At 58.7% G+C, this 113874-nt stretch carries 104 protein-coding genes (2 of these 104 only partly in view); 44 read left to right on the top strand and 60 right to left on the bottom strand.

Going from position 1 to position 113874, the window contains the following annotated elements:
- Positions 1-949, bottom strand: partial view of an IS1595 family transposase gene (locus ACY8FN_RS17770; RefSeq protein WP_463100758.1) — the 5' portion only. It extends 14 nt beyond the left edge of the window; 949 of the gene's 963 nt are visible here — the first part of the coding sequence; its start codon is at positions 947-949; its stop codon lies off the left edge, out of view.
- 113 nt (positions 950-1062) lie between these two features.
- Positions 1063-2214: an L-threonine dehydrogenase gene (yiaY, locus tag ACY8FN_RS17765; protein ID WP_463100757.1), complete on the bottom strand. Its 1152-nt coding sequence runs from the start codon at positions 2212-2214 to the stop codon at positions 1063-1065.
- Between the two features lie 382 nt (positions 2215-2596).
- Here yiaY and udp point away from each other — a divergent pair, with 382 nt between their 5' ends.
- Positions 2597-3352 (top strand): uridine phosphorylase, encoded by a 756-nt coding sequence (udp, locus tag ACY8FN_RS17760; RefSeq protein ID WP_042018691.1) that lies wholly within the window; start codon positions 2597-2599, stop codon positions 3350-3352.
- A 169-nt stretch (positions 3353-3521) separates the two neighbouring features.
- On the opposite strand, the gene ACY8FN_RS17755 is transcribed toward udp, so the two are convergent.
- On the bottom strand, positions 3522-4250 hold the full coding sequence (locus tag ACY8FN_RS17755; protein WP_463100756.1) for an RluA family pseudouridine synthase: 729 nt from the start codon (positions 4248-4250) through the stop codon (positions 3522-3524).
- A gap of 221 nt (positions 4251-4471) precedes the next feature.
- Here ACY8FN_RS17755 and rihA point away from each other — a divergent pair, with 221 nt between their 5' ends.
- The gene (gene rihA / locus ACY8FN_RS17750; RefSeq protein WP_463100755.1) at positions 4472-5407 is read left to right on the top strand and encodes a pyrimidine-specific ribonucleoside hydrolase RihA; all 936 of its coding nucleotides are present in this window, start codon (positions 4472-4474) and stop codon (positions 5405-5407) included.
- A gap of 33 nt (positions 5408-5440) precedes the next feature.
- Complete coding sequence (locus tag ACY8FN_RS17745) at positions 5441-5908, top strand: hypothetical protein (RefSeq protein WP_463100754.1); 468 nt, start codon at positions 5441-5443, stop codon at positions 5906-5908.
- A 119-nt stretch (positions 5909-6027) separates the two neighbouring features.
- Here ACY8FN_RS17745 and ACY8FN_RS17740 read toward each other — a convergent pair whose 3' ends face one another.
- Complete coding sequence (locus tag ACY8FN_RS17740) at positions 6028-6324, bottom strand: winged helix-turn-helix domain-containing protein (protein WP_463100753.1); 297 nt, start codon at positions 6322-6324, stop codon at positions 6028-6030.
- Positions 6321-6851: a DUF1523 family protein gene (locus ACY8FN_RS17735; RefSeq protein WP_463100752.1), complete on the bottom strand. Its 531-nt coding sequence runs from the start codon at positions 6849-6851 to the stop codon at positions 6321-6323. The genes ACY8FN_RS17740 and ACY8FN_RS17735 overlap by 4 nt, the downstream gene beginning before the upstream one ends.
- 70 nt (positions 6852-6921) lie before the next feature.
- Here ACY8FN_RS17735 and ACY8FN_RS17730 point away from each other — a divergent pair, with 70 nt between their 5' ends.
- On the top strand, positions 6922-7125 hold the full coding sequence (locus ACY8FN_RS17730; protein WP_463100751.1) for a hypothetical protein: 204 nt from the start codon (positions 6922-6924) through the stop codon (positions 7123-7125).
- Between the two features lie 242 nt (positions 7126-7367).
- Positions 7368-8000: a LysE family translocator gene (locus ACY8FN_RS17725; protein WP_463100750.1), complete on the top strand. Its 633-nt coding sequence runs from the start codon at positions 7368-7370 to the stop codon at positions 7998-8000.
- A 110-nt stretch (positions 8001-8110) separates the two neighbouring features.
- Here ACY8FN_RS17725 and ACY8FN_RS17720 read toward each other — a convergent pair whose 3' ends face one another.
- The 6 genes from ACY8FN_RS17720 to ACY8FN_RS17695 all read right to left on the bottom strand — a co-directional run bounded on the left by ACY8FN_RS17720 (position 8111) and on the right by ACY8FN_RS17695 (position 13625).
- Positions 8111-9214, bottom strand: a complete 1104-nt coding sequence (locus ACY8FN_RS17720; RefSeq protein WP_463100749.1) for a beta-N-acetylglucosaminidase domain-containing protein — start codon at positions 9212-9214, stop codon at positions 8111-8113.
- A gap of 44 nt (positions 9215-9258) precedes the next feature.
- On the bottom strand, positions 9259-10986 hold the full coding sequence (locus ACY8FN_RS17715) for a potassium/proton antiporter (protein ID WP_101315423.1): 1728 nt from the start codon (positions 10984-10986) through the stop codon (positions 9259-9261).
- A 282-nt stretch (positions 10987-11268) separates the two neighbouring features.
- Positions 11269-11418 carry a hypothetical protein gene (locus ACY8FN_RS17710; protein ID WP_101324115.1) on the bottom strand — a complete coding sequence of 50 codons (150 nt, stop codon included), beginning with the start codon at positions 11416-11418 and terminating at the stop codon, positions 11269-11271.
- Positions 11415-12104 carry a M15 family metallopeptidase gene (locus ACY8FN_RS17705; protein ID WP_463100748.1) on the bottom strand — a complete coding sequence of 230 codons (690 nt, stop codon included), beginning with the start codon at positions 12102-12104 and terminating at the stop codon, positions 11415-11417. Before ACY8FN_RS17705 ends, ACY8FN_RS17710 begins: the two co-directional genes overlap by 4 nt.
- On the bottom strand, positions 12101-13228 hold the full coding sequence (gene dapE, locus ACY8FN_RS17700; RefSeq protein WP_463100747.1) for a succinyl-diaminopimelate desuccinylase: 1128 nt from the start codon (positions 13226-13228) through the stop codon (positions 12101-12103). Before dapE ends, ACY8FN_RS17705 begins: the two co-directional genes overlap by 4 nt.
- 22 nt (positions 13229-13250) lie before the next feature.
- Positions 13251-13625: an ArsC family reductase gene (locus tag ACY8FN_RS17695; RefSeq protein WP_463101199.1), complete on the bottom strand. Its 375-nt coding sequence runs from the start codon at positions 13623-13625 to the stop codon at positions 13251-13253.
- A 238-nt stretch (positions 13626-13863) separates the two neighbouring features.
- Here ACY8FN_RS17695 and ACY8FN_RS17690 point away from each other — a divergent pair, with 238 nt between their 5' ends.
- The 5 genes from ACY8FN_RS17690 (at position 13864) to ACY8FN_RS17670 (ending at position 18838) form a co-directional block, all read left to right on the top strand.
- Complete coding sequence (locus ACY8FN_RS17690; protein ID WP_010674052.1) at positions 13864-15576, top strand: recombinase family protein; 1713 nt, start codon at positions 13864-13866, stop codon at positions 15574-15576.
- A gap of 20 nt (positions 15577-15596) precedes the next feature.
- Positions 15597-16535 carry a hypothetical protein gene (locus ACY8FN_RS17685; protein WP_463100746.1) on the top strand — a complete coding sequence of 313 codons (939 nt, stop codon included), beginning with the start codon at positions 15597-15599 and terminating at the stop codon, positions 16533-16535.
- 378 nt (positions 16536-16913) lie between these two features.
- Positions 16914-17051: a hypothetical protein gene (locus ACY8FN_RS17680; RefSeq protein ID WP_010674054.1), complete on the top strand. Its 138-nt coding sequence runs from the start codon at positions 16914-16916 to the stop codon at positions 17049-17051.
- Between the two features lie 112 nt (positions 17052-17163).
- Positions 17164-17715 (top strand): recombinase family protein, encoded by a 552-nt coding sequence (locus ACY8FN_RS17675; RefSeq protein ID WP_463100745.1) that lies wholly within the window; start codon positions 17164-17166, stop codon positions 17713-17715.
- A gap of 112 nt (positions 17716-17827) precedes the next feature.
- A complete protein-coding gene (locus ACY8FN_RS17670) occupies positions 17828-18838 on the top strand; it encodes a hypothetical protein (RefSeq protein ID WP_378005783.1) in 1011 nt (336 codons plus the stop codon).
- Positions 18839-19277: 439 nt separating this feature from the next.
- Here ACY8FN_RS17670 and ACY8FN_RS17665 read toward each other — a convergent pair whose 3' ends face one another.
- On the bottom strand, positions 19278-19592 hold the full coding sequence (locus tag ACY8FN_RS17665) for a hypothetical protein (protein ID WP_162515512.1): 315 nt from the start codon (positions 19590-19592) through the stop codon (positions 19278-19280).
- A gap of 285 nt (positions 19593-19877) precedes the next feature.
- On the opposite strand from ACY8FN_RS17665, the gene dcuC reads away from it, so the two are divergent.
- Positions 19878-21254 (top strand): C4-dicarboxylate transporter DcuC, encoded by a 1377-nt coding sequence (gene dcuC / locus ACY8FN_RS17660; RefSeq protein WP_463100744.1) that lies wholly within the window; start codon positions 19878-19880, stop codon positions 21252-21254.
- Between the two features lie 116 nt (positions 21255-21370).
- A complete protein-coding gene (locus ACY8FN_RS17655; RefSeq protein ID WP_463100743.1) occupies positions 21371-22510 on the top strand; it encodes a M20 family metallopeptidase in 1140 nt (379 codons plus the stop codon).
- 475 nt (positions 22511-22985) lie between these two features.
- On the opposite strand, the gene ACY8FN_RS17650 is transcribed toward ACY8FN_RS17655, so the two are convergent.
- From ACY8FN_RS17650 to asnS, 3 genes are all read right to left on the bottom strand, one after another.
- Complete coding sequence (locus ACY8FN_RS17650; protein WP_101324121.1) at positions 22986-24329, bottom strand: anaerobic C4-dicarboxylate transporter; 1344 nt, start codon at positions 24327-24329, stop codon at positions 22986-22988.
- A 353-nt stretch (positions 24330-24682) separates the two neighbouring features.
- Positions 24683-25438: a substrate-binding periplasmic protein gene (locus ACY8FN_RS17645; protein ID WP_463100742.1), complete on the bottom strand. Its 756-nt coding sequence runs from the start codon at positions 25436-25438 to the stop codon at positions 24683-24685.
- A 110-nt stretch (positions 25439-25548) separates the two neighbouring features.
- Complete coding sequence (gene asnS / locus ACY8FN_RS17640; protein ID WP_101315405.1) at positions 25549-26949, bottom strand: asparagine--tRNA ligase; 1401 nt, start codon at positions 26947-26949, stop codon at positions 25549-25551.
- Between the two features lie 198 nt (positions 26950-27147).
- Between asnS and ACY8FN_RS17635 the strand changes: the two genes are divergently transcribed.
- On the top strand, positions 27148-27492 hold the full coding sequence (locus ACY8FN_RS17635) for a hypothetical protein (protein WP_223290088.1): 345 nt from the start codon (positions 27148-27150) through the stop codon (positions 27490-27492).
- Positions 27493-27496: 4 nt separating this feature from the next.
- On the opposite strand, the gene ACY8FN_RS17630 is transcribed toward ACY8FN_RS17635, so the two are convergent.
- Positions 27497-28315, bottom strand: coding sequence for a HAMP domain-containing protein (locus ACY8FN_RS17630; RefSeq protein WP_463100741.1), 819 nt, complete (start codon positions 28313-28315; stop codon positions 27497-27499).
- 175 nt (positions 28316-28490) lie between these two features.
- Entirely contained in the window at positions 28491-29765 is a 1275-nt protein-coding gene (bioA, locus tag ACY8FN_RS17625) for an adenosylmethionine--8-amino-7-oxononanoate transaminase (protein WP_463100740.1), read from the bottom strand.
- 192 nt (positions 29766-29957) lie between these two features.
- Between bioA and bioB the strand changes: the two genes are divergently transcribed.
- From bioB to htpX, 5 genes are all read left to right on the top strand, one after another.
- Entirely contained in the window at positions 29958-31064 is a 1107-nt protein-coding gene (bioB, locus tag ACY8FN_RS17620) for a biotin synthase BioB (RefSeq protein WP_463100739.1), read from the top strand.
- A complete protein-coding gene (gene bioF, locus ACY8FN_RS17615) occupies positions 31061-32257 on the top strand; it encodes an 8-amino-7-oxononanoate synthase (RefSeq protein WP_463100738.1) in 1197 nt (398 codons plus the stop codon). Before bioB ends, bioF begins: the two co-directional genes overlap by 4 nt.
- Positions 32250-33065 (top strand): malonyl-ACP O-methyltransferase BioC, encoded by an 816-nt coding sequence (bioC, locus tag ACY8FN_RS17610; RefSeq protein WP_463100737.1) that lies wholly within the window; start codon positions 32250-32252, stop codon positions 33063-33065. Before bioF ends, bioC begins: the two co-directional genes overlap by 8 nt.
- A gap of 60 nt (positions 33066-33125) precedes the next feature.
- Positions 33126-33803: a dethiobiotin synthase gene (bioD, locus tag ACY8FN_RS17605; RefSeq protein WP_463100736.1), complete on the top strand. Its 678-nt coding sequence runs from the start codon at positions 33126-33128 to the stop codon at positions 33801-33803.
- A 104-nt stretch (positions 33804-33907) separates the two neighbouring features.
- Entirely contained in the window at positions 33908-34780 is an 873-nt protein-coding gene (htpX, locus tag ACY8FN_RS17600) for a protease HtpX (RefSeq protein WP_042018732.1), read from the top strand.
- Positions 34781-34864: 84 nt separating this feature from the next.
- Here the strand turns inward: htpX and ACY8FN_RS17595 are convergent, their stop codons facing one another.
- Positions 34865-36577, bottom strand: coding sequence for a methyl-accepting chemotaxis protein (locus ACY8FN_RS17595; RefSeq protein WP_463100735.1), 1713 nt, complete (start codon positions 36575-36577; stop codon positions 34865-34867).
- 221 nt (positions 36578-36798) lie between these two features.
- On the bottom strand, positions 36799-38601 hold the full coding sequence (locus ACY8FN_RS17590) for an MOSC N-terminal beta barrel domain-containing protein (protein ID WP_463100734.1): 1803 nt from the start codon (positions 38599-38601) through the stop codon (positions 36799-36801).
- Positions 38602-38727: 126 nt separating this feature from the next.
- Here ACY8FN_RS17590 and ACY8FN_RS17585 point away from each other — a divergent pair, with 126 nt between their 5' ends.
- The 4 genes from ACY8FN_RS17585 to yciA all read left to right on the top strand — a co-directional run bounded on the left by ACY8FN_RS17585 (position 38728) and on the right by yciA (position 41983).
- Positions 38728-39480 (top strand): substrate-binding periplasmic protein, encoded by a 753-nt coding sequence (locus ACY8FN_RS17585; protein WP_463100733.1) that lies wholly within the window; start codon positions 38728-38730, stop codon positions 39478-39480.
- Between the two features lie 410 nt (positions 39481-39890).
- The gene (locus ACY8FN_RS17580) at positions 39891-40550 is read left to right on the top strand and encodes an EcsC family protein (RefSeq protein WP_139728780.1); all 660 of its coding nucleotides are present in this window, start codon (positions 39891-39893) and stop codon (positions 40548-40550) included.
- Between the two features lie 135 nt (positions 40551-40685).
- A complete protein-coding gene (locus ACY8FN_RS17575; RefSeq protein ID WP_463100732.1) occupies positions 40686-41519 on the top strand; it encodes an NAD-dependent epimerase/dehydratase family protein in 834 nt (277 codons plus the stop codon).
- Between the two features lie 59 nt (positions 41520-41578).
- Positions 41579-41983 (top strand): acyl-CoA thioester hydrolase YciA, encoded by a 405-nt coding sequence (gene yciA, locus ACY8FN_RS17570; RefSeq protein ID WP_068977556.1) that lies wholly within the window; start codon positions 41579-41581, stop codon positions 41981-41983.
- Here yciA and ACY8FN_RS17565 read toward each other — a convergent pair whose 3' ends face one another.
- Positions 41984-42208 (bottom strand): hypothetical protein, encoded by a 225-nt coding sequence (locus ACY8FN_RS17565; protein WP_033138934.1) that lies wholly within the window; start codon positions 42206-42208, stop codon positions 41984-41986.
- Between the two features lie 106 nt (positions 42209-42314).
- Here ACY8FN_RS17565 and ACY8FN_RS17560 point away from each other — a divergent pair, with 106 nt between their 5' ends.
- Positions 42315-43160 carry an endonuclease/exonuclease/phosphatase family protein gene (locus ACY8FN_RS17560; protein ID WP_463100731.1) on the top strand — a complete coding sequence of 282 codons (846 nt, stop codon included), beginning with the start codon at positions 42315-42317 and terminating at the stop codon, positions 43158-43160.
- Between the two features lie 107 nt (positions 43161-43267).
- Here ACY8FN_RS17560 and ACY8FN_RS17555 read toward each other — a convergent pair whose 3' ends face one another.
- From ACY8FN_RS17555 to ACY8FN_RS17515, 9 genes are all read right to left on the bottom strand, one after another.
- Positions 43268-43531, bottom strand: a complete 264-nt coding sequence (locus ACY8FN_RS17555; protein ID WP_042018746.1) for a GrxA family glutaredoxin — start codon at positions 43529-43531, stop codon at positions 43268-43270.
- A 130-nt stretch (positions 43532-43661) separates the two neighbouring features.
- The gene (dacB, locus tag ACY8FN_RS17550) at positions 43662-45098 is read right to left on the bottom strand and encodes a D-alanyl-D-alanine carboxypeptidase/D-alanyl-D-alanine endopeptidase (protein ID WP_101324133.1); all 1437 of its coding nucleotides are present in this window, start codon (positions 45096-45098) and stop codon (positions 43662-43664) included.
- 123 nt (positions 45099-45221) lie between these two features.
- Positions 45222-46982, bottom strand: coding sequence for a DEAD/DEAH box helicase (locus tag ACY8FN_RS17545; protein WP_463101198.1), 1761 nt, complete (start codon positions 46980-46982; stop codon positions 45222-45224).
- 114 nt (positions 46983-47096) lie between these two features.
- Positions 47097-48134 (bottom strand): HlyD family secretion protein, encoded by a 1038-nt coding sequence (locus ACY8FN_RS17540; RefSeq protein ID WP_101315374.1) that lies wholly within the window; start codon positions 48132-48134, stop codon positions 47097-47099.
- Between the two features lie 3 nt (positions 48135-48137).
- Positions 48138-48476 (bottom strand): DUF3302 domain-containing protein, encoded by a 339-nt coding sequence (locus tag ACY8FN_RS17535; protein WP_042018749.1) that lies wholly within the window; start codon positions 48474-48476, stop codon positions 48138-48140.
- Positions 48477-48691: 215 nt separating this feature from the next.
- Positions 48692-50113 carry a carbon starvation CstA family protein gene (locus ACY8FN_RS17530; protein ID WP_463100730.1) on the bottom strand — a complete coding sequence of 474 codons (1422 nt, stop codon included), beginning with the start codon at positions 50111-50113 and terminating at the stop codon, positions 48692-48694.
- A 140-nt stretch (positions 50114-50253) separates the two neighbouring features.
- Positions 50254-50958 (bottom strand): two-component system response regulator BtsR, encoded by a 705-nt coding sequence (gene btsR / locus ACY8FN_RS17525; protein ID WP_463100729.1) that lies wholly within the window; start codon positions 50956-50958, stop codon positions 50254-50256.
- Complete coding sequence (locus tag ACY8FN_RS17520; protein ID WP_463100728.1) at positions 50955-52625, bottom strand: LytS/YhcK type 5TM receptor domain-containing protein; 1671 nt, start codon at positions 52623-52625, stop codon at positions 50955-50957. Before ACY8FN_RS17520 ends, btsR begins: the two co-directional genes overlap by 4 nt.
- 353 nt (positions 52626-52978) lie before the next feature.
- Positions 52979-54214 carry an HD-GYP domain-containing protein gene (locus ACY8FN_RS17515; protein WP_463100727.1) on the bottom strand — a complete coding sequence of 412 codons (1236 nt, stop codon included), beginning with the start codon at positions 54212-54214 and terminating at the stop codon, positions 52979-52981.
- Positions 54215-54444: 230 nt separating this feature from the next.
- Here ACY8FN_RS17515 and ACY8FN_RS17510 point away from each other — a divergent pair, with 230 nt between their 5' ends.
- Positions 54445-56061, top strand: coding sequence for a phosphoethanolamine transferase (locus ACY8FN_RS17510; protein ID WP_463100726.1), 1617 nt, complete (start codon positions 54445-54447; stop codon positions 56059-56061).
- 99 nt (positions 56062-56160) lie between these two features.
- On the opposite strand, the gene nagC is transcribed toward ACY8FN_RS17510, so the two are convergent.
- The 3 genes from nagC to nagB are packed head-to-tail and all read right to left on the bottom strand — an operon-like array spanning position 56161 to position 59335.
- The gene (gene nagC, locus ACY8FN_RS17505) at positions 56161-57375 is read right to left on the bottom strand and encodes a DNA-binding transcriptional regulator NagC (protein ID WP_068977550.1); all 1215 of its coding nucleotides are present in this window, start codon (positions 57373-57375) and stop codon (positions 56161-56163) included.
- Between the two features lie 4 nt (positions 57376-57379).
- Entirely contained in the window at positions 57380-58525 is a 1146-nt protein-coding gene (gene nagA, locus ACY8FN_RS17500; protein WP_463100725.1) for an N-acetylglucosamine-6-phosphate deacetylase, read from the bottom strand.
- Between the two features lie 9 nt (positions 58526-58534).
- Positions 58535-59335 carry a glucosamine-6-phosphate deaminase gene (gene nagB, locus ACY8FN_RS17495; RefSeq protein WP_101315361.1) on the bottom strand — a complete coding sequence of 267 codons (801 nt, stop codon included), beginning with the start codon at positions 59333-59335 and terminating at the stop codon, positions 58535-58537.
- 273 nt (positions 59336-59608) lie between these two features.
- Between nagB and nagE the strand changes: the two genes are divergently transcribed.
- The 3 genes from nagE to glnS all read left to right on the top strand — a co-directional run bounded on the left by nagE (position 59609) and on the right by glnS (position 65882).
- Positions 59609-61087 (top strand): N-acetylglucosamine-specific PTS transporter subunit IIBC, encoded by a 1479-nt coding sequence (gene nagE, locus ACY8FN_RS17490; protein ID WP_101315359.1) that lies wholly within the window; start codon positions 59609-59611, stop codon positions 61085-61087.
- A gap of 121 nt (positions 61088-61208) precedes the next feature.
- Positions 61209-63872 (top strand): beta-N-acetylhexosaminidase, encoded by a 2664-nt coding sequence (locus ACY8FN_RS17485; protein WP_463100724.1) that lies wholly within the window; start codon positions 61209-61211, stop codon positions 63870-63872.
- A 348-nt stretch (positions 63873-64220) separates the two neighbouring features.
- Positions 64221-65882: a glutamine--tRNA ligase gene (gene glnS / locus ACY8FN_RS17480; protein ID WP_101315355.1), complete on the top strand. Its 1662-nt coding sequence runs from the start codon at positions 64221-64223 to the stop codon at positions 65880-65882.
- A 122-nt stretch (positions 65883-66004) separates the two neighbouring features.
- On the opposite strand, the gene fur is transcribed toward glnS, so the two are convergent.
- On the bottom strand, positions 66005-66433 hold the full coding sequence (fur, locus tag ACY8FN_RS17475; protein ID WP_042018769.1) for a ferric iron uptake transcriptional regulator: 429 nt from the start codon (positions 66431-66433) through the stop codon (positions 66005-66007).
- A gap of 242 nt (positions 66434-66675) precedes the next feature.
- Between fur and ACY8FN_RS17470 the strand changes: the two genes are divergently transcribed.
- Positions 66676-67149, top strand: coding sequence for a DUF4442 domain-containing protein (locus ACY8FN_RS17470; protein ID WP_042018770.1), 474 nt, complete (start codon positions 66676-66678; stop codon positions 67147-67149).
- Positions 67150-67214: 65 nt separating this feature from the next.
- Here the strand turns inward: ACY8FN_RS17470 and fldA are convergent, their stop codons facing one another.
- The 4 genes from fldA to ACY8FN_RS17450 are packed head-to-tail and all read right to left on the bottom strand — an operon-like array spanning position 67215 to position 69155.
- The gene (gene fldA, locus ACY8FN_RS17465; protein ID WP_042018772.1) at positions 67215-67739 is read right to left on the bottom strand and encodes a flavodoxin FldA; all 525 of its coding nucleotides are present in this window, start codon (positions 67737-67739) and stop codon (positions 67215-67217) included.
- 39 nt (positions 67740-67778) lie between these two features.
- The gene (gene ybfE / locus ACY8FN_RS17460) at positions 67779-68075 is read right to left on the bottom strand and encodes a LexA regulated protein (protein ID WP_042018773.1); all 297 of its coding nucleotides are present in this window, start codon (positions 68073-68075) and stop codon (positions 67779-67781) included.
- 20 nt (positions 68076-68095) lie between these two features.
- On the bottom strand, positions 68096-68317 hold the full coding sequence (locus ACY8FN_RS17455) for a DUF2788 domain-containing protein (RefSeq protein WP_042018776.1): 222 nt from the start codon (positions 68315-68317) through the stop codon (positions 68096-68098).
- 55 nt (positions 68318-68372) lie between these two features.
- Positions 68373-69155 (bottom strand): alpha/beta fold hydrolase, encoded by a 783-nt coding sequence (locus tag ACY8FN_RS17450; protein ID WP_162515544.1) that lies wholly within the window; start codon positions 69153-69155, stop codon positions 68373-68375.
- A 274-nt stretch (positions 69156-69429) separates the two neighbouring features.
- Between ACY8FN_RS17450 and seqA the strand changes: the two genes are divergently transcribed.
- Positions 69430-69939, top strand: coding sequence for a replication initiation negative regulator SeqA (gene seqA / locus ACY8FN_RS17445; protein ID WP_068977546.1), 510 nt, complete (start codon positions 69430-69432; stop codon positions 69937-69939).
- 58 nt (positions 69940-69997) lie between these two features.
- The gene (gene pgm, locus ACY8FN_RS17440) at positions 69998-71647 is read left to right on the top strand and encodes a phosphoglucomutase (alpha-D-glucose-1,6-bisphosphate-dependent) (protein WP_463100723.1); all 1650 of its coding nucleotides are present in this window, start codon (positions 69998-70000) and stop codon (positions 71645-71647) included.
- 150 nt (positions 71648-71797) lie between these two features.
- Here the strand turns inward: pgm and ACY8FN_RS17435 are convergent, their stop codons facing one another.
- Positions 71798-73315, bottom strand: coding sequence for an HD domain-containing phosphohydrolase (locus ACY8FN_RS17435; protein ID WP_139728806.1), 1518 nt, complete (start codon positions 73313-73315; stop codon positions 71798-71800).
- Positions 73316-73639: 324 nt separating this feature from the next.
- On the opposite strand from ACY8FN_RS17435, the gene ACY8FN_RS17430 reads away from it, so the two are divergent.
- The 5 genes from ACY8FN_RS17430 (at position 73640) to ACY8FN_RS17410 (ending at position 78521) form a co-directional block, all read left to right on the top strand.
- Complete coding sequence (locus ACY8FN_RS17430) at positions 73640-74443, top strand: siderophore-interacting protein (protein ID WP_463100722.1); 804 nt, start codon at positions 73640-73642, stop codon at positions 74441-74443.
- A 211-nt stretch (positions 74444-74654) separates the two neighbouring features.
- On the top strand, positions 74655-75671 hold the full coding sequence (locus ACY8FN_RS17425) for a FecCD family ABC transporter permease (protein WP_463100721.1): 1017 nt from the start codon (positions 74655-74657) through the stop codon (positions 75669-75671).
- A gap of 7 nt (positions 75672-75678) precedes the next feature.
- On the top strand, positions 75679-76716 hold the full coding sequence (locus ACY8FN_RS17420; RefSeq protein WP_463101197.1) for a FecCD family ABC transporter permease: 1038 nt from the start codon (positions 75679-75681) through the stop codon (positions 76714-76716).
- Entirely contained in the window at positions 76716-77519 is an 804-nt protein-coding gene (locus tag ACY8FN_RS17415) for an ABC transporter ATP-binding protein (RefSeq protein ID WP_463100720.1), read from the top strand. Before ACY8FN_RS17420 ends, ACY8FN_RS17415 begins: the two co-directional genes overlap by 1 nt.
- Before the next feature lie 84 nt (positions 77520-77603).
- On the top strand, positions 77604-78521 hold the full coding sequence (locus tag ACY8FN_RS17410) for an ABC transporter substrate-binding protein (RefSeq protein WP_463101196.1): 918 nt from the start codon (positions 77604-77606) through the stop codon (positions 78519-78521).
- 119 nt (positions 78522-78640) lie between these two features.
- On the opposite strand, the gene ACY8FN_RS17405 is transcribed toward ACY8FN_RS17410, so the two are convergent.
- From ACY8FN_RS17405 to ACY8FN_RS17390, 4 genes are all read right to left on the bottom strand, one after another.
- Positions 78641-78997, bottom strand: coding sequence for a copper-binding protein (locus ACY8FN_RS17405; RefSeq protein ID WP_463100719.1), 357 nt, complete (start codon positions 78995-78997; stop codon positions 78641-78643).
- A gap of 44 nt (positions 78998-79041) precedes the next feature.
- Entirely contained in the window at positions 79042-82170 is a 3129-nt protein-coding gene (locus tag ACY8FN_RS17400) for an efflux RND transporter permease subunit (RefSeq protein ID WP_463100718.1), read from the bottom strand.
- Positions 82167-83699 carry an efflux RND transporter periplasmic adaptor subunit gene (locus tag ACY8FN_RS17395; RefSeq protein ID WP_463100717.1) on the bottom strand — a complete coding sequence of 511 codons (1533 nt, stop codon included), beginning with the start codon at positions 83697-83699 and terminating at the stop codon, positions 82167-82169. Before ACY8FN_RS17395 ends, ACY8FN_RS17400 begins: the two co-directional genes overlap by 4 nt.
- 302 nt (positions 83700-84001) lie before the next feature.
- Positions 84002-84499 (bottom strand): hypothetical protein, encoded by a 498-nt coding sequence (locus ACY8FN_RS17390; RefSeq protein ID WP_463100716.1) that lies wholly within the window; start codon positions 84497-84499, stop codon positions 84002-84004.
- 408 nt (positions 84500-84907) lie between these two features.
- On the opposite strand from ACY8FN_RS17390, the gene ACY8FN_RS17385 reads away from it, so the two are divergent.
- From ACY8FN_RS17385 to ACY8FN_RS17375, 3 genes are all read left to right on the top strand, one after another.
- Positions 84908-86095, top strand: coding sequence for an OmpP1/FadL family transporter (locus tag ACY8FN_RS17385; RefSeq protein ID WP_463100715.1), 1188 nt, complete (start codon positions 84908-84910; stop codon positions 86093-86095).
- A gap of 186 nt (positions 86096-86281) precedes the next feature.
- A complete protein-coding gene (locus ACY8FN_RS17380; protein ID WP_101346555.1) occupies positions 86282-86737 on the top strand; it encodes a hypothetical protein in 456 nt (151 codons plus the stop codon).
- The gene (locus ACY8FN_RS17375; protein WP_042018805.1) at positions 86734-87819 is read left to right on the top strand and encodes an HlyD family secretion protein; all 1086 of its coding nucleotides are present in this window, start codon (positions 86734-86736) and stop codon (positions 87817-87819) included. The genes ACY8FN_RS17380 and ACY8FN_RS17375 overlap by 4 nt, the downstream gene beginning before the upstream one ends.
- Positions 87820-87876: 57 nt before the next feature.
- Here the strand turns inward: ACY8FN_RS17375 and ACY8FN_RS17370 are convergent, their stop codons facing one another.
- From ACY8FN_RS17370 to ACY8FN_RS17345, 6 genes are all read right to left on the bottom strand, one after another.
- Positions 87877-90981: an efflux RND transporter permease subunit gene (locus ACY8FN_RS17370; protein WP_463100714.1), complete on the bottom strand. Its 3105-nt coding sequence runs from the start codon at positions 90979-90981 to the stop codon at positions 87877-87879.
- A gap of 9 nt (positions 90982-90990) precedes the next feature.
- Entirely contained in the window at positions 90991-92190 is a 1200-nt protein-coding gene (locus tag ACY8FN_RS17365) for an efflux RND transporter periplasmic adaptor subunit (RefSeq protein ID WP_463101195.1), read from the bottom strand.
- 396 nt (positions 92191-92586) lie between these two features.
- The gene (gene xthA / locus ACY8FN_RS17360; RefSeq protein ID WP_101324159.1) at positions 92587-93393 is read right to left on the bottom strand and encodes an exodeoxyribonuclease III; all 807 of its coding nucleotides are present in this window, start codon (positions 93391-93393) and stop codon (positions 92587-92589) included.
- A 139-nt stretch (positions 93394-93532) separates the two neighbouring features.
- Positions 93533-94495 carry an ion channel gene (locus tag ACY8FN_RS17355; protein ID WP_463100713.1) on the bottom strand — a complete coding sequence of 321 codons (963 nt, stop codon included), beginning with the start codon at positions 94493-94495 and terminating at the stop codon, positions 93533-93535.
- Positions 94496-94561: 66 nt separating this feature from the next.
- Positions 94562-96208: a response regulator gene (locus ACY8FN_RS17350; RefSeq protein WP_463100712.1), complete on the bottom strand. Its 1647-nt coding sequence runs from the start codon at positions 96206-96208 to the stop codon at positions 94562-94564.
- A 173-nt stretch (positions 96209-96381) separates the two neighbouring features.
- Complete coding sequence (locus ACY8FN_RS17345; RefSeq protein ID WP_463100711.1) at positions 96382-97422, bottom strand: FAD:protein FMN transferase; 1041 nt, start codon at positions 97420-97422, stop codon at positions 96382-96384.
- 335 nt (positions 97423-97757) lie between these two features.
- On the opposite strand from ACY8FN_RS17345, the gene azu reads away from it, so the two are divergent.
- The gene (gene azu, locus ACY8FN_RS17340) at positions 97758-98198 is read left to right on the top strand and encodes an azurin (protein ID WP_042018827.1); all 441 of its coding nucleotides are present in this window, start codon (positions 97758-97760) and stop codon (positions 98196-98198) included.
- A gap of 120 nt (positions 98199-98318) precedes the next feature.
- Here azu and ACY8FN_RS17335 read toward each other — a convergent pair whose 3' ends face one another.
- From ACY8FN_RS17335 to alr, 7 genes are all read right to left on the bottom strand, one after another.
- Positions 98319-98876 (bottom strand): HutD family protein, encoded by a 558-nt coding sequence (locus ACY8FN_RS17335; RefSeq protein WP_463100710.1) that lies wholly within the window; start codon positions 98874-98876, stop codon positions 98319-98321.
- Between the two features lie 85 nt (positions 98877-98961).
- Entirely contained in the window at positions 98962-99621 is a 660-nt protein-coding gene (locus ACY8FN_RS17330; protein ID WP_463100709.1) for a YceH family protein, read from the bottom strand.
- 138 nt (positions 99622-99759) lie between these two features.
- The gene (locus tag ACY8FN_RS17325; protein ID WP_463100708.1) at positions 99760-101898 is read right to left on the bottom strand and encodes a GGDEF domain-containing protein; all 2139 of its coding nucleotides are present in this window, start codon (positions 101896-101898) and stop codon (positions 99760-99762) included.
- Entirely contained in the window at positions 101895-103082 is a 1188-nt protein-coding gene (locus tag ACY8FN_RS17320; protein ID WP_463100707.1) for a sugar ABC transporter substrate-binding protein, read from the bottom strand. The genes ACY8FN_RS17325 and ACY8FN_RS17320 overlap by 4 nt, the downstream gene beginning before the upstream one ends.
- A 162-nt stretch (positions 103083-103244) precedes the next feature.
- On the bottom strand, positions 103245-103460 hold the full coding sequence (locus tag ACY8FN_RS17315; protein WP_068977520.1) for a YdcH family protein: 216 nt from the start codon (positions 103458-103460) through the stop codon (positions 103245-103247).
- Between the two features lie 160 nt (positions 103461-103620).
- Complete coding sequence (locus ACY8FN_RS17310; protein ID WP_463101194.1) at positions 103621-103893, bottom strand: transposase DNA-binding-containing protein; 273 nt, start codon at positions 103891-103893, stop codon at positions 103621-103623.
- A gap of 132 nt (positions 103894-104025) precedes the next feature.
- Positions 104026-105252: an alanine racemase gene (gene alr, locus ACY8FN_RS17305; RefSeq protein ID WP_303843155.1), complete on the bottom strand. Its 1227-nt coding sequence runs from the start codon at positions 105250-105252 to the stop codon at positions 104026-104028.
- 173 nt (positions 105253-105425) lie between these two features.
- On the opposite strand from alr, the gene ACY8FN_RS17300 reads away from it, so the two are divergent.
- Positions 105426-105875 (top strand): methyltransferase family protein, encoded by a 450-nt coding sequence (locus ACY8FN_RS17300; protein WP_101325196.1) that lies wholly within the window; start codon positions 105426-105428, stop codon positions 105873-105875.
- Positions 105876-105999: 124 nt separating this feature from the next.
- Here the strand turns inward: ACY8FN_RS17300 and tapW are convergent, their stop codons facing one another.
- A complete protein-coding gene (gene tapW / locus ACY8FN_RS17295) occupies positions 106000-107139 on the bottom strand; it encodes a type IVa pilus ATPase TapW (RefSeq protein ID WP_463100706.1) in 1140 nt (379 codons plus the stop codon).
- Positions 107140-107197: 58 nt separating this feature from the next.
- A complete protein-coding gene (locus ACY8FN_RS17290; protein WP_033137992.1) occupies positions 107198-107554 on the bottom strand; it encodes a DMT family protein in 357 nt (118 codons plus the stop codon).
- A gap of 113 nt (positions 107555-107667) precedes the next feature.
- Here ACY8FN_RS17290 and ACY8FN_RS17285 point away from each other — a divergent pair, with 113 nt between their 5' ends.
- From ACY8FN_RS17285 to ACY8FN_RS17275, 3 genes are all read left to right on the top strand, one after another.
- Positions 107668-108399, top strand: coding sequence for a substrate-binding periplasmic protein (locus ACY8FN_RS17285; RefSeq protein WP_463100705.1), 732 nt, complete (start codon positions 107668-107670; stop codon positions 108397-108399).
- A gap of 102 nt (positions 108400-108501) precedes the next feature.
- Positions 108502-109509 carry a vitamin B12 ABC transporter permease BtuC gene (gene btuC / locus ACY8FN_RS17280; protein WP_463100704.1) on the top strand — a complete coding sequence of 336 codons (1008 nt, stop codon included), beginning with the start codon at positions 108502-108504 and terminating at the stop codon, positions 109507-109509.
- A 53-nt stretch (positions 109510-109562) separates the two neighbouring features.
- Positions 109563-110357, top strand: coding sequence for an ATP-binding cassette domain-containing protein (locus ACY8FN_RS17275; RefSeq protein WP_463101193.1), 795 nt, complete (start codon positions 109563-109565; stop codon positions 110355-110357).
- Between the two features lie 116 nt (positions 110358-110473).
- Here the strand turns inward: ACY8FN_RS17275 and ACY8FN_RS17270 are convergent, their stop codons facing one another.
- The gene (locus ACY8FN_RS17270) at positions 110474-111535 is read right to left on the bottom strand and encodes a 3-deoxy-7-phosphoheptulonate synthase (protein ID WP_463100703.1); all 1062 of its coding nucleotides are present in this window, start codon (positions 111533-111535) and stop codon (positions 110474-110476) included.
- A 144-nt stretch (positions 111536-111679) separates the two neighbouring features.
- Between ACY8FN_RS17270 and ACY8FN_RS17265 the strand changes: the two genes are divergently transcribed.
- The gene (locus ACY8FN_RS17265) at positions 111680-112060 is read left to right on the top strand and encodes a diacylglycerol kinase (protein WP_463100702.1); all 381 of its coding nucleotides are present in this window, start codon (positions 111680-111682) and stop codon (positions 112058-112060) included.
- A gap of 139 nt (positions 112061-112199) precedes the next feature.
- On the opposite strand, the gene serA is transcribed toward ACY8FN_RS17265, so the two are convergent.
- Together serA and rpiA are read right to left on the bottom strand one after the other, a co-directional pair.
- Positions 112200-113432, bottom strand: a complete 1233-nt coding sequence (gene serA / locus ACY8FN_RS17260) for a phosphoglycerate dehydrogenase (RefSeq protein WP_101325191.1) — start codon at positions 113430-113432, stop codon at positions 112200-112202.
- A gap of 207 nt (positions 113433-113639) precedes the next feature.
- Positions 113640-113874, bottom strand: partial view of a ribose-5-phosphate isomerase RpiA gene (gene rpiA / locus ACY8FN_RS17255; RefSeq protein WP_098969773.1) — the final stretch only. 419 nt of this gene lie beyond the right edge of the window; the window shows 235 of its 654 coding nt (coding positions 420-654); its start codon lies beyond the right edge, outside the window — the gene reads right to left on this strand; it ends in the stop codon at positions 113640-113642.

Below are 113874 nucleotides of genomic sequence, written 5' to 3'. Positions count from 1 at the left end.
CGTGTTGCATGGGGTGCCCCAGCGCCTCATGCAGACACGCTTTGATATTCACTCCCTTCCCGTAACGCTCCAGCATCCTGCGCCAACCCAGATAATTCCTCAGATAATGAGTTGCCACGCCATGAAAGCGCACCATCCATTCTTTCAATCGATGGTGATAGCCGTTTACATGTTGAATGTGGAATGCTCCTACCACCCGCTCACCCTGACGATTGCGCACTACTTGATGAGTCACGCCCTGCACTTTACTGAAACTGGCATACACGCCCGCACCATCGCTACACAGCACGGCATCCGGCGAGACAAGGGGCTTCAAGACCGCGATAACTGTTTCGGCATTCATCTGCTCTAACTGAAAATCCGCATGATGGCCAGCACGGTCTTGCACCACCATCACCGGGATGTAATCCGGCCCGGTTCCCCGGGTTCGCCCTTTACCACCGCGATGCCGTGCCGGACGCGGCAGTCCCCGTTGCCCCTTGAACGATTCGAGGAAGAAGGTCTCATCGACCTCAACGATACCCTCTTCCCGTGTGGCTTGATGGGCGGCCATCGCACGCAAGAAGCGGTGACGCCAGAGGAAGGCAGTGTTTTTGCTGACCCCGCAACGCAGAGCGGCCCGGCGGACAGTCAGTCCTTCAATGAGGGCTTGCGCGTAGTCTTCCCAGCATTGGGCTTTACGTAATCTGGCCAAGGGGGTCTTGGTCAGCACGGTGCTGGTGCGCAGACACAGTTTGCAACGGTAGCGACGTAGTTCCCGACTCCATCCCCAGGGAGCCAACTGATTGGCATCGGCCTGACAATGTGGGCAACCACTGCATGCAGGTAACTGGGAGTTCAAGGAGGTAATGGCGTGTGGAGCAGAGAGTTCCTGCCGGGCAACACGGCGTTGGCGCAGGGTAAGTTGTGGAAACAGAGACAACAGGTGTTGAAAGGCTGGGGTATCCATGATGGTAGACCTCAAGGTGATGGCCTACTTCAAGCTTAGCCTTTCAACACATAATTGGGACAGAGCCAATAAAAAGGGTCGCAGTGCGACCCTTATCGGCAATTAGGCAACCATTACATGGCGGTGCGGAAGATGGCGACGATCTCTTCGTGGCTGGCCTGTTTCGGGTTGGTGAAGCCGCAGGCATCTTTCAGGGCGTTGCTGGCCAGGGTATCGAAGTCATCGGCTTTGACGCCGAGCTGCTCCAGACCGGCCGGGATCTTCACATCCAGCGCCAGCTGCTTGATGGCGGCAATGGCGGCGGCGGCGCCCTGCTCGTCGTTCATGGCGCTGACATCAACACCCATGTAGCGGGCCACCTCTTTCAGGCGGGCTGCGCTCACCTGGGCGTTGTAGGCCTGAACATGGGGCAGCAGCACGGCGTTGCAGACACCGTGGGGCAGGTCGTAGAAACCGCCCAGCTGGTGGGCCATGGCGTGTACGTAACCCAGGCTGGCGTTGTTGAAGGCCATGCCGGCCAGGAACTGGGCATAGGCCATCTGCTCGCGGGCATGCAGATCATCGCCGTGGTTGACGGCGGTGCGCAGGTGCTTTGCAACCAGCTCGATGGCCATCACGGCGCTGGCATCGGTCACCGGGGTGGCGATGACGGAGACATAAGCCTCGATGGCGTGGGTCAGGGCATCCATACCGGTGGCGGCAGTGAGACCGGCCGGTTTGGCCAGCATCAGCTCGGGATCGTTGACCGACATCAGCGGGGTGACGTGCTTGTCGATGATGGCCATTTTCACGTGGCGGGCTTCGTCGGTGATGATGCAGAAGCGGGTCATCTCGGAGGCGGTACCGGCGGTGGTGTTGATGGCGATGAGCGGCAGCTGCGGCTTGGCGGAGCGATCCACCCCTTCGTAATCCTTGATGCTGCCACCGTTGGCGGCAACCAGGGCGATGCCCTTGGCGCAGTCATGGGGCGAGCCGCCGCCCAGCGAGATGACGCAGTCGCAGCCGTTGGCCTTGATCATGGCCAGACCCGCTTCGACGTTGGTCATGGTGGGGTTCGGCTTGGTTTCATCGAACACCACGCTCTCAATGCTATGTTCAGCCAGCAGGGTGGTGAGCTTGGCGACTACGCCGATCTGGTTGAGGATCTTGTCGGTAACGATCAACGCCTTGCGATAGCCGTAACCCTTGATATCGGCGGCAGCCTCTTGCAGACAACCGGCACCCATCAGGTTGATTGCAGGAATATAGAACTTGAATGTAGCCATGATGGACTCCCTATAGTTAGCCATTTAGTGGTAATTGAGGGCTAAGTTACCATCATGGGTGGGATACAAAAGCATCTTGTTTACAACTTTACGGGGTCGATCACGAGTCGCTAATTAAGCGTTGAACCAGACTTGACTTTCCCGCTTCCTGTTCACTTCTCAGAAAAACGTTTGTCAATTATTTCATTGGGTTAGCAAACGTTTTGCGCGGAATTTGTGACTGTCAATGCGTGGAAGTGTGAGGCGCTTCAAGGAATTGGAAAGCGCTTTCGACCATAGTTGGCGCCTCCCCAAAGAGGGGGGTAAAGGCTTGAAAGTATCATAAAGAATCATCTTAACTTGCGCCCTGACCATGCTGGCAGGGGGCAACCAGGAGTCCAATATGTCTGATGTATTTCACTTGGGTTTGAAGAAAGCGGATCTGCAAGGCGCCACCCTGGCGATCGTCCCCGGTGACCCCGAGCGCGTCAAGCGCATCGCAGAGATGCTGGATAACCCGGTGCACCTGGCCAGCCATCGTGAATTCACTTCCTGGCGCGGCGAGATGGACGGCAAGGCCGTGATCATCTGCTCTACCGGTATCGGTGGCCCGTCCACCTCCATCGCGGTAGAAGAGCTGGCCCAGTTGGGTATCAACACCTTCCTGCGTATCGGCACCACCGGCGCCATCCAGCCGCACCTGAACGTGGGTGACGTGATTGTGACTACCGGTTCCGTGCGCCTTGACGGTGCCAGCCTGCACTTCGCACCGATGGAGTTCCCGGCGGTTGCCGACTTCGACTGCACCACAGCGCTGGTCAACACCGCCAAAGAGATGGGCTCCAAGCTGCATATCGGTGTGACTGCCTCTTCCGATACCTTCTACCCGGGTCAGGAGCGTTACGACACCGTATCCGGCCGTGTAGTGAGCCGTTTCCAGGGTTCCATGAAAGAGTGGCAAGCCATGGGCGTGCTGAACTATGAGATGGAATCTGCCACCTTGCTGACCATGTGCACCAGCCAGGGCCTGCGTGCCGGTATGGTGGCTGGCGTTATCGTCAACCGCACCCAGCAGGAAATTCCGAACGCCGAGACCATGGCGAAAACCGAATCTGATGCCATCAAGATCGTACTGGGCGCTGCCCGCAAGCTGATCTGATAGCAGAGCTCTTGTTACAAGAGCACCGAGTGGGGGGTGGGGGCCGTTGCGAAAGCGCGGCCCCTATCTTTATCCGCCGTTTGCCCCTTTTTCTCTTCCGTCACCCCTTTCACTGATCCCGCCGCACTCGCGTCTATTGCCATCTACAGGAGGCCTCTACTGATTGCCCCTAAAAAGGCGCGGCACAGCGGATCTGCATCGGCTCGCCGCTCACCGGATGAGTAAAATCCAGCTCGCTGGCGTGCAGCATCAGCCGCGGTGCCTGTTCGCAGCCAGGCAGCAGCAGGCCGCCATAGAGATCGCAACCGAGAATGGGGTAGCCCAGCAACTGGCTGTGGATGCGCAGTTGATGAGTGCGGCCGGTCTCAGGCACCAGCCGCACCCGGGTCAGTGGCACTGCCTGACCCTGCATCTGCTGCGTCAACCGCTCAATCACCCGATAGCGGGAGCGGGCGGGTTTGCCGCTGGCGGCGCAGATCTTCATCAGCGGGAAAATTGCCGGATCCTTGGCGATAGGGGCGTCGATAACTCCTTCGTCGTCAATCAGATGACCGCAGAGCAGGGCGCTGTAGGCCTTGCTCACCGCCCGCTGACTGAACTGCTGGCAGAGCAGGGCATTGATGGCCTTGTTTCTGGCCACCACCATGATGCCCGAGGTACCGAAGTCGAGGCGATGCACCAGGGTGCAGCCGGGGTGATCCTGCACCAGTCGATAATGCACCGAGTCGAGGTTCTGCGGGTTCTTGCCCGAGAGGCTCAGCAGGCCGCTTGGCTTGTTGATCAGCAGCAGCTGTTCATCCTCAAACAGGATCTCGATGGCGGCACTGCAGGGTGGGGCGATAAAGGTGTCGACGATAACGGACATAGGGGGCACGGGCTGGAAACGGGGGGCGATCATACCCGAACCGGCGCGGCCGGGCGAATGGGCGCTGCGCTGCCTCGGAAAATGAACGGGATGCGCCACACAACCTCTTGATAATGAGCCGCTTTGAGCGCAGCTGTGTGCAGTACAAGCCGCTCTGGTCACCAACAAGGCCCCGTTTTGTGACCCCTTCCCGAGTTCATCCGGGGCTTGCTTGTTAAGGTATGGCTCCCTGTTATGTTGTAAGGACTCTTTCCATGGCACTGCCCGTTATTCTCGATTGTGATCCCGGCCACGACGACGCCATCGCCCTCATTCTGGCGCTGGCCAGCCCTGAACTTAAGGTGCTGGCGGTTACCACCAGCGCGGGCAACCAGACGCCGGACAAGACTCTCAATAATGCCCTGCGCATCCTCACCCTGCTGGGGCGGGACGACATTCCGGTGGCGGCGGGGGCGCCGAAGCCGCTGGCCCGCGAGCTGATTATCGCCGACAACGTTCACGGCGAGTCAGGGCTCGATGGCCCCAAACTGCCGGATCCCGCCTTTGCACCGCAGGCGATGACGGGGATCGAGCTAATGGCTAAGTGCCTACGCGAGAGCCCGGAACCGGTGACTCTGGTGCCGACCGGGCCGCTGACCAATATCGCCCTGCTGCTGGCGGCCCACCCGGAGCTCAAACCCAAGATTGCCCGCATCGTATTGATGGGGGGCGCTGCAGGGGCGGGTAACTGGACCCCGGCGGCGGAATTCAATATTTATGTCGACCCGGAAGCGGCCGATATGGTGTTCAAGTCAGGTATTCCCATCACCATGTGCGGCCTCGATGTGACCCATGAGGCGCAGGTGATGGACGAGGATATCGAGCGGGTGCGCGCCATCACCAATCCGGTGGCCCAGTGCGTCGCCGGGCTGCTCGACTTTTTCATGATCTACCACCGGGATCCCAAGTGGGGATTTGCTGGTGCACCGCTCCACGACCCCTGTACCATTGCCTGGTTGTTGGCTCCCGAGCTGTTTCACGGTGTGGAGTGTCGGGTCGATATCGAGACCGTAGGCACGCATACTACCGGCATGACGGTGGTGGATCGTTACGGTCTGACCGGCAAGCCAGCCAATGCGTTGGTGCTGCTGGGGCTGGATCGTCCGGGCTTTATCGATCTGCTGGTGACGCGGCTGCGGGCGTTTGACTGAGCGCCGGTTCATTTTTGCAAGAAGGGGCGGGGAATGTGGAAGAGAGGCTTGGTGCTGCTGGCCGGGTTGCAACTGACGGGCTGTGCAACGCCATTCGAGCGGATGTGGCAGGGGCTGGCGAGCTGTGAATTTACCGATCTCTATGTAGATGAGACGGGCAGGGCCGCCAATCTACAGTTGGCCAACTACACCCCCTACAAGGTGAGCGACGGCTTTGCCTGGTACAAGGTGCACGAGGAGCTTCACGGCCTGCCGGTGGTCGGCTTTATCGTGCCGGCCGCAAGCTTCGAGGTGCACGCCCTGTTTGTCGATACCCCCATCGCCAACGCACGCCGGTTGACCCACAACGCCTACGGCAGCGAGTTTACTGACGAGCAGAAGCATGACGAGGGGATCGCGCCCCTGCTGCTGCGTGACCCCAACAACCCCAAGCGCTCCATCATCGATTGCACCAGGGGGGAGTCCGACGAGGAGCTGCAGGATTCGGCCATGCCCGAGTAGGGGCGGCCAATCATCTTATTACCCAGTCATCCACGCAGCCTGAAAATAGAGGGGCCAGCCTTGTCGGCTGGCCCCTCTATTTATTTAGTGCAGAGTGTTATTGCAGAGCGGTGCTCGGCTTAGGGGTAGCTCAGCGTCTCTTTGATAAGCAGCAGCTGGGCCTTGATCCATGCCGGGTTGATGGGGCCCCAGTCGCTGATGTGGTAGTGCCCCTGCAGGTGGCGCGCCCCCTCGGTCTGCTCGAAGGCGCAGCTGATATCGAGTTCGGCCAGCGCGCTCAGGGTATCTTGCGCAGTGCGGCGTGGCATGCCGGTCGCCTCCATGATGGCGGGCACCGTATCCGTGCCCTGGCTGATCAACCAGGCCACGTAGAGCCGCCGGTAGAAACTGGTGCGGGTTTTGCTCGGCTCACTCATATCTCGTCCTCAAGACGATCGAAGTAGCGCCAGGTCGCAATGGCCGCTTTGCCCATTACCAGTGCCCAGAGGCCGAACCAGAACCAGCGGAAGAAGCTCCAGGTGGAGGCATCAGGCGCGGTGCTCTCGATCTTGGTGACGTTGGGGAACAGGGAGAACATGTTCACGCGCCAGCCGTAGGAGGTGATGATGGCCAGACGCTTCTCGAACTCCATCGACTTGGCTTTGGCCTGCACATCGGCGGCATTGAACTTGAAGTAAGGCGGCCAGCCCCACTCGGTATCTTCATTGCGGAACACCCGGATCTTCTCGCCGGGGCGCTCGGTATAGATGTAGTAAACATCGGTGGTCGGGCCGTCAGCCGGGTTCTTCTGGCTGATGGGGCCATCCTTGTCGGTTCGTTTTACCTCGACCCCGGTGATGGTGGCGATGGTGTGCTCCGGCAGGTAGAAGTCGAGCCAGGTGGCGGAAACGAGGGCGATGAGCCCCAAAGCGATAAAGGCGGGTTTCTTGAATCTCAGGCTCATGGTGTGCTCACGTGAGGGGGAGTAACGTGCCTCTACCATACCGATATTTGGTGGAGCAGCCCAGCCCCTTATGGAGCCATTGGCCAAAAAATGGCGTTTAAAACAGAGACAAAGTCTTTGTCCCTGCAATCAGGACGGCATTTTCTGCCCTGTTATTTTGCGCGGTGCGGGAGATCTGCTGATGGTCGATGTGAGCCCGGAAGCGCAGGGATTGCAGCTTGTTTTCTATCACAATGACCTGGTGGGGGTAACGACAGTGGCCAGGCCGCTCTGACGCTGCACTTGCTTGCCAACCATGCACCACACAACCAAACCTGGGATAGGCACCGCTCGGCTGGCATGGTCACCAGTTTTTATTGCTGAAATATGTGGAGGAAAAGGTTTTTCCTTGTGCGAACAGAGCCATTTAGGCATGATTGATCGCCTTATCCGGTCAGTACGTGGTACAACTGGCCAGATTAATGTGTTCCTGTCCCGTTTTCTTTATTCCCCGCTCTCGTCCCATGGAGGTGTGTTGTGTCCAGCTGGATCGATCCGGCCATTCTGGCTCTGTTTATTCCGACCTTTTTCTTTGTCTCGGTGACCCCCGGCATGTGCATGACCCTGTCGATGACCCTGGGGATGAGTCTCGGCGTGCGCCGTACCCTGCACATGATGTGGGGGGAGCTGATCGGAGTCGGGCTGGTCTCGGTGCTGTCGGTGATCGGGGTCGCGGCGATCATGCTCAACTATCCGGGGATTTTCGCCGCCTTCAAATATGTGGGCGGCGCCTATCTGGTGTGGCTCGGCATCCAGATGTGGCAGGCCAAAGGGAAGATGGCCATTCCGGCGGATCTCTCGGCCGGTCAGCAGACCAGCCCCATGGGACTGGCGCTACAGGGTTTTTTGACCGCCATCGCCAACCCCAAGGGGTGGGCCTTCATGATCTCCTTGCTGCCCCCCTTTATCTCTGCCGACATGCCGATGGCGCCGCAGATCACCGCGCTGGTGGCGCTGATTTTGGTCATCGAGTTCTCCTGCCTGCTGCTCTACGCCAGCGGTGGCCGCACCTTGCGCCACTTCCTTGCCAAGAGCGGTAACGTCACCCTGATGAACCGCATCGCCGGTACCCTGATGCTGGGGGTGGGAGTCTGGCTGGCGCTCGGGTAAGCGAGACGGCTTGCGAGGCAATGGCCAGATCAAACAGATGGCCAGATAAAACAACAGTGCCACCTTCGGGTGGCACTGTTGCAGATTGCTCGCTGTGATTGTCGCGATGTTCAGTCGGTCAGGCAGTCGGGGTCGAATACATACTGCCCATCCAGCCAGCGCACGATTTCGTCGACGCAGGCTTGATCCCTAAACGGCAGGTAGCGCGCCTTGAGGGCGGCAATCTGCTCGGGGGTGAGCTGCGCCAGCCCCAGATCCTGAAACAGCGGCAGGTCGGCCTCGATCATTGCCGAGATCTGCGGGCCGCAGGTGGCGTTGAGGGCGGCGTGCAGCGCCTTGTCGGGATCGTACTGCTTGCCGAGCCGGTAGCTCATCGGCAGGGTAGCGAGGGGCAGGGCCGACAGCGCCGCCTGCTTCATCGGGTTGATCGCATGGCCAGAGACCAGCTCCGCCAGCTCGGCGGGGCGGTTCTCGAAGGCGCGCAGATGGAGGTAGCTGCTGGCCTTGCTGCCATCGTTGACCGGGTAGTTGTCCCACAGGAAGGGCTTGCGGCCGAGCAGTTCGGTCACCTGCTTGAGGTGGCTGGCCGGATATTCGCTGGAGCAGACCTTGGGGCCGGTCCAGAAGATCTCGAAGCGGCGGTCGAGCTGCTCGCCAAGCTCTTCCAGATAGCGGGGGGGCATGGCGCCGAATACCTTCTCCAGCACCGGATCGGTCGAGTAGTAGCTGGGGCAGAAGATGAGGCGGCTCGCCTTGCTGTGGGCCGCGATGTCGTGGGCGATGGTGAGCTGGTGACGGGCCAGATCCGGGGTATCCCCCTTCATGTCGTCAAACAGTACCGCCAGAATATCGGGCTGCAGCACCTCGTCGATAAGACGCACTTTTTCAAGCAGCGCCGGGCGCTTGCGATCGTAGTCGTGGTGCGCCCCCATGGGGCTTAAGCCCACCCCGAAGGCGAGCCCGTTGGCGCGGCACTGGCGCGCCAGCTCGGCGAGATCCGCCAGCTGCTGCTCGGGCCAGGGGAGGGCCCAGTGCTTGCGCAGATAGCCATCCTCTTTCGGGGCGTAGATATAGAAGCCGTAACCGTGGCGCGGCAGCCACTGGGCGTAGCGGGCGCGGGCCTGCCAGCTCCATCCCTTGCCAAAAAAGCCCTCAATGACCCCCAGATTGGCTGCGGGGGGCAGGGAACCGGACAGCAAACTTTGATATGGCATAACTCTTCTCCCTTCTTGCTGGGGACTTGATACGGGACGGTCGCTCAGACCGGGTCCTCTTCCTGAAAGCGCACCCCGATCTTGCCCGGCACGCTCTCGTCCATTTCGGCCACGGTCCAGATCAGGCCCTGCCATTCGATGTTGTCACCGACCACCAGATTATCGCCCAACTGGTTGGCAATAAAATCGGCCAGTGTCTGATCCGCCACCTCGCTCACATCCAACCCGTACAGGGGGGCGAGATCCACCAGCCGCGCCGCCGCTTCCAGCAGGAAGTCACCGAAGAAGCGGGGGCCGAGATCCTGCTCCGGCGCCTGACTGAACAGCTGGCCGAGGGCGGAGAGATCGCGCTCGTGGCCAATTACGCAGAGGATGTCATCGGCCTGCAGGCAGGTACTGCCCGAGGGGTGAAGCAGCTCGCGGCCACGAAACAGGGCGCAGATCCGGGTGCCGGTGGGCATCTGCAGATCCCGCAGTGGCGAGCCGATGCACCACTTATCGGCCCCCAGCTGGTAGACGAAGGTCTCCCACTGACTGTCGAGATCGATCTCGAGCCCGGAGCGGTTGATGGGCGAGGGCGGTGCGGGTACCTCAACCCGCGCCAGTTTAGATGCCAGCGGCAGCGAGCTCCCTTGCAAAATCAGCGAAACCAGCACCACGAAGAAGGCGACGTTGAAGTAGAGCTGGGCGTTGGGCAGCCCCGCCATCATTGGGAACACCGCCAGAATGATCGGCACCGCGCCGCGCAAGCCGACCCAGGAGATAAACCAGCGCTCGCGGGGGGCAAAGTTCTTGAATGGCAACAGGCCGACCCACACCGAGATGGGGCGGGCAATCAGGATCATCCACATCGCCAGCGCCAGCGCAGGCAGCGCGATGGGCAGCAGATTACTCGGGGTGGCCAGCAGCCCCAGCACCAGAAACATGCCGATCTGGCTAAGCCAGGTCAGGCCATCGAGCACTGACAAGGTGGTGCTGCGGCTGCGCAGGGAGAGGTTGCCGAGCAGCAGACCGGTGAGGTAGATGGCGAGAATACCGCTGCCCCCTACTGCCGTGGTGAGGGCGAAGATCAGCAGGCCACCGCTGACGGTGAGCAAGGGATAGAGACCTGCAGCCAGCTTGGCAGTGTTGATCAGTCGCCACAGCAGCCAGCCACCGGCCAGACCAATCCCGGCCCCCATGCCAAACTGCTGTAACAGTTGCAGCAACAGGTAGCCACCATCCAGCCCCTGCTGGGCGGTCGCCAGTACTTCGATCAGGGTCACGGTGAGAAACACCGCCATGGGATCGTTGCTACCGGACTCTATCTCCAGGGTGGCGCTCACCCGCTCGTTGAGGCTGCGCCCGCCGAGCAGGGAGAAGACCGCCGCCGCATCGGTGGAGCCGACGATGGCGCCGATCAGCATCCCCTGCATCAGGTTGAGGTCAAACAGCCAGGCGGCGGCGAGCCCCGTCAGGCCGGTGGTGATCGCTACCCCGACCGTCGCCAGCGACAAGGCAGGCCAGAGCGCCACCCGAAACGAGGAGACCCGGGTGCGCATGCCGCCGTCGAGCAGAATGATGGCGAGCGCCAGGTTGCCCACCAGATAGGCGATGGAGTAGTCAGCGAAGTGGATGCCACCGGGGCCATCCTCACCGGCCAGCATGCCGACGGCGAGGAAGATAACCAGAATGGGAATACCGAGGCGGGAAGAGAGGGCGCTCAACAGGACGCTGGCACCCACTAGCAGTGCGGCGACAAAAAAGAAACTGTTGATGGTAGCGGCATCCAAGGGCGAACTCCTTCCTGGTAATGTGCAAAGTAGGCGCATTATATGCAGTTAGGCACTATCGTGTGGCTTATTTGTGCATCAATTTGCATTTTTTTACATTTTTTCCCCTCATGGACGCGCCATATTCTGACTGCAATGAGCGGAATGAAAAGGAGTCAAAGGAGCGTCGATCTCAGGGGATGCAGATGCGCGTTGATGGGGTACTAGTGGGGGGGCACTGAAAAAGGTCAGGGGAGCGCCAGCGCTCCCCCTTGGGGTGATGCGAGATCCGGTGATGCAGGGTCAGTAGTCGTCCTCGTCATCCTTCACTTCGCGGATTTTATCCTTGTACTTGGGCAACTGTTTTTCCAGCCGCTTCATGTCCTTGATGGCATTGAGAAACAGCCCGAGCAGAAAGAGCAGCGGCAACCCTATCCACAGCCAGAGATTCATGGGATTTTCCTTTCGTCAGGACAGGTGGTGACATAACGGGTCAAAATGTCATCCAGGTTGGCCAGAATGGTCGACTTGCCTTCAATATCCGCCTGTTGCAGACAAAGCGCCAGCGCAGCAGGATCAAGGTGCAGGTCATCGGACTCCAGCGAGAAGCTGATATGCCAGGGCTCGTAGGCGACGCCGCTGCCTGCATCGACCGGCTTGGCATAAGGGAGGAAAAAGCCAAAGTCGCTCATGTGATCGCTGAGCCACTCGCTCAAGTCAGCAAACCAGCCCCCGGTTTCATACTCCCACGGCTCCAGCGCCAGCTTGGTGTCGGCGGGCAGACAGTCGGGGTCATAGATGTCGAGATCGGTACCCCAGTGGTGGCGACTGGTGCCCGGCAGGGCGCTCCAGCGCAGGATGGCATGCAGCCGCGCCACCTCGCTCAGCTGCAGGGCGTCGATGGGCTGGCTGTTGGCATCGAGCAGCGGCCGTTCGCCGCGCCACTTGCCATTCCAGATGGCGAGCTGGCGCTCGAAGCTGCGCCAGCTGGAGGCCGCCTGCAGGTTGAACCCCTCATAGGCGGCCGCCACCTGCATGTCGTTGAATGCCGCCGCGGTGGCGGCGGTCAGACGATGGGGGCCGCGCCCCACCACAATAAGGTGGCTCTCGTCGAGCCCCATCAGTTGTTCCTGCGTCATGCCAGCAATCTCTCGAGCACCCCTTGGTACATATCCGCCAGCAGATCCAGATCGTCCGCCTTGACGCACTCGTTCACCTTGTGAATGGTGGCGTTGACGGGGCCGAGCTCAATCACCTCGGCGCCGGTGGGGGCGATAAAGCGCCCGTCGGAGGTGCCGCCAGTGGTGAGCAGGGCCGGTCGCTGGCCGTTCACCGCCTCGATGGCCGCCACGGCTGCATCGAGCAGCGCCCCGGTGTCGGTGAGGAACGGCTGGCCAGAGAGGGTCCAGTCCAGCTGGTAATCGAGACCGTGCCTATCCAGCAGCGCTTCGACCTGCTGGCGGATATCCATGTCGGTCAGTTGGGTGCTGAAGCGGAAGTTGAACTGCACCTGCAGCTCGCCCGGAATGACGTTGGAGGCACCGGTGCCGGCCGAGATGTTGGCAATCTGGAAGCTGGTGGGGGGGAAGTAGGCGTTGCCCTCATCCCACACGGTGGCGGCGAGCTCCGCCAGCGCTGGCGCAGCCTTGTGAATGGGGTTGTCCGCCAGATGGGGATAGGCCACATGCCCCTGCACCCCGCGCACCAGCAGATCGCCGGTGATGGAGCCGCGTCGGCCGTTTTTCACCACATCCCCGACTTCGGCGGTGGAGGAGGGCTCGCCGACGATGCACCAGCGGATCTTCTCGTTACGGGCCTCCAGGGTGTCGATCACCCGGGTGGTGCCGTTGATAAAGGGCCCCTCTTCATCGGAGGTGATGAGAAAGGCGATGGAGCCGGTGTGATCCGGATGCTCGGCCACGAAGCGCTCGACCGCCACCACCATGGCGGCCAGCGAGCCCTTCATGTCGGCAGCGCCACGGCCGTAGAGCATGCCATCCTTGATGGTCGGCTCGAACGGCGGGGTGTGCCATTTCTCCAGTGGCCCAGCGGGCACCACGTCGGTGTGCCCGGCGAAGCAGAACAGCGGCCCCTCGCTGCCACGGCGGGCCCAGAGGTTGGTGGTGTCCTCAAACACCATGGGCTCGATGACGAACCCGAGCTTGGCGAGGCGCTCCGCCATCAGGGTCTGACACCCTTCATCCAGCGGGGTAACAGAGGGGCGGCAGATCAAATCCTTGGCCAGTGCGATGACATCCGACATCAGTTGTCCTTAACAGAAAAATTTAACGAGAGAAGAGGGATTGGTAGTGATCGGCCTTGAAACCCAGGGTCAGTTCGCCGTCACGATCCAGCAGCGGGCGCTTGATCATCGCCGGGTGTTCCAGCAGCAGGGCGCGCGCCTTGGCGGTGTCGAGCCCCTGTTTGGCCTCATCCGGCAGGGCGCGGAAGGTGGTGCCGCGGCTGTTGAGCAGGGCTTCCCAGCCGAGTTGTGCCAGCCAGCTGTCCAGCGCGGCGGGATCCAGCCCGTCAGCGCGGTGGTCGTGAAAGCGGTAGTCGATACCGGCCTCATCCAGCCACTTGCGGGCTTTCTTGATGGTGTCGCAGTTCTTGGGAGAAATGCCGTAGAGTACGACTTTACATTCGCTCTTGTTTTCCATGGGGTTCACCGTGTTCCGTTTGATGGGCAGTAGCATACAGACGATCACCATCCATGGAAACGTGACCGCTTAGGTTGGTCATCTGACCTATGGCTTGTTTGTTGGATTACAGTGATGTCGGTAAAAATAACTACCAATGAATATTGTGGGATGTGCCGCTTTGCTGATAGGCTCACCTCATCTTGGTTATCAACCTTGCTCACCTACCCCTGATGTGGGCCAATGCAAAGGAGTTGTTATGAGTCGTCCCCCGAAGGCCTATTCCTACATTCGGTTCAGTACCCCAAAGCAGGCACAAGGGGATAGCTATCGTCGTCAGCTTCAGAAGGCAACCGATTACTGTGCCGAGCACAATCTCCAGCTTGATGAGAAGACCATTGATGACTTTGGGTTGAGTGCGTATCGAGGAGCCAACATGGCTATAGGGGCGCTAGGTCGCTTCTTTGATGCGGTAAAGAGCGGAAAAATTGAGCAAGGATCCTATCTGTTGGTTGAATCGGTAGACCGCCTGAGTCGGCAAACGGTAGAAGATGCACTGATCCAGTTTCTTGCGATAATCAGTGCGGGCATTGTTATCGTTACGCTCGACGACAAAGCGGTGTATCGCAAAGGTCAGGTAGAAACTCAGAATCTATTGCTTTCTATTGTCTTTATGGCTCGTGCGAATAATGAGTCAGAAACAAAGAGTGGTCGAAGTCGTGATGCTTGGGAGAATGGCCGGGAGCAGGCCAGAGAGAATAATAAGGTGATGAAAAACTCTCGCTTACCCTCATGGCTGAAATTGGAAGAGGGAAAGATTAGGCCTATCCCTGAACGAGCTGCAATCGTGAATGAAATGTTTGAGCTGGCTAAGACTGGTTGTGGTTATGAACAGATTGCCAAGATTTTTCTGGAAAAGGGCTACAAGACATTTGGCAAAGAGGCTGATTGGCGTCCGGCTGGAATTCAGGCGGTCATCAAGAGCCAAACTGTGATAGGTGTGTTTCAGCCACACAAGTTAGATATAGATAGTGGTGAGCGGGTACCTGAAGGAGACCCTATTCTGGGGTACTATCCCACAATTGTTTCCCCTGCCTTGTTTGAAGAGGTGCAGCACCTTATTAGTAAGAGGAACAAGCATAGTGGTTCTTATCGCAAAGGTACCTTTAACAATCTCTTTAGTGGTGTACTTCGTTGTCAGTGTGGCGAATCGTTGCGTTACCAAAATAAGGGGCGGGCAGGGAGCCCGAGAAACTATCTGGTTTGCCCCAAGCAGAATACAGCTGGGTGCAAATTGCCTAACATGCTTTACAGCAGAGTTGAACCACAACTGTTACAAGCTATTTTCTTGCTGAACAACGTGATGAAGCAGCGGGTTGAGATTGAGGATAAGACGATCGCTCTTAAAAACACGCTAGCAGAATTACGAGTTCAGCTAGAGGCGGAGACCCAAAAGAGAAAGAAGGCCGCACAACTCGTACTGGAGAACGATAACGATGCTGATTTTCGAGTCTTATTCGAGCAGTGTAAGAAGAAAACACAGGCCTTAGAAGAGCAAGTGCAACAAGCTGAGAGAGAGCTTTTTAGTCGAGAGCTATCAGCCAAAACACTTAAATACATCATAAAACCAGATGAGTTAAAAACAACGGAACAGCGTCAGCTATTCAACAGTCAGTTAAAAATGGCATTGAAGGAAATTAGATTCCGTTTTGATGGTGGCTATCTGTGGGCAGAGTATAAGGATCTTGATGGCGGGCTCATGCTGACGCAGGTTTTTGAAAACAAATTGGCGGGGAGTTCGATTTATGATGGGTCTAGATACTGTGTTAGAAAGACTCAACCTAATGCTCCTTATGGTGTTGATCCTTCAGTGATGCAACAAGAGATGGAAAATGATATCCGTAACTCCCAGAAGAACGATGATGGCACAGATCCTGACTTTGAGGATTTAAGCTCAGAATATTCGCAATAAATGCCTACAAGGGGGTTGTATTGGACGCTACAGGTGTTTTCATTGGCCCTCATTCACAAGGGCTTATTGATGCAAAAAAATTGCTCTCGCGGATACCTGGATTCAACCGCCGATACAGCCAGTATGTCTGGAGAGCAATAGGTAACATCCGGCAGGTGCAGGGGCTTGACCTGCCGGAGGTTCCCGAACCGGATAATGGATTGGGGACGTGGACTCCCTTACAAGCCTTGGCTGTGTTGACCTATGGCCCCAGCTCTCACTTAAACCTGAGGCTAATAGCGGAGATCGAGCAGCTTACCGGGCTGGAGTTACCACATGATGAAAGGCAAAGCCGCCATGAGGCTGCATTTTATGTGGAATACTTGGCCCCGCTGGTTACTTACTTTCAAATGCAGCAACCGGGTTTGCGAATGGAGGTGATCCCGCAGTTCGATTGCGACCCTTACCGGGTGGATTTTCGGGTAGATTTGCAGTGGTTCGACCCAAACGGGAAGTATTTTGACAAACCTATCCGGCAGGAAACCTACTTGCTGGAGTTTGACGAAAAAGAGCATCTGGAGCCAGTGAACCGTAAAGCAGACCAGCAGCGTGATGCTTGCATCGAGCAGCAGACGGGCCTCAGACCGCTCAGGATTCGCCATGAGGAGCAAGAGCTGTGGGCTACCATTTGCCGGACTCAGGGACGCATCCTAAGCGTTGAGGAGTACCTGCAAGGGCTGCTGGGAGCAATGGCAGAGCCGGGCGATGGCCGACATCTTGATATCACGCGAGAGTCTGCCCAGAGTGCTTATACCTGCGATTCTGCCGGGTATCTGCGATATCCAGCCCAGCCCAAACGCGACTTGGAGAAGATTGCACAACGGCTTGGCTGGCGGTTGAGTCCGAGGCATAGCGGTAATCTGGCATATCACCGTCTGACCCCGCCGCGAGTGACTGCCAATCGACACATTTCGGGGTGATGTGTCTGGTCGATTTGAGTCTCATCGACACATCCAACAACGTGTTCATGGGCTTTTCGGCGACATGTGTCTGATGTGTCGTTTGTTCCAGCCCGATATATATACCCGTTTAGTTACTCTGACTCTTATCTATTTACTACACCGAGGGGGGAGCTTACCAGCCACCCGAAGGAGAGATTTCGAGAAGATTGCAACGAACTTGCCCGGTTGATTGCCCGGCAAAAACAATCCCAAACCCCACCAGCACAAGGAAAGCGAGCTGGCAACATTCAGACCCTACGCCGGTATAAGACAGATGAGAGCAACCCCATAGGAGAACCCCATGGAATACATCACATCTGGCCCCTTGTCGGGAGCCATCCAGCAAGGAGAAGGCGTATGAATGAGCAGCAAGGGAACCCGTTACTGAAAGCGTTGGAGGCGGCACTGCTGGCAGCCTTGGGCGTCCTCATCAAGGAGGCCGTCAACTCGATGCAGACACCGCCGCCCCCGCCGAAGGAGCCGGACGCTCAATAGACCATGCCCGTGTGACAGACCGGAAGCCCCCCGGCAACCCCTGTCACACGGGTTGGGATATGAGTTTTGACACGTTTTTCTTGCAGGGTCTTGAACCTATTGGGAGGCCATCATGGCAATCATCGGGTATGCCCGTGTCTCGACCACGGGGCAATCGCTGGAGCAGCAACTGACAGCTCTGGCGGAGTGTGAAAAAGTTTTTCAGGAGAAGGTCAGCGGTAGCAAGACGGATAGGCCACAACTACAGGCAATGCTCGAGTTCGCCCGCTCTGGAGACGTGCTAAAAGTGACCAAATTGGATCGACTCGCTCGAAACACCCGTCACTTGCTGGAGATCACAGACCAGCTACACGCCAAAGGGGTAACATTACAGATCCAGAACTTGGGCATCGACACGGCGACACCGACAGGCAAGCTAATGCTGACCATGATCGGAGCCATCGCCACGTTCGAGCGAGAAATCATGCTAGAGCGTCAGGCGGAAGGGATCGCCTTGGCGAAGGCCAAAGGGGTCTACAAAGGCCGCAAGCCGACAGCGATGGAGAAGCGGGATGAGGTGCTACATCTTCTATCGCAGGGCATAGCTAAGGCATCAGTGGCAAAACGGCTGGGCATCAGTGTGTCGAGTGTTCATCGAATATTGCTGAGTGAGGCTAGGGGGTGACCTCTAGCCACATTGTTAGTAATGACTAAGCACACATTTTCAGGGTTTTTTTTTGACGTAAACCAATCGTAGGCAATACGATACGGCGATCAACTATCAAACGGAACCCCTAATGAACGAAGTCGTTATCAAGTCAGAACTACAATTCCTTGAGTTTGCCCTTGACTATCTCAGTTCTGACTCAGACTCAAATGATGTGCCTTTGTTGAAGTTTGATGGCTGGCCGAAAATTAGTCTGCATGTTGATGGGAAACGGTACAAACAGAGCCTACCTAGCCGACTGATGGAAGGGTTACTTGCGTTTCAGAATGAGACGAAAAGAAGCTACTGTATCAGTAAGTATGGAACAGATAACCTTCAAAGGCTTACGAACGAAGATCGAGAAGTTATTGATGAATTTATTTTCACAATATCTGACGGTTCAACACAGAGTGATGGTAATGGTGATGACTACTTATCTCGATTGTTTGGATGCTTGGACACGGCGTTTAAACGCATGACTGGCAAAGAGATTATCTCAGCTGTTGCCATCATGGCTGTGTGCATGAGTGGGGCCTATATTGCGAAAAGCTACTTTGATAGCGAGCATCAAACGGCTCTGGCAATGGAAGAGACTAAGCGTCTCGAAGCTTCTCTTAAGCCTGCTCAAGGCTCTCTCGATGCAATCAGGGATATTGTTGTCGGACTTGCCATGAATAATCTAAATGGTAAGGGTGAACAAATAGCTGATAGATTTGCGAATGGCTATGGAGAAATCGTTAGATCCATACCTGATGCAAAAAGTGTCGAGTTTGGCGGATTAACTTTGTCTAACGCGGAGATTCAACGGTTTGCCAAAAAAGACGCTTTAGACAAAGCGCCTCAAGAGGTAACAAGTGAATGCTTCATCACAGGCTATAAAGAAAACGTGAGGCATTTGAGTCTTAGCGTCTATTGCAGAGAGTTAAACCAACCTCTAACTATACGTGCAGACCTGAATACATTAAGTTCCGATGATAGGGACACAATCTTAGAAGCGATTAAGAAAAGAAATTCAATCAATTTCTCGTTCTTCGCTACCATGAGCGGTGACAAAGTTTTGACTGCAAGACTCGTGTCCGTGAACACTAGCGAGCAAAAATAGCTGCTAGACCGGGCGTCAGTGTTGAAGAGCCTGAGAGTTTCTCAGGCTTTTTTGTGCAACTTGCTCGGCTCTTCCAATAAAAATGGCTCGCAGTTCTTGATGCCATAGAGGGTGGTGGCCATGGGGAGTCCTTCTCTTGTGGGCGCTTGCCGTGGGCCGCGTCCCGAAAATCCGAATCAACAGAGTGCAAGGGCCTGATTCTGGCATTGTGGCGATCTCATGGCAACGCTGATGGTCAGGCTGGCGGGTTTTACCGCGACAGGTCACACCTGAACGGCGCTTTCGTGGTCAAGGTCAGGAGCACTGCGGCGGGAGTGCCCGATGGGGCAGTTATTACGGGAGAAAAGCGGTTATTGCGGGAGAAAGAGAATGAGACAAACGCCAGATAGCCAAAACGCGCCAGCGGGCGCGTTTTGGTCGGCATCTTCAAGCACGTCAATCAGTGCAGGGTGCTCCACTCATGGTCAAAGACCCGGGCCCGTTCCCAGGGTGCATCAGGCAGGCTGGAAGAGAGGCCAGTATATTTGCCCACGTCATCCACCACTATGGTGGAGAGGATCGGCAGGTTGTTTTCAGTGCAGTACATGCGGATGCGTTGCAGCAGGGTGCGCAGTTCATCCTGGCACTGCTCCAGCCCGGCCAGCTTGGCCAGTTTGGAGTAACGAATGGTAGTGCGTTCCTTTGCAGACTCGACGAGGATGTCCCACAGCTTGTAGTCGCAGGTCGAGACACCTGCGGTGGCTTGGTTTGTCATAACTCTCTCCGGCGCGAAATGGTCGCTGAATGTCGAAGCGCATCTTCGCCACTTCGGCGTTGTCATATGTTGATCCAACGCAAAAAAGAGGGGAGTCGTGTCACACAATCCCCGGATAGCGGTTGATAAAGGTTTTCCGGCAGTTTAAACAACGAAATTTTGTTACATCACCAACATATTATGCTGATGAATCCCGATGACGGCACCTTTCTTGATAGGGATCAAAGGCAAACCGTGGTCAGAACACTAGATTTCGCTCTTCGATAAATTTATCAGGAGTGAATATTGGAACTTTTATTCGTCTTGCTCGTTTTGGTCGCCGTGGTCTACGGCATTATCAAGGATTACAACCCGCAGGCGGTGCTGGCGCTGGCGGGCATGGCCATTTTTGCAGTGGCCTACTGGCTGGGGCTGCACCCCATTCTCCCTGCTGACAAGAGCACCGGATTCGCCCTGTTCGACCTGTTTGAGGTGTTCAAGGAGATCTTCTCCTACCGCGCGGCGGGGCTGGGCCTAACCATCATGGCGGTGGCAGGCTTTGCCACCTACATGTCCCATATCGGTGCCTCCCAGGCGCTGGTGCGGGTAGCGGTCAAACCGGTGGCAGGCATCCAGTCCAGCTACCTGATGCTCTCCATCTGCTATCTGGTGGCGGTATTTGTCTCCCTGTTCGTCACCTCCGCCACCGGTCTTGGCCTGCTGTTGATGGTCACCATGTACCCGGTGATGCGCAACCTTGGCATCAGCCCGGCCTCCGCCTGTGGCGTCATCGCCACCTCCCAGGCGTTCGAGATTGGCCCGACCCAGACCAACGCCATCTTCTCCGCCGGTCAATCTGGCATGGATCCGACCAGCTATTTCGTCGATTACCAGATCTGGCTGGTGGCCCCCATGCTGCTGGTGACCATGGTGCTGCACTTCTTCTGGCAGCGTCACTGCGATCGCAAGGATGGTTGGGATCCGGCCCTCCATCGTGGCGAGCACGCCGAACTGGACGAGCAGGGTACTGATGCTGTGCAGGCGCCGACCTGGTATGGCCTGCTGCCGATCATCCCCTTCGTGCTGATGATGACCTTCTCCAAGCTGTTGGTGAGCGACATCAAGATGAGCGTTGAAGTGGCCATGTTGCTGTCGGTCTTTATCGGCATGTTGTGCGAGCTGCTGCGTAGCCGCTCGCTGCGCACCGCCTTTGCCGGGTTGTCGAGCTTCCTTGACGGTATGGGCAAGGTGTTTGGCCCGGTAGTCGCGCTGATCGTCTGTGCCGAGCTGTTCGCCGAATCCCTCAAGGCCATCGGTGCCATCGACACCCTGCTGCACTCGGCCAGCAATGCCGGTATCGGCAGCGGCCTGATGACGCTAGTGATGGTGGCGCTGATCATGGTGGCGGCCGTCATCATGGGCTCCGGTAACGCGGCGTTCCTCAGCTTCTCGACCCTGGCGCCAGCGGTGGCGGCCAAGTTTGGCGTGCCAGCGGTGACCATGCTGCTGCCGATGCAGCTCGCCTCCAGCATTGGCCGCACCATCTCCCCCATCGCGGCGGTGCTGATCGCCTGTGCGGGGATTGCCAAGGTGTCGCCCTTTACCGTGGTCAAGCGCACCAGCGTGCCCATGGCGGGGGCGCTGGTGACGGCGTTGACGCTTAACTATCTGCTGTTTATGTAGTGATTGTTGGAATTGAACGGTCAGGCGGGTGATATGGCCGCCCGCCTTTTTGTTACGGTTTGGTATTTTGCAGAAAACGTTCGGCCATCAGGGCTACTCATTTCATGGAGAAGATAATGACAGTTGTAAAGAACCGGTTTTCCCTCGATAGCTATCTGACCGATCTGGCTCCGCTGATCAATCTCGATTGCGGCACCCGCACCCCGGCCGGGGTTGCGAAAGTGGCCGACATCATGACCGAGAAATATGAAGCCATCGGCTGGCAGGTGACCCGCCACCAGTTCGCTCCTGAGTGCGGCCCCTGCCTCGAGATCACCAATGCGCCGGGCGCCGATCACTACGACGTGATGTTGTGTGGCCACATGGATACCGTCTTCCCCGAGGGGACGGCGGCCAAGCGCCCGCTGAAAATTGAAGGCAATCAGGCTTTTGGCCCCGGTGTGTCGGACATGAAGAGCGGCCTGCTCTCTATCTGGTATGCCCTGAAAGAGATGGACCCGGCGCTGCTGGCCAAGCTCAAGGTGCTGGTCTGCTACAACTGCGACGAGGAGGTGGGTTCCCCCTGGTCGAAGGATTGGCTGGTCGAGCGAGCCAAGCGGAGTGGCTGCGTGCTGGTGGCCGAAGCGGCGCGCCCCAATGGGGATCTCATCAGTGCGCGCAAGGGCAATGCCAAGTACCGCATCACCTTCCACGGCAAGGCCTCCCATGCCGGTTCGGCGCTGACCGAAGGGGTCTCCGCCATCACCGAGCTGGCACACTGGGTGCTGGCCATCAACGAGCAGGTCAACATGACCACGGGCACCACCATGAACGTGGGGGTGGTGCAGGGCGGCACCGGCGTCAACGTGGTGCCGGACTTTGCCGAGGCGATCGTGGATTTGCGTTTTTGGAGCAACGAAGAGGCTCGCGCAGTACAGGATCGGCTCACCTTTATGGCCAACAACCCCTTCCTGGTGGGCTGCCGGGTCGAGGTGGATCGCCAGACCTTCAAGCCGGCAATGCGCCCCAATGGTGATACCGAAGCGCTGATGGCGCTGGTAGACGCCGCTGCGGCAGAAGAGGGGATCACCTTCAACTGGCTGGAGGCCGGTGGCGGCTCGGATGCCAACTTCACTGCCGCCGCAGGTGTGCCGTCGCTGGATGGCTTCGGCCCCATGGGGGGCGGTTTCCACTCGGACGCCGAGTTCCTGCTGCTCGACAGCATAGAGCCGCGCATTCGTTTGTTGCAGCGGGTACTGGGCAAGCTGGCGAAATAAGCCGGTTTATCCCTTGTTCGGGTCGTTATTGGCCCGCTTAAAATTGGTCCGCTCAAACCCAAACGGGAGGCTGTTGCCTCCCGTTTTTTTATCTCGATTTTTCGCGCGCCCTTGAGTGAGCTGGCCAGATAGTTTAGCGCCGTTATCCCTGCGGTTCTGCCAGATAGGCCAGAGGATCCACCTGCCAGCCATAGAGGCGTAAGGGGCGCAACGGGGCGCAACGGGGCGCAACGGGGCGGAAAAACCCGGGCGCGTTACGCCCTCTGCTGCGCTGGCATGGCTGAGGGCCAAGATGGCTCTGCGCCAGAGCTAAATGAGGGGATAGATGGGTAGGATGTTGCTGGTGAAAGCGGGGGGATGTTGCCCTGTTGTCCTATTGCAGGAGCTGGGCTAACGCTGCAGGGGCACCGGGGGAAAAGAGCAGGCCCCCGGTGCGGGGGCCTGCCTTGTAAGAGCGTGATAAACGCCGCTGCGATTAGAGCAAAATGGTGGTCAATACATAACCCAGGGCGCAGGAGCTGCTCACCCCGATCAGCCCCGGAATGATGAAGCTGTGGTTGATGATGAACTTGCCTATGCGGGTGGTGCCGGAGCGGTCGAAACCGATACAGGCCAGATCGCTCGGGTAGGTCGGCAGCACGAAGTAGCCGTAGCTCGCTGGCAGGAAGGCGATCAGCAGTTTCGGCTCTACGCCCAGTGCCAGACCCATTGGAGCGATGGCGGTCAGGGCGGCGGCCTGGCTGTTCACCAGCTTGGAGATCAGGAACAGCACCAGCGCATAGGTCCATGGCTGGGCCTGTACCACGTGAGCCAGGGTCTCTTTGAGTAGCGGCATGTGAGCCTGGAAGAAGGTCTCACTCATCCATGCCACCCCGAACACGGAGAAGATGGCGACCATACCGGCCTTGAACACAGGGCCGTTGGAGATCTCACCCGGCTTGACCTTGCAGCGCATCAGGATGATGGCACCGGCGATCAGCATCATCATCTGGATCACCAGGTTCATGGAGAGCGGGCCGGTCTTGTCCTTGATGGTGAACACCGGACGCAGACCTTCGTTGGCACCGAGCAATACCACGGCAGCGATGGCAGCAAAGAAGATCCAGGTAGACCAGTAGGCCTCTTTCGGGAACTTGGTGTTGAGCAGGGTTTCACCACCGCCATAGATGAAGGTGCGCTGCTCCGGGTCTTTGATCTTGGCCTGGAACTCTTCGTCCTGATCCAGATCCTTGCCGCGACGCAGGCTCCACAGGGCCGCCATGATCACACCGGTCAGGGAGGAGGGGATGGCGATCATCAGGATGTCGAGCAGGCCGTAAGCCTGACCGATGCCATGACCGGCCGCCAGAATGGAGACCATGGAGACCACGGCAACGGAGACCGGGGAGGCGCAGATAGCCATCTGGGAGGCAACGGATGCCACGGCCATCGGGCGCTCGGGACGGATGTTCTTCTGCAGCGCGATGTCAGCGATGATGGGGAACATGGTGTAGACCACGTGGCCGGTACCGCACAGGAAGGTGAGGGTCCAGGTCGTCAGCGGTGCCAGAATGGTGATGTATTGCGGGTGACGGCGCAGCAGACGCTCGGCCACTTGCATCATCAGGTTGAGGCCACCGGCAGTCTGCAGGGTGGCGGCACAGCCGATCACCGCCAGAATGGTCAGCATGACCTGCACTGGCGGTTCGCCCGGCACCAGGCCGAAGACGAAGGTCAGCAGAAAGAGACCGATACCACTGATGAGACCGAGTCCCATGCCCCCAAAGCGGGTACCCAGCAGCAAGCAGCCGAGTACCACCAAAAATTCCATCAAGATCATTCCATTACCTCGTGTGATTCAACCCATATTGCCGCGGGTAGCCTGAACCATTAATTGTCATTGTCTGTTTTATTTAGCCCAAAAGGGTTAGTTGCTATTCTGCTCCCCTACATAATTGAAAAAATTGAGTTACTTCAATAACTCGATGAATTTTTGATTAAACCACTTAAAAACCTCTTGTTAACAAAAAAATCAGTTCAATAGTTGAGTGGTATCACACGGAGCCAAGCCTTCAGGTCGTTGTGGTGGCGGCAGGGGAGGGGCAGAAAAAGGGCGTAATAGCGGCAGAAGAGGGTCAAAAAGTCGGTGTTCAGGTCATCTTTGCCGGCAAACGGGGACTTCGCTGGGTTGGCTCACGGGGCCGCGACCGCTGGCTGCAGATAGCGGCGCTGATAATCCTCGCTCAGCTTGGCAATATCGAGCCGGGCAATGGCCTGCGCCAGCCGTTGCTGCAGCGCCTGTTGGTCGGGGCGAAACATGATGTGCAGGCTCTTGTGCTCAAGGATCTGCGGGTGAAACTGCAATCCGGCCGTTTGTAGCTTGCGGTCGTGATTGATCAGCCAGTAGAAGACATCCCGGTCGATGACCGCCAGATCGAGCCGGTTGCGCTGCAATTTGCGCAGGTTGAGCAGATCCGCATCGACGGCGAAGGTGTTGAGGCGTTTGCTGGCCATCAGGGCATCAAATTCCCGGGTGTTGACGTACCCCTCCACCACGCCGATCCGGTAGGGGGCGAGATCAGTAAGCCGTTGCCATGGAATGGGAGGGCCTGCTCGCTGCACCATCCCCAATACGCTGTCACCCACGCTGGGGGAGCTGCGCCACAGGGTGGGCAGGGTGTCTGAGAGGTACTCGGGAAAATAGCCGCTGTAGGGTTGGGCCGGATCGGCGGCCAGCCGCACCGCTCGCTGCCAGGGGTAGAAGTCGAACTCCACCTCCAGTCCCGCCTCGGCAAAGGCGCGTTTGACGATATGACCGGTGAGACCGCCATCGGGCAGGCTCTGGCTGGTGAAGGGGGGCCACTCCAGAGTGGTCAGACGAACGGGCTGGGCCCACAGGGCTGAGGGCAGCCAGAGCAGTAACAGTGACAAAAGCAGGCGATATCCCATAGGCGACCAGTTCCTTGTGCCGATTGATACTGAGTATCACCCATAACGGTGACAATAAAAAAGCCGACCCCAAGGTCGGCTTTGATGATGCAGCGGCAAGATGCCGCAGATCAGAACTCGGCGGTACGCGGCGTGCGCGGGAACGGGATCACGTCGCGGACGTTGCCCATGCCGGTCACATAGACCACCAGACGCTCGAAGCCCAGACCGAAACCAGCGTGGGGTACGGTACCGAAGCGACGCAGGTCGCGGTACCACCAGTAATCTTCCTTGTTCAGGCCCATCTCGGCCATGCGGGCATCCAGCACCTCAAGGCGCTCCTCACGCTGGGCACCACCGATGATCTCGCCGATCCCCGGTGCCAGTACGTCCATGGCAGCAACGGTCTTGCCGTCGTCGTTGAGGCGCATGTAGAAGGCCTTGATATCTTTCGGGTAGTTCTTCACCACCACCGGAGACTTGAAGTGCTCTTCGGCCAGATAGCGCTCGTGCTCGGAGGAGAGATCGATGCCCCAGGAGACCGGGAACTCGAACTTCTTGCCACAGTTCTTCAGCACTTCGATGGCATCGGTGTAGTCGATCTGGGCGAAGTCGGAGGAGACGAAACGCTCCAGACGGCCGATAGCATCCTTGTCGACGTGCTGGGCGAAGAACTCCAGATCGTCGCGGCGCTCAGCCAGTACGGCGTTGAAGACGTATTTGAGCATGGCTTCGGCCAGGGCGGCGTTGTCGTCCAGGTTGGCGAAGGCAATTTCCGGCTCTACCATCCAGAACTCGGCCAGGTGGCGGCTGGTGTTGGAATTTTCGGCGCGGAAGGTTGGCCCGAAGGTATAGACCTTGGAGAGGGCACAGGCATAGGTTTCGACGTTGAGCTGGCCAGATACGGTCAGGAAGGTCTCCTTGCCGAAGAAGTCCTTGTCGTAATCGACCTTGCCAGCGTCGGTGCGCGGCAGGTTTTCCATGTCCAGGGTGGAGACGCGGAACATCTCGCCAGCACCTTCGGTGTCAGAGGCGGTGATGAGCGGGGCCGCAATCCACAGATAGCCCTCTTCATGGAAGAAGCGGTGGATGGCTTGGGCCAGGCAGTTGCGTACCCGGGTCACGGCGCCAACGATGTTGGTGCGCGGGCGCAGGTGAGCCTGTTCACGCAGGTATTCGATGCTGTGACGCTTGGCAGCCATCGGGTAGGTGTCCGGATCTTCAACCCAGCCTACCACTTTGATATCGGTGGCTTGCAGCTCGAAAGCCTGGCCGCTGCCCTGAGAGGCGGCAACCACGCCAGTCACTTCCACGGAGCAGGCAGTGGTCAGACGCAGCACTTCATTCTCGTAATTGGCCAGGGTATTGGGAACAACGGCTTGTACTGGATGGAAACAGGAGCCATCGGATACGGCCAAAAATGAGATCCCCGCCTTGGAATCACGGCGAGTCCGGATCCACCCTTTTACTGTTTGGGTGGTGCCAACCGCATATTTACCGGTCAGCACATCTACTACGGATGCGTGCGTCATCGAAATATTGTCTCCAGCTTGTTCTTGCAGCGCTATTTGCAACATTAGGGGTCTGGCCGGGCAATCGTTGGCCCATCATGGCAGACTAAGCCGTCAATCTTACCCGCGCGGGTTTGATAAACAAGCAAAAATGTCGGACTCTGGTGGGGTTTTCCGCATGGTTGGCGCAACCCGGGTGTCATGGCAAAGGAGCAGTGTGTGAAAGATAGGCGGCATGGACCTGATTGGCTGACGAAGGCATTGCAGTGGCTGGTGGTGCTCTGCTGGGGCGGCTTTATCGTGCTGCTCTCCCTTTACCACTATGCCCGTCCCGAAATTGCCTACGGTTTTCTGGTCTATGGCGGGATCGCGGTGCGCGATTATTGGGATCCTGCGTTGACCCCCTGGTTACTCTATTGGCTTTGGGGGAGCTGCGGGCTGACGCTGACGGTGTTACTGCTGGAGCGGCAACGCAGCCGGCGCAAAGAGGATTCGATGCATGTCAATCTGGCCATCCTGTTACTGATCCTGATTGCCAGCCTGCTTTTTTACTACGTCCCCTGATCGATTACTTACTCAGAGGCTCTTTTGGGGGCTTGTCAGCAGGCCGTGGGGGCTTACCCAGCTGACGCGCCACGCTGTCGAGCATCTGGTTGTAGGCGAGGGCCACCCGTCCTATCTCATCGTCGTCATCTCCTTCCAGCCGGTGGTCAAAGTCGTGCAGATCGGTAGCCTCCTCGATGGAGCGGGTCAGGTGATTGAGCGGGCGAACTATCCAGGTGCGGATGACCCACAGGGTCAGCAGCAGTCCCAGCCCGAAGATGGCGGTGAGAATGAGTGCCGAGGTGAGGATATTTTGCTCAACCCGGGTAAACAGCGAATCGAGGGAGTAGTCAAAGCGCACCGCGCCCAGCACTGTGTCTTCCGGTACCAGATGGCAGCTGGTGCAGTCGGTGCCACGAAGATCTTTTTTGGCCAGCAGCGGTCGGGTCACTACCAGTCGGCTATGCATATCGTCATACACCACCGCCATACTGCCTGTTCCCGCTAACGCCAGTCGGTCATATTCATCCTTGGCCTGTTCGGTTGCCCGTGCTGGCCCGTACTGCTTGTTGACCGCATCACCACGGACGATGCGGGCATCTTCCACATGGGCGTGGTCGAGAAACTTGGCGCGCAGGGTATCTCGGGCTTCCATCTTGCCGGTCAGCATCAGCATGTTGAGGCCATCGAAATAGGCATCGGTCTGCTCGCGACTCTGCTCCTTCATGAGGGTCAGGATGAGATCACGCTCACGCACCGCCTGATAGGCTGCGGAGAAGACCAGTACCATGGAGAAGATGAAGAGCAGGAAAAAGTTGATTTTGGCAGCAATGGAGAGGCGCATGAGCAATCTTTCTTGATGGTAAAACCGCAGCAGTTTACCCCTCTTGGCGCCTCAGGTCTGGTGTTTTGCTCACATTACGGCAAGTGAAACCGCACTGAAGTAGATAAAGTTGCCCTCTTTATATATCAAATGCGGGTAGTCAAACGGGCGGCTGCCATGGCCGCCCGCCGTTGCCTTAAAACTCGCCCTCGGCGATGGCCTGACTGATGGCGCCGGTCAATACCCGCAGCTCTTCGGGGGTGATGACGAAGGGGGGCATCAGGTAGACCAGCTTGCCAAACGGGCGGATCCAGGCCCCCAACTCGACAAATTTGCGCTGGATACGGGCCACATCGACCCGCTCCTTCATCTCTACCACCCCGATGGCGCCGAGTACCCGCACGTCGGCCACTGCCGGGTGGAGGGTCAGTTCCACCAGCTCGGTACGCAGTTGATGCTCGATGGCGCGCACCCGCTCCTGCCACGGGGAGGCCAACAGCAGATCGATGGAGGCGTTGGCCACCGCGCAGGCGAGCGGGTTGCCCATAAAGGTGGGGCCGTGCATAAAGACCCCCGCCTTGCCGTCACAGATGGTGCGGGCAACATGCTCGGTGGTGAGGGTCGCCGATAGGGTGAGATAGCCGCCGGTGAGCGCTTTGCCCAGACACATGATGTCGGGGCTGATCCCGGCCCAGTCGCAGGCAAACAGCTGGCCGGTACGGCCAAAGCCGGTGGCAATCTCATCGGCAATCAGCAATACCCCGAATTCATCGCACAGGGCGCGCACCCACTGCAGGTAACGGGGGTGATAGAAGCGCATGCCGCCCGCCCCCTGCACTATGGGTTCGAGGATGAGGGCGGCGATCTCTTGGTGATGATCGGCCACCAGCGTCGCCAGCTCCACCACGCACTGCTCGTCCCACTCTGCGTGGAAGCGGCAGCTGGGGGCTTCGACAAAATGGTGCTCTGGCAGGAACCCCTTGTAGAGCTCATGCATGCCGCCATCGGGGTCACAGACGCTCATGGCGCCGAAGGTGTCGCCGTGATAGCCACCGCGCAGGGTGACGAATTTGGCTTTTGGCGTCCCCTTGCTGTGCCAGTACTGCTGGGCCATCTTGAGCGCCACTTCCACTGCCACTGAGCCGGAATCGGCCAGAAATACCCGATCCAGCTTAGCTGGCGTGATCTCCACCAGCTTGCGGCACAGCTCGATGGCCGGGGCGTGAGTCAGGCCGCCAAACATCACATGAGACATCTTGCCGAGCTGGGCGGCGGCGGCGGCGTCCAGTTCAGGCACCTGATAGCCGTGCACGCAAGCCCACCAGGAGCTCATGCCATCTATCAGTTCACGGCCGTCGCTGAGGGTGATGGTCACCCCTTTGGCGCTGGCCACTTCATAACAGGGCAGAGGGTGGGTGAGGGAGGTATAGGGGTGCCAGATGTGGTGCAGGTCGAATTCTTGATTGGTCATTTGTTGTTCTGTTGTCAATTGATTTGATCTGGTCGGTGTTGACAGTCTACGCGTGCTCTCTACACTAGCCAACAATTTCAGCCACTTGGCGCGGCGCATCACCCTGAGCGCGCGGGCCCGGCGGCGGGTTTTGTGGCCGGCCATCCCGTGATGCGGGCGCAGGATCCCACTAATAACAACCGGAAGCCATGTATGAATGCTCTCACCATGGGCGGTCACGCCCTTCGTCATGACTGGACTCTCGCCGAGGTTCAGGCCCTGTTTGCTCTGCCGTTCAACGATCTGCTGTTTGCGGCCCAGACCGTCCACCGCGCTCATTTCGACCCCAACGAGGTGCAGGTGAGCACGTTGCTCTCCATCAAGACCGGCGCCTGCCCGGAGGATTGCAAATATTGCCCCCAGAGCGCCCGCTACCACACCGGACTCGAGACCGAGCGGCTGATGGAGGTGGAGAAGGTGCTGGAGCGGGCCCGCGAGGCCAAGGCCAACGGCTCGTCCCGGTTCTGCATGGGGGCGGCTTGGCGCAACCCCAAAGAAAAAGACATGCCCTACGTTATCCGGATGATTGAGGAGGTGCGCGGGCTGGGGATGGAGACCTGCATGACCTTGGGGATGCTCACCGCCGATCAGGCTGCCCGTCTGGGCGCTGCGGGGCTCGATTACTACAACCACAACCTCGATACCTCGCCGGAGTTCTACGGCGAGATCATCTCCACCCGCACCTATCAGGACCGGCTCGATACTCTGGAGCATGTGCGCGGCGCCGGTATGAAGGTCTGCTCCGGCGGCATCGTCGGCATGGGCGAACAGGCCAAGGATCGGGCAGGCCTGTTGATGGCGCTGGCCAATCTGCCCCGTCACCCCGAAAGCGTGCCCATCAACATGCTGGTCAAGGTGAAAGGGACGCCGCTGGAGAACGAAGAGAACCTCGACCCGTTCGAATTTATCCGCACTATCGCTGTGGCGCGCATCATGATGCCTGCCTCCCATGTGCGCCTCTCCGCCGGGCGGGAGAAGATGAACGAGCAGATGCAGGCGATGTGCTTTATGGCGGGGGCCAACTCCATCTTCTACGGCTGCAAGCTGCTGACTACCCCCAATCCGGACGAGAACAGCGACATGCAGCTGTTCAAGCGGCTCGGCATTCGCCCGGCCCAGCGGGCCCAGAAGCCGGATCAGGTACAAGAAGAAGACCTGCTGGCCGAGGTGAGCCGCCAGAGCGAACCAAGCGATCTCTTTTATGACGCCACCCGCCCCCACACTCGCCCTCACTTTCGCACCGGGGCCGCGCGGTCATGAATGGCCCTGCAGTCACGGGCCCCTTTGCATTGAGCGCCGCGCTGGCCGGGCGCGAGCAGGCCGATTTGCTGCGTCGCCGCATCGCGACGCAAGGGAGTGTGGGGGGGCGGTTGCAGGTGGCGGGGCGCGACTATCTCAACTTTTCCGCTAACGACTATCTGGGGCTGGCGGATCACAGCGCCATCAAGGCCGCCTTCAAAGCGGGGATTGACCGCTATGGCACTGGCTCCGGTGCCTCGCCGCTGGTCACCGGTTACAGCCGCGCTCACCAGCAGCTGGAAGAGACCCTGGCCGAGTGGCTCGGGGTGGAGGCGGTGCTGCTGTTTAACTGCGGTTTTTCTGCCAATCAGGCGGTGCTCAAGGCACTGCTCGGTAAGGAGCATCTGCTGTGGCAGGACAAACTCAACCACGCCTCCCTGCAGGAGATGGGCAGCCAGCTCCCCTGCAAGATGAAGCGCTTTGGCCATAACGATATGGCGGCCCTTGAACGGCTGCTTGAGCCAAATCGCGGGCTGATTGTCTCGGAAGGGGTGTTCAGCATGGACGGGGATCAGGCGCCCTGGCGCGAGCTTGCAACACTCGCAGCCCAGAGCGGCAACTGGCTGATGATCGACGATGCCCACGGCCTCGGCGTGTTGGGGCCCGAGGGGCGCGGCACCCTGGCTGCACAAGGGGTGGAACCGGCCAGCGTACACATCCAGATGGGCACCTTTGGCAAGGCGCTCGGCGTCGCCGGGGCCTTTGTCGGCGGCAGTCGCGAGCTGGTGGATTATCTGGTCAACTTCGCTCGCCACTATGTCTACAGCACCCATATGCCCGCCGCGCAGGCTTGCGCCGTCAGCAAGAGCATCGAACTGGTGCGCGCCGCCGATGATGCCCGTGCCCATCTTGGCCAGCTGATCGCCCGTTTCCGGCAAGGGGCAGAGGGGCTGGGTTGGCAGCTGGGGGCGAGCGATACTCCCATCCAGCCGCTGCTGGTGGGGGAGAGCAGTGCCGCCCTGCAACTGGCTGAACGGCTGCGGGATCGTGGCGTCTGGGTGAGTGCCATTCGTCCGCCCACGGTGCCGGTCGGTACGGCGCGACTGCGTATTACCCTGAGCACGGCTCACCGCGAACAGGATGTGGATCGCCTGCTTGATGCCCTCGGCCCCTGTGCGGGCAGCGCCAATCTGGAGGGAACTCATCATGGATGAGCGCTTCCAGTCGGTGGACAAGGCGCAGCTCGCCCGCCGTTTCGGCGCCGCCGCCCGTCACTACGATGCCCATGCCCGCTTTCAGCAGGAGGTGGGTCAGGCGCTGCTCGAACTGATGCCGAGCAGGCCGGTTGGCACTGATCTGACGGTAAACGGGCTGGATCTGGGCTGTGGCACCGGTTTTTTCTTGCCTCAGCTAGCGAACCGCTGTCACCAGCTGGTGGGGCTGGATCTGGCTCCCGGCATGCTGGCGCAAGCCGCCTTGCGCGGCAGCGGTGCCCGTCTGCTCTGCGGCGATGCCGAGCAGCTTCCTTTCGCCAATAACACGTTCGACTGGGTCTTTTCCAGTCTGGCGTTGCAGTGGTGCGAGCGTCCGGCCCACGCCTTTGGCGAGCTGCTGCGGGTGGTCAAACCGGGCGGCCAGATCTTTTTCTCGACCCTGCTCGATGAGTCGCTCTGGCAGTTGCGAGCCGCCTGGCAGCAGCTTGATGGCCGCGCCCATGTCAATCGCTTCCTCAGCCTGCCACAATTGGAGCAGGCGCTGGCCGCCGCCGGAGTATCTGCTCCCGAGCTGCGTAGTATCACCTGGGATCTCGCCTATCAGGCATTGCCGCAGCTGTTGCGCGATCTCAAGGGGATCGGGGCCAATCAGATCAATGACAATCAGCGAAATGCCGCCCCGGCTGGGCTGAGCGGTCGCGCCAGATTGCAGCAACTTGCGCAGGCCTATGAGGCGTTTCGCCAGCCTGATGGTCAGTTGCTGGCGAGTTATCGGGTGTGTCTTGGCCAGCTCAGCAAGCCTTGCTGACCGTCGGGAATGGCAATATCTGCAGGGCAGTCAACGGCGCCCTGCCAAGGAGAGAACCGTATGAAATCATTCTTTATCACCGGCACCGATACCGATGTGGGCAAGACGCTGGTGGCGCGCACCCTGCTGCGAGAATTCAGCGCACAGGGGATCAACTGTGCTGGCTACAAGCCGGTTTCTGCGGGATGTGCCCGCACCCCGGACGGGCTGCGCAATCTCGATGCGGTGTTGCTGCAAGAGGCGGCGAGCCTGCAACTGCCCTATGAGATGGTCAATCCCTTCGCCTACGAGCCACCGATTGCCCCTCACATCGCCGCCAGCGAGGCGCGCCAGCCCATCACCATGCAGGGCTTGAGCGAGGGGTTGCGCAAGATTGAACAGGCGGGGGCTGAATTGACGGTGGTGGAAGGGGCAGGGGGCTGGTACCTGCCGCTCGATCGCAAGCATCTGCTGTCGGAGTGGGTAAAACAGGAGAACATGGCGGTGATCATGGTGGTGGGGGCCAAGCTGGGTTGCCTAAATCATGCGTTGCTCACCTTTGCCGCCATTCGTAATGATCAACTGCCGGTGGCGGGCTGGGTAATTAATCGGCTCCATGGTTCCATGAGCCATTATCAGGAAAATCTGGACACCCTCAGAAGCTTGCTGCCTGCCCCCTTTCTGGGGGAAATTCCGTTTATAAACAATCCGCTTGAGGCCAATTTGCAGGGGCGTATCGATATATCTCCGCTACTTTAACGGCACATTCAGCGAACATTCATCGAATCCATCTAGAATGGCCACCATTAACATGATCAGGTGGGTGACCGGCTGTCATGTCCTATTTTTCACAAGGAGTCTATATGAAGCGAATTATGCTATTCCTGGTGACCAACCTGGCCGTCATGCTGGTGCTGGGGGTGGTACTCAATATCCTGTTCTCGGTTCTGGGTATTAACAAGTCCAGCATTACCGGCCTGTTGATGTTTTGTGCCGTGTTCGGTTTTGGGGGTTCCTTTATCTCCTTGTTGATGTCCAAGTGGATGGCCAAGCGCAGCTACGGTGTCCAGGTCATCGAGCAACCCCGTAACGAGACTGAGCACTGGCTGGTGAGCACTGTGGCCCGTCAGGCCCGCGAAGCGGGTATCAAGATGCCGGAAGTGGGGATCTACGACTCTCCCGAGATGAACGCTTTTGCTACCGGTGCCCGCCGCGATGATTCGCTGGTGGCGGTCTCCTCCGGCCTGCTCTACAGCATGAGCCGTGACGAAGCGGAAGCTGTGCTGGCCCACGAAGTGAGCCACGTAGCCAACGGCGACATGGTGACCCTGACCCTGGTGCAAGGGGTGGTGAACACCTTCGTGATGTTCTTCGCTCGCATCGTGGCTGGGGTGATCAGCAACTTCTTCAGCTCCAACAACAGTGAAGAGAGCAGCAGTAGCGGCGGCTTTGCCTACATGATCACCGTATTCGTACTGGAGATGCTGTTTGGCGTACTGGCCTCCATGATCGTCATGTGGTTCAGCCGTCAGCGCGAGTTCCGCGCCGATGCCGGTGCCGCCAAGCTGGCGGGTCGCGACAAGATGATTGCCGCCCTTGAGCGCCTCTCCCGCGGTGCAGAACCGCAGCTGGAAGGCTCCATGATGGCCTTTGGCATCAACGGCAAGCGCTCCATGAGCGAGCTGTTCATGAGCCACCCGCCCATCGAGCAGCGCATCGCCGCCCTGCGTGGTTGATTGATGCTGGATATGGATTGCAGGGGATAACCCCGAATAAAAAAACGGCTGCCTTGGGGCAGCCGTTTTGCTTTGTCGCGTTTTTTAAAGCTTGAAGTGCCCCATCTCCTGACGCAGCACCCGTGACAGCTGCTTGAGCTTGGCCGCCTCTTGCGACACATGACGGGCGGCATCCCCCGACTGCTCGGAGAGGGAGGTGATGTTGCCGACGGTGGAGACCACCTCGTTGGCGGCGGTAGATTGTTCGCGCAGGGTGTGGCTGATCTCCCCCATCAGGCCGGTCAGGTTGGAGGCGTGGCTGCGGATGCTTGAAATTGCCTCACCGGTCTGGTTGGCCAGACTGACCCCGCGGGAGACGTTGTTGACTGTGGTTTCCATGCTGCGGATGGAGGCATCTGCCCCGCTCTGGATCTTGCTGATCATCCCGGTGATCTGCTGGGTGGAGGCGGCAGATCGGCTGGCCAGATTGCGCACCTCGTCGGCGACCACCGCAAAGCCACGACCTTGCTCCCCAGCCCGTGCCGCCTCGATGGCGGCGTTGAGGGCCAACAGGTTGGTCTGATCGGCGATACTGCGGATCACCCCGATGATCTCCGAAATCTGCTGGGTATGGCCGTTGAGCTCGGAGATGGTGCCGGCCGCTTCGCCCACCGTGGTAGAGATATTTTCGATGCTGTCCAGGGTCTCCTTGATAACCCCGGAACCCTCCTCCAGGGTATTGGCAGAGACCTTGCTCAGCTCGTCAGCATGGGTCGCGTTGTCGGAAAGGTGGCTGATGCTCACCACCAGCTCCTCGATGGCGGCGGCCATGGTCTGGGTGCTGCTTTGCTGGGAAGTGGCGAACAGTGCGGTCTGTTCGGCGATCTGGGCGATGCTGTCGGCAGAGTTCGACAACTCTTCGGTGGAGTGAGATACCTTGGCGATGATCCCCTTGAGGGTGCTCTGCATGCCGCCGAGCAGGCCGATCAGACTCTCTTTCGAGCCTTGTGGCACCTTGATGGGCAGCGAGAAGTCCCCAATGGCGAGCAGATGGAGATCGGTTTTGAGCTGTTCGACTGAGGTGCCCACCAGATCGAGCAGGGAGCGATAAGTACGCCAGAGGAAAAACATCAACACCAGACCGAGGGCGATAAAGAGATAGCGCAGCATGTCGGTATTGCTCATGGCGCTCTCGACCGCCTCTTGATTGCGGGCCTCCATCATCACGTAGAAGTCATCGATGGGGGACATGATGCGCCCCTTATTCTGGTGATAGGCCTTGTCATGCATCATAGCGATGGCTTGTTGCTGGTTGGCGACCGGATCACCATCGGTCTGCTGCACCAGTTTGAAGGCGGCGACCTCGGTGTTGACCAGCGCATCCGAGTTGTTCTTGGCCTCGTTGAGCTTGGCGAGCTCCCCTTCGGTAAAACCGGCATCCTTCATCAGATCGATGAGGCCACGGCGAACATTGCTATCGGAACGCGGGTTCTGGCCGTTGGCGGCGACGAAGTCCCAATAGATACGGTGGTAGCCATCAGGTCTGGCTTGCTCCCCGTTGCGAATGGCCAGGATCCGCATGTACTGCTGCTCGTAGGCGGGATCCTTGGTGATGACGTAGGTGCGCCCGAGTCGGGTCAGATCATCGGAGGATTGGCGCAGCTCATCGGCCAGCAAGTAGGAGACATATTGTTGCCGATAGCTCTCTTCCAGCTGTTTCCCCGCCCAGCTGTAGGCGAAAAACACCAGTGACAGCAGGATCAGGGTGATGACGGATAGCAGCAGGTTGAGCTGAAAGGCGGGCTTGTTCTGTTCCATGGTGTGGGCGTCCTTTCCCTATGGATGAGTGTCGTTTGGGGTATTGCTAAGTCAGTGTCTGGCAAGGCTTTTTGCCCTGAGAGTATAGGAAGGAAATGTGCTCTTGTGGGTGGGGGAGGACGAAAGGGAGGGCTGGAATCAAACCAGGTGACAAAAAGATGACCGGGGTCAAGTCCCCGGTCATCTGAGTGAGGGTGAGTTAACGCGGCCCGATCACCAGATCATAAGATCTCCAGATCGGTCAGCGGCACGGCGCAGCAGGTGAGGATCTTGCCTTCGGCCCGCTCGGCGGCGGTGATGGCGGGGGCATCCGGGTGATCCACCTCGCCCGAGACCAGCGTCTGTTTGCAACTGCCGCAGATCCCAGCGCGGCAGCTCCAGGGTAATTCCACGCCCTGCTTGTTGGCCTGATCCAGCACTGTGCCCTGATTGTTACCGGTGAATGCCTGCTCCCCGATCTTGAGTTGTACCGCCTGATGGGGGCGGGCCACCGATAGGATGGCACCGCCAAAGCTTTCCTGTCTGATCCGTGCGGCCGGTACGCCGAGGGCCGTGATTCTGGCGGCGGCATCGGCCATAAAACCGTGGGGGCCGCAGAGAAAGACCTCTCTCCCGGCCAGCCCTTTGACCCGTCGCAGATGTTCATCATTGAGTCGCCCTTGCAGCCCCTGCCAGTGGCTATCTGGCTGGCTCAGGATCAGGGTGAGCATCATGCCCTGTTGCGCCATGGCGTGCAGTTCGCTGGCGGCGGGAATGTCCGCTTCGCTGCGGCACAGATGCATAAAATGAACATCTTCCAGCTCCCCGCGCAGCGCCAGAGTACGGGCAATCGCCAGCATGGGGGTGACGCCGGAGCCTGCCGAGAGCAATAGCAGATTGCGCTCGCTGCCCAAGTGAAACTCGCCAGCAGGAGTGGCGGCCAGCAGCCGGTCGCCCACCTGCAGCTGCTGGTGCAGCCAGTGGGAGATGCGGCCACCCGCCATCTTCTTGACGCTGATGCTGTAACGCTCCGGTTGATCGGGCGTGGAGCTCAGGGTATAGCGCCGTTGAATGCGCTCATTTTTAATATCGAGGCTGATGGGCAGATGCTGGCCCGGCAGGTAGTCGGACAGGGGCTCGCCATCGGCCGCCTCGAACCAGAAGGTTTCGAGATCCCGCGCCAGCGGTTCGCGGGCCACGCAGACCAGCTCCCGCTTTTTCGGGGCGGCGTTGGGATAGATCACCGGCCGGGTGCGCTCCAGCACTTCTATCTCGCAGCCTGCCTCAATCCACCCCTCATTCAGCGCTACCAGATTCTGGCCGAAGTAGACCTCGCCATCCTCGCCCCGGCGGTAGCGGGTGAGGGTGGCCAGCGGCTCTTTCAGGGCATTGAAGCGATCGGTGCCCGTTTCCACCGTGGTCATGATGCAGCGGCTGCAGGGCTTGACCACCTGAAACTCCACCTCGCCGATGCGGATGCGCACCCAGCTGTCTTCCTCGAACGGCCGGATGCCGCTTGCCACCAGATTGGTGCGAAACTGGCTCATCTGGTGCAGGGCATCGGAGCGCAGGTTGAGATCCTCAAGGGAGGCTTGGCTGATCAGCAGCAGCGGATAACCGTCGGCAAAGCTGACCCGGGTGCCGGTCTTTTCGCGAAAACGGTCAGAGGTTTCACCCAGCCACAGCAGTTGCACTGTTTCCCCTGCCACCCGGCTCAACCATCCATCGGCTTTTGGGTCGGTATGCAGGGCGGTGAAGCGGTCGCTCCAGACCCCGGTGGCCTGCGGGGCGCGGTTGAAATCGGCCTCTTGCAAGGTAAGCGGTTCAAAGCCCGGATAGCGCAGTTGCAAGCCGCCTTCGATGGGGGTGGCGACGACCTGCTGCAACTGGGGATGGGTGCGCGCGGTGATAAAGGTGCCGTCCGGTTTGACCACCATATAGCGGCGATCTCCTGCCAGCCCCTCTTCGGTCACCAGGGCGCGTCTCAGTGGCATGCCTGCCGTTGATTTGATGGGGTAGAGATGAATGCTGTCGAGTGTTGGCATGTCTGAGTCCTTCTTAAGTCGCTGTTTTCGCTCGGGAGGAGGGCAACATAACGGTTCCACCTCAATCCGGCAATCCTTTCACTGCGGCAGTCTATAGTTGGAAAAACGGCGCAAGAGGGGATGGGGATGAGAGTGATCTGGTTGCTGGCGGGGTGGCTGTGCTGCCACGGTATTTGGGCGCAGGAGCTGACCCTGACCACCGGGGAGTATCCGCCCTACTGCTCCGAGACGCTGAAATATCAGGGACTTATCCCCCATGTGGTGAGCGAGGCATTCAAGAGTGAAGGGGTGAGCGTCAAGTTTCAGTTTCTGCCCTGGAAGCGGGCCTTTCGCTTGTCGGAAGAGGGGGTGGTGGATGGCACTGTCCACTGGTATGAATCGAGCGAGCGGCGCAAAACCCATCTCTACAGCGATCCCATCCTGAGCGAGACCTATGTCTGGTTCTATCTCAAGTCAGCCCCCCTTGAGTGGCGCGGTTATCCGGATCTGGCAGAGCGCAGGTTGGCGGCGGTCAGTGGCTATACCTACGATGCCGATTTTTTTGCTGCCATCGAGCAGGTGCCACTGCAGGTGCAGTTTGTCACCCGGCTGCGCCAGAGCTTCGATCTGCTGCTCTCCGGTCGCGCCGACCTGACGCTGGAGAACATCGATGTCGGCTACTACTCCTTGCGCAAGTTCTACCCGGCCAGCACAGTCGATCTGTTCACAACCCATTCAAAACCCGTGATGAAAGTCGAAGGTCACCTGCTGATCAGCCGCAAGCGCGCCAATGCTGACGAGCTGATCCAGACCTTCAACCGGGGGCTCGCCAAACTGAAGGCCAGCGGCCAGCTGGAGAAGATGTTGCTGGAGTCACGCTCCGGTCTCTATGAGCAATAACCCGCTGTTGCGCCGTGTGGGGTAGACCCCTTTAGCCTCGACACTCTGGCCCCGCCATTCCGCTCGCTACATACCGCCAAAAGGAGACCCGTTATCGGGTGCTGGCCCAAAGCCATCCGGAAGAGGCCAGCCATTTCCATCCGCCGGTGTGATGATGGGGTGGAATAGGTATGACGAAGCGTGCTGGTGGCCCGCTTCTTGGTAGGAGAAGAACGTTGGATGTTAATAGAGAAAATATATATCCATTATTCTGATAATAAAAATATGTGATGAAGGCCGCACATTGAAAACAAACATTAATTATGTTGATAGAATGGGAGCTGTGAGGCAGGATATATGGGGCAACAACGTGCTGTTATATGTATGCTTTCTGCATTAGAATTGTTAGAGACTAATTCCTAGGAGTAAAAATGAGCACGGAGATTATTGAGGGAAAACCAAAGCTTCTACAGGCAGTAGAGTTGATCTTGGCAAAGCCTGAAGATATCAAGAAAGAAACTATTCAAGTTATAGAAAAGTATAAAAAATCGAAACCGGATAAATCTGAAGATGAAATACGGCAGCTGAGCGCTGAAAAGATTATATCTAATTACAGCTATTATGCGGCATTCACAGGAGGCACGACCGCATTAACAGGAGTTATTCCAGGTATAGGAACCGCTGTTGCAATTGGTGGTGGTGCAAGTGCAGATGCGGTTGCATGTATGAAGTTTCAAATTGAAATGACAATGGCTCTTGCCACGGTTTATGGACATGACATTCTGATTGAAGAGGAGAAACGCCTCTGTTACATAATTGCGGGTCTGGGTGCTATGAGTGAGGCTGCCAAGGAGGGTGGAAAAGCTGTAGGTTCAAAAGCCTTCGTAAAGCTTGTACAAGAACACTTAAAAGGCGCGACGTTACAGGCCATCAAAGAAATCTTTAAAAAACTCGGTATTACTTTTACACGTAAAGCCTTGGAAAAGGCAATACCATTCGGTGTTGGCGTAGTAATTGGCTTCTCTGCAAATAAAGGTATTACTTGGTATGTAGGTTCTAAAGCTAGAGACTTCTTTACCGCAGATGCTTAATGCCGGTATATATGCTCACAACAGCGTAAAATGCCGCCGTCTTGGCGGCATTTATCTATCTGCAGGTTAAGGCTTCCTTTTCTTTCCAAGGCAGGTAAGCTGCGGGGCAAATAGTGTCAAGCAGGAGAAGGGACGATGACAGAGCAAGATGTAGCCGGGACGATCGGCATTCTGGGGGCGGGGTGGCTCGGGTTACCGCTGGCGCGGGCCCTGCTGGCGGCAGGTAAGCCGGTGGCGGTGACGGTCAGCAGCGCCGAGAAGGCGGCCCGTTTGCAGGGGGAGGGGATCGATGCCCATCCGCTGACGATCTCTGCCGAGATGCCCGTCGCTGATCAAAAAGAGCCGTGGCCCATCCCCTGCGAATCGCTAGTTATCTGCGTACCGCCGAGCAAGACCGACGATTATCCGCAGGCGGTGGCAAAGGCCTGTCAGCTTGCCAAAGCGAGTGGCACCCGGCGGGTGCTGTTTGTCAGCGCCACCTCGGTGTGGGGGGCGGGTCAAGAAGAGGTTGAGCAGCCCAAACCGCGTCATGCTCGTGGCGAGCGGATGTTGGCGGCGGAGCAGGCGGTGCTGGCGGCCGGTTTCGAGGCGGTGATGATAGTGCGCCCCTCCGGCCTTTATGGCCCGGATCGCCATCCCGGCCGTTTCCTGGCGGGCAAGACCCTGGATGGCGGCGCCCAGTCGGTCAATCTGGTTCATCTGGACGATGTGGTGGCGGCCTGCATGCTGCTGCTGGAGCGGGGCAAGGACGGGGATGTCTTTAACCTGAGCGCGCCTGTGCATCCGCGCCGCGAGCAGTTCTACCCCTTTGCGGCCCGCCAGCAGGGGCTGCCTGTACCGGTCTTTATCGAGCCTGTCGGTGAATTTCAGCCCATCGACGGTCAGCTGATTTGCCAGCAGATGGGATTCAACTATCGCTGGCCCGATCCGGCCCACTGGTTTGCCGAGCTCGCCGCCTCGGGCAATTGAGGTTTGCCAAGGGGGTGATCGCCCCCTATCATGCCGCCATCCATGAGAGAGAGGCGGTAATGATGGTAGATACAAAACGTCACCCCGATGGGGAGTTGTTGCTGAGAACCCTGGCAATGCCAGCCGATACCAACCCCAATGGCGACATCTTTGGTGGCTGGATCATGTCCCAGATGGATATAGGTGGGGGCATCATGGCCAAGGAGCTGGCAAAAGGACGTATTTGTACCGTATCCGTCGAAGGCATGACCTTTCACAGTCCGGTCAAGGTGGGCGATGTGGTCTGCTGCTACGGTCGCTGCATCAAGATTGGCCGCAGCTCCATGAAGCTGAAGCTGGAGGTGTGGGTCAAGCCGGTACTGCGGGAAAACGATGCCCAGCGTTACTGCGTGACCGAGGGGGTCTTTACCTATGTCGCCATCGACGACTGCGGTAAATCCCGCCCGGTTCCGGTCAGCGTCTGATCAAATCAGCCGGGCATTGATGATGGATATTTCCTGCTCAAGCCCGGTTTTTTGCCGTATCATGCGTTCCAGTATCTCTTCCGACCCCACGTATTGCAGGGTGTCAAACAGGCAGAGATCGCATTGAGAGTCCCGTCTTATCTGATAGACGGTGGCAAGCTCCACTTGATGACAATTTCCTTGTTGATCATAAAACGTCACGCAATACCGAAGTTCTCTCGCCATTGCCAGGTTCCTTCTGGTTGGGTGGAACAGGGACTATCAGCGTAGTCGGCGCGGATGACGTTTGTGATGGTCGCAACAAAAAGCAAAGGCGGGCGGTTGTTAGCCAATGAAAAATAGTTATCGCATTCTTGGCACCTCCCTGCTGACCTTGGGGTTGGTAGGCTGTTTTGAGGTGCCGGATCAGAATCATCTGGTCACTGCTCAAGGGATTGTGCCGGGACTCGACTGCCAGCGTCCGCCGCTGGTAGCGTTGGCGACCACGGCGCTGCCTCGGGAGTTCGGGGTGACGGTGTGGAATCTCTACAAGGGCCAGCGCAAGAACTGGCGTGAAGGGGTGGACAGTTACGCCAAGGGGCAGGATCTGGTGCTGCTGCAAGAGTCGGCCACCCGTCCCGAGATGCTCGACTGGCTGCGCGCCGGTGATTTCCAGTGGCAACAGCTGCAAGCCTTCACCCAGGGCGGCGTGTCGTTCGGGGTGATGACGGTGGCCAAGACCCCGCAGGCGTTCGTCTGTGGCGTGCGCTCCCCCGAGCCCTTGCTGCGCATCCCCAAATCCGGGCTGGTGAGCCTCTATCCGCTGCAGGGCGACCCTGACGGCGTGCTGGTGATCAACCTCCATGCGGTCAACTTCGAACTGGGGATGGCCACTTTCCGCGAGCAGCTCAATGATTTGACTGCGCTGGTGCGCCGCCATCAGGGGCCGGTTATTCTGGCCGGTGATTTCAACACCTGGAGCGACAAGCGCCAGTTCTGGCTGAACAAGCTGGTGGACGAGCTGGGCCTGCAAGAGGCGCTGCCGGAGCCTGACCTGCGCCGCACCGCTTTCGGTCGCCCGCTGGATCACCTCTACTACCGCAATCTGGACTTGGTCGAGGTGAGCTCACCGGCCACCGACAGTTCGGATCACAACCCCATCATTGCGCGCTTTGCCGCCCAGTCTGTGACCCCCTGATCGGGATGATGTGCACGTGTTGCCCATAAAAAATCCGGCGCCATCAGGCGCCGGATTTTTTTATACGCAACTGGCAACAGGGGCCAGCTCGGGATGACCCGCAAGGATTACTGGTAGAGACCCAGATTCGCTTTGGCGTAGGCTTCGAAATCGGTGCAGCCACCGATGTGCTGCTCGTCCAGGAAGATCTGCGGCACGGTATTGACCGGCTTGCCGGCGCTCTTGGCCAGATCTTCTTTGGTGATGCCTTCGGCATGGATATCCACGTAGCGGAATTTGAAGTCATCGCGCTGTTCGGTCAGCTGCTCGGCGACCTGTACGGCACGGACACAGTAGGGGCAACCCGGGCGACCAAAAATCACTGCAAACATATTTACTCTCCGTTCTTTAAGCCGTTTGTGTATGGCCGTTGATATGAGGCAGGCAACAGCATAGCCCTGCCTCGTGGCGACTTGAAGCCGAAATTATCGATACCCTGATCCGAGTGGGCCTATTGCAGCGTCACTGCGGCTCGGCAATCTGGATCGGTTGCTGCTGATAGATGCCCTCCAGCACGCCCTTCTCGAATACAGTCCAGGGCCACGGCGCCTTGCTGGCACGGTAGCGCTCATGGGTGGCGGGGTCTTGTGACAGGCCGCGCTGGAACATCACGAACGCCTTGCGCTGGCCGCCCGCGGTATCGATAAAGCCGGCCAGGTTGGAGGTGCCAGTAATGGTGCCGGTCTTGGCGTGGACCTTGTTCTTCATCATCGGGGCGGTGACGCTGCGGCGCCACGCCAGGGTGCCATCCACCTGTGAACTTGGCAGCAGCTTGATCAGGCCAAGCTCGGCGTCATTTTTCTGGATGAAGTTCAGCACCGACAGCATCTGACGGGCACTGATGAGGTTGTGAGCAGAGAGGCCGGAGCCGTCGGCCAGGGTGGCGTTGCCCAGATCGATACCGTTCTTGGTCAGGATGGCGCGCACCGCCATGGTGCCGCTGCGATAGCTACCCGGCTTGTTGTAGTAGTGACGGCCCACGGTTTTGAGGAAGGTATCGGCGTAGAGGTTGTCCGATTTCTTCAGCATCTTGGCCAGCATCACCGGCAGGGAGACCGAGTAGTGGGTGCCCAGGGTCTCGGCACCAATCGGTGCCTTGTGGGTGACCCGCAGCAGCCCATCATGCTTGATGCCCGCCCGGTTCATCGCCCAGCGGATGTTGTCCCAGCCCCAGGCTTCCACGTCGTGGATGGCAAACCGCAGCCCCTGTGGCTCCTTGTTCGGGGTGATGCAGCCCTTGAGCTCGTAGAAGTTGCCCTTGGCCATGTCTACTTCCAGCGCACAGAACTGGCGCGCCATGTCGCCGTAGCTCATCACTTCCACATTGTCGGCGCCGATGCCGATGGCTACGCCAGTGGCGACATTGCCGGTGGCCGGTTTGCCAATCTGGGTGGCGGTGACGGTACCGTAGGCGCAGTTTTTGTCGATGATCACCGACGAGACCGGGGCGGCGAAGCAGAGGGTCTGATCCCCCCACGACCAGCCGTTGCCACGCTCGTAGCCGTTGTAGGCGCCGGTGTTGACGTAGACATTGCCCTTGATATTGGTGACGCCGAGCTGCTTGAACAGGGCCAGCAGGTCCATTCGGGAGAGGGTGGGGTCACCGACGAAGTTGATCCAGATATCGCCGTTGATGGTGTCACCCTGTTTGGCACCGGGCTGAGCCTGAATGTCGGTGGCAAAGCGGAAATCTGCCCCCAGCTCCAACCGGGCAGCCAGCGCAGTGAGCACCTTCATGGTGGAGGCAGGAGCGATCATCTGATCGGCGTGGCGGGCGAACTCAACGCCGTTATTACCCTGCACTATGATGGCGTACTGGCCACCCTGAGGGGGCGTCAGCGGGGCAGCCTGAGCCGCCAGAGAAAAGAGAGCACAAAAACCAATCAACAGCCGCTGCATAACATCCTCTAACGTGACGAAGGGGGCTGGCAGTGGTGCCAGTCCTGATAAATCAACCTTGTTTCACCCGTCGATGGGGCATCGACAGTCGTAAAGCAATCCATTCTGTTATGCCGGTCACCATCACGCCAGTGCGTTGGCGGTGCGATAGCGGCCGTCATAATCAAAAATCTTCTCTTTTATCTGCCAAAAACGGCCCGATTTGCGGGCGATGACAAAATCCGGATGACGGAACTGGCTTTGCGCAGCCAATACGCTCGCCAGGGTGGTGAATTCGGGCTCCAGCCCCGGGGCGGGCCAATGATGACGCACAAAGCGCTGTTGAAACAAGCGTTGTGCGCCCGGGGAGTGAAAACCGAAGTATTCGTTGAGGGTCAGCCCATCCTCATCGTGGTAGGTCACCTCCAGCCGCTCCCCCTGTTTGCCGCGCCCTGCGGTGAGGGTCAGCCCCGCGCAGCGGATCACCATGCAATCCTTGAGATTGAGCGCCTCTTTGAGTTTGTCATCGGGATCCACCAGCAGTTGATCGCAGCTCTGGCAGCGGCGGGCGGCAATGTCGTTCTCTGCGCCGCAGCCGGGACAGATCTTGGCGCGAAAGCGGTAGTCACACTCCTCGCGGTTGCCTTCGTCATCTTCAAACAGCCCCTGACAGCGGCGGCCGTAGTGCTCGATCACCTTGCCATCTTCGTCGGTCTTGCCCCAGAAGGTGTTGGCAAAACCGCAGGCGGGGCAGGGCACCTGCACCGGCTCGGTACCGGCGTGGGGGCGGGGCTCCCCCACTTCGGGGGCGAACAGGTTGAAGTTGTTGCCCGCATAGTCGAGCACCAGACAATCTTCCTTGCCCGGCGAGAGGCGCAGACCCCGACCGACTATTTGCTGATAGAGCGACACCGACTCGGTGGGGCGCAGCATCACGATAAGATCGACATGGGGGGCATCAAAGCCGGTAGTGAGCACCGCCACGTTGACCAGAAACTTGATCTCCCGCCCCTTGAAAGCGCTGATAAGGGCATCGCGCTCCGGGCTTGGTGTTTCGCCGGTGATCAGGGCAGCACTCTGGGATTGGGCTTGCAGCAGCCCCTGAATTTCCCGGGCGTGCTCGACGGTGGCGGCGAAGATCATTACCCCCTGCCGGTCGGCGGCATACTCCAGCACTTGGCTGAGGATATGGGGGGTGACCCGCTGCTGGCGCTTGAGCTCGCCGTTGAGATCCGCCTCGCTGAACAGGCCGTTTGCCCGCGCCACCAGCTTGCTGAAGTCGTAGTGGACGATGGGGGCGTCTACCATGCGCGGCGGTGTCAGATAGCCGTTTTTCACCATGAAACGCAGGGGCAGCTCGAATACGCAGTCGCCAAACAGCCGCTCGCCGTGGCTCTTCACCATGCCGTGGTAGTGGCGCCGGTAGATCCAGCCCAGCCCCAGCCGATAGGGGGTGGCGGTGAGGCCGAGGATCTTGAGGGCCGGATTGGTGGCCTTGAGGTGGTCTAACACCTGATGGTACTGGCTGTCGTCATCGAGCGAGACCCGATGGCATTCATCGATGATCAGCAGCGAGAAGGCGCCGTCGAAGGCCGCCAGATTGCGGGCCACCGACTGCACCGAGCCGAACACCACCTGGGCGCTCGCCTCCTTGCGGGCAAGGCCGGCGGCGAAGATATCGGCCTTGAGCCCCCACGCCTCGTACTTGGCGTGGTTCTGCTCCACCAGCTCCTTGACGTGGGCCAGTACCAGCACCCGACCACGGGCTTTGCGGGCCAGTTCGGCGATCACCAGACTCTTGCCTGCACCGGTGGGCAGCACCACCACGGCAGGGTCCGGGTGCTGGCGAAAGTGGCTGATCACGGCGTTGACGGCGTCGGTTTGATAGGGTCTGAGAACGAACATGGGGGTGTGGCGTTTGGGCATGGTGCGGCGCAGGATGGCGCCATTATAGGGATCTTGCTGCCACAAAAACAGCGGGCCGGCATGATGCCGGCCCGCTGGGAGGGATGGTGCTGATTAATGGAACGGGAAGATGTAGTTCATCCAGCTTGCCATGCGCAGCAGGATCTTGCGCATGATGGATACGTGATGGAAATGTTCGGTATAGATGGCGGCCTGGCCACTGGCACCGGCAATCACCTGATACTTGGCCCACTCGGGGTCGGTGATGGAGATCAGTACTGGCAGACGGCCAGGACGAACGGCGGTGGTTTGATCCAGCAGACCGACGTTGGCTTGCACGTTACCCGCGGCAATGGCCGGGATCACCGAGGTCACGGTTCCTTTGAAGATCTTGCCGGGCACACCGTCGATCACCACTTCGGCTTCATCACCAACCGCGAGGCGCTGCATGCTGTTCTGCCAGAACCAGCCAACATAAGCGGTGTCATCCTTGTGAATAAAGGTCATCACCGGACGGAACATGAACGGGGTCGCAATCATGCCCGGACGCAGGGCCAGCTGCACCACATGACCATCTGTCGGGGCATAAACCACGGTTTGGGCCTGCTGATATTTGGCTTCTTGCAGTTGGGATTGCAGATCGCTCAGGTTGGCTTTCTGCTGGTCAATCTGCGCCACGATATCGTCCACGTTGGCCTGGCTCACATCCAGATCACGCTGTTTGCCGACACCGCGCTGCATCAGTTCTCTGGCGCGATCCCGATCCAGCTTGGCGGCGCGTAGTCTAGCCTCGATCGATTTGAGGTGTTCGCGGTTTGACTCGACCCGAGCGGTGAGGCTGTCTGCTTTCAGGCGGAACGGTTCATCATCGATACGAAATAGCACATCCCCTTTTTTCACCGGCTGGTTGGGCTGCACCGGCACTTCGGTAACCCGGCCCTTGACCAGCGGCACTATGGGAGTGGAAATGTAGTAGTTACGCGCCATCTCGGAGTAGGGGTGGTTGTAGTTCATCAGCATGATCAGGGTGCCGATGAGGATGACGCCACCCAGTGCTGCGGTCGGCACTGTCCACTTGTTGAGCGGGATACGGAAGATTTTAAATACGGCTACGCACAGTGCCGTATAGGTCAGGATCAATAGCAGGTCCATGGTTTACCCCTGTTGCTCACTCTGTTCGATAGTGTTGATACGGCTCTTCAAATCGGCCAGTTCTTGCTTGAGGGCTGCCAAATCCTCTTCATCTTTTTGCAGCCGCTGGCTAAAGCCCCAGCCACGATCGGGACGGTAGAGGGTGGCCCAGATCCAGAGGAATGGCCACAGCACATGCAGGGTAAACAGGCTGACCCAACCGGCGACGTGAATGGCATCCTGATGAGGATGGTCGCGATGTTTGGCAATCTCGTACGGAATATCGTGGATCACGATAACCCCATAAAAAATGACCAGCCCGACAAAGACGAGCAGGCCAAGAGCAAAATATTCAAGGGCCATATATAACCTCCACTGGCTTGACGCGCAGCTTGTTCATGGGTATTCGCAAGGTCTAAAGTGACTAATAATCACATGTTTATCGTTAATTCGCACCAAATCTTAAGGCTTTTGGCTGTATCGGGGCTGAAGGGAGCAAATGGTTGTTTTGTTTATGATTTTATTATTAAAGAAAAGGCGCCTTATGGCGCCTTTTTATTTCGTTTTTACAAGCAATGTCACCCTTCACTGGTTCTGCTAACCAGCGGCTGGCGGAATTTCACCAGGAAGGCCACGGTAATGACCGCTGTTGCAGTCAGACCTATGATGGTGGAGATCCCCATCTCCAGCCCGAACCCGATGGGGGCGTTGGCCAGATAGGTGAATACCACGGCGGTCATGAACATGGCGGGGATGGTGCAGACCCAGTGCAGCTTGCCCTCTTTGATGAGGAAGGCGGCGGCGGCCCACAGCATGATAACGGCGGTGGTCTGGTTGGCCCAGCCGAAGTAGCGCCAGATCACCCCGAACTCGGCCTTGGAGATGATGAAACCAAGAATAAACATGGGGATGGCGATCAGCAGACGCTTCATCAGCGGCTTCTGGGTCACCTTCAGGAAGTCCGCCACGATCAGGCGGGCACTGCGAAACGCGGTGTCGCCAGAGGTGATGGGCAGGATCACCACGCCGAGGATGGCCAGAATGCCGCCCACGGTGCCGAGCAGGCTGGTGGAGACTTCGTGTACCACGGCCGCCGGGCCGCCGTTGGCCATGGTGGCGTTGAGCGCTTCGGTACTGTCGTAGAAGGAGAGACCCAGGGTGCACCAGATCAGGGCGATGATGCCTTCACCGATCATTGCGCCGTAGAAGATGAAACGGCCGGATTTCTCGTTCTGCATACAGCGCGCCATCAGCGGTGACTGGGTGGCGTGGAAGCCCGATACCGCGCCACAGGCGATGGTAATGAACAACAGTGGCCACAGGGGCAGCTCGGTCGGGTGCAGGTTGGAGAAATCCATCCCGGTGTTGTAGAAGCCTTTGCCGGAGACGATCAGGCCAATGATGAGGCCAACCGACATAAACACCAGCAGGGCGCCGAAGATGGGGTAGAAGCGGCCGATGATTTTGTCGATGGGGACTATGGTCGCGAGGATGTAGTAGGCAAAAATCGCCATGATCCAGTAGACCAGATCGGTAGAGGTGAGGTTGGCCAGGAGGCCTGCCGGGCTCAGCACAAACACCACGCCCACCAGCATCAGCAGCACCACGGCGAACAGGTTCATAAAGTGCTTGGCGACCTTGCCAAGATGCTCACCGACCACGGTCGGGACCGAGGCGCCATTGGCGCGTACCGACAGCATGCCGGAGAAGTAGTCGTGTACCGCACCGGCGAAGATGCAACCGAAGACGATCCACAGCATGGCGACCGGGCCGTAGAGGGCACCGAGGATCGGGCCGAAGATGGGGCCGACGCCAGCGATGTTGAGCAGTTGTACCAGATAGACTTTTTTGTCCGACATGGGGACATAGTCCACCCCGTCAGCCATGGTGATGGCGGGGGTTTTCAGCTCGGGTTGCGGGCCAAATATCCGTTCGATGAACTTGCCATAGATGAAATAGCCGGCGACAAGTAAGCCGACACAGAGGAAGAACCAGATCATTGCTACGCTCCTGCATTGTTATTTTTTGATTTGCGCAGCGAGTCTAAAACGATTGATCTGCTCTGGCAGGTGAAACGGCCCGAGCGGCGGCATGGCGCGCCGAGTGGTCGGCGGCTGTGATCAGGCGCACACTCCAGAGCTCAGTCCAGCCCCAGTTGATCCTTGAGCTCCTTGAGATAACGACGGCTGACCGGCACCCGGGCACCGCTCGGGGTGACGATCTCCGCCAGCTGGTTATCCAGCAGCCGGATCTCGAAGATGGCGTTCGGGGAGACCAGATACTGGCGATGACAGCGCAGCAGCGGGCTCTTCTCCTCCAGCGATTTGAGGGTGAGCTGGGTGTGGAACAGCTCGCCCTGACTGGCCACATGGACGCCGCCGAGATCGGAGAAGGCATACTCCACCTGTGCGATGGGCAGCAGCCTGACCCGGTTGTGCAGATAGCCCGGAATATGCTCGATGGTGGGGGCCAGCCGCTCGACTGGCTGCGGGGAGATATCCTGCTTGAGACGGGCGAGGGTCTTGGCCAGCCGGGCGGGCTCCACCGGCTTGAGCAGGTAGTCGAAGGCGTTCTCCTCGAAGGCCTGAATGGCGTACTCGTCAAAGGCGGTGACAAAGACGATGCGGGGCAGGGGATCGAGCATGGCGACCAGTTCCATGCCGCTTAGCTTGGGCATCTGGATATCGAGGAATACCACGTCGGGCTTGAGCCGCTGAATAAGCGGCAGCGCCTCGATGGCATTGGCCGCTTCCCCCACGATCTCGATGACGGGATCGCAGGCCAGGTGCAGCTTCAGCTCTTCGCGGGCGTAGTGTTCGTCATCGACGATCAGGGTGCGGATCATGGTTGCTCCTTGGGGATGGTGAACGACACCCGGGTCCACAGTTCCGGTTCGCACGCAATGGTCACGCCGTAGCGTTCGCCAAAGGCGCTCTTGAGTCGCCGGTCGACGATGGTCATGCCAAGACCGTCACCGGCAGGGCGCGCTTGCCAGGTGCCGGCATTATCTTCCACATGGATGGTGACGCTGGCGGGATGCTCCTCGGTATAGAGGCGAATACGCCCCTGCTCCAGTAGCGTCGAGATGCCGTGCTTGATGGCATTCTCGATCAGCGGCTGCAGGGTGAAGCTCGGCAGGCGCAAACAGGCCAGATGGGGCGGGATCTCGTTGATCACCGTCAGCCGATCGCCAAAGCGGGCCAGCTCGATCTCCAGATAGGATTGGCAGTGCTCCTGCTCCTCCTGCAGGGTGGCAAGGCCGCTCTGGCGCTTGAGGTTCTTGCGAAAGAACAGCGACAGGTGCAGCAGCAGGTCGCGCGCCTTGTCCGGATCGCGCCGGGTGATGGCACTGATGGTATTGAGGGTGTTGAACAGGAAGTGAGGGTTGATCTGCGCCTGGATCAGCTTGAGCTCGGATTGCACCAGTAGCCGCTGATGCTGCTCCAGCCGACCGGCCAGCAACTGCTGTGACAACAGGTTGGCAATCCCTTCCCCCAGGGTGTGGTTGATCTTGAGAAACAGCCGCTTCTTCGGCTCGTAGAGCTTGATGGTGCCGATCACCCCCTTGTCACCCTGCAGCGGGATCACCAGCACCGAGCCGAGCTGGCAAGCGGGGGAGAGGCTGCAGCGATAGGGCTGGCTGTTGCCGTCGGCAAACAGCACCTTGTTGCGGGCGATGGCTTTCATGGTGATGGCCGACGCAATGGGGGTGCCCGGCAGATGGTGATCTTCTCCGGTGCCGATAAAGGCGAGGAGCTTCTCGGTGTCCGTGATGGCGACGGCCCCCACGCCGGTCTCCTCCTGAATGATGCGGGCAATCTTGTTGCTCGCCTCCGGGGTAAAGCCCTGACTCATGATCCCCACGGTGCGGTTGGCAATGTTGAGCGCCTTGGCGGAGAAGACCCGGGAGAACTTCTCATACATCTGCTGCTGATCGCGGATCATGCTGATAAAGAGCGCGGCGCCACAGGAGTTGGCCAAAATCATCGGGGTGGCGATGGTGCGCACCAGCAGCAGGGATTTATCGAACGGGGTGGCCACCAGCAGGATGATCAGCATCTGCATGATTTCGGCATAGAGGGTGGTAAAGAAGGCGATGCGGGGCTGAAACAGGGCATCCGTACGCCCCGCGCGCATCAGCCGCCAGTGCACCACTCCCCCGAGCAAGCCCTCGCAGGTGGTGGAGATGGCACAGGCGAGATCGGTAAATCCCCCCAGGGTGTAGCGGTGCAGGCCACCGGTCAATCCCACCAGAAATCCCACCAGCGGGCCCCCCAACAGACCCCCCAGCACGGCGCCGACCGCACGGGTGTTGGCGATGGCATCGTCGATATCGAGGCCCACATAGGTGCCAAGGATGCAAAAACTTGAAAAAATGATGTATATCAGTATCTTGTGAGGAAGCCTCACGGAGTAGTTGGCGAGCGGGCGCAGCAGCGGACTTTTGGAGAAGAGATAGGCGATCACCAGACTGACGCTCATCTGTTGCAGCAAGGAGAGGACCAACTGCATAAAAAACGTTCCTCATAAGTCGGGTGGAAAAATAACCAGCCCGTGAATAAGTGTGATCAAGATCTTGTTCTGTTGGCCACCAGGGCTGCAACGGGCCGTCAGTTTGCCAGAACAGGTGGATAAAACCATATTAAATCAGCATGTTAAATTGATATTTGTGTAAGCGGCAGCGGGTTGATATTGATGGGTAGAGCATGGAAGTATCCGCTGGATACGCCACACGGAGGTGGCATGCTCCGCCCGGCCCCATGGCTGGGCGTTTTTTATACATGGTCAGATGGCAACCTTGGGACAGGGATTCGAGTAATTATTCCGGTTTGTCCAATGAGTTATCCCCAGCTTCTGGGGATAACTCAGAATGCAAAGTAGTAGCAGAAGCGGCGGGTCAGATTGAAGAACTGCCGTTGCCCCTCATCCAGCTCTTCCTGTTTGATAAAGGCGGTGATGGTGCGCTCGTCTTCCCGCAGGTCGATCATCTGTACCGCTTCCGGGCGCTGGGCCTTGATATAAGGCAGGATCTTCGGCTTGAGGGGCATGGAGGGCTCGGTGGAGAGCACCAGCGCTATGCTCTCATCGGAGAGTTTCACCAGCGATCCCGGCGGATAGACCCCCAGCACCTTGATCAGCAATTTGACCAGATTCTGGTCGAATTTTTTCTGGGATAGTTTGTAGAGCTGGCTGATGGCCTGGCTCGGCGCGGCCGGGTTGCCGCTGCTGCGGGGGTGCAGTAGTTCATCGTAGTAATCCACCAGTCCGATGATCCGTGCCAGCGGCGGGATCTCGCCCCCCTTGATCCCCAGTGGAAAACCGCTGCCATCAAGCCGCTCGTGGTGCTGATGGGCGACCTGACGGATTTTCGGTTCAAAGGCATTGAGATGGGTCAGCATCTCCAGCCCGTACTGGGGGTGCATGTTGAGGAAGTTCTGCTCTGCCTTGCTGAGATCCCCGCGCTTTTGGGTGATCTGGCTCGGGATTTTCAGCTCGCCGATGTCGTGGATAAGCCCCGCAAGCCCGGTCTCCTCCAGTTCGATGGGGTTCATGCCCAGTTCGCGGCCCATCAACATAGAGATAAAGGCGACGTTGAGGCTGTGTTGCAGCAGGATATCGGTGTGAGGGCTGCGAATAAGGTGCAGCCCGAGAGGGCCTTCGTGTTGACTGATGGTGGCAGCGGCATTGCGGACAATCTGCGCCGTATTGGCCAGCCCCTCATCCGGTTTGAGGTTGAGGGCCCCAAGCGCATCGCGCAGCTCGCTCATGGACTGGCCAAAGGCCTTGTCGGCAGCGCGCATGGATCGGCGAAAGGCTTTCTCGTCAAAAGGGGGCGGGCCCGAGGCAATCAGCTCTTCAAGATCGTCCAGATCGAGACCGGCATCAGGGGCATCACCGCGCAGCAGCGGCTCGATCGGCAGATCGCTCTTGTCGGGGTCAACCATTAACAGGGTGAGATCAAGATGACGGATAATGTCGAGTTGCTGCTGATCCTTGATCTTGAACGTATTGAACATGAACGGATGGTTGGTCCAGCCGGTCGGAAGGTGGATAAAGTGGCCTACTCTCAACTGCTCTATCGAGGCTTGGATCAGTGCCATCAGTGAACCTGCATTTCGTGAATGCCTACTCAACAAGCTAGCAAAATCCAAGGGATAGACAACTAAAAATCCATTGTGAGTGAGGTGATTACCCCACGCTGTGATGGCGCGCACTAGCACCGCGCTTCCCTTCTTAATTCGCTCTTAAGTTTGGCTTCCTACGCTGGCCCCGTCGTTTCTGTTGGCTTGACCGCGCCCTCTCTCTGCAGGCCGGTATGTAGGAGTTGTTTATGCGAGTGACACTCGGTGTGCTAAAGACCAATTTTCTGCTGGTGCTCTTTTTTGCACTGGTGTTGAACTGGCCGATATTTTTACATTTCTACACAGTGCTCAGTGGCTTGTCCCATGTCAAAGTCGGGTTTGCCATCTCGATCCCGTTTGTATTGATCGCGGCGCTCAATGCCGTGTTTATCCCTTTTACGTTCCGCTTTTTGCTCAAGCCCTTTTTCTCCGTGCTGATCCTGAGTGGCTCCATCGTCAGCTACGCCATGCTCAAGTACGGCGTCATCTTCGATGCCGGCATGATGCAGAACATAGTGGAGACCAACAGCGGCGAGGCAGGGGCCTATTTGAATGGCTCGGTTGCGCTCTGGTTTCTGCTGACCGGGCTGCTGCCCGTGCTGGTGCTTTGGTCGATCAAGATCCGTTATCCCGCTCGCTGGTATCAGGGGCTGGCGTTGCGGGCTGGTGCGCTGGCCATCTCCCTGCTGTTTATCGGGGGCGTTGCCGCACTTTACTATCAGGATTACGCCTCGGTCGGTCGCAACAACAAGTCGCTGGCGAAAGAGATTGTGCCCGCCAACTATGTGCACGGCCTCTACAAATATGGGCGGGATGTGCTGTTTGCCACCCCGATCCCCTACCAGCATCTGGGGACTGATGCCAGGGTGGTGGCCCGGGGAGGCAAGCCGACCCTGATGTTTTTGGTGGTGGGGGAGACCGCGCGCAGCCAGAACTACTCCCTCAACGGGTATGGCAAGGCAACCAACAGCTTCACAGCGAAAGAGCAGGGGGTGGTGTCGTTCAAGGATGTACGCTCCTGCGGCACGGCAACGGCCGTCTCGGTGCCCTGCATGTTCTCCAACCTCACCCGCCGCGGCTACGATGACCAGCTCGCCAGCTCCCGTGATGGCCTGCTCGATGTGCTGCAACATGCCGGAGTGTCGGTGCTGTGGAAAGAGAACGATGGCGGCTGCAAAGGGGTGTGCCGCAATGTGCCGACCATCGAGATCCTCCCCAAATCCTATCCGGCGCTTTGTCAGGGAGAGTCCTGCTATGACGAGGTGTTGCTGGAGGGGCTGGATCAGCAGATTGCTGGCATGAAGGGTAACAAGCTGGTGGCCTTTCACCTGATGGGCAGCCATGGTCCGACCTATTTTCGTCGTTATCCCGCCAGCGAGCGCACCTTTATGCCGGACTGTCCGCGCAGTGACATCGAAAACTGCAGCAACGAAGAGCTGGTCAACACCTATGACAACACCATCCGCTACACCGACAAGGTGGTGGCGCAGCTGATCGATAAGCTCAAGTCGCTGGAGAGCCAGTACGATGTGGGGTTGGTCTATCTCTCCGATCACGGCGAATCCCTCGGTGCCATGGGGCTCTATCTGCACGGCACCCCCTACAAGTTTGCGCCGGATGATCAGACTCGGGTGCCGCTGCTGACCTGGTTCTCGCCCCAGTTGCAGGCCGATCGCCAGCTGGATATGGGCTGTCTGGCGGCGGAGGCGGGCAGCAAGCGCTTCTCCCACGACAATTTGTTCCACTCGATGTTGGGCATCATGGATGTGCAGACCCGCGTCTATGACGGTGCGCTAGATCTGTTCAAGCCGTGTCGGGCGGGGTGAATGGGCAGGCCACGCACCATGCAGACTAACCCTCCAGCGAATACACAATAGAAAACGGCAGCCATTGGCTGCCGTTTTGTTATCTCGCAAGGGGGCGCTTTAGCGCTGCTCCATGATGATCTGCAGCAGATCCCCTTCCAGCAGGGCGCGCTTGACCAGCGCAAAGCCGCCGTAGGTCGGCTGGTTCTGGAAGCGGGCCTTCACGATGGGCAGGCCACGGTGGAAGCTCGGCAGGGATTGATGCTCGACGCAGCGGCGGATGGCCGGGAACAGGATCTCTTCGGCGGCGGTGATTTCGCCCGCGATCAGCACCTTCTGCGGGTTGAACAGGTTGACCGTGATGGCCACCGCTCGCCCGAGGTGCTCACCCACGTTTTCAATCACGCTGCGAGCCAGTTCGTCCCCAGCCATGGCGGCCTTGCACACCTCCTGGATGGTGATGTGCTTCTCCTGCAACGCGCTCTGGTGGCCGCGGCTGATGAGCTCCTTCACCTTGTCAACGATAGCTTCGTTGGAGGCGATGGTTTCAAGACAGCCGAAGTTGCCGCAGTGGCAGCGTTTGCCGAGCGGTTCGACCTGGATGTGGCCGATCTCGCCGACGTTGCGGTTCTGACCGAGGAACACTTGCCCCTTGGTGATGATCCCCGAGCCAGTGCCCTGATGGACGCTCACCAGAATGGAGTCCATACAGTCGCGGGATTCGCCGAAGAAGTGTTCGGCCAGCGCCAGCGAACGGATGTCGTTGCCCACGTAGCAGGGGAGGTTGAAGTGATTTTCCAACAGCTTCGCCAACCCCAGATTACGGATCTGGTATTTGGGGGTGTAGATAACCATGCCGGATTCGGGGTTGACCAGACCCGGCATGGTCAGTGCGATGCTGATCAGGTTGCGGCTACGTTCACGGTTGGCATCGATAAACGCGCCAATCTCCCGCAGCAGCATGTCGACCACAGGTTGCTGGTCGATTTCACTCACCTGAATGACGTGCTGGTCGAGCTCCTTGCCATCGAGATCATAAAGACTCAGTTGCAGGTAGCCGCGGCCCAGCTTGGCGGAGACAAACTGAAAGCGTTGTTTGATGGTGGTCAACGAGATGGCGCGCCGACCGCCGGTGGAGGCTTGCGGAGAGGTCTCCTTGATCAGGCCATGCTCGATCAGTTGCCGGGTTATTTTGGTCACGCTGGCCGGGGCCAGCTGACTCAACTCGGCAATTTTGACCCGAGAGATGGGGCCTTGCAGGTCGATGAGCCGATATACGGCTGCACAATTGACCTGCTTGATAAGATCTACGTTTGCTATTTGTCCGCCAGTCATGATGTCACTGTTGTGTGTAGTGTCCGTTAACCACGGTCCCACGGACCGTGAAGTCCTGATCGAAGACAGTGAGGTTGGCTATTTTACCGACCTGGATACTACCGAGACATGAGTCCCATCCAATGGCGCGGGCAGGGTAGAGGCTGGCCATTCTCAGTGCTTCATCGAGCGGTAATCCGACCTGCTTGACCAGATTCTCTACCCCCTCAATCATGGTGAGGGAAGAGCCGCCGAGTGTACCATTCTCGTCGATACACTGACCATCACGTAAAAACACGGTGGTGCCACAAAAATCAAATTTCTCAAAGCCTTCCGGCGCACCGGCCGCTGCGGTGGCATCGGTGACCAGCACCAGGCGTTCCCCCAGCATCTTGTGAGCCAGCCGCACATTGGCCCAGTGCACATGGTGGCCATCGACGATGATGCCGGCATAGACATCCTTGCGGTCATAGATGGCGCCCACCACGCCCGGCTCGCGACCGTTGAGGGTCGGGGTCATGGCGTTGTAGAGGTGGGTGGCAAAGCGGATGCCATTGTCAAAGCCCGTCATCGCCTGATCGTAACTGGCGGCGGTGTGCCCGGCCGAGACCAGAATGCCCGCGTCCACCAGACGACGCACATGGGCCGGGTCGTTGCGTTCCGGTGCCAGGGTGATCTTGGTGATGGCATCCGCGTTGGCGCAGAAGAAGTCGATCATGTCGTCCGCTGGCTGGCGAATTTGCGCGGCAGGGTGGATCCCCTTGCGCTTGAGATTGGTGTAAGGCCCTTCGAGATGGACGCCCAGCACCTCATTGGGATTGGCCGCCATATAATCGCGCGTCACCGCGACCGCCTGCTTCATGTCGGCATCCGGGCTGGTGATCAGGGTCGGCAGGAAGCTGGTAGTACCGGATTTGAGGTTGGCCGCCTGCATGGTGGCCAGGGTCTCGCCCGTAATGTCGGTGTTGAACATCACCCCGCCACAGCCGTTGAGCTGCACGTCGATAAAACCGGCGGTCAGGTTGGCACCCTTGAGGTCAATCTGTTCGATGCCCGCTGGCAGCTCGGCCAGATGAGAGATGGCGACAATCTGGTCGCCCTCGATAAGCACCCCGTAGCCGGTCAGCACGCAGCTGCCGGTGTAGAGGGTGCAATTGGTCAATGCGTACATGACGACTCCTTACAGACGGCCGATGTTGGCGGCTTCCAGCTGCTGGAAGTAGCGAACGGTCTTGACCTTGAGCTCCATGGTGGAGGGCTCGTCGCACACCATCATTCCCTTCGGATGCAGTTGCAGGGTGGAGATGGTCCACATGTGGTTGACGCTGCCTTCCACTGCGGCTTGCAGGGCCTGGGCCTTGCCGTGGCCGGTCACCAGGATCATGATCTCTTCGGCATCCATCAGGGTACCGACACCCACGGTCAGGGCCAGCTTGGGCACCTGCTCCATGTCGCCGCCAAAGAAGCGGGAGTTGGCGATGCGGGTATCTTCGGTCAGGGTCTTGATCCGGGTGCGGGAAGCAAGGGAAGAGGCCGGTTCGTTGAACGCGATGTGGCCATCATTGCCCACGCCGCCCATGAACAGCTGGATCTTGCCATAGGACTTGATTTTGTCTTCGTAACGCTTGCATTCGGCCAGCAGATCCTCGGCGTTGCCGTTGAGGATATTGATATTTTCCGGGCGAATGTCGATGTGACAGAAGAAGTTGTTGTGCATGAAGCTGTGGTAGCTCTCCGGGTGGGCTTCCGGCAGGCCGACGTACTCGTCCATGTTGAAGGTAACCACGTTCTGGAAGCTCACTTCACCGGCTTTGTGCAACTCGATCAGGCGCTTGTAGGTATTGAGCGGGGTGCCACCGGTGGGCAGGCCCAGCACGAAAGGGCGATCGCTAGTCGGCTTGAACGCGTTGATGCGGTCAACGATGTAACGGGCAGACCACAGGCCTACTTGGCTGGCAGATTTCAACGGGATCAAGCGCATGAAGGATACCTCTGTTTCGGGTTGCGACCGGTTTGACGGCGGCAATGGGCTAAGACGGATTCAAGTTGTTTTATAGCGTAAATAAAGATTGCGAACTAAGCCACATCTATCCACTGCCTTTATCTCGTTTGGGTGATAACGATCACGATTATCGGTTTATTAATTTGCGCAGCGAAATAAAAGCCCTAGACTGCCAATCAAGCCTTGATGGCTTATGCGTCAAACGTGATAAGCACTTAATTTCTAGAAAAACATTAACTAAGGAGAGGAACCGTGAACATTCTCGGTTATTTGCAAAAGATCGGCCGTGCCCTGATGGTGCCGGTAGCGGTATTGCCTGCCGCAGCGATCCTGATGGGGGTTGGCTACTGGATTGACCCGAATGGTTGGGGTGGTGACAGCGCGCTGGCTGCCTTCCTGATTAAAGCGGGTGCAGCCATTATCGATAACATGTCCGTACTGTTCGCAGTCGGTGTTGCTTACGGTATGTCCAAGGATAAAGACGGTTCTGCTGCGCTGGCAGGTCTGGTCGGCTTCCTGGTCGTTACCACCCTGCTGAGCCCGGGTGCAGTTGCCCAGATCAAGAGCATCCCGCTGGAAGAAGTTCCTGCCGCGTTTGCCAAGATCAGCAACCAGTTCGTGGGTATCCTGTGCGGTGTTATCGCCGCTGAGCTGTACAACCGCTTCAGTAGCGTAGAGCTGCACAAGGCACTCTCCTTCTTCTCCGGTCGCCGTCTGGTACCGATCGTAACTTCCGTCGTGATGATCGTTGTATCCTTCATCCTGATGGCGGTATGGCCAGCCATTTACGGTGGTCTGGTCTCCTTCGGTGAATCCATCGTGAGCCTGGGCTCCACTGGCGCCGGTATCTACGCCTTCTTCAACCGTCTGCTGATCCCGATTGGTCTGCACCACGCCCTGAACTCCGTGTTCTGGTTCAACGTGGCCGGTATCAACGACATCCCGAACTTCCTGGGCGGTCAAGCTACCATCGATGCCGCACTGGCTGCTGGCAAGAGCCTGGATCAGGTGAAAGGCGTGGTCGGTATGTACCAGGCTGGCTTCTTCCCAATCATGATGTTCGGTCTGCCAGGTGCAGCGCTGGCCATCTACCACTCCGCCAAGAAAGAGAACAAAGAGAAAGTTGCTTCCATCATGATCGCAGCTGCCTTTGCCTCCTTCTTCACCGGGGTAACCGAGCCGCTTGAATTCTCCTTCATGTTCGTAGCACCGGTACTGTATGTCATCCACGCTGTGCTGACCGGTATCTCTGTATTCATCGCGTCCTCCATGCACTGGATGGCTGGTTTCGGCTTCAGTGCCGGCCTGGTGGATATGGTGCTCTCCAGCCGTAACCCGCTGGCGACCAACTGGTACATGCTGATTGCTCAGGGTCTGGTGTTCTTCGGCCTCTACTACTCAGTGTTCCGTGTAGTGATTGCCAAGCTGAACCTGAAAACCCCGGGTCGTGAAGATGACGAAGACACAGCTCCGGCAGTGGCGCAATCTACCAACCGTACCGAGCTGGCCAAGCAATACCTGGACGTGCTGGGTGGCCAAGAGAACCTGGTCTCCATCGATGCCTGCATCACCCGTCTGCGTCTGACCCTGAAAGACCGCAGCATCGTCGATGAGCGCAAGCTGAAAGCCCTGGGTGCGGCCGGTGTGGTCAAACTCGGTGAGCAGAACCTGCAGGTGATTCTGGGCCCATTGGCCGAAATCATCGCCGGTGAGATGAAAGCCCTGCGTTAATCGAGCGACTCGCTCACCTCAAGTCTAAGTCCATTGTTGACATAATTAAGGGCCCCGCTCAGGGGCCCAATATAAAAAAGCCAAGAAAATCCAACCTTTACTTCAAATGAGAGCAGCAGTTATGAACTTGAAACATTCTCTGTTAGCCATTGCCATGTCTACCGTTTTTGCAGGCCCCGCACTGGCAGCTGATGCCGCCAAGCAAGCCGTGGTTGACTCCCTCGCCAGCAATCTGGTGGTCAAGTATGAAGTGGTCACCAACGACGGTGCCGGTGCCGGCCTCGATTGCCAGGCGCTCGGTTCCGAGTGGGCAAGCTGTGGCGTTGCCAAGCTGCACCTGACCAATACCGGCGCGGATGTGGATTCCAAAGACTGGAGCATCTACATCTCCTCCATCCGTCGTATCCAGCGCGTGGATAATGACCAGTTCACCATCACCCCCATGACTGGCGACCTATATCGTTTGACGCCAACCGATAAGTTCCAGGGTTTTGCCAAGGATGCCACGGTCGAAGTGCCGCTGGTGGTGGAGTACTGGGTATTGTTCGAATCTGACATCATGCCGAACTGGTATGTCGCCAGCGAAGGTGCCGAGCCGAAAGTACTGGCCAGCATGAGCAACATCAATGATGCCAGCACCTACCAGAAGCCGATGCCGGCAGATGGCTGGAAGCGCACCAAGGATGACAAGAACATCCTGATGAACAGCGAAACCCGTTTCGCCGCCAACCAGACCAGCGCGCTGCTGCCCGCTGGCAAGATTGACAACCAGATCCTGCCGACCCCGATGAAGCAAGTGGTCAAGGCCGGTCCGCAGGTTGATTTCTCTACCATCAAACTCAATGCCCTGGATCTGCCAAGCGATCGCGCCGAGGCTTTGAAGGCTGAACTGACCAAGCTGGGTGTTACCCTCTCCGACACCGGCTATCCAGTCACCATCAAACTTGGTAGCAAGCTCAAGCAGGCCGAAGGGTATGACATGACCATCGGCAAAAAAGGCACTGTGATCCAGGGTCATGATATCGAAGGGGCTTATTGGGGTGCACAATCCCTGCTCTCCCTGCTGGGTGTCGATGACAAACTGGTGAGCCAGATGACCGTCGAGGATGCGCCGCGCTTTGAATACCGTGGCATGCAGACCGACGTGGCCCGTCATTTCCGCAGCCTGGAGACCATGAAGAAGCTGGTTGATCAGATGTCTGCCACCAAGCTCAACGTGCTGCACCTGGGGCTGACCAACGATGAAGGCTGGCGTCTGGAGATCCCGGGTCTGCCGGAGCTGACTCAAGTCGGTAGCCAGCGTTGCCACGACGAGTCCGAAACCAAGTGCCTGATGCCGCAGCTGGGTTCCGGCCCGACCAGCGACAACCAGGGTTCCGGTTTCTACAGCAAGTCTGACTACGTGGATCTGGTTCGTTATGCCAAGGCCCGCGGTGTGACCGTGGTGCCAGAGATCAACATGCCGGCCCACGCTCGTGCTGCCGTGGTCTCCATGGAAGCGCGCTACCAGCGTCTGATGGCGGAAGGCAAAGAAGCCGAAGCCAACCAGTTCCGTCTGACTGACCCGGCTGACACCTCCAACGTCACCTCGGTCCAGTTCTACGACAAGATGTCCTTCATCAACCCTTGCCAGCCGGGTGCTGCTACCTTCGTGGCTAAGGTGATGGATGAAGTGGCCCAGATGCACCAGGCCGCCGGTCAGCCGTTGACCGCCTGGCATTACGGTGGTGACGAGGCGAAGAACATCATGCAGGGCGGTGGTTATCAGGACCCGGCCGTCACCAAGAAAGAGGAGCTGGTCGGCTGGAAGGGCAATATCGACTCCAGCAAGCAGGACAAGCCGTTTGGCAAGTCCCCGATGTGCCAGAAGATGATCGACGATGGCAAGATCAAGGAAGTGGGCGAACTGCCGGTCTTCTTTGCCAAAGAAGTGAGCCAGATGGTCAAGGACCGCGGCCTATCAACCCTGCAGGCGTGGGAAGATGGTCTGAAGTACGCGGCCAATTCCAAAGATTTTGCGACCGACAATACCCGTGTCAACTTCTGGGAAACCCTCTATTGGGGTGGCTTCAACGAAGCGATGAAGTGGGCGCACAAGGGTTACGAAGTGGTGCTCTCCAACCCGGATTACCTCTACTTCGACTTCCCGAACGAAGTGCACCCGGCTGAGCGTGGTTACTACTGGGCAACCCGTTTCAACGACACTCGCAAGGTGTTCGCCTTCGCCCCGGAAAACTTGCCGCAGAACGCCGAGACCTCGGTTGACCGCGACGGCAACGCTTTCGTGGCCAAGGGTGACCAGGATCCGGTCAAGTTCAAGGGGATCTCCGGTCAGCAGTGGAGTGAAACCGTGCGTACCGATGCTCAGTACGAGTACATGGTCTACCCGCGTATCTTCTCCGTGGCCGAGCGTGCCTGGCACAAAGGTGGCTTCGAGCTGAACTATGTGAAGGGTCGCGAGTTCTCTGGCGAGACCAAGCATGTTAACAAGGCCACCCTCAACAAAGAGTGGAACCAGTTTGCCAACCTGCTGGGTCAGCGCGTGCTGCCGAAGCTGGATCAGAGTGGTGTTGAATACCGCCTCTCCGTACCGGGTGCCAAAGTGGTGAACGGTGTGCTGGAAGCGAACGTGGATCTGCCGGGTCTGCCTATCCAGTACAGCCTGGATGGCTCCACCTGGACTGCCTACGATGCTGCGGCCAAGCCGAGCGTAAATGGCAAGGTCTGGCTACGTACCACCAGCTTCGATGGCAAGCGCACCAGCCGCGTCACCGAACTGAACTGATAGCCGTCAACCGTTAACATGAGGTGGGTCGCAAGACCCGCCTTTCCCAAGGGCGATGGATGATTTATCGGGTTTGGGAAAGGTTGACTGTGCGTGTGAGCCTTTGTTGTGTGTGTGTATTGTCTGTTTGTTTTTCATCACTTTCTGCCCCGCCTTGTGCGGGGCTTTTTTATGATGTCTGCTTAAAATTGGGCAAACCGCGGTTTTTTTAGCGGTTCAATGGCTGGGAACGGCCAAATTCAGGTTGAGGCAGGGCGCGTAATGAGGGATCATACCCGGCTTGACGGCGGGGGTATGAGGGTGCCAACCGGCACGACTTCCGCCAGTGACGCATTTTTGAGGTGAGCCATGACTCAGGCGAACAGCCCAACGAACTTTATTCGTCAGATCATTGATGAAGATCTGGCCAGTGGTAAGCACAGCAGCGTGCATACCCGTTTCCCGCCCGAGCCGAACGGTTATCTCCATATCGGCCATGCCAAGTCCATCTGCCTGAACTTCGGCATCGCCCGTGACTATCAGGGCCAATGTAACCTGCGTTTCGATGACACCAATCCGGTGAAAGAAGACATCGAATACGTCGAGTCCATCAAACAGGACGTGCAGTGGCTTGGCTTCGAGTGGAGCGGCGAGATCTGCTACTCCTCTGACTATTTCGACAAGCTGCACGGTTATGCCATCGAGCTGATCGAAAAAGGTCTGGCCTATGTGGACGAGCTGACCGCCGAGCAGATGCGCGAGTATCGCGGCACCCTGACTGCGCCGGGCAAAAATAGCCCGTTCCGCGATCGCAGCGTGGCCGAGAACCTGGCGCTGTTTGCCAAGATGAAGAACGGTGAGTGTGCCGAAGGCACAGCTTGCCTGCGTGCCAAGATCGACATGGCGTCCCCTTTCATGGTGATGCGTGATCCGGTTATCTACCGTATCAAGTTTGCTCACCACCACCAGACCGGTGACAAGTGGTGCATCTACCCGATGTATGACTTCACTCACTGCATTTCGGACGCGCTGGAAGGGATCACCCACTCCATCTGTACCCTGGAGTTCCAGGACAACCGCCGTTTGTACGACTGGGTGCTGGACAACATCACTATCGACTGCCACCCCCGTCAGTACGAGTTCTCTCGTCTGAACCTCGAATACACCGTCATGTCCAAGCGCAAGCTGAACCTGCTGGTGACCGAGCAGCACGTTAATGGTTGGGATGACCCGCGCATGCTCACCGTCTCCGGTCTACGCCGCCGTGGCTACACCCCGGCCTCCATCCGCGAGTTCTGCAAGCGCATCGGCGTGACCAAGCAGGACAACATCGTCGAGATGAGCATGCTGGAAGCCTGCATTCGCGAAGATCTCAACGAGCATGCCCCACGCGCCATGGCCGTGCTGCATCCGGTGAAGGTAGTCATCGAGAATCTGGCTGCCGACGAAGTGCTGACTGCCTCGGCCCACCCGAGCAATGCCGAGATGGGGACCCGCGAGCTGAACTTTACCCGCGAAATCTTCATCGACGAAGCGGACTTCAAAGAAGAAGCCAACAAGCAGTTCAAGCGTCTGGTGCTGGGTAAGGAAGTGCGTCTGCGCAATGCCTATGTGATCAAAGCCGAGCGCATCGAGAAAGATGCCGATGGCAAGGTCACCTGCATCTACTGCTCCTACGATCCCGAGACCCTGGGCAAGGATCCGGCGGATGGCCGCAAGGTGAAAGGGGTGATCCATTGGGTCAGCGCCACTCACTCCCTGCCAGCCGAAGTGCGTCTCTATGACCGCTTGTTCAAGGTGCCGAACCCGGGTGCCGAGGATGACTTCGAAGCCGCTCTGAACCCGGATTCGCTGGTGATCATTGAGGGTGCCCGTGTCGAGGCCTCCTTGCACAGTGCCAAGCCGGAGTTTGCCTATCAGTTCGAGCGTGAAGGCTACTTCTGCGCTGACAACAAGCTCTCCAGCCCGCAGCATCTGGTGTTTAACCGCACCGTTGCCCTGCGCGATGTTTGGGGTAAGGCCGAAGGCTAAGTGGCCACAAGGGCAGGGGAGACCCTGCTCTTCTCTGCTGCCAATCGGACAATAAAAAAGCCAGCTGATGCTGGCTTTTTTATTGTCCGTCTATTGTCCGTTATCGAGTGTGATAGCCCGATTTAATGGTCGTGCTTGCAATCACCTGCCGCGCAATGACCGTAGAGGTAGAGGCTGTGGTTGGTGAGACGGATATTGAATCTCTTGGCGATTTCACGCTGGCGTTGCTCGATCACTTCGTCGGAAAACTCGATCACCTTGCCACAGTCGAGGCAAACCAGATGGTCGTGGTGCTCCTGAGTTGCCAGTTCGAACACTGACTTGCCACCTTCGAAGTGGTGACGGGTCACGATACCGGCATCATCAAACTGGTTCAGAACGCGATAGACGGTGGCGAGACCAATCTCTTCACCCAGGTCGATCAGTCGTTTATAGAGATCTTCGGCGCTGGTGTGCTGGCAGTCCGGCTGTTGCAGGATTTCCAGGATTTTGACCCGGGGCAAGGTGATCTTGAGCCCGGCCTTTTTTAACGCTTGGTTGTTGTCTGCCATATTCTACTTATTCGCATTCTCGAAGGTGAGGTTATTCTGATGGACTGCCACTGGAATGGCAACCTTGAACTCGCTTGGCTTGTCATTATAGGTCGCACCATCCCTAAAAATAAACCCAGTAATTCAAAGGCTTTAGCCATGAATAGGGAGATGGATTGAAATAATCTATCGTGTGATCCGACTTGCTGGTATTGGAGATGTTGATAGTATGTAACTTTCACACGTCTGGTCGGATGAGAACCATGGATTGGCTTTTTGGCAATGCCGCCTGGGTGCGCCGCGCACTCAATGCCTGGCCCCCCTTCTGGGGCGCCGGTATCAAGATAGAGACCCTGAGCGATGACTTTCGCTACTGTCGGGTGACCCTGAAATCCCGCTGGTGGAACAAGAATGCCAACCGCACCCAGTTTGGCGGCAGCATGTTTGCCATGACGGACCCCATCTATCCGCTGATGCTGATGGGCTACTTCAAGAATCGCTATTACGTTTGGGACAAGGCGGGCAGCATCAACTACATCAAACCGGGCAAGGGCAAGCTGGTGGCCGAGTTCAACCTGACCGAGGGGAAGCTGGCCGAGATAGTGGCTGCGACCGAGGGGGGTAACAAGCACTTCCCCGAGTTCGAGGTGACGGTACAGGATAAGAGTGGTGAGTTGGTAGCGCAGGTGAAAAGGACGCTGTATGTCAGATCCAAACCTGAGCACCGGGGTGGATAAGCGGCCACATCACAGATACAACAAGGGCCCCATCGGGGCCCTTAAGAGAGGTAAGAGTGAGCGGATTACTCCAGCTCGCCCAGGCACATCTCTTCGTGTAACAGCTTGCACCAGCCTTTGACGCGTTCGGCGGTCAGCTCGGGTTGACGATCTTCATCGATACCCAAACCCACGAAGTGCTTGTCATCGACCAGCGCTTTGGAGGCTTCAAACTCGTAACCGGCAGTAGGCCAGTGACCGATGATGATGGCGCCTTTGGCTTCGACGATGTCACGCAGAGTGCCCATCGCGTCGAGGAAGTACTCGGAGTAATCTTCCTGATCACCGCAACCAAAGATGGCAACCAGCTTGTTGGTGAAGTCGATTTCACCCATATCAGGGAAGAAGTCGTCCCAGTCGGCCTGAGCTTCACCGTAGTACCATGTCGGGATACCGAACATCAGCAGGTCAAAGCTCTCGATATCGGCCTTGCTACTCTTGGCAATATCTCGGACTTCAATCAGTTGCTTGCCCAGCTCTTTCTGGATCATCTTGGCGACAGCTTCGGTATTACCGGTATCGCTGCCAAAAAACAGACCTACACTTGCCATAGTGTTTAGTTACCCGTATTTGGTGTTAATGCTTAACGCTCAGACTGATGTCTCCACCGCAAAGGCGGATTCAGTCTGTTGTTTCAGAATAGATTGGATCAGCTCGGCTCGGCTGATGTTCTGTTGTAACGCAAGTTGGTTCAGGCGCTCCAGCAACTCGGCCTCCACCTTTAACTCTACCCTTTTGAGCCCATTGTCTCGATCGCGCTTAAGCTGATTGCGCTTGTTGATCTTGAGCTGGGTCTCGCGGGGGAGTGGATTGGTTTTTGGCCTGCCGGGGCGCTTCTCAGTTGCGAACAGATCCAGTGTTGTTCGATCAGTTTGCTGTTTGGCCATACATCACAGATGAAAATAAGTTAGCCGAGTCCTGAGCCTTCCCAGCCCAGTTCGATCAGCCCCTTGGCGACAAAACCCGCACAACCCAGAAACAGTACCAACCAGACGACAAAACGGCCAAAACGGGGCACATTGCCGCGCTTGAGTACGTCATGAATGGCAAGACCAATCAAGATGAAGATGGCCAGAAAAAATAATTTCAGGCCGACACTTTCGATCAGGTCGATATGTTCACTTAGCATGGATTGCGCACACTCCTTATGACCGGCGCACTATATCACAAAGGATTTGAAACTGTTAACCGCCTATCGACAGGAAATCCACAACCAATTTGTTGAACAAGGCCGGTTTTTCCGCATGTAGCCAGTGACCCGCACCCGCGATGATTCGCACCTTTGCCGCCGGGAATTGAGCCAGCGCCGCCTCGCTGTATTGCGGCTGCATATAGTCAGAATCCCCCCCTTTGATAAAGAGCACCGGGCCCTCGAAGCGGTGTTCATCCGCTGGCCACCCCATGATGTTGGCGTAGTTTTGCTCAAGGGCGGGTACGTTGAAGCGCCAGCCCCAGCCATGCTCGCCTTTGGCAAAGGATTTGAGCAGGAACTGGCGCACCCCAGGGATTTCGATGTGCTGCGCCAGCATGGCTTCTGCCTCACTGCGGCTTTGCGGCGGCGTGTTCAGGGTGGCATTCAGCCCGGCAAAGACATTCTGGTGGCGGGAGTGGGGATAGGCGACCGGTGCCATGTCGGCCACCACCAGCTTGGTCACACGTGCAGGCGCCAGCTTGGCGACCTGCATCGCGACTTTGCCCCCCATCGAGTGGCCAATCAGGGTGGCGTCGGCAATCTCCAGCTGATCCATCAGGGTCAGGATATCGGCAGCTTGCGCCGGATAGCTCATCTCGCTGCTGTGAAAGGAGGCGCCGTGGTTGCGCAGATCGACGCTGATGACCCGGTACTGCTCGCAGAGGGCACGGGCTAACAGACCCAGATTGTCGAGGCTGCCAAACAGGCCGTGGATCAGAATAACTGCCGGGCCCTGACCCTGTTCCTTGAAGTTCAATATGCTGTTTTGTTGCAAAATGACACCTTGTCGGTCGTGAGTGCGTATCGCGGTTTTATTTAACGCACTGGAAAGAAAAGGATTTCGTCCAACGGATGGGAAATTTATGTGGTTTTTTTTCTAAAAAATCCCGTCCAGATCGGCTATCAGTGCGGCTGATCACACACTTGGCCCGCTATTATGCCGTATTCTCGATGAGATTCATGTACATCTGCCAGCCCCTTGCTTGGGCTGTCGGGTTTGCCTATGTATAATCGCCGCATCCGAATTTCGACGAGTCCAGCGCATCCCTATGAAAACCATCGAGCTTGATGACGATCTCTACTTCTATATCGCCAGCCAGACCCGGCACATTGGTGAGAGTGCCTCCGATATCCTGCGTCGCCTGCTGGAACAGCCTGCTCACGCACGTGTGCCCGCTGCCGAGCCAGTGGCTGTGGCACAGCCCAAGGTGGTAACCGCGCAGCAGGGGCTGCAACTCCTGCTCGATTCTGGTGAGCTGCAAAAAGAAGAGAAGTCTATCAACCGCTTTATGCGGGTGCTCAGCACCCTCTATGGGGATGACCCCGCCGGGTTTACCCAGGCGACCGAAATCAAGGGCCGTACTCGGGTCTATTTCTCGCGGGATCCTGAGGCTCTGCGCGCCAGCGGCAGTACCACCAAGCCCAAGCCGGTACCGGAAACCCCATTCTGGGTGATCACCAATACCAACACTCGTCGCAAGCAAAACATGGTGGCTCAGATGATGGCCAGCATGAGCTATGGCGAAGAGGTGATCGCGCAGGTGTGTGGCGCTATTTAACGAATTCTCAAGACTCAGGCCTTGCCCGCCAAGGCCGCCATTACGCAAGGAACACGCTATGGCTCAGCATTCCCACGCCGGTCAACCGGCCCGTTTAAGCGACCTGACCAATATCCCCCGTCTGGTTAGCGCCTACTACCTCAACAAGCCGGACATGAGCCGCCCCGAACAGCGGGTTGCCTTTGGTACCTCCGGCCACCGTGGCAGTGCCTTGCACAACGCCTTTACCGAATCCCACATTCTGGCGGTGACCCAGGCGCTGGTGGAGTATCGCCAGCAGGCCGGTATCACTGGCCCGCTGTTTGTCGGCATGGATACCCACGCCCTGTCCGAATCCGCCTTTGCCAGCGCAGTAGAAGTGCTGGCGGCCAACGGCGTTGAAACCCGCATTCAAGCTGGTCTCGGTTTTACCCCGACTCCGGTCATCTCTCACGCCATCCTGCGCTACAACGCGAGTAAACCCGCTGCGCGCGCTGACGGTGTGGTGATCACTCCGTCTCACAATCCGCCGGAAGATGGTGGCTTCAAGTACAACCCGCCCCACGGTGGCCCCGCCGAAGGGGAAATCACCAAGTGGGTGGAAGACAGGGCCAACGCCATTCTGGAAGCGGGTCTGGCCGGTGTGAAACGCATGCCGTTCGCCGAAGCCCTCAAGAGCCCGTTCGTGGTCGAGCATGACTATGTCACCCCCTATGTGGATGATCTGAAAAACGTGCTGGACATGGAGGCCATCAAGAACGCGGGCATCAAGATCGGTGTCGATCCGCTGGGCGGCTCCGGCGTTGCCTACTGGGACGTCATTGCCAAGACCTATGGTCTGAACATCGAGGTGGTGAACTACAAGGTCGACCCGACCTTCTCCTTCATGACCCTGGATAAAGACGGCAAGATCCGGATGGACTGCTCCAGCCCGTTCGCCATGGCGAGCCTGATTGCCCTGAAAGACAAGTTCGACATCGCTCTTGGCAACGACCCCGACTACGATCGTCACGGCATTGTCACCAAGTCCGGCCTGATGAACCCTAACCACTATCTGGCGGTGGCGATCCAGTATCTGTTCACCCATCGCACCGGCTGGTCGAAGGAGTCTGCAGTCGGCAAGACGCTGGTCTCCTCTTCGATGATCGATCGGGTTGCCGGTGAGATTGGCCGCACCCTGAAAGAGGTGCCGGTCGGCTTCAAGTGGTTTGTTGATGGCCTCTACAGCGGCGAGTTCGGTTTTGGTGGCGAGGAGAGCGCTGGCGCCTCCTTCCTGCGCAAAGATGGCACCGTCTGGACCACCGATAAGGATGGTTTCATTCTGGCGCTGCTGGCTGCCGAAATTCTGGCGGTGACCGGCAAGGATCCGCAGGCTCATTACGACGCACTGGAAGCCAAGTTTGGCCGCTCCAGCTATCGCCGTATCGACGCCCCGGCCAACAGCGCCCAGAAAGCGGTACTCTCCAAGCTGGATCCGGCACTGGTGGAAGCCTCTACCCTGGCTGGTGAGCCCATCATCGCCAAGCTGACCAAGGCGCCGGGCAATGATGCAGCCATCGGCGGCCTGAAGGTGGTGACCGAGAACGGTTGGTTCGCGGCACGCCCCTCCGGTACCGAGTCCATCTACAAGATCTACATGGAGAGCTTCAAGGGCGAAGCACACCTGGATCTGATCCAGCAAGAGGCTCAGCAGATCGTCTCTGCCGCGCTGGCCAAGGCGGGTGTCTAATTAGCAGTCTTGGCTCCAGAACGAGGCAGGGCTCAATATGTTAGCCATGGGCAGACGCATTATTAGCTGATCTTTGTGAGATAAAAAAAACCGAAACTCATCAATGGGTTTCGGTTTTTTTATTGAGCTATCGTTGGCAACGATCCAGCCCTAGTGTTCGCCAATATAGACGTCTTTGTGCTGTTCACGGATCTCTAAAAACTTGTCCAGATTGCTCATCATCAGCTCAACCAGCTGGGGATCGAAGTGTTGCCCTTTCTCTTCTTCTATCAGGGCCAGCACCTTGTCCAGCGGCCAGGCTTTTTTGTAGCAGCGATCCGATCCTAAGGCATCGAACACATCTGCCAAGGCCACAACCCTTCCCTCCAGCGGTATATCATCCCCTTGCAGACCACGAGGGTAGCCGCCACCATTCCACTTCTCATGGTGGTTGCCTGCGATGGTGGCGCCAATTTGGAACAGCGCCAGATCACTGCCGGAGAGCATATCCTGCCCGAGCTGGGCATGAGTTTTCATTACCTCCCACTCTTCAGGCGTTAATTTACCCGGCTTGTGCAAGATGGCATCAGGAATGCCAACTTTGCCAATATCGTGCAAAGGGGACGCCCGTTTAATCAATTCGCTTTGTTCTTCACTCATGCCAAGCAGCTGACAAAAGAGCTCGGTATAGAGCGCCACACGTTTGACGTGCAGGCCCGACTCCTTGGAGCGGGTTTCAACCAACTCACCGATGCGGTAGATAATTTCCCGCTGGTTATCGGCGATCACCTCGTTAAGGCGGATGTTCTCAAGCGCCACTATGATATTTTCGGTAAACAGGGTCAGCAGCCCGGTATCCATCTGGCTGAGTTGCCGAGTAGTCTCGATATGGAACAGCAGATGGTGGCGTGGGTTCTGGCAATAGAGCACCATCTGGTTGATGCCATAGATATTGCATTGCATGTGCATGGCTTGACGGAGGATCTCGGGCGCTTCCGTCAGCAGCATGGCTGAATGGCCCGGCAGCAGTGGCTCCAGCAGTTGATCCCTGACCTCATAGGCGTACTGTTTGACGTCGTATATCTGGGTCTCGCCAAGATGAAGCAGGGCGCTAAGCTGTTCTTGTGCCCCCTCGACAAACTGGCGTAGCGCCCGTTTCTCAAATATCCCCTTGGAGGCTTCGATGACTTTTTCCAGCCCCTGACGGTTGCTCTCCAGGGTGCGGATATCACGATAGGAGCGCAGGCTGGCCCGCAGCAGAGTGCGCAGCTTCTGGGAAGTTAGCTCGGTTTTATCTTTGTAATCGTTGATGTCGTAGTTGGTGACCACATCATCTTCCGGCGCTTGGCCGGGCTGGCCAGTACGCAACACGATGCGTACCATCTTGTTTTGCAGCTCTTCACGGACATACTTCACGACATCGAGACCTGCGTGGTCAACTTCCATCACTACATCCAACAGCAGCAATGCCACGTCCGGTGTCACGGCAAGTAACTCTTTGGCCTGTGCCGCAGAATAAGCATGCAGAAAATCGATGGGACGATTGTCAAACTCGAATTTGTTCAAGGTGATTTTGGTGATGCGATGCACTTCGGGCTCATCGTCAACAATCATCACCTTCCAGCCTGCTTGTTGCGTGCTTGGAAGCGCGAGATCATCATCATCAATAATCAGGATTTGGTCATCCATCATACAATCCTGTTTGGCATCCTGTGCTTACATTAACTGCTTAACTAAGGATAGGAAACTTATTGAGAAATTATATTTGATCTCGAAAATCTATGGTCGAAATAAGCAAATGGAACCCTTTGTGACCGTGGCGTTGTCCGGCCGCTTTCTTTGCCCAATCATGGGGCTAGCGTGCATAAAGCCCATTTCTGTGTTCGGGTATTGGCGGTAGTGGTTGGTGATTTTTGAATCCTACCTGTTCCTATTAGACGAGAAACAATCTTATTTGATAGTGATTCCTATTTGCGTGTAGCATGGGCGATACACTCAACGAGGAGCCTCATCGTGTCCCCATCTCTGCCTCCCAATCGTCCCCGTCTGCTGACTGTCAACGCCGTTGCCCAGATCACCCCCCATTTGCGCCGCATCACCTTTGGTGGCAGCGAGCTGGCTGACTATCCCTTTAGCTGCGGCGGGGCCCATATAAAGGTAATGCTGGCTCAGCCCCATCAGGTGGAGCCGGTGCTGCCCACCATGACCCCGAGTGGCCCGCGCTGGAGCAATCCTGCGGACAAGCCGGTGATCCGTACCTACACCATCCGCGCGTTTCGCCGTGATGAGCAGGAAATTGATATCGACTTCGTGCTGCACGGTGACGGTGGGCCCGCCAGCGCCTTTGCCTGCGAGGCAAAACCGGGGGACAAAGTGATCCTCTCCGGGCCGGGTGGCCCCAACCCTATGCTGCAACCGGCAGAGCACTACTGTCTGGTGGGGGATCTCACCGCCTTGCCCGCCATCATGGCGATGTGTGAGGTGATGCCTGCCGATGCCAGAGGGGAAGTCGCCATACTGGTGCCGGATCAGGCCGATGCTCAGCCGTTGACGTTGCCGGTCGGCGTACGCTGTCACTGGTTTGTCGGCGAGCCTGAATCCAGCGGCCTGCTGGAGCATGTGATTGCTCTGCCGCTGGTGCGCGATGGTGGCTTCTTCTGGTTGGGTGGGGAAGAGGCGCTGGTGCTGCCGCTGCGCCGCCATTTTCGTTCAGTGCTCGAGGTGGATCGCCGGTCGCTCTACGCGGTGCCTTACTGGCGCAGAGGCAAGAGTGAAGAGGCCTATCACCAGACTCGCCACGATGTGATGGATAATTGAGCGGATACGAAAGAATACCTGCTTTATTCTTGCAAATAAAAATGATTTGCATTTAGTATTGCGCCGTCCCGATGTCAGTCGGCACGGCGTTTTTGTTATTGATGGCTGAGCGGAGGCCCACACTGGCGGGCTCCCGTGGTTGCCACGGCATTACCCCGGGTGACGGCTTTTATTTCAATCACATGGCATTGCAATCATAAGGAGTTAAAGGGTGTTTAGAGACCAGACCTCGCTGTTCTGGCTGGGATTGTTCCTCCTGTTCGTACTGTTTTCTCTTTCGCTCGCCACCGGTGCGGGCGTCTATGGTGCCCGCGAGGTGCTCGGCTACCTGATGGGGGATGCCCCCTGGGCTGACGACGAGAAGCTCGCCATGGTGCTCAACACCTTGCGATTGCCGCGCACCCTCTGTGCCATGGTGGTCGGCGCCTCTTTATCTCTGGCCGCCTCCTTGTTGCAGAGCGCGACCCGCAACCCGCTGGCGGAACCGGGCCTGCTCGGGGTCAACGCCGGGGCCGTCTTTGCGCTGGTGGTGGGGCTCACCTGGTTCGGGGTGGAGTCCGCCTACGGTTATCTGCTCTGGGCCGGACTCGGCGCGCTGCTTGGCAACATGATTGTGCTGGGGCTCGGCATGATGATTGGCCGCTCCAACCCGCTCAAGCTCATTCTGGTCGGGGTGGCGCTCTCCGCCACCTTCGGCGGTTTATCCAGTTTTCTGCTGCTCTCCAACAAGATGGTGCTGGAGCAGTACCGTTTCTGGAACCTCGGCTCCCTGTCGGCGGCCAATCTCGATGCCATCGTCGCCGTGCTGCCCTTCGTGCTGGCAGCGTTTGTCATCACCCTGCTGCTCTGTCGCCAGCTGACCCTGATGCAGATGGGGGACAGTCAGGCTCAGGCGCTGGGGATCCGCCCCACCCGGGTGCGGATCGGCGTGTTGCTGGCCGCCACCCTGTTTACTGCCAGTGCCATCGCCATCGCTGGCCCCATCGGTTTTGTCGGCTTTCTGGCCGCTTACTGTGGCCGATTGGTGGAGCCGGTGAAGCTGTCGGTGCAGGTCTGCTTCTCCGCCCTGTTCGGCATGCTGTTTCTGCTGTTGGCGGACATTCTGGCGCGCTGGCTGATCCAGCCGTTCGAGCTGCCCAACGGGGTCATTCTGGCCTTGATCGGCGCGCCTGTGCTGATCGCCATCGTCCATCGCGGGGGCTTTCGTACCCTGCTGACCGTCAAGTGAGGGGATGATGCCTACACCCACCGATATGCTCTGCCTGCGGGCAGGCAACCGCTCTGTGCTGATCCATCTGCCGAGCTGGCGCTGGCTGGCACTGCTGGCCGTGGCGCTGCTGGCGTTGGGTCTGCTGGCCCTGAGCGTTGGCAGCGGCAAACTCGGCTTTGCCGGGGTGGTCAACACCCTGCTGGGGGAGGGGACGCGGCTTGAGCAGCTCACCCTGTTCAAGATCCGGCTGCCGCGCATCCTTGGGGTCGTGGTGGCGGGCGCGGCCATGGGGCTCTCCGGCTGTCTGGTGCAGACCCTGGTGCGCAACCGGCTGGCCACCCCCGATATGGTGGGGGTAAACAACGGCGCCTCCCTTGCCATCATCATCTTCTCCCTCTATCTGACCGTGGGGAGTTGGCCCTGGTGGGCGGCACCCATCGGTGCCATCTTCGCGGCGCTGGTGCTCTATGCCCTCTGCCGCAAACCGGGTGAGCAGGGCTATCTGTTCGTGGTGATCGGCATCGGTCTTTCCGAGCTGTTCGAGGCGCTCGGCCAGTTCGTGATGTCCACCCAGGCTTTGCTGCACCTGAGCTCCCTCTATCTGTGGAACATGGGCAGCTTTATCGCCGTGGGTTACAGCACCATTACCCCCATTGCCATCCTGTTGCTGCTGCTCTGCCCCTGGATTGTCTATCTCTCCCGCTCGCTGGCGGTACTGCGCTTTGGCCCCGAGATGGCCAGAGGGCTTGGCGTCAACGGCGATCGGGTGCAACTGGGTGTTCTGGCGCAGGCCATTCTGGTGGCGGCGCTCGGCACAGCCATCGGCGGCCCCGTGGTCTTTATCGCCATGGCTGCCCCCATTCTTGCCTCCTGGCTGGTGAAAGACCGGGTGGTGCCGCTCTGGCTGGCGGCGCTCAGCGGCGCCCTGCTGCTGCTGGCCAGCGATACCCTGGTCCGGGTGCTGGCCAGCCCCCATGAGGTGGCGACCGGCATCATGACCCGCATTCTCGGCGGCCTGTTGCTGCTGTTTCTTCTTGTTAACGATCGCCAGAGGGCTGACTGATGACGCTCACCGTAAATCGCCTCCACTTCGCCTATCAGCAGACCCCCATCCTGCGGGACATCTCTTTCAGCGTGCCGAGGGGCAAGCTGGTGGGGATCGTCGGCCCCAACGGCTGCGGCAAATCGACCCTGCTCAAGCTGCTTTCCGGCCAGATGAAAGCCCAGCGCGGCGAGATCCTGCTCAAGGGCAAGCCGCTCGCCAGCTACCCCATGAAGGGACTGGCGCGGGAGCTCGCCTATCTGCCCCAGCGGCCGACTTTGCCTGCCGGCATTCTGGTAGAGCAGCTGGTGCAGTATGGCCGCCATCCCCATCAGGGCTGGTTCAATCAGTGGGGAGAGGAGGATGCCCGCATGGTGCGTATTGCCTGCGAGCGGATGCAGCTCGAAAGCATCTGGCTGCAGAGCGCCGCGTCTCTCTCCGGCGGGCAGGCGCAGCGGGCCTGGCTGGCGATGATCCTGGCGCAGGACAGCGACATGGTGCTGCTCGACGAGCCCACCAGCGCCCTCGATATCGGCCACCAGACCGAGGTGATGGAGGCAATCCACCGCATCACCGCCGAGGGCAAAACCGTGCTGCTGGTGATCCACGATCTGGCGATGGCGGCCCGCTACTGTGACGAGCTGATCGCCATCGGCGAAGGGACCATTGCCGCCATGGGCCCGGCCCGGGAGGTGGTGACCAAGGCGCTGATCGATCGGCTCTACCAGACCAGTGTCGACATTCTTCATGCCCCCGGTGACGGAGCGCCCATTATCGTGCCCCGTCGCCATGAACATGGCCGCGCCCTGCGTTCGGTAATCTGAGTCATGTGGGCCTGCTTTGGTGGGCCCACCGAGTGTATCCACGCGGCCGATTATCCGGGCCGCGCAACGAGAAGGAGTGAGATGATGAAGCGTTTTGCCGCCCTGGCAGCAGCTATCCTGATGCTGGCCGCGCCGCTGGTTCAGGCGCAGGAGATGCGTGAAGTGACCGATGCGTTTGGCCAGAAGGTGCAGGTGCCAGTCCAGCCAAAGCGGGTGGTGGTGCTGAGCGAGCTCGAACTCGACAGCACCCTGACCCTGGGGCTGACCCCTATCGGCGCCGTCAATGGCCGTGGTCAACCCACCTTGCCCCGCTATTTGCTGGACAAGGCGGGCATGGGGATCCAGGTGATCGGCGATCTCGATAGCCCCAATCTGGAGTCGCTGATTGCGCTGGAGCCTGACCTTATCCTGACCGGCCAGACCCGTCCCGAGTTGCTGACCTTGCTGGGGGAGATCGCGCCGACCGTGGTAACCAGCAAGTGGGGGGAGTCGTGGCAAGATAGCTTCCGCCGCGCCGCCCACACCCTTAACCGTGATCAGCAAGCTGATGCTTTCTTGCAGCAGTATGCCGAGCGGTTGGCCCATGCCCGCAGCAAACTGGCCAAGCATCAGGGGGAGAGCATCAGCATAGTGCGCTGGAACCCCAAGGGGCCGAGCTTTATGTATCAGGGCACCTTTGCCAGCAGCGTAGTGGAGTCGATGGGGCTGGTGCGTCCGGGCAAGCAGCAGGGCACGGGTGCCCCCCACTCACCAGCGCTCAGTCTGGAGTCCCTCAACCTGCTGGACGCCGACTGGCTGGTGATCGGCACCCTGAGCGCCACCGGTGATGCGGTCGATGCCATGGGTCAGGCGGAGCAGACCCCGGCGTTCCAGCAACTGCCGGTCATCAAGGCCAAGCGTTTTAACGCGGTCGATGGGTCGCTTTGGACCTCCAGCGGCGGCCCGCAGGCGGCCCTCAAGGTGATTGAGGATGTGGAGCAGTTGCTGACAACCCGCAGCTGAGCGCCATTGCGCACTTGAGGTTGACCACACGAAAAGGTTGACCAAAAGAAGAGGGAGGCTGATGCCTCCCTCTTGCGTTGTCACTATCTGCCGCGACTTCTTCGGCAAGTCAGAGCCGTTTATTGCGGCTTGATGGCGGTCACGGTGAGCTTGCCGCTCAGGCTTTCGGCGTGGAAGTGGATGGCATCCCCCACCTTGAGCCCCTTGAGCTGCGCCGGATCGGCGGCCACAAACACCATGGTCATGGGGGGCATCTTGAGGTTGTCGATCGCCTCGTGCTTGATGCCGACTTTACCGTTGGCTCCGTCGAGGCGGGTAATGATCCCCTTTGTCATCACCTGCTCTCCGGCCATCTGCATATCCATCCCCTCCATCTGGGACATATCGTGCCCCTCGTGGCTTATGGTCATTTCGGCCCGGGTCTGGAGAGAGGCAAGGCCAAGTAGCAATGTCAGGGTCAGCGTCTTGTAGTTCATGATATTTTCCTCGTGGTTCAGTCAAAATGGGTCGTTAAACAGGGTTATTCGGGTTGCGGGTTCGAGGCCTCGCCAAGGCTTTGGCTGCGCCACAGGTAGTAGGCGGCGGGCAGCACCAGCAGGGTCAGCACCAGCGCGCTCACCATGCCGCCGATCATGGGCGCGGCGATGCGCTGCATCACCTCGGAGCCGGTACCGTGGCTCCACATGATGGGCAACAGGCCCGCGATGATGGTCACCACCGTCATCATCTTGGGGCGCAGGCGCAGGGCGGCGCCGTGGATCACCGCCCGGTGCAGGCCCGCCTTGTCCGGCTTGCCGCTGGCAACGAGATCGTCCCAGGCGTGGTTGAGGTAGACCAGCATCAAGACGCCGGTCTCCACCGCCACCCCGGCCAGAGCGATAAAGCCCACCCCGACCGCTACCGAGAGGTTGAAATCGAGCAGCCAGAGGGTCCAGATCCCGCCCACCACCGCCAGCGGCAAGGTGGTGAGAATGAGCAGCACCTCCTGAACGCGGCGAAATGCCAGATAGAGCAGCAGCACGATAATGGCGACCGTGAGCGGCACCACGTAGGCGAGGCGCGCCTTGGCTCGCTCCATGTACTCGTACTGACCCGACCAGGTGAGGGCGTAGCCCGCTGGCAGGATCAGCTGCTTGCCTACCTCGGCCTTGGCCTGCGCGACAAAAGAGCCGATATCGCGGTCGCGAATATCGACGTAGACCCAGCCGTTGAGCCGTGCGTTCTCGCTGCGCAGCATTGGGGCCTCGTCGCTGATGTAGACCCGGGCCACGTCCGCCAGGGCGATGCGCGCCCCGCTCGGGGTTACCACCGGCAGCAGCTCGAGGCTGGCCACCGAGTCGCGATAGCTCTGGGGGTAGCGCAGGTTGATGGGGTAGCGCTCGCGCCCCTCGATGGTCTGGCCCACCTCCATGCCGCCCACCGCTGTGGCGAGCACCGCCTGCACGTCGGCGATATTGAGGTCGTAGCGGGCCGCTTTGAGCCGGTCGATATCCACCTTGACGTAGCGGCCGCCGGCCACCCGCTCGGCGTAGACGGAGGCCGCCCCCTCCACCTTGCCGACAATCTGCTCAAGCTGCTGGCCGAGCTCCTGAATAACCTTAAGATCCGGCCCCGCAATCTTGATACCGACCGGAGTCTTGATACCGGTTGCCAGCATGTCGATGCGGGTCTTGATGGGGGGCACCCAGGCGTTGGTGAGACCGGGGAAGCGAATGAGGGCGTCGAGCTCCTCTTTGAGCTTCTCCGGGGTCATGCCGGGGCGCCACTGATCGCGTGGCTTGAGCTGGATGCTGGTCTCCATCATCACCAGATCGGCGGGGTCGGTGGCGGTCTCGGCGCGCCCCGCTTTGCCGAACACGTTCTGCACCTCGGGCACGGTGCGAATGAGCTTGTCGGTCTGCTGCAGGATCTCCCGCGCCTTGCCCACCGAAATATTGGCCGCTGTGGTGGGCATATACATGATGTCCCCCTCATCGAGCGGCGGAATAAACTCTGAGCCCAGATATTTGAGCGGCCAGAAGCCCACTACCGTCACCACCGCCGCCAGTATCAGGGTGGTTTTCGGGCGTGCCAGTACGGCCTTGAGCAGCGGGATATAAGCCTGGCTCAAGCCACGGTTGAGGGGGTTGGCCTGCTCAGCCAGCACCTTGCCGCGGATAAAGTAGCCCATGATCACCGGCACCAGCGTGATGGCGAGCGCCGCAGCAGCTGCCATGGCGTAGGTCTTGGTGTAGGCGAGCGGATGGAACATCCGCCCCTCCTGCGCTTCCAGCGCAAACACCGGCAAAAAGCTCATGGTGATGATCAGCAGGGAGAAGAAGATGGCGGGCCCCACCTCGATGCTCGCCTCGGTGATGATCCGCCATCGGTTCTTGTCGGTGAGCGCCTCCCGCTCCATGTGCTTGTGGACGTTCTCGATCATCACGATGGCGCCATCTACCATGGCGCCGATGGCAATCGCGATACCACCAAGGGACATGATGTTGGCGTTGATCCCCTGCAGGTGCATCACGATAAAGGCCACCAGAATGGAGATGGGCAGGGTGATGACCACCACCAGCGACGAGCGCAGGTGGAACAGGAAGGCCAGACAGACCAGCACCACCACGGCGAACTCCTCCAGCAGCTTGCCGGAGAGGTTGTCGATGGCGCGCTGGATAAGGTCGGAGCGATCGTAGACTGTGACCACCTCCACCCCCTCTGGCAGGCTGCTTTTCAGCTCCGCCAGCCGTGCCTTGACTCCGTCTATGGTGTGCTGGGCATTCTCGCCATAGCGCATCACTATGATGCCGCCCACGACTTCCCCTTCGCCGTTGAGCTCGGCGATGCCGCGCCGCATCTGGGGACCGGTGACCACATCTGCCACATCCCCCAGCAGCAGCGGGGCGCCGCGTACCGTGGTGCCGAGCGGGATCTGCTTCAGATCCTCGACGTTCTTTAGATAGCCGTTGGAGCGCACCATGTACTCCGCTTCCGCCATCTCGATGACGGAGGCGCCGGTCTCCTGATTACCCTGCTTGATGGCGGTCTCGATAAGGGAGAGCGGGATGCCGTAGGCGCGCAGCTTGTCCGGATCGACCCGTACCTGATACTGGCGCACCATGCCACCGACTGTGGCGACTTCGGAGACCCCGTCCACCGTCTGCAACTCGTACTTGAGGAACCAGTTCTGCAGCGAGGTGAGCTGGCTGAGGTCGTGCTTGCCGGTTTTGTCTACCAGCGCGTACTGATAGACCCAACCCACCCCGGTGGCATCGGGGCCGAGCTGGGGGCGGGCAGAGGCGGGTAGGTTAGGGGCAACCTGGCTCAGGTATTCCAGCACCCGGGCGCGGGCCCAGTAGAGGTCGGTGTTGTCGTCAAACAGCACATAGACGAAGGAGTCGCCGAAGAAGGAGTAGCCGCGCACCGTGGTGGCCCCCGGCACCGCCAGCATGGCGGTGGTGAGCGGGTAGGTCACCTGATCTTCCACCACTTGGGGCGCCTGCCCCGGATAGGAGGTCTTGATGATCACCTGCACGTCAGAGAGATCCGGCAGGGCGTCCACCGGGGTCTGCTTGACCGACCAGAGCCCCCAGGCGGTGAGCATGACGGTCAGCAGCAGCACCAGAAAGCGGTTGCCCACGGACCAGCGAATGATGGAAGGGATCATGACTTCTTCTCCATCTCGGGCATTGCCATCTGATGCTGGCTATGGTCCATGCCTTCCATCTGCTCCATCTCATCCGTTGCAGGCTTGGCGGCGCCGTCAGTAGCGGGTGCCTTCTCCTGATGGATGGTGGTGATGTGGTACTCATCCCCCTCCTGCATTACCTGCAGATGGAGGGTTTGTCCCTCGGCCAGCTTGCTCATATCGATCCCATCCGCCATGGTGAACTCCATCTCCATGGCGGGCCACTGCCACTCGGGGATGGGCTGGTGGGCCACCATCAGGGTGCGGCTGGCCAGATCGATGCTCTGTACCGTCCCTTGGGTCCACACCTGCGCCGGGCGTACCGCCGTCATGCGCTGGAAGTCCGAGTCGATGGCCGATTCCGAATCGAGCAGGAACTGGGCCGAGCTGACTATGCTGTCACCCGCTTCCACCCCCGCCTTGATGGCCACCTTGTCGCCAAACTGGGGGCCGAGGGTGACGGCCACCGACTTGAAGTTGCCATCCCCCAGCGCCAGTACCAGCCTGTCCTGACTACCGGTGCGGATCACCGCTTCGCTCGGCACCACCAGCTGCGGTTCTCCTTTGCCAGTGCGAATGGCCACCTTGGCGAACATATTGGGTTTCAAAAACTCATCCGGGTTGTCAAAGTGCAGCCGCACCTTGAGGGTGCGAGTGGCGGCATCCAGGGTCGGATAGAGGTAATCCACCTTACCTTGCCAGCTGCGGCCGGGTGCATAGTCGAGGGTCATGGTGACCGGATCCCCCACTTTCAGCTGGGCCGCTTGGCGCTCAAACACCTCGGCGCTGACCCACACCTGCTTGAGGGTGCTGATGTTGAACAGGGTTGCGGCGGGCTCCACATACTGCCCTTCGCGCACCTTCAGCTCAGAGACATAGCCGCTGCTCGGGGCATAGATGCTGATGGTTTCGCGCACCTGCCGGCTGCGTTTGAGGGCGGCGATTTGATCTGCCGGCACCTGCAGGGATTTGAGCTTGCCCTCGGCGGCACGCAGCAGCAGCGGGTTGGCCGTGTTGAGCGCCAGCAGATATTCGTGCTGGGCATTGACCAGATCCGGCGCGTAGAGCTCATAGATGAGGTTCCCCTTGGTGACCCTCTGCCCTTCGCTCTTGATGGCGAGGGTGCGGATCCAGCCCGCCATGCGGGCGTTGATGGCCTCCAGCAGATCTTCGTCATAGCCGACGTAGCCCACCGTTTCGATCTGCTGGTGGATAGGCAGCTTCTCCACTTTGGCCAGCCGCACCCCGAGGTTCTGCTGGATCTCGGGGCTGATGGTGACGGTGCCCGGCGAGCCGTTTTTCTGCTCCTGATAGACGGGGATAAAGTCCATCCCCATGTTGTCTTTGGCAGGGGCATCGCGCTTGTCGCGGGGATCCATGGGGTTGACCCAGTAAAGGGGGGTCTTCTCTTTGGCGCTGGCGCTATCGGAGGTCTGTTTGGCGGCCCAGTAGCCGCCACCGGCGCCGAGGGCGAGCAGCAGGGCTGACATCAGGATGGTCTTGTTCATAACAGGCCTCCGGCGCGGATCTGGATGCAGAAAGTGCAGGAGGATAACGTGCCCGCGAAGGCCGCAACCTGGGTGGGTGAAAAGCTGGCTGGTGACATGATACGTCTTCTCTTGTGCAGGCCGCCGGGCGGGTGAGGTGTAAGGCATCACCAAAGGGGCTGGCGGCAAACGGGGCGTTGCTAACGAGTCAGCAGACGCACGGCTCCCTGTTGCTGGCGGGGCCAGTGGTCACAGGGTCAAGCGATAAAGGCGTGCAGATAGGGGCAAGGTGAGTCTTGCCCCATGCACGGCAGAAGATCGTTCTAGTGGCGCAGCACCGACAGCATCAGATGTCGGCGCGGCCAGGAGGGAGGGTGAGAACCACGGCTGCGCAGGAAGGGATCCCGCAGCCAGAGATCGAGCCGATGGCTGGTCGCCCCCAGAGAGGGCAGCAGCAACAGCGGCAAGATAAAAAGAGAAATCAGCATGCCAAACAGTGGCAGGACGCTGGTAGCTGCCGAGATGCCAGTCTGCATCTGGCACTCACCGCCCATGGCGGCCTCATCTCCCATCCCCTGATGGCAGGAGAGGGTGGCGCTGCTGTTTTGGTGATCCATCATGGCCATTGGTGCGGCCATCTCGCCGCTGCTCATCGCCATGTTGTGGGGGAGGGAGGCTGTTTGCCGGGATGAGGCGTCGAGCGCTTGTTGCGCCCCATGCCAGCTGATGCAGAGGGTCAGATTGCAGATAAGCAGCAGCGCCAGCAATAGCCGGGCCAACGCAACTGAGGGCAATCTTGCAGCGAGCTGGGTGAGTGACAATCCGGGTATCCTTCGGGATCAGATACCAGGACTGTAAACCTTACTACGAGGTGAAGGTCAATGGCGTAAAACGTACAAGAAGAGCGGGTTATTACGGCCTTATCATTAAGTAATGCTTAATCATGGCGTATCCCCAACTCTAATGACGTTACTGCATCCTGCCTTTAGGATGCGCCCCTGTCAGTTTCCGCTATTGAGTGATGTCCCGTCATCTCGTTGCTGGCGTTTATCGCCGCAGGACGGGTCACACCACATGCTTGCCAAGCTTTGCAATGGCGGGCAGCCAGCAACGAGCGTGCATCACGCCGTCAGGTTGCCAGAGGCTGATAGCCAAATACGCTAGATGTGATTGTTGATATGCACTCCCTGTCGGGTGCCCCTTTTGTTCATTTATTCAGGAGTATCGAAATGCAGCAACGACTGCTGTCGCTGATGCTTGCTGCCTTGCTGAGTCCATCAGCAATGGCTGGCGGCCTTGCCCTCTACGAAACCAGCACCGCCAACAGTGCACTGGCTAACGCAGGGGCTGCTGCCCGTGCTCAGGGAGCAGAGACCATCGCAAGCAACCCGGCCGGTATGACCAAGCTCGAAGGCACCCAACTGCAAGTCAATGGCGGTGTGGTATACGGCGACCTTGAACTGGATCTGGACAAGGGTGGCAACAACGGCGGCAATGCGCTGCAGACAGCGCCGCTGGGCAGCTTTTATCTGACCCATGCCATTAATGATCAGTGGGTAGCCGGTTTCGGTATGTTTGGCAGCCATGGTCTGGGTATCGATTATGGTGATGGTTGGGATGGTCGTGGCTATGCCCAGTCCGCCAAGCTGACCGGGATCGCCTTTGCCCCGAGCCTGGCGTATCGCATCGACTCCAACTGGTCGGTGGGTGCCAGCCTGATCGCCATGCATGGGGCGCTGGAGTCCTCTCTGGATCTCACGTCGGGCATGGGCGATGGTCGCGAGTTTTCCGATAGCGACTGGGCCTATGGCGCCTCCTTCGGGGTGCTTTACGAACTGGATCAGCACTCTCGCATCGGCTTGAGTTACTTCTCCGAACTGAAGTGGGAGCTGGAAGATCAGCTGCTCTTTAGTTCGAGCCGTAGTGGCCTCGGGGTCGATATGATGATCCCGCAGACCGTCACTCTGAGTGGTTATCATCAGCTCAACGATCAGTGGGCCCTGCTGGCCAGCACCAACTGGCAGCAGTGGTCTCGCTTTGGTGATGTCGATGTGGCATTGATGGGGCATAGCAAGACCAAAGATATGCACTACAAGGATACCTGGCATCTCAGCCTGGGTACCCAGTTCGATGTGAGCCCGGCCCTGCGTCTGAGCAGCGGTATTGCCTATGACAGCAGCGCTGTTGACGATGTTCATCGAACCGTCAACCTGCCGATGGGAGAAGGTTGGCGCTGGGGGCTGGGTGCCAGCTATCAGCTGAGCCCGGCCACCAAGCTGGAAGCCAGCTATACCCTGGCCTGGCTAGGGGATATGGTGGTTCATCACGATGGCGGGCCTATTCGCCCGGAAATTTCCGGCACCTACAACAACAGTTACCTCAATTTCTTCAATATCGGTGTGCAACACCAGTTCTAAATCGCTCGTTAAGCAAGCCCCCACTGGTTGGGGGCTTGCGCATGATACTCAGGTGTCAGCCCGCAACGTGTGAGCATTCGCACTCTGCCGATTGCTGACCCTCTTGTTAGCGGCTATCTGCCGATTTAAATCTGCCGTCATCAAGACGTGCTTGTTGGATACCCTGTTTACGAGGAGCAACAGATAATGTCATCCCCTCACTCATCCCTGTTCGTTCGCTGGCTCTGGCGCCTGGCGTTCATCCTGATCACGGTTGCACTGGTGCTGTTCTTCTCAAAAGGGGCTCAGATCTATCCGGTGGATGCGGCTCAGTTCAATCACGGCGTGCCGGCTATCATGGTGTTACTGGATTCCGAGCTGTTTATGGGGGTGATCACCGTCATTACCCTCTACGTGGTGCTCTATCTGGTCCATCTGTTGTGGCAACTGCATGAAATTGCGGTACATCGTGCCAAATTGTCCGAGTCGGTGCATATCACCCTGGTGTTTGCCTTGTCCCTTTGCGGCCTGTTTATTGACAAGACCTGGTGGGTACTGGCCATCATCATCGCCTTTGCCCGCTGGGATGTGCTGGGCGAGCGGGTGAGCCAGATCATTGGTCATGGCATTCGTCGTGGTCGTCAGCAGGGGGAGACATCATGAAAGAGATACTGCTGCCCTATATCCTGATTGTCTGGCTGCTGGTGAAGTTGAATGTGTTGCCCTGGAACCTCAAGACCGGCTTCTGGAGCACCGCCATTGGTGCCTTGTTGGCGCTTGGCTTGCTGACGACCTCCCGCCATTTGGCACCGGTAGATTTTACCGATTCGGCGACGGTCAAGGCACCCCATGCCGTACTGGGCCCTTTGTTGGGTACCAATCAGTTTCATCAGATAGATCAAATCCACGTTGTTCATAACCAGCAGGTGAAGCGGGGACAGCCCATCTATACCCTCGCCAACTGGGAGAGTGACGGCAAGGCGCAAGCCCTGAGCCACCAGATTACCGCCCAGCAGGCCCAGAGCGTTGCCGAGCTCAGTCAGCAACAGGCGATCCAGTCGCGGCTGACCCTCAATCGCAAGGAGTTGGCGCGGCTGACCCAGCTGGGTAACTACTCCAGCATCCAGAGTCGTGACCAGCTGCAGGCCCAGATCGATGGTGATGTGGCGCAGTTGAGTGCCAGTGAGGCCAAGCTGAAAATCATCGGCTCTCAGGTGTTGAACCTTGAAACCGAGCTGGCGTTGCAGGAGCGCCGCAACGAAGAGAAGGTGATCCGCGCGCCGTTCGACGGCCAGGTGTCGGTGGTCAATCTGGCCAACGGTTCACGCACCGGCAACATGCACCTCTACGACACCTCGCGCAAGTTCCTCGAGTTCCGGATACCGGATCAGAGCTACCGCGCCATTGAGCCGGGCCAGTTTGCCGAGTTCTATGTGGATGCCTATCCGGGGCGGATCTTCCGGGCGCGAGTGCATTCAGTGCGTACCGGTACCGGTGAAGCCCAGCTGACGGCGATGCAAGGGGATCAGCATGTGCGCCAGCATGTGGGCAACAACATGTCCAGCCATGGTCGCACCGTGATCCTCGATATGCTGGAGCCAGATGGTGTGGTGCTGCCCATCGGGGCCACGGGATCGGCCTGGATCTCGGCACACAAGCCGCATCCATTGCTCGGCTTTATTGACATCATCGGTGGGGCGACCGTGCGGCTCAAGGCGATGAAGGCCTATCTGTTCGCCATGTGATTTGCAAAAAAAAAGCCCCTCCGTGAAGGAGGGGCCTGGTCAGGGTAAACGGGCAGGTCAGGTCTGTTTTTCCGAGCGGCCCATGATGAGCCGGAAGAACAACGGGATAAAGAAGATGGCGATAAAGGTGGCCGCCAGCATGCCGCCGATAACCGGCCAGCCAAGGGCGTGACGGCTTGCCGCACCGGCCCCGCTGGAGGTGACCAGCGGCACACAGCCGAGGATGAAGGCCAGCGAAGTCATCACTATGGGGCGAAAACGCAGGCGCGCCGCCTCCAGCGCCGACTCGATGAGGCTCATCCCCTCTTCGTGTTTCATCACTGCGAACTCCACGATCAGGATGGCGTTCTTGGCGGCAAGGCCGACCAGGGTCACCAGCCCGATCTGGAAGTAGACGTTGTTGGTGAGCCCCACCGCCCAGGTGGCGAGCAGGGCGCCGAACAGGGCAAACGGCACCGCGGTGATCACCGCAAACGGTAGGCTCCAGCGTTCATACTGGGCGGCCAGGATGAGGAAGATCATCACGATACCGAAGCCGAATGCAGTGCCAGCGCTGCCTGCGGCGGCTTTCTCCTGATAGGCGGAGCCGGTCCACTCCAGCTTGGCATCGTTGCCCAGCGTGTCGTTGGCGACCACCTCCAGTGCGGCGATGGCCTGACCCGAGCTGTAGCCGGGGGCGGGCTGCGCCATGATCTTGGCGGCCTGGAAGATGTTGAAGCGCTCCACCAGTTCCGGGCCGGTGGCATCACGCACCGTGACCAGACTGCTGAGCGGGATCATCTCCCCCTTGTCGGAGCGGACATAGACGTTGCGGATGTCGCTCTTCTTGGCGCGGTAGTCTGCCTCGGACTGCAACTGCACCCGGTAGGTACGGCCGAACTGGTTGAAGTCGTTGACATAGACCTGACCGAAGGTGGCCTGCATGGTGTCAAACACCGCATTGATCGGCAGCCCCAGTGCCTTGGCCTTTTCGCGATCCAGGTCCAGATAGACCTGAGGGACATTAGCGCGGTAGGTGGTGGTGACGCTGGCAAACTCCGGTCGTTGTTTGGCTGCCTCCAGGAAGCGCTCCACTTCGCCGGAGAAGGCCTGGGCGTTGCCGGTGCCACGGTTCTGCAGATAGGCCTCAAGGCCACCGGTAGTGGACATCCCCTGAATGGGGGGGGGGTTGAAGGAGGCGACAAAGCCATCAGCCAGCCCCATCAGGCTCATGCCTTGGAAGGTCTTGGCCAGCGAGAAGGAGTCTTGTCCGGCACCCTGACGCTCGCTCCAGTCCTTCAGGGTAATGAAGGTCATACCACTGTTGCTGATGATGGCGTTGGAGAGAATGTCAAAGCCCGAGAAGGTGATCACATCCTTCACATTCGGGTTGGCCATGGCAATCTGGTCGAATTTTTCAGCCACTGCCTGGGTACGACTCATGGAGGCGGCATCCGGCAGCATAACGGCGGAGATGAGATAGCCCTGATCTTCGTTCGGTACCAGCTCGCCCGGTACTTTGAGGAAGAGCGCGTAGATGGAGATCAGCAGTACGGCAATGATGCTGAAGGCTACGCCCACCCGGCGGTTGAGGAACGCTACCCCGCGTACGTAGCGGTTGGTCAGCTTGTCAAAACTGTTGTTGAACCAGACGAAGAAGCGGGCCGGTTTGTGGTGCCCCTCTTTGAGCAGTACGGCACACAGGGCTGGGGAGAGGGTCAGTGCCACCAGACCGGAAATAGCGACCGAGACCGCGACTGTGATGGCGAACTGCTTGTACATCACCCCCGTCATGCCACCCATAAAGGCGACTGGCAGGAACACGGCACAGAGCACCAGCACGATGGCGATCACCGGGCCGGAGACCTCCTGCATGGCGAGGATGGCAGCCTCTTTGGGCGAGCACTTCTTCTCGCTCATGATCCGCTCGACGTTTTCGAGCACCACGATGGCGTCATCCACCACGATACCGATGGCGAGCACCATGCCGAACAGGGTCAGCAGGTTGATGGAGAAACCGAGCACCAGCATGCCGGCGAAGGTCCCGATCAGCGACACCGGCACCGCGATACAGGGGATCAGGGTGGCGCGGAAGTTCTGCAGGAACAGGTAGACCACCACGAACACCAGCACGATCGCCTCGAACAGGGTGTGGACTACCTCTTCGATGGAGATCTTCACGAATTCGGTGGTGTCGTAGGGGATCTGGTACTCGATATCCTGCGGGAAGCGCTCCTTGAGTCGCTCCATGGTGGCATGCACCGCATCGGCAACGGCAACGGCGTTGGCGCCCGGTTGCAGATAGGTAGCGATACCGATGGCCGGTTTGCCATTGGCGCGGGCCACCAGATCATAATCCTTGCCACCCAGTTCGACCCGAGCGACATCGCGAACCCGGATCTTGGAACCATCGGGCATGGAGCGGACGATGATGTTCTGGAACTCGGTGACATCCTCAAGGCGCCCCTTGGTCTGCACCGTGTAGGTGAAGTCGATGGGGGCTGTGGTGGGCTGAGCACCGATCTTGCCGGCTGCGAACTGGGTGTTCTGCTCACGGATGGCGCCGATGATATCGCTTGGCGTGAGTTGCAGCTGGGCCAGTCGATCCGGCCGCAACCAGATGCGCATCGCATAGTCGGTACCGCCAAACAATGTGGTATCACCGATGCCGGGAATCCGTTTTAGCTCGTCAATGATGTTGAGCAGGGCGTAGTTCGACAGGTAGGTGGTATCAAATGCCCCGTCCGGGGATTGCAGCGTTACCACCTGCAGGATCGAGGTCGATTTCTTCTTGACCGTGACCCCTTGCTTTTTCACCTCTTCCGGTAGCTGGGCCATGGCGGCCGAGACCCGGTTATTGACGTTGATGGTAGCCTGATCCGGATCTGTGCCGATCTCGAAGTAGACGTTGAGGTTCATCTGACCGTTGGAGGCTGATCCCGACTGCATGTAGATCATGTTTTCTACACCGTTGATCTGCTGCTCTAGCGGTGCAGCAACGGTCTGGGAGATCACCTCCGGGGTTGCGCCCGGATAAAACGCCGTGACCGAGACCACCGGCGGGGTGATCTGGGGATATTGCTCTATGGGGAGTGAGCGCATTGCCGCCAATCCGCCCAGCACGATAATGATCGAAATCACGCTGGCGAAGATGGGGCGCTCAATAAAGAACTTGGAAAACATACGGGCTCCTTACTTGGCCGCAGACTGGCCGATCACCTTGGTGGTGATGGCCTTCATTTCGTCGGCAGAGACAGGTTTGACCACGGCGCCGGGTCGGGCCTTCATCAAGCCTTCGACGATGTAACGATCACCGGGATTGAGGCCACTGTCGATCAGCACGCCCTCGTTGACTACCTGGCCCAGCTTGACTGGCCGAGGGATCACTTTGTTGTCGGCATCCAACACCATCATCATGCGATCAGCCTGAGACTGAACGATGGCACGTTGGGGTACCACGATGGCATTTTTTCGCAGACCAAGATCAATGGTCATCCGGACAAACTGGCCAGGCAGCAGTGCCCCCTCTTTATTGTCGAAGATGGCGCGGGCACGGATGGTGCCGGTCTGGGGATCGACCCGGCTGTCGGAAAAGTTGAGCTTGCCTGCATGGGGATAGAGGGAGCCATCGGCCAGACGAATATGAGTGCGCCAGGTGGTGGCATCTTTGGCTTCAATTACCCCTTTCTTCACCGAGTTCTCGAAGTTGAGGCGATCCTGCTCCGAGTAGGAGAAGTTGACGTAGAGGGGATCAAACTGGGTGATGGTGGTGAGCAGACCATTATCACCGCTGGTAGCGATAAGGCTGCCTTCGGACTGGGAGCTTTTACTTGCCATACCATTAATGGGGGCGGTCACCAGGGTGTAGCCTAGGTTGAGCTCTGCCTCTTTCACCTTGGCCTGCACCGCTTGCAGGCTGGCGATAGCACCTTCGTAATTGGCGATGGTGTCATCATAATCTTTGCGGCTCACCACCTGACGTTTGAACAACGGAATGATGCGGTCCCGATCGGCGCGGGCCTTGTTGAGACGGGCCTGCTCCTGTGCCAGAGAACCCTTGGCCTGCTCCAGCGCCACCTTGTAGGGCTCGGGGTCGATCACAAACAGCTCCTGACCAGCGGTGACCGGCTGACCTTCCACATAGGTGCGCTTAAGCAGGATGCCACTAACCCGGGAGCGCACATCAATCTCGCGAAAACCGGCGGTCTCTCCCACCATCTCGGTGGTGAGCGGCACATCGGTCAGGGTGGCTTCGGCGACCACCACCGGCACGGCAGGCATGGACTGGGCTGTCTGGGTTGCGTCATCGCCGCAGGCACTCAGACCGCCAATCAGCGCCAGGGTCAGCAAGCTGCGTTTGTAATTATTTCGTCCTGCATTAGGCACTTGCATCATCAAACTCCTGTTGGGTCTATCCCGGTGGCTGCGTTCAGCGCGTTGTTCCATACACATCATTAACTTCATGATAAAAAAAACAACTTATTTATTAAGGGAATCAAGGATGATAGGGGGGTAACCTGAACCCAAGCTGCTCGGCATGGCAATTGGGGTTGACGATTGACGAACGATTCATGTCTTTTTCCGAGCCCGGACTAGGTCAGCGGGGATGTTCGGCCCGGGAGAGGGCCGTTAGCAGCAGTGTCACGTCAGGCACTCCTTGCTGCAAAAAGAAGGTGCCCTGAGGCACCTTGTCTGGGTAGGCTGTTTACGCCCTTTTATCGCGGGCAACCGCGAGCCGCTTCACAGTTTGCAAACTCGCAGCGGCTCATTGGTTAACCTTGCGCCGCATCAGGCAAAGCAGGCCCAGATGGGGGCGTGGTCGGAGGGTTTTTCGATGCCGCGCAGTTCGTAGTCGATACCGGTCTCGGTGACCGTGTCCTTGAGGGCGTCGGAGGCCATGATGAGGTCGATGCGCAGGCCGCGGTTCTCGTCAAAGCCCTTGGAGCGGTAGTCAAACCAGGAGAAGCGTTCGCACTCGGTGGGGTTGGCGGCGCGGAAGGTATCGGTGAGGCCGAACCCTTTCAACCGCTCCATCCACTCCCGCTCAATGGGCAGGAAAGAGCACTTGCCATCCCGCAGCCAGCGCTTGCGGTTCGCTTCGCCGATGCCGATGTCGAGATCGGTGGGGGAGATATTCACATCTCCGATCAACACCAGTGGGTCATCCGGGGTGTGGTTGGTCTCCAGATAGCGCTGCAAATCCTCATAGAATTTCTGCTTGGCCGGGAACTTGGTCTCGTGATCCTGGCTTTCTCCCTGCGGGAAGTAGCCATTCATCACCTTGATGAGGGAGCCATCTTCGCGTTCGAAAGTGGCAATGATCATCCGGCGCTGGGCATCGTCGTCATCGGTGGGAAAGCCCTTTTCCACCTTGACCGGCTTCTTCTTGCTCATGATTGCCACCCCGTAGTGGGCCTTCTGGCCGTGAAACTCGACGTGATAGCCCATGGCTTCTACGTCGGCGAGCGGGAAGGCTTCATCGTGTACTTTTATCTCTTGCAGGCCGATCACATCGGGTTGGTGCTTGTCGATGATGGCTTGCAATTGATGAAGGCGTGCGCGCAGGCCGTTGATATTGAAAGAGATGATTTTCATGTTCGGGATGCTCATGTCATTTTTATAAGCCGCTATTGGACTCGGAATCTGCAGTGGATGCAAGTTCCGGGGCACAAGGGCCAGCGCTGAAATAGCGCTGACCCAACCGGCATGTGTATCGAAAATGCCCCCCGCTGACTTAGCGGGTCATCTTCTTGACAAACACCACCACAAACAGTGCCAGCGTAAAGCTGCCGGTGAAGGCTTCGAAGGCGGCGAAAATCCTTGAGAGGCCGACCGGAGTGAAGTCGCCATAGCCCAGGGTGGTGAAGGTCACCACGCTGTAGTAGAGGCATTCGAGCAGGAAAATGGCATTTTGCTCGAAGGGCGCATTGGGTTGATAGATGAGGTACTCGCCCTGAAAGTTCAGGCCAAAGAAGAAGTAAAAAATGCTGCAGATGAAGATAAGCAGCAGGGAGAACAGCACTACCCGCATCGGTGCTTCGCCATAGCCGCAGAACAGATCGACGATCCAGGAGGTGAAGCGCTGGGCCGACCAGAACGGCAGTTGTAGCCGGCGCATGGTGAGCTCCTGCTGGATATAGTTGCCGGACATGGTGAAGATCCCCTGCGCCTCGGAGGCTTTGCGCAGATCCCGGTAGGTCTCTTCCGCCTCCTTGAACCAGATGCGCGCCTGTTTGGGGTCTCGCTCACGTCGCCCCTTGCGATCCTGCATCACCCGTTTGCCGGTTTGCATGTTGTCGAGCCGAGTGTTGTGCCAGCGGATGCCGAGCAGGTTGACGTCATCGAGGGTGGCGCACTGCAGGTTGGCATCGCTCAGATCGGCCTTCATCATGCTGCCCCCTTTCATACGCAGGCCGTAGAGGTGACCACCGCGCAGGTTGGCGCGATAGAGGTTGCACTGCTCCAGCAAAAATCCCTGATCGGACTCCTTGTTGACCAGATTGAGACCCGCCAGATTGGCCCGTGACAGCTGCAGGCCGTGGCAGAGTCCGCCTGCGCGAACGTACTGTTCAAGCGCCTCGGCGGTGTGGGCTTCCTGATGGGTATGGTGGGGATCATGCCAGTGGCAGAGATCGTGCTCGCCAGCCTCTTCACTGCAATGGCGGCCATCGGCCACCAGATAACGGCACATTGCCATCTTCGTTTCCCTCGTGTTGCCGAACTGGTTTCAGCATAGGCGGGGAAAAGGGGGCGTGGTGGCGACTTAGCTGAGCTGGGTAAACTCCTGACGCAGCTTGCGAAAACGCTCCTGCTGGGCCGGGTTGAGGGGGATGCCGTCGAGTACGTCCAGGGTGTCTTTGCACTCGGCGCCAAACTCCGGGCTCTTGCGGTTTTTCTGCATCAGTTGCAGCAACACCTGGATCTTGTTGAGGGCCGCGCCGGTATTGGCGGGGGCGCGGCGCAGGGCCTCACGGAAATGGCCGAGGGCCTGTTCCAGCTCACCGGCCTGATAGGCTTTGATCCCCAGCTCGTTGAGCTGCTGATAGCGCTGGCGCCGCTCCAGCACCGTCTTGTCATCCCGGGTGGCCTGGATGCAGGTGGTGAGCAGCCGATCTTCATCCTCTGCCAGCAGGCTCTGCAGGCTCTCGGCATATTCAAATTCGCCCAGCTGGTAGAGGGCGAGGATGGTTTCGCCGAGCAGGGCGGGGGGCATGGTGGCCGGCTCATCGAGCCAGTTCTGGTTGGCGCGATAGAGCATCTTCTTGCCCTTGAGCAGCTCTCCCAGTGCAATCTGTACCCGTGCCTGACAGATCTGCTCGAACACCGGGTAGTTGAACTCCGACATCATCAGCGAATCGCGGATCCGCGACAGGGCCGAGTTGACCTGTTTTTGCAGGTTGGCGATGTGGTAGCTGTCGTTGCTGTTGAGGGCGTAGAGGGTCAGGGTCTGGATATAGGCCCCCAGATAGTGGGGGGTGCGGTGGATGGAGTTGCGCGACAGGTCGATGAGCGAAAGCAGTACATCTTTGGCCTGGGCATAGTCGTGGCGCTGCAGGCAGACCTCTGCCAGACGGCGGGAGAGCTGTACCGACTGGGGGGAGATATCCACCGCCCGTCTGAGTTCTTGCTGGGCCAGATCGCCATTGCCAAGGGCGAGCAGGGATTCCGCCAACCAGCGATGAGCCTCCACCATCAGCGGCGTATTTTTGATGGTCGCCTGCAGGTGGCTGACCGCCTCTTCATGGAGCCCAAGGGTGTTGCACGCCTTACCAAGGGTTAACCGTGCCCAGCTATTTTCTTGTCCGGCCAGCAGCTGGCGCATCAGGGAGCGGGCCTCCTGCGCCTGATCCAGCTTGAGGTGGGTATCGGCCTGCACGCAGCGGCAGTAGTTGGCAAAACGGGGCACCGCATCGGCCCGCTCGGCGCAGGCGGTGATCAGGGCTGGCAGATTGTTCTCGGCCAGTGCAGTAAAAACCGTGGCCAGGGCGTTGTGCCGGGCGAGGGCGCGTTTGAGGCGAAACGAGAACTGCTCCTGGGAGAAGGGCTTCATCAGGTATTCGTCGGGTTCGGCCTCCAGCGCGCTCAGCACCATGGCGCGGGAGCTGTCGCCGCTCACCATGATCACCACGCTCTGGGGCGGGATCAGGCTCTTGTCGCGCAGACTTTCCAGCAGTTGGCGGCCATTTTCGCCGATCCCCAGATCGTAATCGATGAGATAGATGTCGAAACTGCCCTTCTGGCAGCGGCGTCGCGCGTCCTCGGCAGTATTGGAGTAGGTGATGTTGCTGATACCCAGATTGATCAGCATCGCCTTCATCATCACCTGAAACGAGCGCTGCTCATTGACCATCAGGATGCGTTGGGGTTTGGCTGGGCTCTTTTTTTCTGGCTCTTGTTCAGGTGTCTGCATCTGTCTGGGTCGAGGCGCTGCGGGCTGATGGGAGAAAGTGTGCCACCAAAGCGCCCGAAGAGGCAATTAGCCAAGTTGTCGATTGCGTACGACCTCATGTTCCGGCGCATCCAAACAGAGGGCCCCGCTGACAGGGCTCTCTGTTCACGGGCGTTTTTCTGCCCGCTTCTCTGTCAGTTTTTCGCCAAATAGGGGGCAAATTGCGGGGTGTACTCGGCCTTGAACCCCTGCTCGGTCTTGATGATGAGATAGACCGCCAGCTGGTGCTGCTTGGCAAATTTCAGCGCTTGATCGAGCCCCATCACCATCAGGGCGGTATCGAGGGCGTCGGCCTCCAGCGCGGTCGGGGTGATCACGCTCGCCGAGACCAGCTTGTGGGTGACCGGCTGGCCAGTGGCGGGGTCGATGATATGGGAGTAGCGCTGGCCATCCATCTCGTAGTAGTTGCGATAGCTGCCCGCGGTGCTGAGCGCCATGCCGTTGGGGATGACGATATCGGAAAACGCCCCCGGCTGATCGGAAGGCTCGACGATGGCCACTCTCCACGGCGAGCCCTTGCTGTTGTTGCCCTTGCTGCGCACCGCACCGGCCACTTCGATCAGGTAGTTGTGTACTCCCTTGTGCTCGAGCAGGGCGGCAATCTCGTCGGAGGCGGCCCCTTCGCCGAGGGTGGAGAGGTCGAGATAGAGATCCGGGATCGTTTTTTCGAGCAGGAAGTGATCCCCCTGCGGGGTCAGGGTCAGCTTGTCGATCCCCACCTTGTGGCGGGCGGCGGCGATGGCCGCCTCATCGGGCCGCTTGACCGGGCGTTTGTCCGGGCCAAAGCCCCACAGATTGACCAGAGGCCCGACGGTCACATCCAGCTTGCCATTGGTCAGCTTACCGGCATCAATGCCCTGCTGGACTATGATGGCCATGGCGGGCGGGATGGCAAACGGGGTGTTGGCGGGCCCCTGATTGAAACGGGAGATGAGCGAGCCCGGATCGTAGGTGGAGATCTCCTGGTTCATCCGGGCCAGCAGGCTCTCTACGTCGCTTTTGAGGACGGGCTCCCCACCGGGGTAGCTATCGCTCAGGGTCACCACATAGTAGGTGCCCATGGTCTTGCCCTGAATGCGGGTCTGGGCAGGCGGGGTGGGCTGGCAGCCGGCCAGCGCCAGCAACAGGGTCAGCAGCAGGCCGCGCAGGGCCGCCACGGGGGTCATTGCAATCATCCGGCGCTCTCATCTGGAGAAGGTTCATATCGGGGCGCTAGCTTAGCCAAGGGGCGCCCGTCGGGCGAGCCCTGATGGGGGCAATCGGAGGGAAAAGGGCAGAAAAAATTAAACAGTTTTGAACCTGTGGCGGCAGTGGATCGTATCGTCCATCCAGAGGAGACTGCTCGAAGAGTACGGCACAGTCTGGTGACCTGGCCCGCAGCTTTGGTCAAAAGCCATAGCCGATTGAAGACAATTGAGTAAAATGAAGGTCGATTTAGACGGCATCTTTGCGACGTGCGAACCGCATCCGCCAAGTCGTTGTCATCCATTGCCAATCAAAGGAGAAGATGATGAAAAAGGCGATTACCCTGCTGTTTCTGAGTACCCTGGCTGCCCCCGTGCTGGCGGATGAGTGTGCACTGGTCATCGAAGGCAATGATGCCATGCAGTACAACCTCAAAGAGATGAGCGTTCCTGCTACCTGTAAAGAGGTGACCGTCACCCTGAATCACACCGGCAAGCTGCCTGCTGCCGCCATGGGCCACAACTGGGTGCTGGCCAGCACTGCCGACTATCAGACAGTGGCGACTGCGGGGATGAGTGCGGGGGCCGAAAATGGCTATCTGCCCAAGGATGATCCTCGTGTGCTGGCCCATACCAAGCTGATCGGCGGCGGCGAGAGCAGCAGCGTCACCTTCAAGACCGACGGTCTGGCGGGCAAGGATCTCACCTTCTTCTGCTCCTTCCCTGGCCACTTCGCCATGATGAAGGGCTCCTTCAAAGTCAACTAAGGTTGTGACCGGCATCGAGCCGCTTGCCTGAATAGTAAAAGCCGGGATTGCCCGGCTTTTTCATCTCTGTTGCTGGTGTTTGGCGTAGCGTGGCATGGCTGCACACCGCCGACTTGCGCGCTATTTAGCCTGCAGGGTAAAGAAGGCGATGGCGGTCTTCTTCTGGCATTCGAAGTGAATGCTCTCTTCCCCGGTTACCACCAGCGTCTCGTTGAGGGCCACCTCTTTGCCCTGCACGGTCAGCTGGCCGCTCAGCAGGTGGCAGAGGTAGGTTTTGTCCGCCTCCAGCGTGAGGGTCAGCGGGAAGGGAAGATTCAATACCCGTACGTTGGCGCTGATGCGATCCGGGTGGTAGATAAGGCCGAGATCGGTTACTTCTTTTTTCAGCAACTCGCAGTGGGTCTCTTCATCGCCGCTAAAGTGCGCCGCCTCGAAGGTGGCGTAAGGGTGGCCGTTAAGCACAAAGCCTGCGCCGCTCACCGGCAGCAAAATGCGCTGATAACCGGGAAAAGGGGAGAAGGGACCCGCGCTCTTGATGGGGGCCGAGCTCAGCCGGTAGTCAAAGTCGAGTTTGGCAAGGCTGCTCCCCTTGGGGGAGATGAGGATCTGGCTGCTGGACCCTTGCTGGTTTTTCCAGGGCATCTTCTGGTGGTCAGACTCTTTAATCAGGGTGATCACGGGTATTTCCTCATGATGAAAAAACTCAGGGAGCCGGGAACATCAGCCCCGGCTCCCTGCTCTTTAGCAACGAATAAAAGTGGTATCAGCCCTGGCCATCCAGCGCAGCCAGCCGTGCTTCCATGGCGGCGAGGTGGCTCTTGAGCTCGCTCACCTCCTGCTCCAGCTCGCTCAGGCGGTCGGCGGCAGGGGAGGCATAGGCCGCCGCGGGGGCGGCATCCATCATCGCCTGAATATCCACGTCGCCGCTAAACAGGTGGGCGTAGCGGGATTCCCGCTTACCCGGCTCGCGCGGTAGCTTGACCACGAAGGGGCCCTGTTCGATGAGCTGGGCAAGTGTGGCATCCACCTCGGTGACATCATCGAAGCTGCAGAGGCGGTTGGTGCGCGAGCGCAACTCCCCCGGGGTCTGCGGGCCGCGCAGCAGCAGTTCACAGACGATGCCGAGCTCCCGGGCGCTGAATTTGAGCTCGCCAAATTCGGTGTTGCAGAATCTGTGCTGGTAGCGGGGCACCCGGGCGTTGAAACCGGCGGTGTTGACCACCAGCCGCTTGCGGATCAGCTCGTCTATGACGGCGCGGATATCGAGTTCGGAAAGCTCCAGCACCGGCTCGCGGTTACTCTTCTGGTTGCAGGCGTTCACCAGCGCATTGAGGGAGAGGGGATATTGATCCGGGGTGCAGATCTCTTTTTCAATCAGGCAGCCGATGACACGGGCCTCCAGCGGGCCAAGTACTAACTCCATTTCCTACTCCCTATCACATCGCGATTTCAAGAGCCCCTATCTTAGCCATGGCCCGCGCCACGTCTAGCGTTGCACGCCATTTTTGCGAGGTAATCAGGGGGTTGGCGAAAGGCTCGCCAACCACAGTGGCCGTACACGTCACGGTTGGCCGTGGTAGAAGCGTGCTTTATCGGCATACATGGCTTCGTCTGCCACCCTGCTGAGTTCGCTCAACGGGGTCTGGTCGCAGCTGCTCCAGCCGATGGCAAAGCGCAGCGGAAAGCTGTGCTCCCCATGCTGCACAGTGGTGTTCTGCTGGCTCGCCTCCAGTCTGGCAGCCAACTGTTGACAGGCGAGATGATCCGCCTCCGCCAGCAGCACGAACTCATCGCCGCCGATGCGGAAGATCTGCTCATCCTGACGGCAGAGGGTTCGCAGCTGTTGAGCCATATGATTCAACAGGGCATCGCCGGCTGCGTGACCATATTGATCATTGGTACGCTTGAGGCCGTTGAGATCGAGCATAAAGAGGGCGAGATGGCGCTCGGGATGGCGTGCCAGCACCGCCTGATAGTGCTGAAATGTCTCTTCGAATGCTTGCCGGTTGGGCAGACCGGTGAGGTTGTCGGTGCGGGCGACCCGCGCCAGCTCATCGGTGAACAGGCGTCCCTCGATGCCCACCGCCAGCTGTTTGACAAAAAGCCGCAGGATAGCTCGGTCTTCGGTTTCAAGTCCCTGTGCACTGACCATCAGATAGCCAAATCTGACACCGCTCTGACTGCCTGGCAGGGTCATGATCTTCCAACGCTCCTGCTGCCACAAACATTCGGAATGTTTGGCATCCTCATCCATCAGCTGGGCCAGTTTTTCCTGAAAAATTCCGCGCATGGCGATATCAACCCCCTGGGTCAGGGAGTAATTCTCTTGCCCGTCCTGGCGGATCACCAGTCCCCAGCTGTGTCCGGGATAGAGCTCGGAGATCTGCAGCAGGGCTGAGCTGGCCAGCTCGGCGATATCCAAATCCAGCTGCTGATGCAGGCCAAACTGCAGCCAGGATTGCAGGATATGGCGGCTGCGCGCTTCCCGGCTCAGGGCCAAGCGCAGCGCTGTGGTCTGCGCGGCGACCTCTTGCTCCAGCTCGTCGTTGAATCCGACCAGCCGCTGGTTGAAGGTCTCCTTCTCGCTATTGGCGAGCTGCAGCTGCTGGTTCTGCTGATAGAGCGCTCGCACTTGAGCGGAGATGGTGTAGGCCATCTCCTGCAGCAGTTGGCGCACCTCGTCATACTCGACAAAGCGCAGCGGTGCTTGTCGTTGCTGATAGTTGCCCTGGCCATAACTGCGTACCAACGCAGCCAGCGAGCGCAGTGGTCGGGTCAACCAGCGAGTGAGCCAGACACAGCTGATGACCACCAGTAACAACATGACGGCGATGCTGCCGGTCAGCAGTTGCTGGGATTTGTTGAGTTCGCTGACCCTGTCGGCGTTATAGCTGTAAAGGGTGATGGTGGGGCTGAGATCCTTCTCCAACTGGGGCCAGCTGATGACCAGGGGCTGCGCCATCTGGCTCGGTACCCCGTCATTCACCGCCTTGTCACCATGGTGGATGCCTTGGTAGAGACGAGACGCTCCCTGCGAAATCACCAGATACTCGCTTCCCTTGAGATAGGGCTCCAGCAGGTAGGCCATCTGTCGCCAGGGGAGGATAGCCATCACGAAGCCAGAGGGGGTCTGCATCACGCCAGCGCGCTGGTGGTTGCGATAGATGGGGGCCACCAGCGCCAGCCCACCGCTGTGGTCCTGCTCCATGTTGCCGACCAGCACGGGATCATCGACGGGCAGCAGCAGATGCTTGCCCTGTTTGGCCTCACGGGTCTTGCTCCAGGCCATCAGCTGCGGCATCAGGTTGCTCGCTTCGAGGTGAGATGCCTGACCATGGACGTACTCCACCACCTGTCCCTGGTCATTGATCAGATAGGCCGAGGTCAGCAGGCTGTTGGACTTGATGAAGGTGGCCAAAGCCAGCCGGGCATGGCTGGAGAAGAGGAAGTTGTCGAGGGCCTGATGGAGCACCCGATCCTGGCTGAGCTGGTTGATCTGGGTGCCGGTCAGCTCGCTGCGAAAGCGTGCCTCGCGGGTCATGCTGGTGAGGGCCCGTTCCAGTTGTGACTGTTCGCTCTGGGCAATGATCTGGTGCTGGCGGATCAGCAGTACCGTGCTGGCCAGCAAGGCGGGTAGCAACGCAACGGTAAACAGGATGATGATGAGGGCTGGGCCCAGACGAAAGGTGCGGCGATTCATGGTGACGTGACCTGCCGGTATTGTTGATCTGCCAGTTGTTGCATATAGCGGGCAGTTTCGGGGGCGCCGAGCCCCTCCTTGAAGCGCTCGAATCCCTTCTCCATCGCCTGCCAGGCAATAGACATGGCGCTGTCAGAGGGCATGGGAATGGTGGCAGTGAACTGTTCCAGCAGCACTTTTGTCAGCGGGGTAGGGTGGCGGCTAATGGTGGTAAAGGCCTGCTGATTGACCGGCAGCAGTGCCCCCTGTTGATAGATGAACTGCTGGATATTCTGGCGTTGGATAAAGGCCAGCAGTGCCTGGATGGCATCCCGTCGATCCTTCTCCTCCATCGCGCTGCGGGAGGCCGTTATCACATAAGCACCACTCATGGAGTACATGGGGTGTGTTTGCCAGCTGGGCAGCAGGGCAACTCCCAGCTGATCCCCCATGTTTTTCACCAGATCATTGAAGGCCCAGTCCCCGTTGATGAGGTAGGCGCTCTTACCTTCATTAAAGCGGGTGAGGGCGGTGTCATAGTCGCAGTCGGGGTCGATCCATTGCTCGCTGGCAACGGTGCGGTAGGCCTCCAGCGCTTGCACCATGGCCGGGGTATCGAGGGTGATGCGCCCCTTGCTGACTGGTGTACCACCAAAGGTGTGCAAAAATGCGGCGAAATAGTACATGTCGTTATATGGCCAACTGACGGGGTAGACCCCCTTGGCCTTGAGGGCCGGTGTGATGGCGGCCAGTTGCTGCCACCGGGTCACTGGGGCCGATACCAGCGCCTTGTTGTAAAACAGCATCAGATGGTTGCCCTGCATCATGGGCATGCCCCAGCGCCGGGCATCGAGAGTGACATAGTGCAGAGCATTGTTCATCAGTTCGGATGAGAACCACTCATCAGGGATGGGCGATAGCCGCATTTGCTGATAGAGGCCGATAAAATCGGAAGGGACCAGCATCAGGTCGGGCAACCCTTTGGCCTGGGCCGCCAGCAGAATATCTACCTTGATCTTGTCGGGCTCGAACTGGAGTGCCCGGACCCGGTGGCCGCTCTCCTGATTGAAGCGGGCTATCACCTGATCAATGACATAACCGGCCTGCTGGGAATGCCATAACTCCAGCTCCTGAGCTCGCAGAGGGGGGCAGCAAGAGAGCAGGCAAAGCAGCAACAGATGATAAAATGGCCGTTTTTTACGCATGTTATCATCGCCCTTATTGATTGCATCCCAAGGCCAAAATGTAACAAACAACGGATGCTATCGATAGCGCTGCGGGTCAACTAATTGACAGGAATAACAAAAAGCCCGGCTCTTGAGCCGGGCTGGGGGATAAATTGCTTATCCGGGTAATCGTCGAGGCATCTAGTGTGGATGTTGTTTGAGGATGTCGTATATCTCCTCTTTCAGTTTAAGTTTCTGTTTTTTCAGATCCTTCACCTCAGAGCTAAAGTCGCTGGCGTGGTGCTTTTCCAGTTTCTTAATCTCCTCATCCAGGTCGTTATGCAAGTCAAACTTTTTCTGGAAATGGACATCACTGCTCTTCAGTTTAGAGATGAGATCTCTGTACTCCGGGAACATGTAATGGAACCTCCTTGGTTACGCTTGTCTGTGCCTGTAACACCAAGCTACCCCTTAGTGACCGGGATAAATGTGATCACGATCGGATTTAGGGGTAATCATTTGAAGTATTGGGGAGGATTTTTTTAACCTTTTGAATCAAAACAAGATAATTGATTTATCAATCTGAAAGGCGAGCAAAACTGTGCGGCAAGTCACAACCGGGGATGTGCCGGCGTGAGGGGGCAGGGTCAACACTGGGGCCCGTCGGCTGTCTCTTGATCACATCTCTGGATGCCCAAGAGATTGCGTCAGCAGGATGCGACTGCGGCTCTGGTTGGTGAGCAAGGGCGGTGGCGAGCGAGACCAGCCTTCTGGTGCGTCCGAGGTTGTTGAGGTTGGCGTGGCCAAACTGGGCCTGAGCCCATTGTGCAGGGTTGAGTGAGGGGCATATTAGAGCCTTGCTGGGGTGCAGACAGGTTCAGATCACGCAATGGGAGATAAGTTCAAAAAAATCCCCAAGCGATGCTCGGGGATTTTTGTATAGAGAGACAGGCCCGCGGGAGCCCTTGTCCATGTCGCGTTATTAGCGTTTGATCTTCTTGGGGTTGGTGTAGCCCCAGATGGTGTACATGTCCGCCAGCAGGGCGCCGTTGTACTCCTCCAGATCAGCTTGTTTCACTTCGGCCTCACCCTGACGGCCAAACAGCACCACCTCGTCACCGGGTTTCACCCCTTTGAGGTCCGTCACGTCCACCATGATGGTGTTCATGGAGGTTTTGCCGACCACAGGTACTTTCTGGCCCTGGATCAGCACATAAGCTTTGTTGCTGAGCGCCCGGCGGTAGCCATCGGAGTAGCCCAGCGGCAGGTTGGCGAGCCAGGAGTCACGCTTGAGGGTAAAGGTGCGGTCATAACCGACGGTGTTGCCTGCCGCATAGTGGTTGACCGAGGCGACCTGGGTCTTAAACGCCATCACCCGCTTGTACTCGGTGTAGGAGGGGATGGAGTCACCGTAGAGCAGGCCGCCGGGGCGCACCATATCGAAGTAGGCGTCCGGCACTGCCAGGGTGGCGAACGAGTTGGCGGCGTGGATGGTGATCTTGCTGCGATCCAGCTTGCCTGCCTCTAGCAGCCACTGGGAGTCCAGTTTGAACTGGGCCAGCCCCATCTTGACGTCCTCTTTCTCCTCTACCGGGAAGTGGGTCATGATGCCGACCGGAGTGATCCCCTTGAGCTTGAGCATGGCCAGCGCATCCTGCTTGGCATCGGCCAGTCGTAGATCAATGCCGTTGCGGCTCATGCCGGCGGAGTTGAGGGCGACATGCACCGGAATGGTGGTGTGGTGGCGCTGGGCGATATCGGCGATGCCCTGGGCACTCACCAGACTGCCGATCAACTCTTCCATTTTGTAGGGCAGGGCCTGCTCCACTTCGGCCGGGGTGGCGGCACGCACCCGCATCAGCCGGCCGGTAAAGCCCTTCTCGCGGGCGACGCGCGCCTCTTCGTTGCTGGCGATGCCGATGCAGGGGATATTGGCCTTGACCACGGAGGGGACCAGCAGGTCGATGCCATGACCATAGGCGTCGGCCTTCATGATGGCGCAGATCTGCGGGCCCTTGTCACCGAGGCGATCCTTGAGGGTCTGGATATTGTGTTCAAAGGCACCCAGATCCACTTCCAGCCAGGCGTTGCTGGCGGTCTGCTCCTGACCGTTGCGATGATCCGTCGCAAGGGGCAGGTAGGGAGCCGCAACGGCTTGGCCCGCGAGCAGGCCGAAGATCAGGGTAGCCAATAGCGTTTTCTTATGCATGGTGATTCCTTTTTGTTGTTCGCGTTGGATAGTGTGGATGAGAGCGTCAATATTGGCTGTGGTTTCACGACAACCTGTTGTTATTATTATGATCTTTATCACTTTAAACAGGCGCAGACCGATTGCGAGTCTACCGCAACAAGGCATCAGCCGACACTCGTCAGGGGAAGAAAATGGTCAATCTTGAGTTACGTTTGCCACCACCACTGATCTTCCTGCTCTGTGCAGGAACTATGTGGTGGCTAAGGGGAGAGGGGCAACCCGGAGTATGGGTCATGGTACTGATGGCCGCGCTCTTTGTGGCTGGAGCCATCATGGGGTTTGGTGCCCTGCAACGGTTTCGCCACCACCAGACCACGGTCAGCCCCACCAAGCCCCAGCACACCAGCCATCTGGTGACCTGCGGTGTCTATCGCCTCAGCCGTAATCCCATGTATCTGGGGCTGCTCTGCTGGTTGTTGGCCTGGGGTTGTTATCTGGGAGGCATCTGGGTTTGGCTTGGGCCTATCATGCTGGTGGTCTGGCTGACCCGTTTTCAGATCATGCCGGAGGAGCGGTTGCTGCGCGCCCGCTTTGGCGACGAGTATGCTCGCTACTGCCTGCGCGTTCGCCGCTGGTGTTGAGGGGGAGCTGAACGGTAGTTGGTTGGTAATTGAGCTGTAGTTGATAGGGCGTTGAGCGGTAAGAGTGTGTCTCGAGAAAAGTGGTAGCCCCCGAGCCGATTAAGGCCCGGGGGGCAGGTGAGCACTAGAAGTGATCGTTTTTCTCGTCTTTGGTGGGTTCCAGGCTCCAGCCGGTGGCATCGCTGCTGCTGGCAATCTGCCCCTTCTCTTTCCACAGCTTGATCTTGAGGCGCAGGTTGTTGGCCGAGTCGGCGTTCTTCACTGCTTCTTCCTCCTCAATCACCCCTTCCACTACCAGATCGAACAGGGCGCTGTCGAAGGTGACCATGCCGAGGGCTTTGGATTTTTCCATCACCTCTTTGAGACCACCAAATTCACCGCGCTTGATCATGTCGCGGATGGTGTGGGTGCCGAGCATGATCTCCACTGCCGCCCGGCGGCCGCCATCGGTGGTTTTCACCAGTCGCTGGGAGACAAAAGCCTTGAGGTTGTTGCCCAGATCGTTGAGCAGTTGCGGCCGACGCTCCTCGGGGAAGAAGTTGATGATGCGATCCAGCGCCTGGTTGGCGTTGTTGGCGTGCAGGGTCGAGATGGCAAGGTGACCGGTTTCGGAGAAAGCCAGCGCATGTTCCATGGTCTCGCGGTCACGGATTTCACCGATAAGGATCACATCCGGTGCCTGACGCAGGGTGTTTTTCAGCGCGGCGTGGAAGCTGCGGGTATCCACGCCAACTTCCCGCTGGTTGATGATGCTCTTGCGATGGCGATGGACGAACTCCACCGGATCTTCGATGGTGATGATGTGGCCGCCGCTGTTGCGGTTACGGTGGTCGATAAGGGCAGCCAGCGAGGTGGATTTGCCCGAGCCGGTGCCGCCGACAAACAGTACCAGCCCGCGCTTCTCCATGATGGTATCGAGCAGCACGGGTGGCAGTTTCAGGTCTTCAAAGCGCGGGATCTCGGTCTTGATATTACGGGCCACCAGGGAGACTTCGTTACGCTGCTTGAAGATGTTGATCCGGAAACGGCCGATCTGGGGCAGGGAGATAGCAAGGTTCATCTCCAGCTCCTTCTCGAACTGCTGTTTCTGCTCGCCATCCATGATCTCGGCGGCGATCCTGGCCACGTCGCCTGGCGCCAGTGGCGTGTCGTTCAGAGGCCGCATGCCGCCGTGGAATTTGGCGCAGGGAGGGGCTCCGGTTGAGAGATAAAGGTCCGAGCCATCTTGCTGGGCCAGGATCTGTAGCATGTCTCGCAATTCCATTGTTTTGCCTCGTCGATCAAGGAGATGCCATAAGCGGGATGATATTGAGTGTACAGCCTCAGGCGCCGGTCAGTTTCTCGCGAAAGACAAAAAAGACCGCACCGAGAATGCAGAGCCCTGCCCAGAGGTAATCCCATTTCAGATCTTCTTTGAGATAGAAGATAGAGAAGGGAACGAATACGGTGAGGGTGATCACCTCTTGCAGGATTTTCAGCTGGCCTACACTCAGCACGGTGTGGCCGATACGGTTAGCGGGCACTTGTAACAGATATTCGAACAGGGCGATACCCCAGCTCACCAGGGCGGCAATGATCCAGGGTTTATGGTTCATGCTCTTGAGGTGAGCGTACCAGGCGAACGTCATAAAGACGTTGCTGCACAGCAGCAGACCGATGCTGGCGAAAATCGGGTTCATAGGGTTCTCCTTGAAAATCCGGCGCATTTTATCCCTGAACCACGGGTTTTCATACGTGGTGCGGGAGGGTATTTTTAACCAACAGGATCAGGCCGTGCGAGGTATGCGACGGGATGGGCAAGTTAAGCGGGATAGTGTTGTTACTGTTATTTGCCATGCCGGTGCGTGCGGCCCCGACGCTGACGGTGGCCACCGATCTCTGGCCGCCATTTCGCATCCTGCAGCCGGATGGCCAGTTGCAGGGGCTCGATATGGATATCTTGCGCCGGTTGCAACAGGCGAGCGGCATTGAGTTGCAGGTGCGGCGGATGCCGTGGGGCAGGGCGCTCAAGCAGATGCAGACCGGTCAGGTCGATTTGATGATTGGGCTTGCTTATACCGCCGAGCGTGCGCAGTTCATCGACTATCTGCAACCTGCCTACTACCAGTGCTGGCCCGCGTTTTATGGTCAGCCGGTCAATGTGGCACGGATCCACCAATACCGCGATCTGCAGGGGATAAAAGTGGGCTATGTGCTCAACTCCGCCTACTTTGAGCCCTTCAACTCTGACAGTCGTCTCGACAAGCACGGGGTACCCACCGAAGATCAGCTGCTGCGTATGGTGCAGCGCGGTCACCTGCCGCTGATGATCGGCACCGACTGTCAGGTGGACTATGCCCTGAGTCAGGGAAATGCCAACCGGATAGGCAAGGCGGACTATCGCCCCGCCACGCCGGTGACCCTCTATCTGGGGATGAGCAAGCACTCACCTCACCAGTCGTTGCGCCAGCCCTTGCTGGTGGCGCTGCAAAATCTGGTGGCCAGCGGCGAGATAAGCGGGATGGCCAAGCGTTACCAGCCTTGACCTTGGGTGGCAAGCCACTGTTATCATGCCCTTTTCCTGCTTCCCCCTCTTTGCCCCGCGATCGGGTTGGGGATGGAGCCTAGTTATTGTCGGGGATCATCCTTGTACCTCTCCCTTATCGCCCGCCAGCAGCGCTGGCAGCGGCGCTGGCTGTGTGGCCTGACGCTGTTGACCTTGCTGCTGTTTCTCTTCTCCCTCATCTGGGGCGAGTTTGTGCTGCTGCCCTGGCAGCCCCTTGGCGATCTCGAACAGCGCATCCTGCTGGAGCTGCGCCTGCCGCGCGCCCTGTTGGCCTTGCTGGCAGGCGCAGCGCTGGCCTGTGGCGGCGCCGTGCTGCAAGTGATGCTGCACAATCCGGTGGCGGAGCCCGGGCTGCTTGGCGTCTCCAGTGGGGCAGGGCTGGCCGCCATGGTGGCGATGGCGGTGGCCAAATCCCTCGGTCTCTATCTGCCCGGCTGGGGGCTGTCGCTGGCGGCCTTTGGCGGCGCGTTGCTGGTGACCATGCTGCTCATACGGCTGGCGCGCCGGGCCCGGCTCGGCCATGCCCGCCTGCTGCTGTTCGGGGTCGCCATCGGCATTCTCACCAATGCCGCCATGACCTGGCTGATGTACTTTGCCGACGACGGTTCTTTGCGTGAATTCATGTTCTGGATGATGGGCAGCCTCTCTTATGGCAGCCAGCAGTTTGCCTGGTGGTGGCTGGTGTTGCCGCTCACCCTGGGTTGGCTCTGCTGGCAGGGCAAGGCGCTGCAACAGTTGCTGCTGGGGGAGACCCAGGCCCGTCTGATGGGAATGGATGTGGACAAGATGCGGGTGCGGCTGGTGCTGGCGGTCTGCCTGCTGACCGGTGTCGCTGTGTCCCTGTGCGGCGTGATCGGTTTTGTCGGGCTGGTGGTGCCCCACCTGCTGCGGCTGTGCGGCGGCAGCGATCAGCGCTTCTTGCTGCCCGCCTCGGCGCTCGGCGGCGGTGCCCTGCTGCTGGCGGCCGATCTGGTTGCTCGCTCGGTGATCAGTGCTGGCGAGTTGCCCATCGGGGTCATTACCGCCTCGGTGGGTGCGCCGCTCTTTATCTATCTGCTATTGAGGCAAGATACTGATGGTTCTGCATGATTTGGTCGGGGCGCGCAGTCTCCTTATTTACCCGTTGTTGAGGCAAGATGCCGATGTCGCCCGCTGATCCCATGCCTGTTGCTCGTGCTGCGGCCCCGTTGTTGGAGGCGCGTGCGCTCGCCATTGCCGGGCGGCTCTTCCCCCTCGATATCCGCTGGCATGGCGGCCAGCTGGTGGCGCTGCTCGGCCCCAATGGCAGTGGCAAGTCGACCCTGCTCGGTGCGCTGGCGGGGATCTTGCCCGCCGAGGGAAACGTGCTGTTGGGGGGGGAAGTGCTCACTGAACTGAGTTGGCCCGAGCTTGCCAAACGGCGCGCCATGCTGCCCCAGCGCCAGCCCCAGCTGTTTCATATTCCGGTATTTCAGGTGTTGAGCCTGGGGCTCAATGAGGCGGTTGCGCCCGCCAGACAGAACGAGGCGATCAGGGCGCTGTGCGAGGCACTGGAGCTGGAGGCTTTGCTAGCCCGCGACTTCAGTCGGTTGTCGGGGGGCGAGCAGCAGCGGGTGCTGATTGCCCGCACCCTGCTGCAGGTGTGGCCGAGCCTCAACCCGAGCGGCAAGGTGCTGCTGCTGGACGAGCCGCTGGCGGGGCTCGACCTTCATCACCAGCTAGCGCTATTGCGCTTGCTGAAAAAGCTGGCTGGGCAGGGATTGCTGGTAGTGCTCGCCATCCACGATATCAATCTGGCCATCGACTGGGCCGATCGCATCCTCTGCCTGCAACAGGGGGCGGTGGTGCGTGAAGGGGGCGTCGAGTTGGTGGATGAGGCGCTGCTGGAGCAGGTATTCCAGATCCGCACCGACCGTATCGAAGCGGCAGGTCGGGTCTGGTTTATGCCCAGTTTGTAAGTGGGGTGTAGAGGAAAGAGTGCGCGTGTAGGGTCGATTAGCGAAGCGTAATCGGCCGACAGCAAGAAGAAGGGGCCGGTATCAACAATACCGGCCCCTTTGGTTTTATTCGCAGTTCAAGCCTGCTTGCGCAAACGTACCTGTGCAGCTTCGGCCAGCATGGCCAGCAGGGTTTCGGTGTCGCTCCACGACAGGCAGGCATCGGTGATGCTCTGGCCAAAGGTGGCCGCGCAGCCGTTCTCCACATCCTGACGCCCTTCCACCAGGAAGCTCTCGGCCATGATACCGGCGATGCCGGTACGGCCGCGGCGCAGCTGATCGCAGATGTCTTGCGCCACCAGCAGCTGACGACGGTGATCCTTCATGCTGTTGCCGTGGCTGAAATCGACCACCAGACGCTCCGGCAGGCCCACGTCGGCCAGCGCTTCACACGCTTCATCGACACTGGCGGTGTCGTAGTTGGGCCGGTGGCCGCCACGCAAGATCACATGACCAAAGGGGTTACCGGCGGTGCGGTAGATGGTCATCTTGCCGTCCTTGTCCGGTGAATAGAAGATGTGGCTGTGACGGGCGGCGCGCACCGCATCGATAGCGATGCGGGTGTTGCCGTCGGTGCCGTTCTTGAAGCCGACCGGGCAGGAGAGAGCCGAAGCCATCTCGCGGTGTACCTGGGATTCGGTAGTACGCGCGCCGATGGCGCCCCAGGTGATGAGATCGCTAATGTACTGGCCGGTCACCATATCGAGGAACTCGGTGGCGGTGGGCATGCCGATCTCGTTGATGTCGACCAGCAGTTTGCGCGCCAGTTTCAGCCCTTCGTTGACGTCGAAGCTGCCATCGAGGCGCGGATCGTTGATCAGCCCTTTCCAGCCGACGATGGTGCGCGGCTTCTCGAAGTAGGTGCGCATCACGATGCAGAGGCTCTCTTTATACTGCTCGCGCAGGGCATTGAGGCGACGGGCATATTCGTGGGCGGCGACGGGATCATGGATGGAGCAGGGGCCGACGATGACCAGCAGGCGCTGATCGTCTCCGGCCAGAATGGCTTCCACTTCGCGACGGGCATCCAGCAGATTCTGGGCAATGGCATCGGTGATTGGAAACGCGTGTGCGAGCTCGCTCGGAGTGATCAGTGACTCCAGGCGACGGGTGCGCAATTCATCTGTGTGAATGGACATACAACTCAAGTCTCGAGTGGGTGGTGTCAGCCGCAAGGGGCGAAAAAGCAAAGAGATAAAATAAAGCAAAAGTCCACCGATTGAAACCTTGGGGGGCTCTGATAGGATGTGAGGCCAAAATTGATTCCAAATGAGGTAGATAGCGTGGCAAAGCCAGGGGCAACCGGGGTCACCCGCATCATCAACGCAACCGGTTACAGCATGAAGGGGCTCAAGTCAGCCTGGATTAACGAGGCAGCGTTCCGGCAGGAGCTGATGTTGATCCTGTTGCTGATGCCGCTGGCCTTCTGGGTTGGCGACACCCTCAACCAGATCCTGCTGCTGGTCGTGATCAGCTGGCTGGTGGTGATCGTCGAGATCCTCAACTCTGCCATCGAGGCGGTGGTCGACCGCATCGGCACCGAGCATCACGAGCTCTCCGGCCGCGCCAAGGATCTCGGCTCTGCCGCCGTCTTCATCGCACTGGCCCTCAATGCGCTGGTATGGGGCGCGCTGGTTGGCCGCAATCTATTGGGCTGGTGGTAAGTCAGGCTTCATTTTCCCTCACCCTCATCCCCAACCCTTCTCCCGCGAGGGGAGAAGGGATCGAACTCGATTTAGGTTCTGCAACATAAAAAAGCCCGTCATCACGACGGGCTTTTTGCTGCTTAGATAAACGGGTTTATCAGTGGAGGATGCGGGCACGGATGGTGCCGTTGATCTCTTTGAGCTTGGCCAGCGCCTTCTCACTGTGTTCGGTCTCCACGTCGATCACCACATAACCGATATGGCTGCTGGTCTGCAGGTATTGACCGGCGATGTTGATCCCCTCTTCGGCGAAGATCTGGTTGATCTGGTTCATCACCCCCGGCTGGTTGCGGTGAATGTGCAACAGGCGGCTGGAGCCTTTGTGGCCCGGCAGCGACACTTCCGGGAAGTTGACGGCGGAGAGGGTGGAGCCGTTGTCGGAGTATTTGATCAGCTTGTTGGCCACTTCCAGCCCGATGTTCTCCTGCGCTTCATGGGTGGTACCACCGATGTGCGGGGTCAGGATGACGTTCTCCAGCCCACGGAGCGGGCTTTGGAACTCCTCGTCGTTGGACTTGGGCTCGACCGGGAAGACGTCGATGGCGGCACCGGAAATATGACCACTCTTGATCATGTCAGCCAGGGCATCGATATCCACCACGGTACCGCGGGCGGCGTTGATCAAGATGGCGCCCGGTTTCATCATCCGCAATTGTTCGGCGCCGATCATATCTTTGGTGGAGGCGGTCTCCGGCACGTGCAGGCTGATGACGTCGGACATATTGAGCAGCTCGACCATACTCGGCACCTGGATGGCGTTACCCAGCGACAGCTTGTTCTCGATGTCGTAGTAATAAACCTTCATGCCGATGCTCTCGGCGATGATGCCAAGCTGGGTGCCGATGTGGCCGTAACCGATGATGCCGAGCTTCTTGCCACGGGCTTCCACCGAGCGATTGGCCAGTTTTTCCCACACGCCGCGATGGCACTTGGCGTTCTTCTCTGGGATGCCGCGCAGCAGCAGCAGGATCTCCCCCAGTACCAGCTCGGCCACCGAGCGGGTGTTGGAGAAGGGGGCATTAAACACCGGAATGCCGCGGATCTGGGCCGCTTCCAGCTCAACCTGATTGGTGCCGATACAGAAGCAGCCGATGGCGACCAGCTTGTTGGCGGCATCCAGCACCTTCTCGGTGATCTGGGTGCGGGAGCGCAGCCCGATGAAATGGACGTCGCGAACCTGCTCGATCAGCTCCTCTTCGGAGAGCGAGGTCTTGAGATACTCCACACTGGTGTAACCTGCGCCGCGGAGGGTCTCTACGGTATTGGGATGAACCCCCTCCAGCAGCAGCACCTTGATTTTATCCTTGTCCAACGAAAACGTGGCAGTCATGACGATCCCTCTATGTGTGAAGCGTAAGTGCAGATTTGGTGTGCGAAGAAAACCGTAAAGTAGCAAAAACGTTCGGGAGAGGGAATATTTGTGACGAAAGTCAAATTCTTTGAAGTTATCAACGATTGTTGTAAACATTCGTTTGCAACTTGTTGAGGGGTAAATAAAAACGGCGCCATCAGGCGCCGTGTTTCAGCCGGAGGGTAATTACTGGATAACCACGCCATCCGGGGTGCCGATCACCACCACGTCTGCGCCACGGGCGGCGAACAGGCCGTTAGTGACCACACCAACGATGGCATTGAGCTGTACTTCCAGCCCTTTGGCATCGGTAATGGCCATATCCTTCACATCCAGGATGATGTTGCCGTTGTCGGTGACCACACCTTCACGCCACACCGGGTTGCCGCCCAGTTTGCGGATCTCGCGAGCCACGTATTCG

Source organism: Aeromonas sp. 160P (genome assembly GCF_055193095.1).
Note: the sequence above shows the minus strand (reverse complement) of the source record. Positions and strands in the feature narration are given on the sequence as shown.

Coding starts and splice junctions, on each gene's coding strand:
- bioC (WP_463100737.1), top strand. CDS start 32,250: ATGGATGAGCGCTTCCAGTCGGTGGACAAGGCGCAGCTCGCCCGCCGT.
- ACY8FN_RS17485 (WP_463100724.1), top strand. CDS start 61,209: ATGAACTTGAAACATTCTCTGTTAGCCATTGCCATGTCTACCGTTTTT.
- yciA (WP_068977556.1), top strand. CDS start 41,579: ATGATGGTAGATACAAAACGTCACCCCGATGGGGAGTTGTTGCTGAGA.
- bioF (WP_463100738.1), top strand. CDS start 31,061: ATGAATGGCCCTGCAGTCACGGGCCCCTTTGCATTGAGCGCCGCGCTG.
- dacB (WP_101324133.1), bottom strand. CDS start 45,098: ATGCAGCGGCTGTTGATTGGTTTTTGTGCTCTCTTTTCTCTGGCGGCT.
- ACY8FN_RS17575 (WP_463100732.1), top strand. CDS start 40,686: ATGACAGAGCAAGATGTAGCCGGGACGATCGGCATTCTGGGGGCGGGG.
- rihA (WP_463100755.1), top strand. CDS start 4,472: ATGGCACTGCCCGTTATTCTCGATTGTGATCCCGGCCACGACGACGCC.
- ACY8FN_RS17510 (WP_463100726.1), top strand. CDS start 54,445: ATGCGAGTGACACTCGGTGTGCTAAAGACCAATTTTCTGCTGGTGCTC.
- ACY8FN_RS17400 (WP_463100718.1), bottom strand. CDS start 82,170: ATGATCCCTTCCATCATTCGCTGGTCCGTGGGCAACCGCTTTCTGGTG.
- btsR (WP_463100729.1), bottom strand. CDS start 50,958: ATGATCCGCACCCTGATCGTCGATGACGAACACTACGCCCGCGAAGAG.
- ACY8FN_RS17320 (WP_463100707.1), bottom strand. CDS start 103,082: ATGCGTAAAAAACGGCCATTTTATCATCTGTTGCTGCTTTGCCTGCTC.
- ACY8FN_RS17385 (WP_463100715.1), top strand. CDS start 84,908: ATGCAGCAACGACTGCTGTCGCTGATGCTTGCTGCCTTGCTGAGTCCA.
- ACY8FN_RS17595 (WP_463100735.1), bottom strand. CDS start 36,577: ATGGAACAGAACAAGCCCGCCTTTCAGCTCAACCTGCTGCTATCCGTC.
- htpX (WP_042018732.1), top strand. CDS start 33,908: ATGAAGCGAATTATGCTATTCCTGGTGACCAACCTGGCCGTCATGCTG.
- ACY8FN_RS17730 (WP_463100751.1), top strand. CDS start 6,922: ATGGAGCCATTGGCCAAAAAATGGCGTTTAAAACAGAGACAAAGTCTT.
- ACY8FN_RS17675 (WP_463100745.1), top strand. CDS start 17,164: ATGGCAATCATCGGGTATGCCCGTGTCTCGACCACGGGGCAATCGCTG.
- fur (WP_042018769.1), bottom strand. CDS start 66,433: ATGGCAGACAACAACCAAGCGTTAAAAAAGGCCGGGCTCAAGATCACC.
- bioD (WP_463100736.1), top strand. CDS start 33,126: ATGAAATCATTCTTTATCACCGGCACCGATACCGATGTGGGCAAGACG.
- ACY8FN_RS17520 (WP_463100728.1), bottom strand. CDS start 52,625: ATGCAGTTGGTCCTCTCCTTGCTGCAACAGATGAGCGTCAGTCTGGTG.
- ACY8FN_RS17745 (WP_463100754.1), top strand. CDS start 5,441: ATGTGGAAGAGAGGCTTGGTGCTGCTGGCCGGGTTGCAACTGACGGGC.
- ACY8FN_RS17290 (WP_033137992.1), bottom strand. CDS start 107,554: ATGAACCCGATTTTCGCCAGCATCGGTCTGCTGCTGTGCAGCAACGTC.
- ACY8FN_RS17435 (WP_139728806.1), bottom strand. CDS start 73,315: ATGGATGACCAAATCCTGATTATTGATGATGATGATCTCGCGCTTCCA.
- ACY8FN_RS17515 (WP_463100727.1), bottom strand. CDS start 54,214: ATGGCACTGATCCAAGCCTCGATAGAGCAGTTGAGAGTAGGCCACTTT.
- ACY8FN_RS17560 (WP_463100731.1), top strand. CDS start 42,315: ATGAAAAATAGTTATCGCATTCTTGGCACCTCCCTGCTGACCTTGGGG.
- ACY8FN_RS17720 (WP_463100749.1), bottom strand. CDS start 9,214: ATGCCATATCAAAGTTTGCTGTCCGGTTCCCTGCCCCCCGCAGCCAAT.
- ACY8FN_RS17275 (WP_463101193.1), top strand. CDS start 109,563: ATGTCGCCCGCTGATCCCATGCCTGTTGCTCGTGCTGCGGCCCCGTTG.
- tapW (WP_463100706.1), bottom strand. CDS start 107,139: ATGGAATTGCGAGACATGCTACAGATCCTGGCCCAGCAAGATGGCTCG.
- ACY8FN_RS17580 (WP_139728780.1), top strand. CDS start 39,891: ATGAGCACGGAGATTATTGAGGGAAAACCAAAGCTTCTACAGGCAGTA.
- seqA (WP_068977546.1), top strand. CDS start 69,430: ATGAAAACCATCGAGCTTGATGACGATCTCTACTTCTATATCGCCAGC.
- ACY8FN_RS17545 (WP_463101198.1), bottom strand. CDS start 46,982: ATGTTCGTTCTCAGACCCTATCAAACCGACGCCGTCAACGCCGTGATC.
- ACY8FN_RS17270 (WP_463100703.1), bottom strand. CDS start 111,535: ATGTCCATTCACACAGATGAATTGCGCACCCGTCGCCTGGAGTCACTG.
- serA (WP_101325191.1), bottom strand. CDS start 113,432: ATGACTGCCACGTTTTCGTTGGACAAGGATAAAATCAAGGTGCTGCTG.
- alr (WP_303843155.1), bottom strand. CDS start 105,252: ATGCATAAGAAAACGCTATTGGCTACCCTGATCTTCGGCCTGCTCGCG.
- ACY8FN_RS17370 (WP_463100714.1), bottom strand. CDS start 90,981: ATGTTTTCCAAGTTCTTTATTGAGCGCCCCATCTTCGCCAGCGTGATT.
- xthA (WP_101324159.1), bottom strand. CDS start 93,393: ATGAAAATCATCTCTTTCAATATCAACGGCCTGCGCGCACGCCTTCAT.
- ACY8FN_RS17285 (WP_463100705.1), top strand. CDS start 107,668: ATGGGCAAGTTAAGCGGGATAGTGTTGTTACTGTTATTTGCCATGCCG.
- ACY8FN_RS17630 (WP_463100741.1), bottom strand. CDS start 28,315: ATGCGCCTCTCCATTGCTGCCAAAATCAACTTTTTCCTGCTCTTCATC.
- ACY8FN_RS17665 (WP_162515512.1), bottom strand. CDS start 19,592: ATGACAAACCAAGCCACCGCAGGTGTCTCGACCTGCGACTACAAGCTG.
- ACY8FN_RS17375 (WP_042018805.1), top strand. CDS start 86,734: ATGAAAGAGATACTGCTGCCCTATATCCTGATTGTCTGGCTGCTGGTG.
- ACY8FN_RS17695 (WP_463101199.1), bottom strand. CDS start 13,625: ATGGAAAACAAGAGCGAATGTAAAGTCGTACTCTACGGCATTTCTCCC.
- asnS (WP_101315405.1), bottom strand. CDS start 26,949: ATGACGCACGCATCCGTAGTAGATGTGCTGACCGGTAAATATGCGGTT.
- fldA (WP_042018772.1), bottom strand. CDS start 67,739: ATGGCAAGTGTAGGTCTGTTTTTTGGCAGCGATACCGGTAATACCGAA.
- ybfE (WP_042018773.1), bottom strand. CDS start 68,075: ATGGCCAAACAGCAAACTGATCGAACAACACTGGATCTGTTCGCAACT.
- ACY8FN_RS17565 (WP_033138934.1), bottom strand. CDS start 42,208: ATGGCGAGAGAACTTCGGTATTGCGTGACGTTTTATGATCAACAAGGA.
- nagB (WP_101315361.1), bottom strand. CDS start 59,335: ATGCGCTTGATCCCGTTGAAATCTGCCAGCCAAGTAGGCCTGTGGTCT.
- nagA (WP_463100725.1), bottom strand. CDS start 58,525: ATGTACGCATTGACCAATTGCACCCTCTACACCGGCAGCTGCGTGCTG.
- pgm (WP_463100723.1), top strand. CDS start 69,998: ATGGCTCAGCATTCCCACGCCGGTCAACCGGCCCGTTTAAGCGACCTG.
- udp (WP_042018691.1), top strand. CDS start 2,597: ATGTCTGATGTATTTCACTTGGGTTTGAAGAAAGCGGATCTGCAAGGC.
- ACY8FN_RS17455 (WP_042018776.1), bottom strand. CDS start 68,317: ATGCTAAGTGAACATATCGACCTGATCGAAAGTGTCGGCCTGAAATTA.
- ACY8FN_RS17300 (WP_101325196.1), top strand. CDS start 105,426: ATGGTCAATCTTGAGTTACGTTTGCCACCACCACTGATCTTCCTGCTC.
- ACY8FN_RS17470 (WP_042018770.1), top strand. CDS start 66,676: ATGGATTGGCTTTTTGGCAATGCCGCCTGGGTGCGCCGCGCACTCAAT.
- dapE (WP_463100747.1), bottom strand. CDS start 13,228: ATGTCGGATGTCATCGCACTGGCCAAGGATTTGATCTGCCGCCCCTCT.
- ACY8FN_RS17350 (WP_463100712.1), bottom strand. CDS start 96,208: ATGCAGACACCTGAACAAGAGCCAGAAAAAAAGAGCCCAGCCAAACCC.
- ACY8FN_RS17315 (WP_068977520.1), bottom strand. CDS start 103,460: ATGTTCCCGGAGTACAGAGATCTCATCTCTAAACTGAAGAGCAGTGAT.
- ACY8FN_RS17680 (WP_010674054.1), top strand. CDS start 16,914: ATGAATGAGCAGCAAGGGAACCCGTTACTGAAAGCGTTGGAGGCGGCA.
- ACY8FN_RS17710 (WP_101324115.1), bottom strand. CDS start 11,418: ATGAATCTCTGGCTGTGGATAGGGTTGCCGCTGCTCTTTCTGCTCGGG.
- ACY8FN_RS17755 (WP_463100756.1), bottom strand. CDS start 4,250: ATGATCGCCCCCCGTTTCCAGCCCGTGCCCCCTATGTCCGTTATCGTC.
- bioB (WP_463100739.1), top strand. CDS start 29,958: ATGAATGCTCTCACCATGGGCGGTCACGCCCTTCGTCATGACTGGACT.
- ACY8FN_RS17365 (WP_463101195.1), bottom strand. CDS start 92,190: ATGCAAGTGCCTAATGCAGGACGAAATAATTACAAACGCAGCTTGCTG.
- ACY8FN_RS17405 (WP_463100719.1), bottom strand. CDS start 78,997: ATGAACTACAAGACGCTGACCCTGACATTGCTACTTGGCCTTGCCTCT.
- nagC (WP_068977550.1), bottom strand. CDS start 57,375: ATGACTGGCGGACAAATAGCAAACGTAGATCTTATCAAGCAGGTCAAT.
- ACY8FN_RS17530 (WP_463100730.1), bottom strand. CDS start 50,113: ATGATCTGGTTCTTCCTCTGTGTCGGCTTACTTGTCGCCGGCTATTTC.
- yiaY (WP_463100757.1), bottom strand. CDS start 2,214: ATGGCTACATTCAAGTTCTATATTCCTGCAATCAACCTGATGGGTGCC.
- ACY8FN_RS17670 (WP_378005783.1), top strand. CDS start 17,828: ATGAACGAAGTCGTTATCAAGTCAGAACTACAATTCCTTGAGTTTGCC.
- ACY8FN_RS17540 (WP_101315374.1), bottom strand. CDS start 48,134: ATGGACCTGCTATTGATCCTGACCTATACGGCACTGTGCGTAGCCGTA.
- ACY8FN_RS17420 (WP_463101197.1), top strand. CDS start 75,679: ATGCCTACACCCACCGATATGCTCTGCCTGCGGGCAGGCAACCGCTCT.
- ACY8FN_RS17415 (WP_463100720.1), top strand. CDS start 76,716: ATGACGCTCACCGTAAATCGCCTCCACTTCGCCTATCAGCAGACCCCC.
- ACY8FN_RS17345 (WP_463100711.1), bottom strand. CDS start 97,422: ATGATTGCAATGACCCCCGTGGCGGCCCTGCGCGGCCTGCTGCTGACC.
- ACY8FN_RS17330 (WP_463100709.1), bottom strand. CDS start 99,621: ATGGAGTTAGTACTTGGCCCGCTGGAGGCCCGTGTCATCGGCTGCCTG.
- ACY8FN_RS17690 (WP_010674052.1), top strand. CDS start 13,864: ATGAGTCGTCCCCCGAAGGCCTATTCCTACATTCGGTTCAGTACCCCA.
- ACY8FN_RS17325 (WP_463100708.1), bottom strand. CDS start 101,898: ATGAATCGCCGCACCTTTCGTCTGGGCCCAGCCCTCATCATCATCCTG.
- ACY8FN_RS17650 (WP_101324121.1), bottom strand. CDS start 24,329: ATGATCTTGATGGAATTTTTGGTGGTACTCGGCTGCTTGCTGCTGGGT.
- ACY8FN_RS17655 (WP_463100743.1), top strand. CDS start 21,371: ATGACAGTTGTAAAGAACCGGTTTTCCCTCGATAGCTATCTGACCGAT.
- glnS (WP_101315355.1), top strand. CDS start 64,221: ATGACTCAGGCGAACAGCCCAACGAACTTTATTCGTCAGATCATTGAT.
- ACY8FN_RS17535 (WP_042018749.1), bottom strand. CDS start 48,476: ATGGCCCTTGAATATTTTGCTCTTGGCCTGCTCGTCTTTGTCGGGCTG.
- ACY8FN_RS17585 (WP_463100733.1), top strand. CDS start 38,728: ATGAGAGTGATCTGGTTGCTGGCGGGGTGGCTGTGCTGCCACGGTATT.
- ACY8FN_RS17590 (WP_463100734.1), bottom strand. CDS start 38,601: ATGCCAACACTCGACAGCATTCATCTCTACCCCATCAAATCAACGGCA.
- ACY8FN_RS17645 (WP_463100742.1), bottom strand. CDS start 25,438: ATGGGATATCGCCTGCTTTTGTCACTGTTACTGCTCTGGCTGCCCTCA.
- azu (WP_042018827.1), top strand. CDS start 97,758: ATGAAAAAGGCGATTACCCTGCTGTTTCTGAGTACCCTGGCTGCCCCC.
- ACY8FN_RS17355 (WP_463100713.1), bottom strand. CDS start 94,495: ATGGCAATGTGCCGTTATCTGGTGGCCGATGGCCGCCATTGCAGTGAA.
- ACY8FN_RS17380 (WP_101346555.1), top strand. CDS start 86,282: ATGTCATCCCCTCACTCATCCCTGTTCGTTCGCTGGCTCTGGCGCCTG.
- bioA (WP_463100740.1), bottom strand. CDS start 29,765: ATGACCAATCAAGAATTCGACCTGCACCACATCTGGCACCCCTATACC.
- ACY8FN_RS17740 (WP_463100753.1), bottom strand. CDS start 6,324: ATGAGTGAGCCGAGCAAAACCCGCACCAGTTTCTACCGGCGGCTCTAC.
- ACY8FN_RS17395 (WP_463100717.1), bottom strand. CDS start 83,699: ATGAACAAGACCATCCTGATGTCAGCCCTGCTGCTCGCCCTCGGCGCC.
- ACY8FN_RS17410 (WP_463101196.1), top strand. CDS start 77,604: ATGAAGCGTTTTGCCGCCCTGGCAGCAGCTATCCTGATGCTGGCCGCG.
- ACY8FN_RS17705 (WP_463100748.1), bottom strand. CDS start 12,104: ATGACGCAGGAACAACTGATGGGGCTCGACGAGAGCCACCTTATTGTG.
- ACY8FN_RS17735 (WP_463100752.1), bottom strand. CDS start 6,851: ATGAGCCTGAGATTCAAGAAACCCGCCTTTATCGCTTTGGGGCTCATC.
- ACY8FN_RS17555 (WP_042018746.1), bottom strand. CDS start 43,531: ATGTTTGCAGTGATTTTTGGTCGCCCGGGTTGCCCCTACTGTGTCCGT.